We start from the raw sequence: 115,343 nt of genomic DNA on the forward strand, positions 1-115,343 counted from the left end.
CGCCGTCGGCGGCCTTGCCGGCCTGCGCGGTCGGACCATCAGTGATCTTGATGTCCGAGACGACCGCGCCGCCCTTCTGCGCCAGCCCGGTCTGGTCGAGGGAACGGACGTGCCGTCCGGTCAGGGTCGCGGCCATGCTCAGAATCTGCGACAGGGTGACGACGCCGGTTCCGCCCACGCCGGTGATCCGTATCGTGTGCGCCCCGGCCGGGACGATGCGCGGCGGCGCCGGGAGGGCGTCGGCGTCGATCGGCGGCGCGAGGCGCCGCTTCGCCGCCCCCTCTTCTCCGGCGCTGCTCCCGGCCTTGCTCTTGGCCTTGCCCGGGACGACGGTCAGGAACGAAGGGCAGTCACCGTCGAGGCAGGAGTAGTCCTTGTTGCACGAGGACTGATCGATCTGTGTCTTGCGGCCGAATTCCGTCTGGATCGGCTGGACCGACAGGCAGTTGGACTTCTGCCCGCAGTCGCCGCAGCCCTCGCAGACCCGTTCGTTGATCACCACCCGCTCGACGGGATCGGGCGCGAGGCCCCGCTTGCGCTTGCGGCGCAGCTCCGTCGCACACTCCTGGTCGTGGATGAGCATGGTGACGCCAGGCACCTTCGCCAGGACTTCCTGTGCCTCCACCAGCCGGTCCCGGTGCCAGACCTGGACACCCGGCGGCAGGCTCACCCTGCGGAAGCGCTTCGGTTCCTCGGTGGTGACGATGATCTGCTTCACGCCCTCGGAGACGAGAGTCCTGGCCAACTCGGGCACTGGCAGCACACCGGCCGGCTGCTGGCCGCCGGTCATCGCGACAGCCGAGTTGTAGAGCAGCTTGTAGGTGATGTTGACCCCGGCCGCCACCGCCGCCCGCACGGCCAGGCTGCCCGAGTGGTGGAAGGTGCCGTCACCGATGTTCTGCAGGAAGTGGTCGCTCTTGAGGAACGGAGCCATCCCGATCCATTGGGCGCCCTCACCACCCATCTGAGTCACCCCGGAGACGTCCCCGACCTGGCCCGGATCCATCATCAGAACCATCGCGTGACAGCCGATACCGCCGCCCACCAGCGATCCTTCGGGAGTCTTGGTGGAGGAATTGTGCGGGCAGCCGGAACAGAAGTACGGGGTACGGGACACCAGCGGCAGCTCGATGCGCCCGCGCCGCGGCCGGGTGTTCTCCAGCCAGCGGTCCACCGAAGGGAAGCCGCCGAGTGCCGACAGCCGGACGGCGAGTGCCTTCGCGATCAGGTCGGGGTCCAGCTCCCCGTCCCGCGGCAGCAGGGCGGTGCCGTCCGGGTTGTGCTTCCCGGTCACTGCGGGCGCCTGCGCCCGGCCGTAGAGCACGTCCTTGACGGCACTTTCGAGGAAGGACCGCTTCTCCTCGACGACGACGATCTCTCGCAGTCCGGTCGCGAAGCGGGTGACGATCGAGGGCTCGAGCGGGTGGATCAGGGCGAGCTGGAGCAGCCGGACCCCGCGCCGGGCGAGTTCGGCGTCGTCGAGCCCCAGCGTGCGCAGGGCCTGGCGGAGGTCGAGGAACGTCTTGCCCGCCGCCACGATCCCGATCCGGTCGTCCGTGCCGCTCAGGACGATCCGGTTGAGTTCGTTGGCGGCCGCGTACCGGCGGGCCATCTCCAGCCGGACACCCTCCCGGCTGCGTTCGAGCTCGCCCAGGACCGGCTGGATCATCCGGGCCGTCACCTCGTGGCGGAACGGGCGGCCGTTCACTTCGAGCTCCGGCACGACGGGGACGATCCGCTCCGGGTGCACCTGGACCGTGCCGGAGCCGTCGGCCACATTGGTGACGATCTTCAGGCCCACCCACAGACCGCTCGCCCGCGACATTGCCACCGCGTGCAGACCGAGGTCCAGGGCGTCCTGCGGATCGGCCGGGTACAGCGTGGGCATGCCGAGATCCGCCAGCAGCAGCTCGGAAGCGCCGGGGACGGTCGAGGACTTCGCCGCCGGGTCGTCGCCTACCAGGGCCACCGCTCCGCCGTGGGGGTCCGTGCCCATCAGGTTGTTGTGGCGCATCGCGTCGGTGGCCCGGTCCAGGCCCGGCGACTTGCCGTACCAGATGCCGGTCACTCCGCCTACGCGCCTGTCCGGCGAAGCCGAGGCCAGCTGAGTTCCCTGAACGGCGGTGGCGGCCAGTTCCTCGTTCACCCCCGGCCGGAAGAGGACGCCGTACTCGTCGAGCAGACGCTGGTTCCGGGCCAGTTCCAAGTCATAGCCGGCCAGCGGGGATCCCTCATAACCGGAGACGAACACCGCGGTGTCCCGGCCGGCACGTTGGTCCGCGCGACGTATGTCCAGCGGCAGCCGGGCGAGTGCCTGGATTCCGGTGAGAGGGATCAGGCCGTCTTCCAGCACATACCGGTCGTCAAGCCTTGAAAGAACAGCCACGGGACGGGCTCCTTCGGCGTTGGTATGGGGGAGTTCCATAAAATAATCGCAGGGGTGATGCGTGCTCAGGACCTGCGAATTCGCAGAACAGCGGCCGAGTTATCCGTGAATTTCACAACGAGAGGCGTGGGCATGATGAACGAGGTCAATGTCGGAACGCTGCTGGACGAACTCGCCGGGCGAGTGGACGGCCTGGCCGACACCATCACCGGACGGATACGGGCCGAGGTTCCGGGCTATGCCCAACTCCCTTATGCGGAGCACCGCCGTGACGTCCGCGAGCAGATCAAGAATGTCGTCGAAGGTGTCGGGGCACGGCAGCCACCACCGGCCGCGGCCATCGAACACGCGCGGGCGGTCGGACGGCGCCGCGCCGCCCGCCATGTGGCCCTGCCCGATGTGATCGAGGCGTACCACATCGCCTATCGCGAGATCTGGGACGAACTGCTGACTCGGGCGAAGGACTTCCATCCCGACCTCACCTCCGCACTGGTCGGCGAGGTGGCACTGCTCTGGAGCTGGTTTCACCGGCTCAGCGCTGCGGTCGCCGACGCGCACGCCGAGGAGACCCGGGTCAGGGAGGCAACACAGCTCGCGCTGCGACGGCGGTTCGTCGAGACGCTGTCCGGCACGGTGTCGAATCCGGAGGAGCAGGACAGCCTGGCCCGCTCCCTCGGATTCGCGCCCGACGGCGAGTTCGTGGTGGCGGTGGCCGCAGGCGTCCCGGAGACCCGAGTGGAGCAGATCAACACCTCGCTGGGGGAGACGGCGGGCGTCGCACACTGCGCCTATGACTCGGGACGGACCGTTCTGGTGGCCCAGCGGTGCACCCACGAGGAGCTGCTCGGCGCCGTGCACCACGGCGAACCGTCCGCTCTGACGGGTACGGGCCTGATCCGCCGGGGACTTGAGGGCGCCGCGCTGAGCCTGACCGACGCCACGGAGGCACTCGGCTGGGCCCTGACCGAAGGGCGGGACGTGTGTTTCTCCGACGACTGGCTCATCGTGGTTCTTTCCGGTGTCCGGCACCGGATCGACGAGTTGATTGCGCCCGGTGCGGCTGCCGCTCGGCGCTACCCGCACATAGCGCAGGCCGTACGGGCCTTCGGGGACAGCCGCTACTCGGTCTCGGCCTCCGCACGGCTGCTGAACGTTCATCCCAACAGCGTCAAGTACCGTCTCGACCGCTGGAAGTCCCTGACCGGCTGGGACGTACACACCTTCAGTGGCCTTGCTTCCTCGCTCGTATCCCTCGAACTCGGCGAGATCTGACGGGGTCCGTCACTCGAACGCAGGTGCCAAGGACCGCAGTTCGTTCATGGGTATCCGCTCGGGTTCGGCGGTCAGGACCTGGACACACACGTGATCCGCGCCGGCGGTGCGGTGCTCATCGAGGCGTTTCGCGATGGAGGCAGGATCGCCCCAGGCCACGAGGGCGTCCACCAGGCCGTCGCTGAAGCCGTCGGCGAAGTCCTCCGCAGTGAAGCCCAGTCTCTCCAGGTTGTTCCGGTAGTTGGGAAGCGCCAGGTAATCGACGAGATACCGGCGGGCCAGCCCTCTTGCCCGCGCCGGGTCAGACTCCAGCACGACGGCCTGCTCGGCCACCAAGGTGCTCTCGGGCCCGAGCGCTGCGCGGGCAAGCTCCGTGTGGCGCGGTGTGCAGAGGTATGTGATCACGCCTGATGTGCGCTGCCGAGCCAATTCGAGCATCTTCGGTCCGAGTGCCGCGAGAAGGCGTCCGCTGTCCGGCACGGGCGGTTCGGCCGCGTCGAGGCGGTCGAGATACGCGTCCATCGCCTGCAGTGGTCTGCGAAAGCGCCCAGGAGACTTACGGTCCACAACTGCCGCGTGGCTCGCGCCTATGCCGAGCAGGAGCCGGTCCGCCCGCGTGCCCAGCGAGGCCCGGAACGCGGCAACCTCCTCCGCCTCGTGTTTCCAGAGGTTCAGCACGGCAGTGCCCACCGGTATGGCTGTCGTCGCGTCGAGCAACCTGGAGAGAGGGGAGAAGACGTCGCCGCCGACGTCGGGGATCCAGAGGGCCGAAAAACCGAGGTGCTCCAGCTCGGTTGCCGCTTCGCGAATCGCATGCGGCTCGGCACGACGCAACTGCCATGCCCACACACCGGTCCCGGTCAGGCTCACGCGGGTCTCCTCATTCTTGGAGGCTGTCCTTCACGGTTGTCCGCAGCAATGCGAGGCTTTTGTCGAGCATCGCGTCGATGCGGTCGGGATCATCTGTCACCAGGGAGCGGATCGCGGCCCCCCGTACCGCTGAGTACGCCATCCACACCACGGTCTCGGCCACGTCCCACGGAACGCCGAGAGCTGTCAGGTGATCGGCCCACATGTCCTCGACCGGGTGTCGCAGACGGGTGTCGATCTCATGCAGCAGACCCCGGGTGTCGCTGTCCCGCATCGCTCCGATCATCACGTCGAGACCGGCGAAGAAGTCGTTGTGGAAGTACGACGCCCGGGCATCCGCCAGGAGGGCGTCGAGCACCTCGTCGACGCTCGACAGGGACGTCAGGGACTCCGCCGCAGACTGCCGGCTCCGCCCCTGGGCGCTCTCGAACAAGTGCTCAAGAGCGGCCAGCAGATAGGCCTCCGTCGACTTGTAGTAGTGCAGCGGCGCACCTCGGGTGACTCCGGCCACCTTTGCCGCCTCCACCGTGGTGAAGCCGAGGTAACCACGCTTCCTGATCACCTCGATCGCCGCGTCGAGCAGTCTTTCCCGCATCTGCTCGCTGCGCTCGACCTGACTGAGATGACGCCGTGGCTCCGTGCGGGAGTCCTCCGCTCGGGACGTTGGCAACCGAATCACCCCATCGATGTAGTAGCAGTACATACGTGAATGTATGCATGATGCTACTACATCCGACCGGCGACGGCTTTGCAGAAAGCGGTGGCGGTGGCGGAACCGCCCTGGTCGGGTGTCAGATGTCGGCCCTCCGCGTAAATGCGTTCAACTGCCTTTGTGAGGGCGTCGGCCGCGTCGGGAATTCCGATATGCCTCAGCATCATGCAGGCCGAAAGCAGAGTGGCGGTGGGATTGATGGTGTTCGTGCCGGCGATATCGGGGGCGGTACCGTGAGCCGGCTCGAAATACGCATAGGTGTCTCCGTAGCAGCCGCTCGGTGCCAGGCCGAGGCCGCCGACGAGCCCGGCGGCACCGTCGGACAGGATGTCCCCGTAGAGATTGGGCATGACCACGACGTCGAAGCGCTTCGGGTCACGCACCATACGGCAGGCGAAATCATCGATGATGAGAGTCTCGAACTCGATGTCGGGGTACTGGCCCGCGATGGTGCGCGCGATGTCCGTGAACAGGCCGTCGGTGGCGGGGAGCATGTTCGTCTTGGCGGTACAGGTCACGCGGCCGGTGCGTTGTCGTCGCCGCGCGAGTTCGAAGGCATGTCTGATCACACGTTCGCTGCCTGCCACGGTGGTCGTCTTGATGGCGAAGCGGCCGGGCCCTGATGCGGCGAGGGGTCTGCCGCTCCGGTCTTTCGCGGCTAGGGGGCCGAGAGTGTCCAGATCGCCCTCGACGCCGACGTAGAGATCCTCCAGGTTCTCGCGGACGATGACGAAGTCGATCCTGTGCGGATCGGCCAGCACGGAGCGAGCCCCTTCGAGGAACCGGCACGGACGCTCATTGGCGTACGTCTCCTTGCCCCATCTCAGATAGATGAGGGCCTCCGAGGAACTGCCGCTGGAGGAGCCGAACAGTGTGGTGTCGGCTGCGTCGATCATTTCCCGGCTCGCCGGGGGGAGCGCTGATCCGGATGCCTCGATGGCGGCGTCGCCCACCAGCGGATACACCCAGTCGATGCCGAGGGACAACCCGTCGATGAGCTCGACGACCGGACGGACGGCTTCGGGCGCGGAGTCGTCGCCCTCGATGACGGCGACTCGCCTGACGCTGCGCCCGGTCACATCGACGCCTCCGCGAGAGGGGCCGTCGAACGGTCCCCGCTCAGGCGCCGCGCCCACTCCATCCAGAACAGCCGGATGTTGCCCTCCTCCTCCTGCGGCCATTCGCTGGCGTCGAGCCGTCCCTTGGACACGTCGTTCCATGGCGCGAACTCGGCGTTCATCCGGTAGCCGCGCTGGCACTGCTCCAGGGCTTCGATGTCGTCCGGCGTCGCGAAGCCGCCCGGGCCGAGGAACTCCAGGAAGCTCTGGAGCCGCAGCCGCCGCAGCTTCTCGCTCTCGCCGCAGGCGCCGAGAGCACTGCTGCTCACAAAGCTGTTGCCGGCCGTGTCCGGATGGGTCACCCGCAGAGTGAGGCCGGTCCCGTCCACGATGTGCAGATTCGGGAAGATCAGCAGATTGCGCGAGTTCTTCGCGATGCGCTCGGCCCGTTCGGGGCCCAGGCGCTCGCTGTTGTCCCGCAGGACCTGCTCGACGTCGTCCTTGGTCTCCTTGCCCATCACGGGGCTCCAGCTGCCCGCCACCCGCCCCCAGGGCACGGCGTACTCAAGCGCCACATGTCCGTTGCCGAGGTCGTACGTGGAACCCACGACGGGCCTGCGGGTACTGCCGCCGCTGTCGGCGAGCGGCTCGAAGTCGGGGTGGATCGACTTGAGGTACTGGAAGTACGTGACGTGCAGGGTGGCGGCGTGGTTTCCGTCGATACCGTTCTCCGTGACCAGCTTCCAGTTGGCTTTGACGGAGTATTCCTGTGTCCCCGGGACGACCTCCATTCCCTGCGGCCCCTGGTCGAGCGCGTCGTCGATGAACGGCTTCGCCCGGCCCAGGTAGTCGGCGAGAGAAGGTGTTTCCCGGTCGAAGCAGACGAAATACAGTCCGCGGTAGTTGTCCAGCCGGGGCACGCCGACCATGTCGGCGCTCCCATCGTCGTTGAAGCCGGGGGGAAAGGACTGTTCACGGTCCGGGAGCACACGCAGTTTGCCGTCCCCGGTGAAGGACCACCCGTGATAGTAGCACAGGAAGGAGTTGGTGGTTCCCGCGCGCTCGGTGCACAGCCTGGCCCCGCGGTGCGGGCAGATGTTCAGGAAAGCGTTGACCTTCCCCTTGTGGTCGCGGTTCAGAATGACCTCGCGACCGCCCGCGAAACGGACGACGAACTGGCCGGGCTCCTTGAGCTCCGACTCGTGCGCCACATAGAGCCAGCACTTCTTGAAGATCGCCTCCTGCTCGTCCTTCAGGACGTCAGGGTCGATGAGTGCCCGGCGTGCGACACGGAAGATCCCCTGCTCCTCGTCCACCTGGAGGTAGGGGCTCCGCGGAATTGAGATCGTCATTGAGACTCCTCTAGAGGATGATGCTGATGCGGGACTGGCTCTGCAGGTTGTCGCAGTCGATGACACAGCGCTTCTCCCGGATCTTGAAGCCTTCCGGGCTCTTGACCAGGCGGTACCGGGCGACTCCGAAGAACGCGTCCGCCCGGTCGCGCCATCGGTGGACGACGAGGTTGCACGTCGCGGCGATCTCGTCTTCGTCCCCGGGCGCTACGCGCACGTTGGAGACGAAGTGGCGGGTCCGCGAATGCGGGTACTCCGCGATCGCCAGTCGTTTGTAGAGGCGCGAGACGCGCTCTCGTATGTGGATCTGGTCGTCGGCGATGTAGAAGAGCGCGCTCTCGGGTGAGGCGGTGACGGGCACGTTCGTGCCGTGCACGAAGTAGCTGCCGTCGTCGGTGAAGAGTGCCCCCCACTCGTGCAGTTGCCAGTTGTCGAGCAGTTCGGCCTCCTGGAACAGGAAGTCCTCTATCTCCGGGCGGTCGACCGTCATCTCCATCACTCGATTCGTGGTGTGGGTGTAGCGCCTGAGCGTGTGCAGGCTGGTCCGTCGACGACGGAGGCGTTGCACATACATGCATGCATGTATTATGTTTCACGGCATGACAGTGCTGTCAACGGCTCGCCCCGGAGCGACGCTCTTCGACAAGGCGTGGAGCGCCCACGTCGTGACCGACCTCGGCGGTGGGAGCGTTCTGCTGCACATCGACCGACATCTCGTGCACGATCTCGGGGCGTTGGGCATCACCGGCCTCCGGGACCGCGCCCTGCGTGTCCGCAACCCCGAGCTGACGTTCGCCACCATCGATCACACGGTGTCGAGCGCGCCTGGTCGCGACGCCGAGACCAACCCGGCAGGCGCGCCGCTGATCCACGACCTCCGGCGCAACACGACGGAGCTCGGGGTGCGTCTCTTCGACCTCGGCGAGACCGGGCAGGGCATCGTGCATGTGATGGGCCCGGAGCTGGGCTTGAGCCTGCCGGGCACGACGGTGGTGTGCGGAGACAGCCACACCTGTACGCATGGCGGGCTCGGGGCCCTGGCGTTCGGCATCGGCACCAGCGAACTCGTGCACGTCTTCGCCACCCAGACACTCGTGCAGCGCAAACCCAAGCGGCTGCGCGTCCGGTTCGAGGGAGTTCTGCCCTTGGGCGTGACGCCCAAGGACCTCGCGCTGGAACTCATCCGCCGGCACGGCGCGTCCGGGGGAGACGGATACGCGATCGAGTACGCCGGATCGGCGATCACCTCGATGGGCGTCGAAGGGCGGATGACGATCTGCAATCTGTCGGTCGAGTTCGGTGCCAAGATCGGCATGGTCGCTCCGGACGACACCACGCTGGAGTACCTGGCCGGCCGCCCGTTCACGCCGCGCGGCGCTCTGTGGGACGAGGCGGTCTCCTACTGGAGGCGGCTGCCGTCCGACGAGGACGCGGTGTTCGACCGGGAGATCGTCATAGACGTCGCCGGACTGGCGCCACGGATCACCTGGGGGACAAGCCCGGAACACGCCATGGCGGTCGACGGCCGCGTGCCGGACCCGGCGCAGGCCGGCTCGGCCCAGGAACGTACGGCGATCGATTCGGCGCTCTCGTACATGGGGCTCAGGCCCGGTCAGACGCTGCTGGGAACCCCCGTGGACTGGGTGTTCATCGGCTCGTGCACCAACAGCCGGCTCTCGGACCTCCGCCAGGCCGCCGCCGTGGTCAAGGGCCGCAAGGTCGCCGAAGGAGTCCAGGCGTGGGTCGTACCGGGATCGGAACAGGTCAAGCGGGACGCGGAGGCGGAGGGCCTCGACACGGTCTTCCGGTCGGCCGGCTTCCAGTGGCGCGAATCCGGTTGCTCGCTCTGCCTGGCCGCCAACGGCGAGGCGGTACCGCCGGGCAAGCGCTGCGTCTCGACCACAAACCGCAACTTCGTCGGCAGGCAGGGCCCCGGCGCCCGGACCCACCTCGCCAGTCCGGCGACGGCGGCGGCCTCGGCCCTGGCCGGCAGTATCGCGGACCCACGACGGATCATGACAACGGGAGTCTAGGGTGGAGCGTTTCACCTCGCTGACGGCGATCGCGGCTCCGATGCTGCGCCAGAACGTCGACACCGATCTCATCATCCGGATCGACCGCCTGATCGGCTCGCGGCGCGTCGATCTCGGCCAGTTCTGCCTGGAAGCGCTGCGCTATCGCCCCGACGGGACGAACGACCCGGGCTTCATCCTGAACCGCACCCCGTACGACCGGGCCGAGATCCTCCTTGCCGGACCGAACTTCGGCTGCGGATCGAGCCGCGAGCCTGCCGTGTGGGCGCTGATGGACATGGGCTTCCGTGCCGTTGTCGCACCGAGCTTCGGTGACATCTTCCACAACAACTGCTTCCAGAACGGCTTGCTCCCGGTCGTACTTCCGGCACCGGCGATCGAGGTCCTGGCCGGCGACACCGCGCCCGACCCCGCCCGCCGACTGGTGACCGTGGACCTGCTCCGGCAGGAGGTGACCTCGCCCGGCGGGCGGGCGTACCCGTTCTCCGTCGACCCGCTGCAACGGCAGGGCCTGCTCGAAGGCCTGGACAGCGTCGGACTCACTCTCCGCCGGGAGGACGACATCGCCGCCTTCCAGAAGCGCGACCGCCACGAACGCCCCTGGGCCTACTGAACCGTCTCGGCCCGGCCTGGCGACGAAAGGATTCCGCTCATGGCACAGCTGCAGACCGATCCGGCCCCGGAAACCTCCGAGGGCCCGGGCATCGACGACTACGCCGCCCGCCTCGCGCCGCTGAACGCGGTACCCGGATGGCTGCTGTTCGCCGACTACTTCCACCGGACGCCCGTTCCGGAGATCCTGCCCGCGCACTGGCGCTACCGCGATCTCCGGCCGTATGTGCTCGAAGCCGGCCAGGTCGTCAGCTCCGAGCAGGCGGAACGCCGAGTGGTGACACTGGAGAACCCCGGGACGCCCGGCCGGGCGGGAATCACCCGGACCATGACGGGCGGGCTGCAACTCGTCCTGCCCGGCGAGATGGCGCCGACACACCGGCACACCTCCTCGGCCTTCCGCTTCGTCATCGAGGGAAGCCTGGCGTCCACGACGGTGGACGGCGAGAAGGCGTCCATGCGGCCCGGTGACTTCGTCGTCACACCCCCCTGGGCGTGGCACGACCACCGGAACGTCGGCGATCTCCCGATGATCTGGCTCGACGGTCTCGATCTCCATCTCGTCAACTACTTCGACGCCGGATTCTTCGAGAACCACGCCCAGCGCGAGCAGGACATCACCCGCGCGGAGGGAACCTCGGACGCGGAGGCCGGCCACAACCTCCTTCCCGTCTCCAGCACTTCAGGCACAGTTCCCCGCTCTCCGCTGTACGCCTACCCCTACAGCCGTTCCAGGGAAGTGCTCGACCAGCTCTCCCGCAGCACCGGCCCGGACCCCTGGCACGCCTACAAGATGAAGTACATCAGCCCCACGACGGGGACCTGGCCGCTGCCCACCATCGCCACCACGATCCAACTCCTGCCGGGCGGCTTCAGCACCCGCCCCTACCGCTCCACCGAGTCCGCCGTGTTCGTCGTGGTCGAAGGCCACGGAGAGAGCACCATCGACGGCCAACGGTTCGCGTGGGAGCAGCACGACATCATCGTCGCGCCCAGCTGGGCCACTCACACCCATACGGCCTCGGCCGACTCCGTCATCTTCAGCTACTCCGACCGGGCGGCCCACGAAGCCCTCCACCTCTTCCGCGAGGACCGGCTCTGGGAGGAGAGCCGGTGAAACTCGTCCGCTTCAACGGCGGCCGGGTGGGCGTGGTGCGGGGCGACCTGGTCGTGGACGTCACCGAAGCCGCGGGCATCGATCCGCAGGCCTTCCCGCCGGTCGGCACGGTTCGGCTCATCGCGGAGTTCGACCGGCTCGGGCCGCAGCTCGCGGCGGTGCGGGGCGAGGGCGTCCCGATCGCGGACGTGACGCTGGAGACGCCGATCGCCTGGCCGCAGAAGGTCATCGCCCTGCCGGGCAACTTCAGGGCACACCGTGAGGAAATGGCCGATGCGCCGCCGGTACTGGGCGCCCGGGGGTTCTTCCTCAAGTCGCCCAGTGCACTGAGCGGCGCCGGTGAGCCGATCGTCCTGCCCGAGGTGCCCGGCCGAGAGGTCCATCACGAGTCCGAACTGGGAATCGTCATCGGCCGCCGAGGACGCCATGTCTCCCGCGAGGACGCCCTTGAGTACGTCTTCGGATACGCCTGCGCCCTCGACATCACCGTGCGGGACATGGTAGTCGACCGGATTCTCCGCAAGTCGTACGACAGTTTCGCGCCGTTCGGCCCCTGGATCGTGACCGCGGACGAGGTCGGCGACCCCAGCGAACTCGGCATGCGGCTGTGGGTGGGAGACGAACTCCGCCAGTCCGCGAACATGCGCGATCTGATCGTCGACATCCCCGGGATGATCGCCATGGCGTCCTCCGTCATGACCCTTCACCCGGGCGACCTCATCTTCTCCGGCACACCGGCCGGGGTCGGACCCATCGTGGACGGCGACACCGTCACCATCGAGATCGAAAGGGTCGGGCGGATGTCCGTCCCGGTCCGGCAGGGCCATGGCGGCAACAACCTCGCGTTCCAGGGCCTTGAGAATTCCCAGCACTGAAGGAGGAGAGGACCCGATGATCGTGCTCGCCGGCTCGTTTCTCATTCCGGCCGAGAAGGTGACGTCCGCACAGCCGTTCTTCCGGTTCATGGTGGAGCGGACCCGTGCCGAGTCCAAGTGTGTCTCGTGCAGCTACGGCACGGATGTGGTCGTCCCCGGCCAGATCAACGTCGCACTCTGCTTCGAGGACCGGGACGGACTGATCGCTCACCGGCTGGCGCCCTACGTCACCGACGACTGGAACCGCTTCGTCAAGGACTTCGGAGTAACCGAATTCGACGTCGACGAATTCGAGGCGGAAATTCCGAAGAAAGCCGATTGGACGGACGCATGAAGATCGGCATGTATCTGGACGCGCGGAATCCACCGCAGTGGCGCCGCCCGTGGCCGGGCCACTACGAGCGGCTCATCGAGTGGACCGTCGAGGCGGAGCGCCGGGGCCTGGGATCGGTCTGGCTCAGCGAACACCACTTCTTCGAGGACGGCTATCTGCCCCAGCCGCTGACCCTGGCCGCCGCGATCGCCGCCCGGACATCGAAACTCCGTATCGGCACCGGCATCCTGGTCGCTCCCCTGCACCCGGCGGTGGACATCGCCGAACAGGCGGCGCTGGTGGACGTGCTGAGCGACGGCCGCCTTGAGCTGGGCCTGGGCGCCGGCTATCGCATACCGGAGTTCGAGGCGTTCGGCGCGGACGTGAGCCGCCGCTTCTCCGTCCTCGAGGAGCGAGTGGCCGAGATCCGCAAGCTCTGGGAGACGGGTCTCGTGACGCCGCCGCCGGTGCAGGAATCCCTCCCCCTCTGGCTCGGCGGGAACGGTCCAAGGGCGGGCCGGATCGCCGGCCGGCTCGGCGTCGGCCTGCTCACCCTGCGGACCGAGCCGCGCGAACACTATCTCCAGGCGCTGCGCTCGGCCGGACACGATCCCCGGACCGCGCGGGTCTCGGGCACGGTCAATCTCGTCCTGGCCCGCGATCCGGAACGCGCCGAGGCCAACTGGCGGCGAATCCGGCCGCACCTCGCCTACCAATGGCAGAGCTATCAGCGCTATGGCGCGCAGGGCCGGCCCTCGGGCAAGGCCGACGACGGAGCCTTGCGCCAGGTCGACGCCAGTGCCGCCGACCCCGACGCCATGCGATCGGCGGGGCCCGAGATGAACGCGCCGGCCTTCGACGTGGTCACCCCCGCCGAGGCCGCGCGTCGCCTGCGGAGCTGGCTGTCGGACGTGCCGGTGGAGCACGCCTTCTTCTGGGCCTCGATCGGTGGGATGCCCGACGACATGGTCGAGGAGCATCTGGAGCTGCTGGCCACCGAACTGGCCCCGTCGGTGCGGGACGTCGGCACCTTGCTCGCCGCGGCAGCAAGTCGAGACGATGGCTGAAGCGGTTCCCTGAGCCGCCCTTGCCCTTGCACCGCGGCGGAGCGTTGGGCGCGTCGACTCAGAAACGCCGGCTGGGTCGTCCCCCGACCGAGAGCCGGCGCTACCGTTTCCCTGGCGCTGGCGCTGGCGCTGCGGGCCTGGATGCCGATGCTCGCTGACCGCTCGTCGGCTCGGCGGTCCACGCCGGAAACCGCCGCCGAGCGTACGGTGCAGCTCCGCCGACCCCTCACTCGCAGGGGCGCAGTTACTATTGCTGCTTCAGCCCTGACAGAGCGAGTCCGTGTACTCAAGCGCAACCTGAGCCACAGGCCTGGGCTGCGACGCGTCCCAACTGCCTTCCTGCACGGAGGGAAAGCGCTGTAACGCCCGCGGTGTTACAGCCACCGGCGAAGCCGATCCCGGCAAAACGAGTCCGTTGGCGGTGATCCCTCCGGAGAGGGCGCGGGCCGAAGGGATGTCGGCGTGGCCTCGGTGCAGTGAACCGGCCGGGGCGTGGGCGTCTCAACGCTCGTCGGTGACGACGACCCTGCTGAACTGCTGGTTCGACTCCCTGTATTGATGGGCGTCCGCGGTCTTGTCGCGTTTTTCGAAGAACCAGCCCACGGCGGGCTCCAGCACACTCGTGCGCAGCCCGGTGCTGGTGAAGTGTTCCATCTGCCGCCGGGCCCCGGGATCGCTCATGGTGGCGCTCAGCGCGTAGTTGTGGATCGTCAGCGGCGGCTTGCGCCGCAAGGGCACCGGGCTCTCGTCCATCCAGCCGTACACAATCAGATCGCCGCCGGGTACGAGCGTGTCGGCGAGTGCGGACAGGCGCCGGCCGGCGACGGAGTCGAAGACCACGTCCGCGCCCCGGCCGCCGGTCATGGCCTGTACCCGCTGGGCCAGGCCCCCTTGGTCCAGGGCGATGACCTGTGCCGTCCCGCCTCCAGCAGTCGCTCCCGTTTGGCCCTGGTCCGCGTGGTGACAACCGGGGTCGCGCCGAGCGCGTTCACCGTCTGGATCGAGGCCAGTCCCACACCGCTGGATCCGGCGCCGATCAGCATGGTGTCGCCCGGCTGGACGTGCGCGGCCTCTGCCTGCGTGCCGTACGCCGTGCCGAGGCGCCGGTGACCGGCCTTCACGGGCCGAGTCCGCCTGGCCATGGGTGGTGGGACGTGCCCGCCAGCGAGGTCTCCGCATCGACCTTGAGGTTTTTGTCAACTGCCGGTACGGATACGACATCCAGTGCGAGATCGAGGGTGAGACGGGCCTGGTCCGGCTGCCCGACCCGGCGTCGGTCGGCGTTCGCGGCGCGGGCCGGCGCGGCACCGGTGCGCTGCAGGGCTGGAAGGGCCGGTTCGCGGACGCCTTCGACACCGAGTTCCGCGAGTGGATCGTGTCCGTCGCCGACGGCGGCGTGCCGACCGCCCGTCCGCGTGGGACGGCTGCACCGCGATCGTCATCGCCGACGCCACCGTCCGGGCCCTGGAGTCGGGCCATGTGGTGGACATCGGCATCAAGCCCCGTCCGCCTGCTACGCCGCTGGGAGCGCGGCAGGAAAGCACCCTCGATCCGTACATGTTCCGTGCCCTGCCCATCGACGAGACGGTGCGCACTGTCGCAGAACTCGGCTACGAGTACATCGAGTTGTCGCCCCGCGAGGACTTCATGCCGTTCTTCCTGCATCCGCGGGCGGACGACGCGCGGGTGCGGGAGCTCAAGGACTCCCTGCGCACGCACGGCGTGAAACGGACGTCCGTGCTACCGCTGCACAAGTAGCCCTCACCTGAGGAGACCGGGCGGCAGACCGCCGCCCGCTACTGGAAGCGCATGGTCGAGATCACCACCGACCTCGGAATGCCCGCTGACGTCGATTCCCGGGAAACGCACCACCACCGTTTCCCGGGAATCGAGGTTAGACGACCTGCCAGAGCAGACCCGTCAGCAGGAACCCGGCCACACCCATCACGGTCACCAGGACCGTCCAGGTGCGCAGCGCCGCTCCGACCTCCAGGCCCACCAGTTTGGAGAACATCCAGTAGCCGGCGTCGTTGATGTGCGACAGCGCCAGCCCGCCCGCGCCCATCGCCAGGCAGACCAGGGCGAGTTGCTGCGGTGACAGGTCCGCACGCGCCACCAGCGGGGTGATGACGCCAGCCGTGGTGACCAGCGCGACGGTCGTCGAGCCCTGGACGGCCCGCAGCAGCATCGTCATCGCGAAGGCCAGTGCGAGCAGCGGCAGTCCGGTCTTGTCGAGGATGTCGGCGACCGCGTCACCGATGCCGGTCTTCACCAGCACCTTGCCGAACACTCCGCCCGCGCCCGCGATCAGGATCACCATCGCCACACCCGGAATGGCCGAGCCCATCACCTCACCGATGTGCCCCCGCGACCAGCCGCGCCGGTGCCCGAGGAAGTACGCTGCCAGCGCGACCGCCACCAGCAGCGCGACCATCGGCGCGCCGAGCACGGTCAGGACGGCGCGCGGATACGAGCCCTCGGCGAGGGTGTTGTTGCCGATGGTGCCCAGCAGGATCAGCAGGATCGGGGTGACGATCAGCGCGACGACCATGCCGAAGGACGGCGGGTTCTCGACGCTGCCGTCACTCGGGGCCTCGGCCTGCTCGCCGTACACCAGCTCCTTCACCTCGGGCGTCATCGGGTACTCGCGACGGGTCATCCGCCTGGCGATCAGGTAGCCGAGCAGAATCACGACAGCCGTGAGCGGGATACCGAACAGCAGGATCCAGCCCTGGTCCGCGCCCAGCGCCACCGCGGCGGCGACCGCGCCCGGGTGCGGCGGCAGGAAGGCGTGCACGGTGAGCATCGCCGCGCCCATGGGCAGGGCGTAGACCAGCAGCGGCTTGCGGGAGGCGCGGGCGACTCCGTACGCGATCGGCATCAGGATGATCAGGCCGACCTCGAAGAAGACCGGGATGCCGAGCAGGAACCCGGCGGCGGTGAGCGCCAGCGGGGTGCGCTTGTCACCGAAGCGCTCGATGAGCGAGTACGCCAACGAGGCGGCGCCGCCGGACAGTTCGATGATCCGGCCGACCATGGCGCCCAGCGCGATGATGGTGGCGATATGGCCGAGGGTCGAGCCCATGCCCTCCTCGATCGTCGCGACCAGTTCGCCGGCGGGGACACCCGCGGCGAGCGCGACGCCGATGCTGACGACGACCAGGGCGACGAACGGCTGAACCTTCGCCTTGAGGATGAGCAGGAGCAGGAGGGCGACGCCTCCGGCGGCTATGAGGAGGAGCGAGCTGTCGCTCATCGGTCCTCTCCTCTCGGTGTGGCGGGGGAAAGGACGGTGACGATGCTGGAGTCGTCGCGGGCGGCCAGGCCCGCGCGCTCACCGAGGAGGTAGAGCTGTTCGGCGGCCGAGGCCAGCGGAACGGGGACGTGCGCGTTCTTCGCGATGCCGGTCACGATCCCCATGTCCTTGACGAAGATGTCGAGCCGGGACCGCACCTCGACCGCGTCCGCCTCGTCGCCGTACGCCTGCGCCATGCGCGGACCACGGTCGGCGAACATGAACGAGCCCGCCGCGCCCTGGCTCAGGCTGTCGATCACCGTCTGCGGGTCGAGCCCGAGGCCGCGAGCCAGCGCCACCGCCTCGGCGGCGGCCACGATGTGCACCCCCGCGAGCAGCTGGTTGATCGCCTTGAGCGCCTGACCGTCGCCCGGCCGGTCGCCGATGACCGTGAGCGTCGAGGCGAGCCGGTCCAGCACAGGACGGGCCAGCTCGAGCGCGGTCCTCTCCGCCCCGACGACGATCAGCAGATCACCGTTCCCGGCCCGGGTCGGGCCACCACTGACCGGCGCGTCGACCAGCAGCACGCCCAGCTCACCGAGCCGCGCTGCGGTCAGCCGCGCGGCCTCCGGGCCGACCGTGCTGGTCAGCACGACGACCGACCCGGCCGTCAGGGCTGCGGCAGCGCCGTTCTCGCCGAACAGGGCGCTGTCGACCTGCGCCTGGTCGCGTACGGCGAGCACCACGACCTCCGCGGCACGCGCGGCCTCGGCCGGGGTGGCCGCCTCTGCGGCACCATCGGCCGCGACGAGTGCTCGCCGCTCGGCGGCGATGTCGAACACGGTCACGTCGATCTGGGTTGCGGCGAGTCGGCGGGCCATCGGCAGGCCCATCGCGCCGAGGCCGAGCACGGCCGTACGGGGGTAATCAGACATGCGGGTGTCCTTGCAGGGAGGGGATGTTGGGGAGGGGGAGGTTGAGGAAGTGATGCTGGGGAGGGAAGTTGAGCCGGGGCGGGATCGCGCCCCGTCGTGCGACCCGGGGTCGCCGGTGGTAACGCCCGTACGCCTGGAGGGTGTTGGGGGTGTGGGGTGGGACGGGGTGGAGAAAGGTCAGCGGGCGGGGCCGAGCTGCCGTGTGATGCGCGTCGCCGCCGCCGTGACCGCGTCGCGCCCCGCGTGCCACGTCGCGACGGCGTCCGACCCGGCGAGCGCGCCGGGGAGCGCGTCCCGTACCGCCCGCAGATATGCCCGGCGCAGCTCGGCGTTGACGTTGACCTTGGCCACGCCCCGCGCGAGCGCCCCGCGCAGCTGCTCCTCGGGGAGGCCGCTCGCGCCGTGCAGCACCAGCGGCACCGGCACGGCGTCCCGGATCGCGGCAAGCCGGTCGAGGTCGAGCCGGACTGGCTCGGCGGTGAAGCCGTGGACGTTGCCGACGGCGACGGCGAGGGCGTCCACCCTCGTGGCGGCGACGAACTCTGCTGCTTGTTCGGGGTCGGTCATGGTGCCGCCCGCGGCGACCGCGTCCGTCGAGACGTCCTCGTCGCCGGCCAGGGCGCCGAGTTCGGCCTCGACCCACACGCCCGCGTCGTGTGCGAGCTCGACGGCCTTCCGGGTCAGGGCCACGTTCTCGGCGAAGGGCAGGTGCGAGCCGTCGACCATCACCGAGGTGTAGCCCGCCTCGACGCACGCGGCGATCTCGTCGAGCTCCCGGCTGTGATCCAGATGCACGCCGATCCGGGCCGACGACCGCCGGGCCGCGTCCAGTGCGAGGGTCATCAGCGCCTCGCGCCCGGCGTGCTTGAAGGCGCTGGACCCGGCCTGCAACAGCACCGGCCGGCCGGTGGCCTCCGCGGCGGCGACGATGCCCTGCACCGTCTCCAGGTTGTAGGCGACGAAGCCGGGTATGGCGGTGCCCTCGCGGGCGGCGGCAAGAAGGTCGGCTCCGGACCGGTCTCCGTACGGCAGCATCATCGGCTCCTGAGCAGGTCGAGCGCGTCCGCGAGGGCGTCGTCGTCGCCGACGTTCCCGGCGAACACGATGTACGGGACACCGGCGCTCGGGCCGGACTCGGGCTCCCAGAGCGAGACGATGCCGGGGAGCAGGGTGCCGCGTGCCCAGGCCCGGCGGATCTCCAGGCCCTCGGTGGCGATGTCGCTCGACGTGATGCCGCCCTTGGCGATGACGAACGCGGGCCGGCGGGCCGCGCTCACCGCGCGTACGGCCTCCACCAGCGCGGCGGAGACGCTGCGGGCGATGGCGAGCGAGTCGTCGGCGTCGGCTCCCGTGACGACGGAGCGGGTCGTCGTCACCACGACATCGCTCCCCGCCAGCGCCTCCGCGGCGGCCCGTGCCACCTCGGCGATGTGTGCGGAGCGCCGCTGCTCGTCGAGCAGCGCGGGCACGTCCAGCTCGAACCCGGTGATCCCGCCGCGCTCGCGCAGGCGGTCCAACTGCCGTGTCGTCAGCCCGACATGGGAACCCACCGCGATCAGCCCGTACGGCGTGTCGCCCGCCCGCCGGAAGGCGGCGAGCTCTGCCGCGCCGAGCGGTGCCCGCGCGGACTGCCCGGCCCGGGCCCGTACGAAGGACGGCCCGCAACGGTACAGCAGCCGCACGCCGGCGGCCTCCGCCGAGGCGGCGGCCAGCGCCAGCACCCGCAGGTCGTCGTCGCACAGTGCGTCGGCGACCGCCGGGCGGCCGTCGCGCAGCGACCCGAGCAGCGCGGCGACGTGCTGCGGACCGCGAAGGCGCAGGTCGTCGAGGGTGATCCGCAGGACGTCACCGGCTGCGACCCGCCCGCCTGTCTTCTCCTCGATCCACTCCGGCAGGCGGGAGTTGGCGTAGCCGAAGGTGGCGTCCTTGGCGAACTCGCTGTCGCCGACCGGCAGCATGGAGCCGTCGCCGGCCCGCATCCAGTGCACGGAGTCGGCGGTCAGCCGCCCGGCCTCGATGTAGGCGGGCACCAGCACCACACCGTCGACCGGCACCTCCTGGGCCAGGACGTCCGCCTCCAGCGGGAAGTGCCCGCGCAGTGTGGAGTCACCGCGGCTGGCCAGTACATAGCCGACGCCCTCGGCCGCCGAGGCCTGCGCCAGGGCGCGTACGACCTCGCGGTTGCGGGTCGCGGCATCCTCCGGGGCGAGACTGCGGGTGTTGGTGAGTACGAAGAAGGCCGTGCTGTCCTGGCGCAGCGCCCACCGCAGGTCGTCGGCCGTCCACCGGGTCAGCACGGGTACGTCGGCGACGGTCTGGGTGCCGGTCGGGTCGTCGTCGAGGACGACCAGTCGCGCGCCACCTGCGACGGCGGCCGCGACTTCGCTCGCGGAGACCTCGCGCACCGGCGGCAACGTGTGCCGGTCGGGGAAGGTGAGGGGGACGGGAACGGGGACGGAGGGCTGGAGCATGTCGGTTCTTCTTTCGTACGTTTCCGGGCAGGCCGGCATGGCCGCGTGGCGGCCGGGGGGGATTAGGCGGGCGCGGGCGCGCTAACGCTCGTGGCTGTGGCTGTGCCTCTGCCTGTGCTTGTGCGCTCAGTCCTGCTTGCTGATGACGTGCGTGCGCAGGTCGTCCGCGGTCTGCACCATGTGGTCGTCCATGGCGCGCCGGGCCTTGTCCGCCTGCCCGCTGCGCAGCGCCTCAAGGACCGCCTCGTGGTGCGCGATGGCGTTCGTACGGATCTGGGGAACCGCCGAGGTCTGCCTGCGGCCCTCGATCAGCAGCCGCCCGAAGGGCTCGAAGAGCAACGGCACGAAGGCGTTGCCGGAGGCCCGCATCACCACCTCGTGGAAGGCGATGTCGGCATCGACGAAGGCCTCGGTGTCCCCGGCCTCGGCGGCGTCCCGCATCGCGTCGAGCTGCTCGGCGAGTTCGACGAGGTCGTCGTCGGTACGCCGGGCGGCGGCGAGCTGGGCGGCGCCCACCTCGATCATTTGCCGTGCCTCGATCAGCTTCTCGGAGATCGCGCCGCTCGTCCGGGGCGCGGCGGCCGCGGCCCGGATCATCGGTTCGAGCGCGGTCCACTGGTCGGGCGCGTTGACGTACGTACCGCGTCCACGGTGGATCCGTACGACGTTCTGCGACCGGAGGACCTTGATCGCCTCACGCACGGTGAGTCGACTCGCCTCGCACTGCTCGGCCAGTTCCCCTTCCGGGGGGAGGGCCGTGCCGGGCGGGTAGTGGCCGTCGATGATCGAGGACAGCAGGCGTTCGGCGATGTCGTCGGACAGCGGCATTGCTGTCGACCTCCTTGCGGTGATCCATCTGACATCAGACATCTGATGTCTCGGAGGCAGGCGGTAGGCGGCGCTCCGGTGCCAGTCAATACCTCTCGTGAAAATAGCGGCGGCGAGGCTATGTATAGGAAGGTCTCCACGAAACCGGGGGATTGACAGGACTGATCGGCGCGCTCATCGCCGCGACAGCCACCATGGTCGTCCCCGGTCACGAATTGTGGCACCCGAACCCGGGCTTCTACTCAGGCCCGGAGCCCCTGTGGGACATGCGCCCGTACTACGTGTTCGCCCTGGTCACGCTGCTTGGCCCGGCCACCTCGGTGCTCGGGACCGCCAGCCGCACCCGGCCCACCAGGGTCATCACGTCCGGTCCGCGCACCGGGGAAGTGATACCGGTCAGCATCAACATCAACATCCACGTCACCGGCATCCTCACGCATGCGTCCGGGGTGCTGTCCACCCTCGCCATGAGCTTCGACGCCGTCGCCACGAAGTCGGCGAACATCGAGATCCACGGCGAGACCGGCAGCCCCGCAGTCCCAGACCCGAACCACTTCGCCGGGGAGGTGCAACTGCGCCGCCTCCACAGAGACGCATGGGAAAACCTCCCCATGTCCGCGGGGTACCGCGACGTCGGCAGGGGGTACGGAGTCGCGGATCTGGCGTTGACACCGCCCGGTGAAGAGCCGAGAGCCGGGGGCGCCCTCGGGTATCACGTCCTGGACGTCTGGAATCCGTCCTCACTCCTGCCGTCGACGACCGAAGAGCGTGCGTGGCGAGCACAGGAGAGCGACCTGCCCCCCGTTCGCCTCCAGCCACTCGACCATGAACCGCCTCTACATGGTCTGCTGAGGTCGGCAGCCGAGCCGCCAGGACGAGACCTTGCAGAACCGGTGGCATGGCAACGGGGGCGCAGACACGTGGGCGTCTCCGAGTCCGGCGGCCGCCCCTCCATCCCGTGCACGCGCTGACGCCGTGCCCCGAGGCGGGGCCGGGAGCATAGCCCGGGAGTACCTCCGGACGCGCTCCTGGCCGGGGGAGGAGCCACACCCCTTGCTGTCGACTCGGTGCTGTCGAGGACCCTTCCCTACCTGGGCGGAAGCGACTTCGACGAATGCTTCGAGCACGGCATCGATCTGATCCTGAGCCGTCCCGAGGGGATGGCCGGCGGATCGCGGAGAGTTTGGTGGGTGGTGGGTGCGGCCGGGCGCTGCCCGGCCGCACCCACTCGACCTCACTTGACGGTGATGCGCCCGATCTTGCTGGCGGCCGCCTCGGTGAACCAGATCTGTCCGTCGGGGCCGGATGTGATGCCGTAGGGGAGCGCGTTGGCGGTGAGGCCGGCGGAATATTCCGTGACCTTGCCCTTGATGGTGATCCGGCCGATGCGGTTGCCGTCGGTCGCGAACGGACCGCCGAACTCGGTGAACCAGATGTTCCCGTCCCGCCCGGTGGCGATCCCGCGCGGCAGGCTGCCAGGAGTGATCCCCGTCCCGAACTCCGTCACCTCACCATGTGGCGTGATGCGGCCGATCTGATCGCCGAGAGCCTCGGTGAACCAGAGGTTGCCGTCCTGGCCGACCGTGATCTCCGCAGGTGAACTGCCGGGCGTGATGCCTGTGCTGAACTCGGTCACCTCGCCCCGCGGGGTGATGCGCCCGATCCGGTCCTGCGACTCGGTGAACCAGAGATTGCCGTCCGGGCCGGGGGTGATGTCCTGGACCGAGCTGCCGGGGGTGATGCCCTCGCTGAACTTCGTGATCTTGCCGTGCGGGGTGATACGGCCGATGAGGCCGCCCCTGTCCTGGGTGAACCAGACATTGCCGTCCGGTCCCGCGGTGATGTAGTTGATCCCATCGGCAGGGTTGAGACCTTCGGAGAATTCCGTGACCTTGCCGTGTGGGGTGATGCGGCCGATCTGAACCTTCTTGGGTGCGGGGCCCGTGCCGTCGGTCGCGAATCCTTCGGTGAACCAGATGTTCCCGTCGTGGCCCCGGGTGATGAAGGCAGGAGCGGAGCCCTGGGTGATGCCGTCGCCGAACTCGGTGATCTTGCCGTCGGGTGTGATGCGCGCGATCTTGTCGGCCTTGGTTTCGGTGAACCAGAGGCTGCCGTCGGGGCCGGGGACGATGTCCAAAGGCTGGCTGTCGGCGGTCGGGGTACCGAACTCGGTGATGCTGCCGGCCTGGGCGTTCGCGGTGGACATGGCCAATCCGCTGAAGGCGAGAACGGCGGCGCCGAGTACGGCTCCTCTGCGGGTGAGGGCTCGGAGGTGATGAAGGCGTGTCTTGGGTGTTCCGTCGGACATGAGACTCACTTCCGTCATTCAGGGGATGCCTGGGCGTGGCCAATATTCGGAGACGTGTCTCCATTTGGTGCCACGTCACCACTAACTGGAGTAGTGTCTCCGGTTGTTCCCTGTGTCGGTGTGTGAGATGTCACGCACAACTAGCCTCACTTGCAAGGGAGTTGACCCCTGACTGGGGTCAGGGGCGTGTGCCGTCTTCTCTGGGGGCAACCGTGTGGCACGGCGGATGGAGACCACTTTGTGCAGCTTGGCGCCGGGCAAGCGAGACCGTCTGGTGTAACACCTGTAACACCAGTGCCACTTTGGAGCGGTCCCGTCCCGTGGCCCCGAAAACGTGAAGATGCCCCACTTGAGAGCGTGGGCCCTGGCGATCTCGCAGTGGGGTTGGGAAGTGAGTACTGGCCCCACCCTGCGGACTTCGACCCTCCGGCGGGCCACCGGGGCCGATCAGGTGGTCGATGACCCGGCGGCCGTGCCCTTGTCGGCTGCTGGCGCAGTCCGGGGTGGAGCGAGGGGCTCGGCCTCGGCGGAGATCCTCGTGCCTGCCACGAGAGTGCCCCGCTGTTCGGTGCGGAGACAGCCTCGGGCGGGTTGGCCGGGGTGGTGGTTGCCCGGCGGGAGCGGGCGAGCCGGGTCACGGTCTGGGGATTCGGGTTGACGCGCACTGCCTCGGTGTGAAGAACGTGAACGGGCCGCACACGATGGGATCGGGTTCTCTCGATGCCTGGCGGCGGGAGTTCTTCTGACCTCCTTCGCGGTTTCCGCGGGCTGCCGCGGAGCGGGCGGACGGGACGTCTCACATTGTGGGGTCGAGGACGGCCAGCAGGGCGTCCGGCGATTCGGGGCCGGTCAGGGCCTGCTCCGTCCAGATGCACTTGCCCGTCGCTGTGTACCGGGTGCCCCACCGCTGGGACAGCGCGGCGACCAGTTGCAGGCCCCGGCCGCCCTCGTCCGTCTCGGACGCCCGGCGGATCCGGGGCGTGGTGAGGCTGCCGTCGGATACCTCGCAGACCAGCGTGCGGCTGTGCAGCAGGCGGAGCAGCACCGGGCCCCTGGCGTAGCGCACCACGTTGGCGACCAATTCGCTGACCAGCAGTTCCGTGGTCATCGCCAACTCGTCCAGGCTCCAGATGGAGAGCTGTTCCCGGACCAGTTTGCGCGCCTGGCCCGCCGCCTGCGGCTCCAGGGGCAGCGGCCAGGCGGCGATCGCGTCGGGCGGGAGCCCGTGCACCCGGACGGCGAGCAGGGCCGCGTCATCGGCGGACTGCTGCTGGACCGGGAGGAGGCCCGCGATGAGCTTGTCGCAGAGGAGGTCGAGGTCGCCGCCGCGGTTCTCGGCGAGCAACCGGGCGAGACGGGCCATCCCGGCTTCGATGTCGCGGTCGACGGACTCGACGAGCCCGTCGGTGTAGAGGATCAGCAGGCTGTTCTCCGGCAGCACGAGTTCGACGTTCTCGAAGGGTGGCTCGGCGGCGCCCAGCGGAGGGTTCGGAGCCGAGTCGGGGAAGACGACGGTGCCGTCGGCATGGACGACAGCGGGCGGCGGATGGCCGGCGCGGGCGAAGGCGCAACCGTGGGTGACGGGGTCGTAGACCGCATACAGACAGGTGGCGTACGAGTCGTCGCCGAGCCCGGAGACGATGTCGTTGAGGTGGGCGAGGATCTCGTCCGGGGGCAGGTCCAGCTCGGCGAGGGTGTGTACGGCGGTGCGCAGTCGCCCCATGGTGGCCGCCTCCGGAAGCCCATGGCCCATGACGTCGCCGATGACGAGGGCGACCCGGTCACTGGAGAGCGGGATGATGTCGTACCAGTCGCCGCCCACGTCCATGCCCTGCCCAGCCGGCAGATAGCGGGCGGTAGCTGTGCAGGCGGGCAGCGAGGGCAGCGCCTGGGGCAGCAGGGCGCGCTGAAGCTCCTGCGCGCGAGTGTGCTCCGCGTCGAAGAGCCGGGCCCGTTCCAGCGCCTGGGCGACGAAGCCGCTGATCGCGACCAGCAGCGTGCGTTCCTCCCCGGTGAGGTCGCGCGGCCGGTCGAAGGAGATCACGCACACCCCGATCGGATGGTCCGAGGCGACCAGCGGCAGGAACGCCCACGCCTTCTTGCCCGCCGCCTCTGGATGGTCGGCCAGCGCCGGGTAGCGCGCGACGTACTCCTCGGGAGAGGAGAAGAACTGCGGGGTGCGGGCGGCCAGGGCGTCCGCGACCGCGTTGTGCCCGGACAGGGAGAGGCCCGTGATCCGGTCGAGGAATTCCTGGGAATAGCCGACGCTGCCGACGGGATGCATCCGGGTGCCCTCAATGACCTGTACGACCATTCCGACCGCGCCGAACGGCGGCAGTACGTGCCGGGCCACGGCGTCCGTCACATCCGCGGCGCCGGTCGCGCTGGCCAGCGCCGCGGTCAACTCCGCGATGCGGGCGGCCCGCTCGGCGTCGGCGCGTACGGCCGCCTCGCGCTCGGCGTCCCGCGTCCGCTTGGCGTGGATGTCGGTGAAGTAGAAGGCCAGGCCGTCGGGGAGCGGGACCAGCCGCAGGTGGTACCAGCGCCGGGTTCCGGGTGCCCGGATGTCCAGTCCGGTGGGCGTGGACAGGGCGACTGTCTTCTGGCACAGGGCCCGTAGATCGGGAACGTCGAGCTCGGCGGCGAGGTCCCACACCGGGTGGCCGACCAGCTCCTGGCCGCGGCCGAGGACCCGCTCCGCCTGCGTGTTGAGGAAGGTGATCAGCCACTCGTGGTCCAGCGCGAGAAAGCCGTCGCTCATGTATCGCAGGGCGCGGCCGACCGCGTCGCGGGCGCTGCGGGACTCCGTGCTGTCCCAGACCGTACCGACCGTGCCGAGCGGCAGGTCGTTCTCGTCGCATTGCACCCGGCCGCGTACCTGGATCCAGCCCGTGGTGCCGTCCGGGCGATTCACGCGGTACTCCGTGCCGAACATGCTCCGGTCCCGGATCGCCTTGTCGGTCGCGATGGTCAGCGAGGGCAGGTCGTCGGGGTGGATGATGTCCATCCATGTCTCGGTCCGCCTGTCGAACGTCTGCGGATCGATGCCGAGCACGGTCATCGCCGCCTCGTCGAGCAGCAGTTCGCCGGTGACCATGTTCCAGTCGTAGGAACCTACGTGTACGGCGTTGAGCGCCTGCCGCAGTCCGCTTCCCGGAGGGCTCGCGGGAGACGGCTTCTCGTGCGGTTGCGGGGGCCCGGGCGGGAGTGGGCGGCGCAGCCGCTCGGCGGCCCAGGCCGCGACGGCTTCCAGGAACGCCCACTGCTCGGGTCCGGGCTCGCTTCGGGCGGCGGCCAGGACGGTGAGCGATCCTATGACTCCGTCCGGGTCTGACACCGGGACGGAGGCGGCGCCGGGAAGACCGGGGGCGGGGGCCGCGGACGGCCGGGGTGAGGGCTCGCCGGGCAGCGGCGGCGCGGGAACCCAGACCGGGCCTTCCGCACGCACGGCACGGGCCGTGGGCGAGTCACCTCGGTCGTCGAGGGACACCCAGGGCTCGGTCATTATCCTGGGCAGCCCGCTGCTCGCCACCAGGCGCAGATTGTGCTCACGCCCATGCCCATACTCACGCATATGCGCCATGCCGCCCATTCCGCCGAGCTCGGCCACGGCCTGTTCCAACGCGAGACGCAGGGCTTCGATGACCTCTGTGTCGTCGTCGATGGCGCTGAGTATGGGCCGCCGATCCATGTCATCAATGTATATAGAAGTCCATAATCATGGCGAAATTTGTGCCGGTGATCAGCTCGGCTCCGATGCCGATTGCCCCATGCGTGAGCGTCCGGCGGTCGGCGAGACAGAGGGCGGGGGAGGGGGACGGCGACCCACACCTATGACAGCGCCGACCGCATCACTGACACCGGCTGCACCCACGATGCCTTCGGCCGCACCACGGCCCTCCCCGACGGCACTGCCATCGCGTGCTACACCAGCGACCTCGTCCGGCGGGAAACCGCCGGCACCACCAAGCAGACCTGGACCCTGGACGCACCCACCGCCTCGCTGACTGGACCACCGGGACCGCCTCCGACTGCGGTGCCACGTGTGGACCACTACTTCCACCAAGACCAACCACTACGGTGACGGCATCGACAGCCCCGCATGGACCGCCTGTGAACGATTACGCAATTCCGTGATCGCTCACACGAAGTTCACCGAGATCGGAGCGTCTGGTCGCTGGTGGGACGTGCAGTCGATCCCCACGGTGACGAGTGCGGGATCGGCGTCCTCGGAGTCGCCGGTCAAGGTCAGTAGGATTTCAGGGACCGTCTTGGCTCCGGGAATCGTGCACCTGACGTACTTCGCTGACGATCAGGGGCGCCAGGTGTGACGGAGTTCCTTGTGGCGCCAGACCGGGACGGGTTGGCGCTTGTACTTCACCAAGGGACTTTGGCAAGCTGAAAAGAGTCTCCGCTGCCTGCGAGGGCGGCGGGAACTCACCTGGTTCCGTGTGGTCACCCAGCTTTGGAGTGCTGTTCGACGCGTGCGCGAGCCAGACCGAGGCCATGGCCCCCGTGCCGTTTACCGGTAAGCACCAGGCCAGCGGTGTCGTCGTCAACAGCCCACACACCGCGGTCAGCACCCCGTTCATCCGCTGTTCCCTCCGGGGCCGGCTCGGCCCCGGGCCCAGCACCACCGGAGCCGGTTCGCCGTCCGGCGTCGACGGCGTGTACTTCAGCCAGACCATGAACGAGCCCATGTCCCGAGCCGCCTGCGGCCATTGCCGCCTTGTGATCCGGCCCACAGCAACTACAGCGGCACACCCTCGGCATACGACTTGGTCGTCAGCTCGGCGCGCTTGCGGCCAAACCGCAAGAACCTCAGCAACTGATCAGCGACCGACACCACCTGGAGATCGTCGTCGACGACCGTGGCAACAACACACCGCGCAGGTCAACACTCCAGAGAAGCCCACGGTGTGTTGCGCAGTACACCTATCCGCGCGATCTCCGCTCGATGAGATCGCTCGGCTTCACGTAACGGCTGTCCTCGGCGGCGACACCGTCCGTAGTGCCGTTGAAGAGCAGATCGGGTTGGCCGGAGCCTCCGGACTCATCCTTGGTGGTGATCCAGGGGCCCAGTGGCGTCGTCCGGTCCAGGGCCTTCATGCTGAACAGGTCCACCCGACCCAGCGGCGAGGGCGTGTCGCGTGCACTGACGTCGTTGTCCACTGTGTCCCAAGGGCCTCGTCCGTGGGCCGGGGTGTCGGCGTACGAGGTTTTCTGGCTCTGGCAAGAATTTCGTAGGCGGAGATCATCTCGGGGTGAGGGTCAGCCGGTCCGCATCACGGGCAGGATCTGACTGTGCACTATTGAACTGCCTTGCCTGTTACCGCACTTGGCGGACGTACTGGTGGTCTCGATTGATGTCTCTGAACCGGCGGTGGTGGTCCGGGCCAGGACACGGGCCCGCGCTCCAGCGTGGTGTACGGGGTGCGGGGCACCGAGTGAGTGGGTCCACAGCCGCTACGAACGCCGCCTCGCTGATACGGCTCTGGGCGGCCGACCGGTCCGAATCGACTTGAGTGTGCGCCGTCTGTACTGCGAGAACGCCGACTGCCCGAAGGTGACTTTCGCCGAGCAAGTGCCGGGACCGACCGTCCGCTACCAGCGGCGCACGCCGCTGCTGCAACAGGTGGTCCAGGCGGTCGGCGTCCTGTTGGCGGGCCGCGGCGGGTCCCGCATGCTGCGCGTCATCCACGTCGCGCTCTCCCGGTGCACGGTGCTTTCCCAATTGATGCGGGTGCCGCTGCCACCGCCGGTCACACCCCGGGTGCTGGGCGTGGACGATTTCGCACTCTACGGCGACACCTACGGCACCCTCCTGGTCGACGCCACCACCCGCCTTCCCCTCACTCTCTGGGAAGGCCGGGACGCCGAACAACTCGGCCGATGGCTGCGCGAGCATCCCGGTATCGAGGTCGTCTGCCGCGACGGCTCTCTCACTTACCGGCAGGCCATCACCTCCGGTGCCCCCGAAGCCCTCCAGGTCAGCCACCGCTTTCACCTCTGGCAGGGCCTGTCCCCGCAGATCCAGAAGATCGCTTCCGCCCACCACGGCTGTCTGCCCGCCGCACTCCCGGAGCTGGAACCCGCACCCGCCAGCGACTCGTCAACAGCACCTCCACCAGCAGAGACCCCTGCGGGGCTACACGCACAGCGGCTGTTCGAGGCCGTACACGCCCTCACCGACACAGGCCGCTCCTACAGCAGCACGTCCCGGGAACTCGGCCTGGACCGCCGTACGGTGCGCAAGTACGCCCGTGCCCGCACTTGGCAGAAGGTCATGCGCCGCCCTCCCCGCCGCACCACCGCCCTGGACCCCTACCTCGACCACTTGCAGCAACGCTGGGACGAGGGCGAGCACAGCGCGAAGATCCTTCACCAGGAGCTTCAGATCAAGGGGTACTTGGGGCACTACCAGCGGGTCAAGATGGCCGTCGCACCCCTGCGCCTCGGCCTGCCCCTGGACGCGCCGCGCGAACGGCCGCCTTCCCCGCGTGAAGCCGCACGCTGGATCATCACCGCTCCCGAACGGCGCACTCCGCACACCACGCAGCGCCTGCATCGGCTCCTTGAGCACTGCCCCGAACTTCAGCACGCCCACCACCTGGTCCGTCAGTTCGCCGCCATGCTCGATACCCGCGACGCCGCCCCGTTGGCGGACTGGCTCGACCAGCTCACCGGCAGCGGGCTGCCGCCACTCGCCGGCATGGCGAAAGCCCTGCACGAAGACCAGCCCGCAGTCATCAACGGAATCACAACCCGCTACAACTCCGGCGTCAACGAAGGCCGTATCACCGATGTGAAACTCCAGAAACGCCTGATGGCCGGACGCGCCGGCGTCCCACTTCTCCGCCACCGCGTCGTACTGATCGCCCACCTTCGGCGCCGTGATGCGGACCGGCTGACCCTCACCCCGAGATGATCTCCGCCTACGAAATTCTTGCCAGAGCCACGTTCAGGTGTACGCCGACACGGGGAGGGCGGAAGGGTCGAACAGGCCAATCACTGCTACGAGTTCTACCTCGAAGTCGAGTTGCTCGGTGATCGCTGGCTAGACCAGGTCGTCCTCGGGACCGACGATCGCCGCACGCAATTTGAGGAAGCCGACGGTGCTCGCCGGGTGTTCGGTCACGCCCAGCTTCTCCAGGTGCGACCAGTAGCTCATGCCGACGACCGTCGAGGTCGCGGTCAGCGGGGAAAGTATCCGTACTTTGGTGAGGGGAGGCGGCTTCCTCTCCGGGTGAGGCGTGCCGCCCCCGGCGGTGAGAGCAGGGCCCAGTCGGCTAACCGCCCCACAACTGGCTGCAGTTCACCGGCTTTGATGTCGACGATGCCCAGACGCTGTGTTCCTGGTCCCGGTGTTCGTCCTGGCGCTGGAAGCGTGCGATCTTCATTGCCGTTCCTGTTCTGGGGGCTCTGAGACGCAAAACGCCTCGCTGTCGGTCTCTGTGGCGCTGCCCGTTTCCCGGACGCGCCTCCCCAGGGCCGCTTCAGATACGGGACAGCCACCAGTCGGAGGGGATGAGCCGGTCGTTGAGCCGGTCGTGCTCGGCCAGCAATTCGCGAAACCGCTGGAGGTGCCGCGTCATGGTCAGGCCCGCCATCTCCGGGTCGCGCTGTTCGACGGCCTGCAGGATGGCGTGGTGGGCGCGGCGGGCCGCCTCCTCGTCGGCCGGGGTGATCCGGTCGAGGTAGGAGTGTGCGGTGAGCGCCTTGTGGAGTGTGGTGATGGTCAGCCGCAGCAGGGAGTTGTCGCTGCACTCGGCCAGCGCGACGTGGAACTCCAGTTCCTGGTGCGGCTCTTCGGTGGCCAGCCGCCGCAGGGCTGCGCACTGTTTATCCGTGGCGGTCCGGGCCGCCGCCCCTGCGGCGCCGGGCTCGATCAGTAGCCGATAGTCGATCAGTTCGCGGACAGTGACCTCGGCCATCGTGAGCAGTACGACTACGGCTTGGCCGATCCGGTCGGGCTCAGGCTTGCGGACCATGATGCCGCCCTGCCGCCCCCGCCGGATCTCGATAATGCCCTCGGACTCCAGGAGCCTCAGCGCCTCCCGGACCGTGCCCCGGGCCACGCCGTAGTGGGAGATGAGTTCGGCCTCGCTGGACAGTCGGTCCCCGGGCCGCATGCCACGGCCCAGGATGGTCGCACGCAGCCGGTCGGCCAGCTGCTCAGAGATCTTGGGCAGCCGCGGCAAGGCCTCCGGCCGTTCGACTGCTCGCCCTACGTCCTCGGTCATCCGCTCGCTCTCCACTGCCACGTGCCGCATATGCGAAGAATAAACGGTATCAGCTTTACGCGTCGGTGGCTTATGGCGCAGATCGTCGGCCTCTGGACATCGGCCTGCAAGGTGCGGGCCTGTCAGGCCCGACTCACACCGCGCCGGACTCCTTCTTTTCTTGGAGCACCTTGTGGAACCGCGCCCGGAACTCGGGGGCATGGGCGTGTATCGAGTGCTAGTCGCCCTTGAGGTCGCTGAACTCGTGATGTCCGGGATCATCTGCGCGTTGATCTTGCCCGTCTCGACAACCGTGTACGTATGGTTGGAACCTTTGGGGATCATCAGCGACCGACGCTGGCGTGCGGCGCATCGAGGCCAAGGACTTCCTGGTGGAAACGGCGACTCTTGACGGTGTCGACGCACTCCAGGGTGCCGTGTGTCAACTCCTGAGTCTTCAGCAGTGGCTCGCCCTTGTAGCGGTTGATGATTCCTGACCCGACGAATCCTCCCAGGCGCTCACATGAACAACGGAACTGAAGGCACTGCGCGTCCTGGCACCTTTAATGAGGATCAGGATGGACTTAAGAGTCACGGAATGAGTCTGTTGGTGATCTTCAGGGGGTGCTGACAGCTGCTCCGGGCGGTGCTTCAGTGGAGACAGCGGGGCGGCGCCGAGGTCGAGGCGGGCCTGATGTCGTTGCAGCCGAGGGACTATCAGCGGATTCCGGCGCGGACCGTGCGCACGGCCTGGGCGGCGTGCCCGAAGGGGGCGCCCGCGATGCTGGTGCGGGACCGTCTCGATGTGCAGGGCAGTTGGCGCTCGTCTCGGTGCTGGAGTTCGCCGAGGATCTGTCGGACCGGGCGGCGGCCCAGGCAGTGCGTACGCGGATCGACTGGAAGTACGCTCTGGGCCTGGAGTTGGAGGACACGGGGTTCGACTACTCGCTCCTGTGCGACTTCCGCGCTCGTCTGGTCGAAGGTGACGCGGCGGCCCGGATGCTGCAGGTGATGCTCACGCGGCTGACCGAGGCGGGGCTGCTGAAATCCGGCGGGCGGCAGCGTACCGACGCGACGTATGTGCTGGCCGCGGTGCGACGCCTCAGCCGCCTGGAGCTGGCCGGGGAGAGCCTGCGCGCGGCTCTGGAGGAGCTGGCCGTGATCGCGCCGGGGTGGCTGCAGCCGTTGATCGAACCCGAGTGGGACAAGAGGTACGGACGGAAGATTGAGATCCGGAAGGTGCCCGGTGGGCCTGAGGCCGTGATTACGCGAGCGGAGGTCTTCGGACGGGACGGGCAGAAAGTGCTGGCCGCTCTGTGGGCCTGCGGTGCACCGGGCCGGCTGCGGACCCTTCCGCAGGTTGAAGTCCTGCGACAGGTGTGGGTCCACCACTACTACTGGGACGAGGGAGGACAGCTCCGCCGGCACGGCGGGCACGCGCTGCCACCGGCGAGCCTGCGCCTCGGCTCTCCCTACGACACCGACGCGCACTACTGCACCAAGAACGGCACCGAGTGGAGCGGCTATCGCGTGCACTACACCCGAGACCTGCGAGGAACAGCGGCCCGAGATCGTGGTGCACGTCGCCACCACGATCGCCCCGGTCCAGGACGGCAAGCTCACCGAGCAGATCCACGACGACCTGGCCCAGACAGCCCTGCCCCCTGCTGAGCACGTGGTCGATGCCGCCTACATCACCCCGCCCCATGTCCAACGCGCCCAGCAGGTCCGCGGGATCACACTGCTCGGCCCGATCGTCGCCGACCACAGCCGCCAGGCCAAGAGCGGCGAGGGCTTCGGGAAGTCCGCGTTCGCGATCGACTGGGACCTACGGCAGGCGACGTGCCCCCGCGGCAGGACCAGCTCCCAGCCGGGGACGCTCCGCATCAACGGCCACGAGTACCTCCAGTTCCGCTTCGCCAAGGCCGACTGCCTGGCCTGCCCGGACCGTCACCCGTGCACCGCATCGGCCACCAGGCCCCGCTCGATCGCCTTGCTCCCACAGCCGTTGCACGAGATCCAGGTCCGTAACCGCCTCGACCCGTAGACCGGGGAATGGCAACGACGCTATGCCGGCCGCGCCGGCATCGAGGCGACGCTCTCCCAGACCGTCCGGAGCAACGGCCTACGCCACACCCGCTACCAGGACCTCGGCGCCGACTACTTCACCCGCCGCGACCCCGAACGCGCCATGCGTCGCATGACGAAGGAAGCCAACCGCCTCGGCCTCACCGTATGCTTCGAGCCCATCGCAGCAACGGCCTGACCAGCACACTCACTCAACTTTTCGTGTCAGAGTCACGGCATTGCGCCTAGCCGCTGTGGCGGTTTTCAGCGAGACCAACCAGATCATGGCCCCCGGGCTCGAAGAGCAGGGAGGGCGCCATCGATTTCGCCTCGAACTTCTGCTACGACCTGGATGTCCACCGCCCGGCGATACGCCGGGCCGTCACCGAGGTCGCTGGTGTCGATCGCCTGCTGCAGGGAGACAACTTCTCCGGCTCCGGCAGTCATGCCGGTCACGTGACCGACGGATTCGGGCTGGCCGATGAGGCTTGCGAAAAGATCCGCAGTGGCGACGGCCCGAAGCTGCTGAAGAACCTCGGCGAAACGGACCGACGACGCAACTGTCGCGCAGGCGCACGCGCGACAGTTGCGTCGTCGGGTCTCTGGGAAAAGTCCGGTTCCCCAGGCCCGAAGAGAGCGGACCCGAGGAACCGGACAGTTGCAGTGAGCTGAGCCCGCCGCCGAGTGAGAGGGAGGTCGGCTTGAACGCCAGGCTCGCGGACGATGAACCGGGCGAATGCCGGACGAGCACATCGGGCCGGGCGGCCTTGCCGGAGCTCACCTCTGCTGGGGCAGTGCGGCAGTGTGATCTGTCTTATGCGGCCTTGAGCGTGGAGGCTTCGGCCAGGGCGGCGTCCAGGGCGACTTTGCGCTGTTCGGGGCCGTAGTTGACGCCTTCCGCGCGGACGAACTCGGTGTTGTTGACGCCGAGGAAGCCGAACCAGCTGATGAGGAACTTTTCCTGGTGCTCGAACCCGTCCATCGGCGGCATGCTGTAGATACCGCCGCGGGAGGAGGCGACGATGATGCGCTTGGCGCCGCACAGGCCCTCGGCGCCGGCCTCGGTGTAGCGGAAGGTCCGGCCGGGTGCGGCAAGGGCGTCGGCCCAGGCCTTGAGCTGGCTGGGGATGCCCAGGTTGTACATCGGAGCGCCCACCACGACGATGTCGGCCGCCAGGAATTCCTCCAGCACCTCGTTGATGGCGTCGAGGTCGTGCTGCGCGTCGGCGGTCTCGCCCGTCACCTCGCCCCCCGCCACCTTGACGGCACCCGTGTTGAGGGCCCCGCTCTGGGCGGCGGCGGCCATCTTCAGGTTCTGCAGGGCCTCCGTGTGGTGGGGCACGGGCGCGGCGGCCACATCGCGGTACGTGATCTCAAGGCTGGGGTTCTCGCGCTTCAAGCGGTCGACGACAGCAGCGGAGATCTGACGGCTCGCAGACTCGTCGCCCGAGATGCTGGAGTCGATGTGCAGGAGTTTCATGTCAGTGGCCTATCTCTGGAAAGTTAACGGGGAAAGGTAACTCGGGTGCCGCTTCGGAGCTTCACCGGGCCGTGAGAGCCTCAGTGTTCTGCCGGAGCGTGGGCGGTCCTGCTCTCGACGGCGAAGCGTCGCACGCGTAGTGCGGCGCCCTGCCCGAACAGGCGACTGTCCGGACGACTCTCCTCGTCGACGAATGTCTGGGGGTGCGGTGCGCCCTTGCCGGGGTGGAAGTAGACGCCGTCCGAAGGGGAGAGACGGACGAGGCCCGGCGCTCCGTGCAGCGCTCCGTCGAGAAGCGTGACCAGACCGAAGCCGCCGTGCAGCCGACTCGGCGTCACGAGCGCGTCCTGTCCCCCGTGGTCGAGGAGCATGTTCCTGCGCTCGGGGCGGTGACCGACTTCGGTGACCCGGTGGACCTCGGCGTCGTCGACGAGCCAGCGGGCTACACCCTGTTCCGCGTCGTACGCGATCGTCAGGTGGTGCTCCTCCTGGGGGGAGCGGTTGACGACCGGAATCGCCGTGGTGAACGACGCGTAGTCACCGAGGTGCGCCCGGAGCATCGGGAGCCGCTCGTAGACGGCGTAGATGCGTTCGTTGGTGATCAGGAAGTCGAAGACCTGCCCGCTGGCCGCGTCCATGACGTTCATGGCCGCCGCGCCGAGCCGGATGTCGCTTTCCGGATCGTGGACGGCATCGCCGAAGGGGTGGTCCTTGGTGCCGTAGGTCTCTCCGGACATCCAGGCGTGGAAGGCCAGTTCGCGGCCGGATTCGACTTCGAAACCCGCCGGCTCCGAGGGCGTTTGGTGGCTGGCGTAGACGAGCCACTTGATGTGATCGAGTGCGCCCGGCAGATCGTCGCCGCTCTTCTCCTGGGGGATGGTGAGGGTGTAGGCGGGCGCGCCGGTCTCTTTGTTGACGCCACTGGCTGCGACGCGCAGACCCTTGGGCGTCGTGGTGACGACTCCGTCGGTGGGCGTGTGCGGACCGACCGCCGCGTACGTCCACCGTGGGTGTGCACCCTCGATGTCGAAGCCGTCACCGAAGTCGTCTTCCCAGACGATGCGTGAGGTCATCAGTTCGCCCCGGTGGGGATGCCGGTGCTGCTGCCGAGAGCTTCCATGCCGATCAGCGGGTTCCAGAAGTCCTTGTAGTGGCTGATCTTGCCGTCGCGGGTCTCGACGACGGAGATATAGGTTTGGTTGTAGGACTTGCCGGTGCTGATGGCGATGCCCTCGCTGTTGAACTCGGCGATCACCAGGGCGGGGTCGGCGGTCTCGTGGAAGCGCACGTTGACGAACTTGAGCCGGAAGGTCTCCGGGAAGTGCTGCATGTAGTCGTAGAGTGCGGCGTGGCCCTTGAAGTAGTCGGGAGTACCGGTCGGCGGGTAGGGGAACTCCAGTACGCCGTCCTTGGTGAACAGATTCACCCACTCGGGGATACGGCCGGAGGACAGGTACTCCAGGTGGTGCTTGAACGTCTGGCGGGCCCTGGCGCGAATGGCGTCGTTGTGGTGCTGGCTCATGGCTGAGCCTCGCTTTCGGGTCGAGGTGTGCGAGTCGGCTTGGGCGGTGGTAGTGGATATTGCTGCGATGAGCGGGGTGGCGGCAAGCGCGCCACCGAGCAGTTTCCGGCGGTCCATGGGACGTCCTCCTGGATGCGCCGCCGACGAGCGGACGGCGTTGGGTCCTGTGATCAAGGGTTGTTCTTCCGAGCCTATGAGTGATTAACCACTCACTCTTCCGCTCTCCGCAAGACCGAAGGCCCCTGATGCTGTGTGAGTAATGAACCACTCATACATCGGCTCGTCAAGCGGCGGCTCGACCGGCTTCCGGGGTGTGAGGCGTCTGGGGTCGGCTCCTGCGCTGTATGCAGGCCTGATCCGCCCGTATTTGACAGCCGCGAAGGAAGAGTGATTGATTACTCACATGGCTTCGATGGGAAAGCGGCAGTTGTCGACTGCGGACGAGCGGCGCGAGACGGTGATGCAGACCGCCATGCACGCGTTCGCCGCCTGCGGCTACTACGGCACCACCACGACCCAGGTCGCCGACGCCGCCGGCATCTCGCAGGCCTATCTCTACCGGCTGTTCCCCAACAAGGAAGCGCTGTTCGTCGAGCTCATCAGACACTGTGCGTGGTTGATGCGCGAGCGGATGTCCGATGCCGCGTCATCGGCCACCGGCACCGATCCGGTGGACGTACTTGTCGCGATGGGATCCGCCTTCCGGAAGATGGTCGTCGAGGACCGGAGCATGGTGATGGTGTTGCTCCAGGCCAACGGCGCCGCGAGTGAACCGGCGATAGGCGCAGCCATGCGTGACTGCTATGCCAAGCAGGTCGAGTACGTGCGGGCGGCTTCCTGCGCGTCCGACGAGCAGATCAGGGTGTTCTTCGCCGAGGGCATGCTCGCGAACGTGCTCGTCGCGCTCGACGCGTACGCCGTGGATGCCCCCTGGGCCCGCACCCTGACTGGCCAATAGTCCGTAACTGAAGGTAACGACCCCCCCCCACCTGAGCGGGACCTCGCGCGCTGGAGCTTTGTCCCGCGATTGAGTCTGCGCCTTTAGTGAGTGATATATCACTCATTGTGGGCGCCAAGGAGACTTTTGTGAACCTCAACGAGAACGTGACGCGGGCGGGAAGGATTCTGTCCCGCCCCTTCAGCCTGGGCGGCCTGACCTTGCCCAACCGGATCGCCATGGCGCCGATGTCGCGCTATTTCGCGCCCGACGGCGTCCCCGGCTCTGACCTGGCGGAGTACTACGCACGGCGCGCTGCCGGCGGCGTGGGACTGATCATCACCGAGGGGACGTATGTAGACCATCCGTCCGCAGGGAGTAGCGACAGGGTTCCGCATTTCTTCGGAGAGAAGGCGCTCTCCGGATGGGCCGGTGTCGTGGACGTGGTGCATCAGGCCGGTGCCCGGATCGTTCCGCAACTCTGGCATGTCGGCGCCACCCGGAACTTCGGGTCCACGCCCGCACCGGACGGAATCGGCCCGTCGGGACTGGGCCTGACCGGAGAACCGGCGGGACGGGCGATGAGCCAGACCGACATCGACAACGTCATAGCGTCCTTCGCCACCGCCGCCGCCGATGCGGAACGTCTCGGCTTCGACGGTATCGAACTGCACGCCGCCCACGGCTACCTCATCGACCAGTTCCTCTGGGCCGGCACCAATCGGCGCGACGACGGCTACGGAGGCAGCCTGGCCGCTCGGGTCCGCTTCGCCACCGAGGTCGTTGCCGCCTGCCGTGCGGCCGTGTCGCGGTCCTTCCCGGTCATCTTCCGGCTGTCCCAGTGGAAAGTGGACAACTACACCGCCAAGGTGGCCGAAACCCCCGACGAGCTGGAGCGCCTGCTCGTGCCGCTGGCCGAGGCCGGCGCAGACGTCTTCCACTGCTCGACGCGCCGATACTGGGAGCCCGAGTTCGAGGGTTCGCAGCTGAACCTCGCCGGCTGGGCCAAGAAGCTCACCGGACGCCCCACCGTCACCGTCGGCTCCGTCGGGCTGAACAAGCAACTCATGGCGGATGAGACGCCCGACGACCCGATTGCAGCCGAGAGCATCGACGGACTGCTCGACCGGATGGAACGGGACGAGTTCGACCTGGTAGCGGTCGGCCGTGCCCTGATCGCCGATCCCGAGTGGGCCGCGAAGACCGTACAAGGGCGCACCCATGAGCTGGTGCCTTTTGACAGTGGGATGCTCGCCACCCTGCATTGAGCAGCGAGCCGCCGTCGATTCGGAGGGCCGTCTCCGGGCGGCCCTTGCTCGGGGCGCGCGACGTTCTCGGCTTCGATCGGTCTGTCGGCCTCACAGGCATGTCCCTGGTCGTCCTGTGCGTCACGAGCGCCTCAGCCCACGACGCTGGACCGGCTACTGCAGCCCCTTTGGGGATGCCGTTCGGCTGGGCAGGCCCGTGGGCTGTGTGCCGTCCGGGTCGAACCGGATCACCCGGCCGGTCGGCGCTCACGCCGTGCCCTGGTAGTCGGTGACGAACATCGCGCCGCTCCCACGACGTGTCCGCGGCCCGGCGGGCTGCAGACGGTGTCCCCACGCGGACGACGCCTGCGCTGAAATTCTCCCCGGACAACGGCTCTTCCGCATCGCGCTTCAAAGCGCCGGCCTGCCCACCGTCCCGATCACCTCAAGGAACAGGCGTCGGCCGTCCGCTTCCAGGAGCGGACGGCCGAGCGGTTCGTTCTTGTCAGGCGGCCTTCACGCGGTGCCGCCGTAGAACGCGGGTCGGGGCTTCATGTCCGTGGCGACGATGCGGCCCGACTGCCGTGCTTCGACCGTGGCGTTGGAGATGATGGTGGCGGCGTAGCCGTCCCAGGCGGACGGGCCGGTGGGCTCCTTGTCCGCCGCGATGTTCGCGATCCACTCGCGGAACTCGGTATCGAAGGCGTCCACGAAGCGGCCCACCCAGTCCGTGAGCACCTCCGTACTGTGCTGCCCGGCGGTGCGCACGCCGACCGAGGAGGGGTCTGGCAGCCGGACAAGGCCCTCTTCGCCCACGGTCTCGCACTGGATGTCGTAGCCGTACTGGCAGTTGACGAAGACCTCGAGGTCGATGCGGACGCCCTTCGCGGTCTCGAAGAGCATGATCTGCGGGTCCTTGAGGTGCGGGTACCGCTTGCTCGTGGAGCGCGGCAGGACCACCTGGGCGGAGACGATCTCGTCGTCGAGGAGCCAGCGCAGTACGTCGATCTCATGGACCGCCGAGTCGAGCGCGGCCATGTCGGTGTGGTACGACTCGGGCACGGTCGGGTTGCGGTGGGCGCAGTGCACGATCAGCGGCTCGCCGATGCGGCCGGAGTCGATGACCTGCTTCATCTGGCGGTAGCCTGCGTCGTAGCGGCGCATGAAGCCGACCTGGACCAAGCGGCGGCCGTGGGCCGTCTCGGCCTCGATGATCTTCAGGCAGTCCTCGGCGGTCGTCGCGAGGGGCTTCTCGCAGAACACCGGTTTCCCGGCCGCGACGGCGTTCAGTACGTGTTCGGCGTGGGTGGGGCCCCAGGAGGTGACGAGTACCGCGTCCACGTCGTCCGCCGCGATCAGCGCGGCCCCGTCCGGGAACACCCGGGCGCCCACCCGGGCGGCCGCCTCCTCGGCGCGAGCGGCGTCGATGTCGGTCACCGCCGTCACCTGGGCACCGGTCACGGTCTCGGTGAGCCGGCGGATGTGTTCCTGACCGATCCAGCCGGCCCCGATCACTCCTACGCGCACAGTCATGAGTGTTCCTAATCCTTGAGTAAGCGCCCTCAGACATCCGACGGGACCCGGGGCAGGGGGTGTTCAGGAGAAGCGGGCCTTGAGTTCGTGCTCGAGGTCTTCGAGGGTGCGTCCGCGCGTCTCGGGCACGTACAGCTTGACGAAGGCGACCGCGAGGAGTCCCGCGGCGACGAAGACGAAGAAGGTGTTGGACACGCCGACCGCGTCGACCAGGACTGGGAAGACCAGCCCGATGAGGAAGTTGGTGATCCACAGGGCGAAGGCCGCGATACCCAGGCCGAAGCCGCGCATCTTGAGCGGAAAGATCTCGGACAGCATCAACCAGGTCACCGGGGAGATCGCGCCCTGCTGGAAGGCGAGGAAGGTGACGGTCATGGCGAGCACCGCGAACGCGCGGCCGTCACCCGTGGGCAGGATGAGGGAGAAGACACCGATCAGCAACTGGGCGGCGATGGTGCCGAGCTGACCGATCATCAGCATCGGGCGGCGGTTGACGCGGCCCAGCAGCCAGATACCGACGAAGGTGGCCAGCACCGAGATCACGCCGTTGGCGATGTTCGCGGTCAGAGCGCTGTCGGCGGCGAAGCCGGCATCGGTGAGGATCTGAGTGCCGTAGTACATGATCGTGTTCACGCCGGTGATCTGCATGACGATCGCGATCCCGATTCCCACCAGAACCAGCCTGCGCACCCATGGCACGCGCAGGTCGTTCCATCCACCGAGCTTGGCCTTCTCGTCTTCGATGGCCATCGCGGTGACCTTGCTGAGCTCGGCCTCGGCTCGCTGCTCGGAGCGGACCTCCTTCAGGACGGCCAGTGCGTCCCCGTACCGGCCCTGGGAGGCGAGCCAGCGCGGGCTCTCCGGCATGACCAGCATCCCGAACCACAGAGCCACTGCGGGCAGGGTCGCGACGACCAGCATCCAGCGCCAGATGCCGCCCGACTCGCCGCCGACATTGGCGATGATCGCGTTAAAGGTGAACGCGGCCAGCTGACCGCTGACGATCATCAGCTCGTTGCGGGTGACCAGGCGGCCGCGGTGCTCGGCCGGGGAGATCTCCGCCAGGTAGACCGGCACGGTCACCGAGGCGCCACCGACCGCGAGGCCGAGCACGAAGCGTGCCACGACCATCAGTTCGGTGTTCGGCGCCAGGGTGCAACCGAGTGCTCCGAAGAAGAACAGCACCGCGAGGAGCAGGATGTTGCGGCGTCGGCCGCGCGTGTCGGACAGTCGGCCGCCGATGAGCGAGCCGAACGCCGCGCCGAGCAGCAGTGAACTGGTGACCAGGCCTTCCGTGAAGGGGGTCAGTCCGAGGTCGTCCGTCATGTACGGCAGGGCGCCGTTGATGACGCCGGTGTCGTAGCCGAAGAGGAGTCCGCCGAAAGTGGCGATGACGGTGATGATCCGCAGCCGCCTCCGGACGGGCGGCGGAGTGTCGTCGATGAGGGCGGATGGCGTTCGGGCCTGGGACACGGCGTCGTCCTTGACGTCCATGGCCGTCTCCTGTCGCTGAGGGGTCGGGGAGGGGTTCCGGCGGGTCGCCGCAGGCTTGGTGCTCGCGCGCGTACGACTATGGGAGCCAGGGGTCTTTGTGCGGGGCGGTTGTCTGTCGTCAGTTGGAGGTGGGGAAGCTGAAGCCGGCGGTGGCCTGCTGCTTGGGCTGGGGCCAGCGGGTGGTGACGACCTTCGGGCGGGTGTAGAAGCGGATGCCTTCGGGGCCGTGAATGGGGGAGTCGCCGATGAGGGAGTCCTTCCAGCCGCCGAAGGAGTAGTAGGACATCGGGACGGGCACGGGGACGTTGATGCCGATCATGCCGACCTTGATGTTGCGCTGGAAACGGCGTGCTGCCTCGCCGGAGGCGGTGAACAGGGCGGTGCCGTTGCCGTAGGGGTTGGCGTTGATGACGTCGATGGCCTCGTCCAGGGTGTCCACCCGGAGGATCGCCAGCACCGGGCCGAACAGCTCCTCCTTGTACGCCTCCATCTCGGTGGTGACGTGGTCGAGGAGGGAGGGGCCGGTGAAGAAGCCCTCGGCGTACGCGGGGTCGTCGATCTTCAGGCCGCGGCCGTCCACGACGACGGTGGCACCCTGCGTTGCCGCCGTGCCGACCGCGCTCTCGACGCGCTCCTGGGCGGCCTTGGTGACCAGCGGGCCCATGTCGGTGCCGGGTGCGTCGCCGGGGCCGACCTTCACCTCGCGTGCCTTGCGCTCCAGTACCTCGACCAGACCGTCGGCCGCGTCACCCACGGCCACGGCGACGGAGACGGCCATGCAGCGTTCGCCTGCGGAGCCGTAGGCGCCGGCGGTGATGTGGTTGGCGGCGAATTCGAGGTCGGCGTCGGGGAGGACGACGGCGTGGTTCTTGGCGCCGCCGAGGGCCTGGACGCGCTTGCCGTGCGCGGTGGCCTGCTCGTGGACGTACTTGGCGATCGGGGTGGAGCCGACGAAGGAGACGGCTTCGATGCCGGGGTGGGTGAGGATCGCGTCGACCGCGTCCTTGCCGCCGTGGACGACGTTGAACACCCCGTCCGGCAGGCCTGCCTTCCTGTACAGCTCGGCGACGAAGTTCGCGGCGGACGGGTCGCGTTCACTGGGCTTGAGGATGAAGGTGTTGCCGGTCGCGATGGCGATGGGGTGCATCCAAAGGGGCACCATGGCGGGGAAGTTGAAGGGCGTGATGCCGGCGACGACGCCGAGCGGCTGGCGGAAGTTGTGGATGTCCACCCCACGCGAGACCTGGTCGGAGAAGCTGCCCTTGAGTACGTCGCCGAGGCCGCAGGCGAACTCGACGACCTCCCGGCCGCGGGTGATTTCGCCGCGGGCGTCGTCGACGGTCTTGCCGTGCTCGGCGGAGATGATCCGGCCCAGCTCCTCCTCGTGCTCGACGAGCAGCTGGCGGAAGGCGAACATGACCTGGGTGCGCTGGGTGAGCGAGGACTCCGCCCAGGTCTCGAACGCGGCGGAGGCGGCGGCGACCGCCGAGTCCACGTCGGCGGCGTCGCCGAGGACGACCTGGGCCTGCTCGGCGCCGGTGGCCGGGTTGAAGACCGGCTGGGTGGCGGAGGCGGCCTCCTGGACGGGGGCGCCGTTGATCCAGTGCTGGACGGTGGTCATGGTGCGGGTTTCCTTTGCGGGGAGGGGAGTTACAGGTAGTGGCGCTGGTCGAGCTTGTGGGCTGCGTAGGTCTCGTACGCGGCGCGGGTGGAGTCCAGGGCGGAGGTCTGGGCGACGGGGACGTCCCACCAGCCGTGGCCGGGCGGGTTCGGCCCGTACAGATCGGTCTCGACGTGCACGACCGTGGTCCGGGTGGCTGCCTTGGCCTTCTCCATCGCCGCCCGGAACTCGTCGACGGAGGTGGCGTGCAGGACGTCCGCGCCGAGCGAGGAGGCGTTGGCGGCGAGATCGACGGGGAGGACATCGCCGTCGAGCTGGCCCGAATCGCCGTCGCGATAGCGGTACTTGGTGCCGAACCGCTGTGAGCCGAGCGACTCCGACAGTGCCCCGATGGACGCGAAGCCGTGGTTCTGGACGAGGACGATGATGACCTTGAGCCCCTCGGAGATCATGGTGACGATCTCCTGAGCCATCATCAGATACGAGCCGTCGCCCACGAGTACGACGACTTCGCGCGACGGATCGGCCATCTTCGCGCCGACGCCGGCGGCGACCTCGTAGCCCATGCAGGAGTAGGCGTACTCGACGTGGTAGGCCTTGGGATCCCGGGCCCGCCACAGCTGTTGGAGGTCGCCGGGCATGGAACCGGCCGCGTTGATGACGACGTCGCGGTCGCCCAGTACGTCGTTGAGGGCGCCGAGGATCTGCGTCTGCGCGGGCAACTCGCCCGTGTTGCGGTCGGGTGCGAAGCACTCGTCCTCGATCTCCCGGGTACGGGCGATGAGTTCACGCGTGCGCCTGCGGTACGACTCCTCGACCTCCCAGCCGTCCAGCGTCCCGGCCAGGGCCTGGATGCCGAGCCGGGCGTCGGCAACCAGCGGCTCCGCCGAGTGCTTGACGGCGTCCAGGCGGGCGACGTTGAGGTTGACGAAGGTGACGTCCGGGTTGGCGAAGACGGTGTGGCTGGCGGTGGTGAAGTCGGAGTAGCGGGTGCCGATACCGAGGACGACATCGGCATCGCGGGCCAGTTCGTTGGCGGCGTACGCGCCGGTCGAGCCGAGGCCCCCGACGGCGTACGGGTGGTCCCACGGCACCGCGCCCTTGCCGGCGTGGGTGTCGGCGACGGGGATGCCGGTGGCCTCGGCGAAGGCGCGCAGCGCGGTCTCGGCGCCGGAGTAGACGGCGCCGCCGCCGGCCACGATCAGTGGCTTCTTGGCGTTGCGGAGAAGGGCGGCGGTCCGCTGCACGGCCTGGGGTTCTGGCACCGGGCGGCCCACGTGCCAGACGCGGCGCCGGAAGAACGCGACCGGCCAGTCGTAGGCTTCCGCCTGCACGTCCTGGGGCAGGGCGAGGGTGACGGCGCCGGTCTCCACCGGGTCGGTGAGCACGCGCATCGCGGCGAGCGCGGCCGGGATCAGCTGCTCGGGCCTGGAGATACGGTCGAAGTACTTGGACACCGCGCGGAAGGTGTCGTTGACGGTGACGTCCCCGCCCCGGCTGTCCTCCAGTTGCTGGAGGACGGGGTCGGCGGCGCGGGTGGCGAACATGTCGGACGGCAGCAGGAGGACCGGGATGCGGTTGGTGGTGGCCAGCGCGGCACCGGTGATCATGTTGGTCGAGCCGGGCCCGGTCGACGCGGAGCAGGCGAAGGTGGCGAGCCGGTCGCGCATCTTCGCGTAGGCGACCGATGCGTGGACCATGCCCTGCTCGTTGCGGGCCAGGTAGTAGGGGAGATCGGCCTCTTGGGTGACGGCGGCCTGGAGCAGCGCCTGTCCGAGTCCGGCCACGTTGCCGTGCCCGAAGATGCCCCACACACCGGGGATGAGGCGTTGCTCCTGGCCGTCGCGCTCGCTGTACTGGTTGGCCAGGAAGCGGACCAGGGCCTGGGCGGTGGTGAGTCGTACGGTGTTCATCGCTCTTCGTCCCCTCCGAAGGGAAGCCGGGCGTCGACGTCCTGGGAGTCCCATGTCGTGCGCACCCAGCCGTGGGCGGGGTCGTCGCAGATCAGCCAGGCGCGGTCCTGGCCCGGGCCGGCCATGACGTTGAGGTAGTAGAGGTCGTAGCCGGGCGCCGCGATCGAGGGCCCGTGCCAGCCGTGCGGGATCAGCACCGTGTCGCCGGAGCGGACCTCGGCGAGCACATCGATCGGCCGGTCCTCGGTGCCGTAGACCCGCTGGTAGCCGAAGGCCTGTTCGCCGCCGTCGACCTGGAAGTAGTAGATCTCCTCCAGCTCCGACTCCTGTCCGGGGCGGGCCTGGTCGTGCTTGTGGGGCGGGTAGGAGGACCAGTTGCCGCCGGGTGTGAGGACTTCGCAGACCAGCAGTTGTTCGGCGTCGAAGGTGCCGGGCAGGCAGTAGTTGTTGACCTGGCGGGAGCAGGCTCCGGCGCCGCGCAGCTCGACGGGCACCTTTGCTTTGGACCCGTACCGGGCGGAGAGTGAGCTCCGCTCGGTACGGGCTGAGGGCAGCGCGAACCGTCCTCCGGTCGCGCTGCTGATCAGGGCCTCCGACTCGCGGGGGAGGTAGGCGAAGTCGGTGGCCGAGGCGAACACGCCTGTCCGCCCGGCGAGTTCGAAGGCCTTGCCGTCCGTGGTGACGGTGCAGGAGCCCGTCAGCGGCAGGACCAGGAACTCGCAGTCCCGGGTGGACAGGACGTGCGCCTCGCCCGGCTCCAGGGTCAGGATCCTGAGGCCGGAGTATCCCCAGCCCGCCGACTCGGGCGTGACCAGGAGGTCGTAGGGCCCGTCGGCCGAACTCCCCGCAGGGAGGTGGTACTTGCCCGTGTCGCTCACAGCAGGCTCACCGCCTTGTCCACCGCACCGGCGACATCGCCGTTGGACGGGTAGAGCAGGGAGCGGCCGACGACCAGACCCTGCGCGGTGGGCTGCTTCAGCGCCCTGCCCCAGGACGCGAAGGCCGCGTCGGCATCCTTGACCTCACCGCCCAGCAGCAACGCCGGCAGCGTGGAGGAGGCCAGAACGCGCTCCATTCCGTCCACCACCGGCAACTTCAGCCAGGTGTAGGCCGTACGGCGACCGAGGCCCGAGGCGATGGTGACCGACTTGACCACGGAGTCCGTGGAAAGGTCGTTGCAGATCTTCCCGTCCTGCCAGATGGAGAGGAACGGCTCGACCAAGGCGATGAGCTGACGGTCGTTGAGCTCGTTGACAGCGCGGGCGGTGTTTTCCAGGACGGACGGGGTCGCCGGGTCGTCGAGCGCGATGCGGGTGAGCATTTTGCCGCCGTCGAAGCCCATCGCCGCGATGGTCTCGGCGTCGTAGCCGGTGAACCGGTCGTCGATCTCGAAGACGGAACCCGCGAGCCCGGCACGGTTCATCGAGCCGAAGACACTCTTGCCGTTCAGCACGCCGAGCAGCAGCAGGTCTTCCAGGATGTCGGCGGTGGCCAGCACGCCCGTCACGCCGGGGCGTTCCAGGGCGGTGCACAGGCGGTCGAGGAGTTCGAAGCGGTCGGCCATGGCGCTGGGGTCGGCGCCGACGCCGTTGGCGCCGCGCGCCGGATGGTCCGCCGCGATGATCATGGCCTTGCCGTGCTCGCCGAACAGCGAGGTGGCTTTCACGCGGCGTGCGGCGGCGGCCGCGATGGCGCCGGGATCGCCCACCCGGGCGGACACGATCCGGTTCACGTTGTCGGACAGCACGTCGTCACGCCTTTCGTTCGATGGAGGTGGGGGCGAGGGTTGTCTCGCGGAGTTTGGCGTCTACCTCGGTCGCGGTCGGCATGGCGTCGGAGCAGGCCAGGCGGCCGGCGACGATGGCGCCGGCGGCGTTGGCGAAGGCGACGGTTCGGCGGGTGTCCCAGCCGGACAGCAGGCCGTGACAGAGCGCCCCGCCGAAGGCGTCACCGGCACCGAGCCCGTTGACCACGTCCACCGGTACGGGAGGGATCTCGGCGGCCGAACCGTCCTTGTCCATCGCCAGGACCCCCTTGGGACCCTGCTTGACCACTGCCAGCTCCACACCGGCGGCGAGCAGTGCCTTCGCGGCGGCGTACGGCTCGCGCTCTCCGGTGGCGACCTCGCACTCGTCGAGGTTGCCGACCGCGACGGTGGTGTGGCGCAGGGCCTCGGCGTAGTAGGCGCGCGCCTCGGTCGGGTCCGTCCAGAACATGGGCCGCCAGTCGAGGTCGAAGACTGTCGTCCCCGCTTTGGCCCGGTGCGCGAGGGCCGTCAAGGTCGCCGAACGGCTGGGTTCCTCGCTCAACCCGGTGCCGGTTACCCAGAAGACTTCGGCTTCCCGGACGGCCCCCAAGTCCAGCTCGTCGGGGCGGATGTCCAGGTCGGGGGCCTTCGGGAGTCGGTAGAAGTACAGGGGGAAGTCGTCCGGCGGGAAGATCTCGCAGAAGGTCACCGGAGTGGGCGCGATGTCTGACCTACCGACGAACCGGCCGTTGACGCCGTAGCCCTCCAGTGCCGTGCGGACGAAGTCCCCGAACGGGTCCCGGCCCGTCTTGGTGATCACGGCCGCGGAGTGCCCGTACCGGGCGGCCGCGACGGCCACATTGGTCGGACTTCCCCCCAGGTACTTGCCGAACGAGGCGACCTCGGCCAGCCCCACGCCTGTCTGGAGTGGATACACATCCACTCCGACGCGGCCCATGGTCAGCACTTCGAATGCCATCACGCTGGTTTCCCTTCGCTTCGGAGACCCCGGGATCGAGGCGGCGGTGAAGACACCGATAGATTTAGAGCGCTTTAATAGTGCGCTCTAAGGCGAGTACGATGCCGTCGGGGAAATGTCATGTCAATAGGTTGTTGCTGTGAGGTTTCTGAAAGCTGGTACCTCAGCCCTGCCGAGGCGGGCGGCGCGGGTGCTGAACAAGCTGGGACACAATCGTCATGATCGCTGTGCACCAGCCCTTCCACGGGGATCTCCTCCAGGGGATCTATCCCGAGGCCGAGCGGCTCGGTCGTGACGTCCTGCTTTCCGGCACCGCTCCGGGCCGTGGCGAGGCCAAGGCGGTCGAAGCACTGCTCAGCCATCGCTGCGAAGCGGTGATCCTGCTGGGCTCCGACGCGGAGCCCACCGACCTCGGCGGACTTGCTCACCGTACGGCCGTCGTCTCGATCGGCCGCCGTGCCTCCGGAACCCGGGTCGACAGTGTTCGCATCGCCGAGGGGAAGGCGTCCGGCAGGCGATGGACCACCTCGTTGCACTCGGCCACCGCCGAATCGTGCACATCGACGGCGGCCCCGGCTCCGGCTCCGGCGAGCGTCGGCACGCCTACCGGGGTGCTGTGCGCCGACGCGGCCTCTATTTGCGGCGCCGGATGCTCGTACGGGCCGGTGTGACCGTGGTACAGAGTCGGCCACCTCTCACCTGGCGAAGCCCGCTCGGCGATCATTTCGACGAGTTCCGCGGCGCTCGACTGCCGTGGAGGCGGAGTCACTTCCAAGCGGCCAGGTATCCGTTGATCTTCTCCCGCATGAACACGGAGGACTCCTTCGCCTTCTCCTCCCAGGCGAACACGCAGGCGGTGAGGGTGCCGTCGAAGCCGTTGGCATCGAGTTCGCGGAAGAGCTCGTCGAAGTCGACCTCACCCTCGCCCATGTTCAGGTGCTGATGGATGCGGGCCGGGGTACCAGGCGGGTTGAGGATATAGCGGTTGCCCGAGGACGCCGTGTGGTTCAAAGCGTCCGCCAGGTGGATGTGAGTAAGCAGGTCGCCCGCGTACTTGATGATGCCGGGGGCGTCGTTGCCGATGTGGAAGGTGTGCGGGGCGCAGTAGAGGAAGGTGACGTTGGGGTTGTTGATGCCCCTGATCAGGTTGATCGCGTCGTAGCCGTTCTCGATGAAGTCGTCCGGGTGCGGCTCCAGGGCGAGCTTGATGCCCTCGCGCTCGAACACCGGCAGCAACTCGTCCAGTGACTTCCAGAACTGGGCCTCGCTGCGGTCGGCGTCCTCGGGGCGGCCGTTGAACTCCGAGATCATGCTGTCCACGCCGAGGTCGGCGGCGATCTGGATCGAGCGCTTCCAGTACCGTACGGCGGCCTGGCGGGCGTCCTCGTCCGGGCCCGACCAGCGGAACAGCGGCAGCAGCGAGGAGATCCCGACGCCCGCCGCGTCCAGCGCCTTGCGGAACTTCCGAACCGTCGCGTCGTCCACACGCGGGTGCCGGAAGAACGGGATGAAGTCCTCGCGGGGGGACAGCTCGATCCACTCGTAGCCCAACTCGGCGACCACGGCGGGCAGTTCGAGCAGCGGGACGTGCCGGATCATGTACGGGTCGAGGGCGATCTTCATGGTGAGTGCTCCTTGGTGTCATCGGCTCTGGCGGTGCGAGGATCGCCCGAGCCGCTCCCCGTTGCCCCGGTAGGGCTGTGGGTCGGTGGGTCCGCTTCGCGGCGAAGCCGGCGATGTTGGACTTGTCGACGAAGGCCGGGCCGGCCAGGACGGGCTCCTCGCCGCCCCCGATTCCGTAGCTGATGCTGCGGCCTCGTCGTTCCATTCTGCGTAGAAGTGTCGATCGTGTTGCTCAGACAGGACGAGGTGTACCGCTGGAGGCGCTGGTGCCGCCGTCGACGGGGATCACGGCCCCCGTGATGTATCCGGCGTCGGGGCCGGCGAGGAAGAGCACGGCACGCGCGATGTCCTCGGGCTGGGCGACCCGGTCGAGCGCGACGCGATCGAGGAGCCGCTTGGAGAACACTGGGTCATCGAGGCGCTCCTGGGTGAGCCGGGACACGGTGAAGGCGGGCGCGATGGCATTCACCCTCACTCCGTCGGCGCCGAGGTCGAGGGCGAGGCTCTGCACAAGCGCGTTGACCGCTGCCTTGGTGGCGTTGTAAGCGAACTGGCCCCAATCGCCCCGTAGGCCGGCGATGGAGGAGATCGCCACGAAGTTGCCGCGGGTGGCACGCAGCAGTGGAACGGTCAGGCGCGCGACGCGGATGACTGCGTCGAGGTTCACCGACCGCAGGCGTTCCCAGGCGGCGTTGTCGAAGGAGTCGATGCGGCTGGGCTCGCTGGTGCCGGCGTTGGCGACGACGACGTCGAGGCGGCCGAAGCGTTGGATGATCGCGGCCACCGCGCCCTCGAGCGCGTCGGGGTCCGTCACGTCGGCGGCGAGCACCTGAACACGCTCGGCGTCGAAGCCTGCCACAGCCTCGTGTAGCGGCTCCCGACGGCGACCGAGCACCGCCACGCACGCTCCCTGCTCGAGGAATGCACGTGCGGTCGCCCGGCCGATGCCGGTGCCGGCTCCCGTGACGAGGACGATCTGGCCCTGGTAGGGGTAGGTGGCCCACGCGATCATGACCGCAAGGATTCCTGCAGTGCCGCGTCGGCCGCCTTGAGTACTTCGGCGGCCACGGCGACACCCTCGACGGGGCCGAGTTCGGTGTCCTCGTGCTCGATGTTGACCAACATGTCCGGGTCGACCTCGTGGAGGGCGCGCAGGAACTCGGTCCAGTAGGCGACGTCGTGCCCCTTGCCCAGGGCGACGAAGTCCCAGGCGGACGCCTTGGGCCACTCGTTGGCCCACTCGTCGCCACCGAGGTTGGTGCGCGGCTCGTCGGTCGACAGACGCCGGAAGCTGTTGTCGAGCACCCCGTTGAGCGCCGCGTGCTCGGGGTTGATGCGGACGTCCTTGGCGGCGGCGTGGAAGACCAGCTCGCCGAGGTGCCGGACGACCGCGACGGGGTCCATCTGCTGCCAGAACAGATGCGAGGCGTCCAGCTCGACGCCCACATGGGTCGCGCCGGTGAGGTCGATGAGCCTGTGCACGTCCGCGGAGTTGAACACGACATTCTGCGGGTGCAGTTCCAGGGCGACCTTGACGTCGTGGTCACGGGCGAGCCGGTCGGTCTCGCGCCAGAAGTCCGCGACGATCTTCCACTGGTGGTCCAGCACGTCCAGGGCCGCGGAGTTCCACGCGTTGACGATCCAGTTCGGGCGGGACGCGCCGGACTCGCCGCCGGGCAGACCCGACATGGTCACGAGGCGGTGCTGTCCGAGCCGTTCGGCCAGCCGGATGGAGCGGCGGATGTCCTCGGCGTGCTTCTCGCCGATGACGGGGTTCGGGTGGAGCGGGTTGCCATTGGCGTTCAGGCCAGCGATGGAGACGCCGGTGCCCTCGAAGAGACCGAGGAAGTCGTCCCGGGCGGTGTCGCTGACCAGGATGTCGTCGAAGGCCGGCACATGCACGGCAGGGAGGAAACCACCGGTGTTGATCTCGATGCCCGTCAGGCCCAGATCGGCGATGACCTTGATCGCCTCCGGAAGCGGCCGGTCGTGCAGGATCGCGTTGTAGAGACCCAGCTTCATCTCGTGTTTCCTCAGTCCTTCTCGGTGGTGACGGCGGTGCGGGCGGGAGAGGCGGGGACCCTCACTGGACGGTGACGGCCTTGCCGCCGGCGTCGGCGGAGGCGACGATCGCGTCGATGACACGCAGGTTGTGCAGCCCCTCGGCGAGGGTGGGGCAGGACGGCAGCCGGTCCAGGCCCGCGATCTGCTCCAGGAAGGCCCGCGCCTGCCAGACGAAGAACTCGTGCTGGCCGTGGCCCACGCTCGGGAAGTCCATGGGCAGACCGCCGGCGACGTAGGGATGGCCGGGGCCGACCACCACCCGCCGGTAGCCGTCCACCGGGTCGGAGGCCGCCGAGTCCACGATGGTGAACTCCGCCGGACGCGACAGTTCGAAGGTGGCCGCGCCGCCCTTGGTGAACACCTCGAAGCCCAACGAGTTGGCCAGACCACGGGCGATGCGCGAGACGGAGAAGGTGCCGACGGCTCCGGAGGCGAAGGTCGCGGTGAAGGTGGCGATGTCGTCGTTCTCGACGGGCTCGCGTTCCTGGCCGACCTGGACGTCGGACGAGTGGCCCACCGCGGTGCCCAGCGGCACCGGCCGCTCCTGCACCTGGGTGGACAGCACGGCGCCCTGGACGCTCTGCACCGGGCCGCAGAAGTACTCGCCGAGATCGATGAGGTGGCTGCCGATGTCGGACAGTGCCCCGGAGCCGGGTCCGCCCCGGTAGCGCCAGCTGATCGGTGCGTCGGGGTTGTGGCCGTAGTCGCACCAGTAGTGTCCGTTGAAGTGCTGGACCGGGCCGAGCGAGCCTTCCCGCACCTGCTGCCGGACGGCGTTGACGGCGGGGGAGCGGCGGAAGGTGAAACCGGTGGCCGCCACCAGGCCGGTGCCCTCGGCCGCGGCCACCATGGCCTGCGCGTCGGCCACGCTCGGCGCGAGCGGCTTCTCGCACAGCACGTGCTTGCCTGCCGCCAGCAGGGCCTCGACTATCTCGCGGTGCAGGTGGTTGGCGACCACGACGCTGACCGCGTCGATGTCGTCGGCCTCGACGATCGCGCGCCAGTCGGTCTCCGCGCGTTCGAAGTCGTAGCGGCGGGCGGCGTCCTGGGCGAAGGGCTCGTGGGCGTCGGCGACGGCGACCAGACGGACCTCGGGCAGCCCGGCGCCGTACAGGGTCGCGGCCTGCCGGTAGCCGTTGAGATGGGCCCGGCCCGCCATTCCGGCCCCGATGACCGCGACCCCGATCGGCCTTGTGCTCATGGTGGTTCCTCTCCGGCGCGTCTCCGCGCCGTGCCTAGGGGGACTCGGGGACGAGCGCCACTGGTCCCGGTTCCGTCCCGGGTTCAGTCAGCCAAGACCTCGCTTAAAACGCTTTAAGTTCTGGTACTATCAGCGGCGTCACAGACAGATGTCAAGGGTGTTGCCGCAAGTCTCCGGGAGGTTGTGTGGATGAGCTCGGTTCCGTTGCCCCCGCGGGTGGCAACGGCGCGATTCCGCGCCCTCGGCTGGAAGACGTTGCCGCACGCGTCGGCCTGTCCACGGCGTCGGTCTCGCTGGTGCTGCGCAACGTGCCCGGTCCCAGCGAGCGCACCCGGCAGCGCGTACTCAAGGCGGCGGCCGACCTCGGCTACCGCCCCGACCGCACCGCCAGTGCCCTGGCCAGCAGGCGCAGTCGGCTGCTCGGAGTCATGATCGACGTCCACAGCGCCTTCCAGGCCGAGCTGGTCGAGCACCTGCATACGGCCGCCGAGGAGGTCGGCTACGACCTCGTCCTGAGCACCCAGACCCGGACCCGCGACGAGAACACCGCCATCGAGACGCTGCTCGCCTTCCGCTGCGAGGCGCTGATCCTCCTCGGTCCGGTGGCCCCCGTCTCCGTCCTCGCCGACCTCGACCGCAAGGCGCCCGTCATCTCGTTGGGTCGCCGGATCGCCGGAGCCGATCTCGACGTCGTGCGCAGCGCTGACGACGATGGTGTCGGCCAGATCGTCGACCACCTAGTGGGTCTTGGCCACCGCGCGATTGTCTACGTCGACGGTGGCAAAGGGGTGATCGCCACCGACCGGCGCCGTGGGTACCGGGGTGCCATGCGCCGTCATGGTCTCGACACGCAGATCAGGATCCTCCGCGGGGATCTCACCGAGGAAGCCGGTGGCAAGGCTGGCCGGCATCTCCTTGATGACGGCGATCTGCCGACCGCTGTTGTGACGTTCAACGACCGGAGCGCCATCGGTCTGCTCACGGCCTTCCGGGGGGCCGGCGTCGACGTCCCCGGCGACGTCTCGATCGTTGGCTATGACGACGACACTCTGTCCCGCCTGTCCTGCTTCAACCTGACCACGGTCAGTCAGAACGCCGAGGAGCAGGCCCGTCAGGCCGTCACGGCCGTCGTCGAACGCCTCGATCGCGGCCGCACGGAGCCCCGCGAGATCGTCCTCGCCCCCTCCCTCGTCGTTCGCGGGACCACGGCACAGCCGCGCTGACCTTTTCTGAACCGCTCTGCGCAGGTGGCCGTGGCGTGTCTCGCCTGCCGTGGGACCACGGTCGCGCAGGCGTCAAATATGTGGCCGATGCAGCTTTCGCGGTTGATAACGGAACAGCGTGCATTTTGTGAGCAGACCCTTGACACGTATCGGAAACACAAGCATGCTCTGGCCACTGCTTAAAGCGATTTAAAAGATCGCGGAGCCCTTACGTACCGCTCAGTCCGGCGTATCCGTGGTCGGTGCCGGGACACTCCCCGCGACGAGCCGTTCTATTGATCGTCGGCGCCTCTCCGCCGGCCCAAATGAATACCCGGTGCTGCGGACGCGCCGGTTTTCCCCGCGCATTCCGCGCGACCCGGTTCGCGGGCACCCACCGTCGCACAACCACACCCCGAGACCTGCCTGGCCCCGCTCACGCCCCGCCCGGCATCACATGAAGGAGTACCCGCACATGGAACGCACTCAGACCCGGCGGCCGTCCGGTCGTCGTCTCTCCAGAAGAGGCCTGGCCGTGGTGAGCGTGCTCGCCGCGGCGGTGACCGCGCTGACCGGGTGCGCCAGCGGCGAGGCCTCAGGCGGCGATGGGGGCCAGTCGACGGCGACCGCCGGGGGCGGATCGACTGCCAAGGCGAACAGCAGCGGCAAGAACTCGATCTACGTCATTGGCGGCAAGTCTGACGACCCGTTCTTCTCCGCGGTCAAGCGCGGTGTCGAGGACGCGACGAAGCTGGTGAAGGCGGGCGGCGGCAAGGTTACCTACCTCGGCCCGCAGACCTACGACAACCTCGGCCCGGACGTCGCCAAGCTGACGCTGACCGCCATCTCGCAGAACCCCTCGGCGATCCTCGTACCGGACTGGGTGCCCGAGAACCAGGACTCCGCGATCAAGCAGGCCATCTCCAAGGGCATCCCGGTGTTCATCTACAACTCGGGTGGCATCGCGGCGGCCAACCGGGTCGGCGCCGTGAAGTACATCGGGTCGGACGACTATGAGGCGGGCAAGGCCGGCGGCGTCAAATTTGCCGAGGAGGGCGCCAAGAACATCCTGTGCGTCAACACCGTGCCCGGCTCCGCCAACCAGGAAGCCCGCTGCAAGGGCATCAAGGACGGCGCCACGAGCAAGGGCTCCTCGTCCAAGCAGCTTCCCCTGCCCTCGTCCAACTTCGGCAACCCGTCCGCGGTGACGCAGGCGATCAAGGGCGCCCTGCTGAAGGACAGCAGCATCGACGCCGTGGTGACCATCGGCGTCGGGGACGCCGACAGCGCAGCCTCCGCGATCGACCAGGCGAAGGCCGGCGACAAGGTCAAGCTGGGCACGTTCGACCTCTCCCAGAGCCAGCTCGACCGGATCAAGGACGGCAAGCAGCTGTTCGCCATCGACCAGCAGCCGTACCTGCAGGGCTTCTACGTCGTGTCGATCGCCAACCAGTACCTGTCCTACGGCGTGCTCCCGCCGCAGAACCCGCTGCTGACCGGCCCGCTGCTTGTCACCAAGGACAACGTCGACGCGGCCATCGACGGCACCAAGGCCGGCGTTCGCTGATTCACCCACAGGAGAGGTGCCGGCCCCGGGCCCGGCACCTCTCCTCGAGACCCCGACTCGCACCACATCCGGTTCCACGAAGGTGACATGATTCCGATGACAACCTCACTTCCCGACACGACGGCCGAGAAAGAGACCGCTGTCGTTCCCCCGAAGCAGACCGAGAGCCCGCTCGCACAGTTGCGACATCGTCCTGAGGTCGGGGCGCTCATCGGAACGCTGGGCGTGTTCGTCTTCTTCGCGATCTTCGGCGGTGAGAAGTTCCTGGCCCCGGCGGGTGCGGCGAGCTGGCTGAACATCGCCGCCGAACTGGGCATCATCGCGATCCCCGTCGGGCTGCTGATGATCGCCGGTGAGCTGGACGTGTCCGTGGGCTCGGTGCTGGCGGGCAGCTCGATGACCCTGGCCATCGTGTCCGGGCACTGGGGTGCGCCGATGATCGTCGGCATTCTGTGCGCGCTCGCGCTGGGACTGCTGGTCGGCCTGCTCAACGGGATCATCGTCACGCGCACCAACGTGCACTCGCTGGTCGTCACGCTGGCCACCATGTCCGGCCTGGCCGGCCTCACTCTGGGCCTGTCCCGCGTCACCACCGGCACCACCAGCGTGCCCATCAGCCCGGACCCCGTCTCGAAGTCGGTGTTCGGCCAGCTGATCGGCGGCCAGTTCGAGGTCGCGATCTTCTGGTGGCTCGGCATCGCGGCCGTCGTCACCGTGGTGCTGCAGATGATGAAGTACGGCAACTGGATCTTCGCCATCGGCGGTGACAAGGACAGCGCCCGCGCCAACGGCATCCCGGTCGACAAGGTGAAGATCGCCCTCTACATGGCCAGCGGGCTCGGCGCGGCCCTGGTCGGAGTGATCCAGACCATCCTCTACAACGGCGCCCAGGTCGCCAACGGCCAGTCCTTCGTCTTCAACTCCATCATCGCCGTGGTCATCGGCGGCGTGCTGCTGACCGGCGGTTACGGCTCGGTCGTCGGTGTCGTGCTCGGCACCCTGACCTTCGCCATCGTCAACCAGGGCATCTACTACACCGGTTGGAACTCCGACTGGGCCAGCCTGATCCTCGGCATCCTCATCCTCACGGCGGTGCTGATGAACAACACCTTCCGCCGGCTCGCCCTGTCCTACAAGCCCCGCACCGCGAAGAAGGCCTGACCATGACCGCACCCGTTCTCCGCCTGGACGGCATCAGCAAGTCCTTCCTCGGCACCAACGCGCTGCAGGACATCTCCCTCGAAGTGAACGCCGGGAAGGTGCTGTGCCTGCTCGGCGACAACGGCGCCGGCAAGTCCACCCTCATCAAGATCATGTCCGGGTTCCACAAGCCCACCACCGGCACCGTCGAGGTCGACGGCGAACCAGTCGTCTTCGACAGCCCCCGCGACGCAAGCGCCCGGGGCATCGCCACCGTGCACCAGTTCGGCGGCACATTCCCGCTGATGGGCGTCGGGCGCTGCTTCTTCGTCGGTGCCGAACCCACCAAGGGCTTCGGCCCCTTCAGGCTGTTCGACAAGAAGCTGGCCGGCGAGATCGCCGTACGCGAAATGCAGTCCCTCGGCATCACTCGTGTCACGGACGGCAGCCGCCTCGTGGGCAGCCTGTCCGGCGGTGAGCGCCAGGCCCTGGCCATCGCCCGCGCCGTCTACTTCGGCGCGAACGTCCTGATCCTCGACGAACCGACGGCGGCGCTGGGCGTCAAGGAAGCCGCCCACGTCCTGCGGATCGTCATGCAGGCCCGCGCCAAGGGCGTCGCCGTCATCCTCGTCACCCACAACGTCCGCCACGCCATGATGGTCGGCGACCACTTCGCCGTCCTCATCCGCGGCCAGAAGGCAGACGACTTCCGCAAGGGCGAACGCACCCGGGAAGAGATCACCGACCTCATGGCCGGCGGCGAAGCGATGGCCGACCTCGAGGCCGAACTCGCGCAGCTGGAGGCAGGCGCCTGATCGTCCCGCGGTGCGGTGCGCGACCGCACCGCGGAACGGGCGCTACCTCCTTCTCCTACACCACGGTCTGTTCATCCTCCTCACCGCATCGCGGTGGAGCGGCGGACGACGTCCAATGGCGACCTGGACCTGGACGCCCTGCCGGACGAGGCGTTTGCGGCGCTGAGCCGCTGCCGTACGGTCGTCGCCGACAGCGTCGGCGGCATCCACCTGCTGTCCCGCACCGCTGCCACGAACCCCCGTGTGACCAAGGGATGGGCTGACACCGGCTACCGAACGAAAGCCATCGACCACGGCGCCCGCCTCGGTATCGACGTGGAAGTCATCCAACGCGACCCCGGCGTCAAATGATTCAAGATGATCCTCCGACGTTGGGTGGTAGAGCGGACCATGACCCAACCGGCCGGGTCATGGACCACCGCCGACTCGCCCGCGAGACACACCCCCATCGCTCCGAAGCCAAAATCCACGTCACGATGATCGACTTCCCAACGACGTTGTCAAGGTAGTGCTGTGACAGGTGGTATGGCTTGATAGCACCGTCTGTCACTCAGGAGTGTCCAGAGGACGTTGACGCGGCGGCGGGCGAGTGTACGCACGGCCTGGGGGTGCCGTTTGCCTTCCGCTCTTTTGCGATCGTGGAACCTACGGGACTCCGCGCAGGTGCGGATGCTGATGAGGGCGGACGTGTAGAAGACGCGTTGGAGTCCGCGGTGATAGCGCTTCGGGCGATGGAGGTTGCATCTGACACGGTCGTCGTGGCGCGGGAGCGAGGCCGGCGAAACCCGCCAGCCGTTCGGGAGCGGCGAAGAAGCTCATGTCCCCGCTGGTGGCCGCCAGAAATTCCGCTCCGAGCAGAGGGCCCATTCCGGGCAGGCTGGCAATCACTGGGGCGCGTTGGTGCTCGCGAAACCGGCTTTCGATGAGTTTGTCGACCTCGGCAATCTCCTTGTTGACGGTTATCACTGCCGCTCGGCGGTCTCGAACGCGGAACGCGCCAGTGCGGAGGCACCGCGGACCTTACGGTTGCGCAGCCACGACTCCAGACGGTTCGCCCCCATGCGGCGGATCGTCGCTGGGGCCTGGTATCCGGTCAGCAGTACCAACGGGCTGGCGTTGGGTCAGTTCCAGAGCGCGTTCGAGTACGGGAAAGATAGCCGTCAGCGTTCCGCGGAGCCGGTTGATGACACGGGTACGGTCGCAGACCCAGTCGATGCGGCGGGCAGTGCACAGCTTCAGCTCCACCGTGGCCTCGTCCCGTGGACGCAAGGGGTTCAGGTCATGGCGCATAGGAACCTAGTGGGCGTGCCGTCAGACGGAACAAGGGTTGCTCGCTTCGTGTGTTAATACCCAGCCTGACCCAGGGGGTGCCCCCTTTCCTGATTTCCTGATTGAGTAGCACGTACGGCAACCCTGCCACAGCGCAGACCGCAGACGAGTTTCTGCTCCGCCCGTCGGCTTGCGGGAACGGGAATCCAATCGACTGGTCCCCTGGATGGTCCGATGTGCTCCGTCGCTATTCTTGGATTGTGGTAGTGGTCCCGAGCCGGACCTGGCTGGCGGCGATCGTCAGGATGGGACTCAAGCGGGTCTGCGACGATCACCGCCGCTGCAGGCGGTGGCTGTGCGAGCAGCACGGGTAATCCTCAGCGCCGCCTGAGAAGGCGGGCGGAAGAAAGGAGCAGCCATGAGGGAGCTTCTAGGACGTCTCTCGGCGCTCGACCCCGACGCGGAGAACGCGGTTCGGGTGATCGATTTCTTCGACGCACTCGTCGCAGCTCATTCGGGCCTCGACGGCCTGATCCGAGGTGCGGCCGTGCTGGCGGGTGTGCCGGCCGGGCTGGACGAGGCTGATCGTCACATCCGGCTGCGCATCGGCCCCGATGGGCAGCGTCTCGATCCGGTACCACTGCGGGACACCTGGGCCATGACCAGCCTGGGGGACTCCGGGACCGCGCGGGTCTGGATCGAGCGGACCTCGGGCCTGAGCGGTTCGGATGCGATGATCCTTGAGCGTCTGTCCGCCGGTGTTCAGCTGGTGCTGGATCGTACGCGGACCAAGTCCGCCTTCAGGGACCCTGCCCTCGTGGAGGTCCTTCTGGACGGGAACGCCACGGACGCGGTACGGCGTGACGCGGCCCGCAAGCTCGGTATGCCCGACCAGATGAAGGCTCGCGTCGTCGCCACGCTGCCCATCGGTGCCGAAGTGGAAGAGAGCGGCGCTGTCGACTGGTTGCCGTCCGCTCTCCTGCGCTGGCACACGCGCATGGGGCGAGTGGGAGCCAGCATCGTCCCCGTGACCCGGGACTGGACTGGTGACGCCGACACGCTGGTGCGGGCCGGCATCGGCCCGGTCACGGGTCTGACCGGGCTGCCCAAGGCGTGGCAGGCCGCGTTTGACGTCCTTCGGCTGACTGCCGCCGGCACGCTGGAAGACCCTGGGCCGCGCCAACTGCGGCACGACACCATCGGTGGGCTGGCTCTGCTTCCCCGGTTGACGGACCGCGAGATCGCCGAGATCGACGATGTGCGTGCGCTGGAGTCGGCCGAGCGCCTCGGGCCGTGGACCTTCACGGTGCTGGAGGCCATCACGAGCCACAAGAGCCTTCGGCAAGCTGCGTCCTCACTGCACATGCACCACTCCACGCTCAGTGAACGCCTGCGGCAGCTCGAGTTGGAACTCGGTTATTCGTTCGACGCTCCGGAAGGACGTGGTCGCCTCTACATAGCACTCGCACTGCGCCGCCTGCAGCGCAGCAGCAACCTTCCTTGATCGTGGGAAACCGCCCCGTCCATGCCGGTCAATGTGCCCGCGGACACCCGGGGGAGGGCGTTTCCCCGGGCGCATCGACCTGACATCGCAGAGGTCAGAGACTGAGCAGACGGTGCAGCCAGTCCGTGCGGGCGGCCTGGGCCGCCTGCGACACGGCCGCCTGGGGGAAGATCGTGTCGAAGCCGTGGACCCCGCCCGGCCAGATGTGCAGTTCGGCGGAGCCGCCTGCCTGCCAGATGCGGCTGGCGTAGTCGACGGCCTCGTCGCGGAACACCTCGACCTCGCCCACGTCGATGAAGGCCGGGGGCAGGCCGGACAGGTCGGTCTCCCTGGCCGGCGCCGCGTAGGTGGAGACATCGGGGCCGCCCCGTCGGTCTCCCAGCAGCGCGTTCCATCCCGTGAGGTTGGAGGTACGGTCCCACACGCCCTCGCCCTCAAGCATGTAGCTCGACGGCGTCTCGTTCCGGTCATCGAGCATCGGGCATACCAGAAGCTGGCCGGCCAGCGTGGGCCCTGCGTGGTCGCGGGCCATGAGGGCGACGCCGGCGGCGAGGCCGCCTCCCGCGCTGGCACCGCTGATGAGTAGACGGTTCGGATCGATACCGAGTTCTTCGGCGTGCTCGCCCACCCAGAGCAGACCTGCGTAGCAGTCCTCGACGGGCGCCGGATCGGGGTGCTCCGGCGCCAGCCGATACTCCACCGACACCACGATCAGACCGAACTCCACCGCCCAGTCCAGGTACGGCTCGATCCCCGAACGGTTGCTGCCTACCACCATGCCCCCGCCGTGGGTGTGGAAAATAGCCGCGGTCGGCGCCGTCAGAACCGTGGGGCGGCATACGAGAACGGAGATGTCGGGGGAGTCCGGCGGGCCGGGAACCGTCAATTCGTGGAACTCCAGGGTGCCGCCGCGACGCAGGTCCTCGTCCGAGGCGGTGGCCATCATCTGCGCACGGCGCAGGTCTTCTATTCCGTCCGGCGTTACGGTGACGACAGCGCTGTCGCCGAGGAGAGCCAGTCCAGCGGCGATCTCCGGGTCGATTGGCGGGCGTACGGGCTGTACAGCGGTCATGGAGACTCCTGTGTCACTTCCTGCGAACGGCCGGTCCCCAGATTCTCGTTGGTATGCCGCAGCAACTTGCATTCCAGTTGGTGGACAAACCCGGCCTTGGCCAGCCGTATGGCCAGGAGGGCTTCTCGGACGGGGCTGATCACCGGGGGCTCGACGAAATCCCAGCACGGGCGGTCATCACTCGCGGGATCGATTTCCGGACCGCTGTAGACGAGCTGCAGACGTCGAAGCCCATGTCGTGCGGAGCTGATGAGTAGCATCTTTTCTACCGTGCCGCTCCCCCGCCATAGACCTGTGCGCCAACTTCAGCCACCTTGCTGACGCCCTACCGGTGCAATGCCAGACCCGCCGGGCGACGAAGGGAGAGAGGGGAGAGAGGCGAACGCACATCAGATCACGAACGCACATCAGATGACGAACAGGCATCCGCACCTCGGCACGACCGTGACGCACTCCACGCGGTGAGCTCTTCCGTCGCCGTCCGGATCTGGTGTCCACTTGTCCGGCGTTCGACCCTCCTACCCCAGCTCACGCTCGGATGCCGACACGATCACTTGACGGTACTGGCGGCGAACGGCTCTGGCCGTGTGCTGCCACGCGGAACGGCCCCTACCGGCGGGGCGCGCGAGCCCTCATGATGCCGCTGCCGCTCGCAGTCACCCGGTCGAGCGTCGCCATCCCCAGTCTGTGGGCCACCGCCGGTCCACCCCCAGCTTGGAGGAGGTCTCCTTCAGTGAGCCGTACGAACACACAGGATTTGGCCCATAGCGTCTCCGGATCTGCCACTCCCCCGGACAAGTACGAGGTGGCACGCCAGTGGGAACAGGTGCGCGCCACAATCGAGGCCGTCGAGACTCCGGAGAACATGGGCGCCCTGGTCGACCGCGCCGAGAGGCTCTACGGACAACACCTCGCGTGGTCGTTCTTCGAGAGGGGGGAACAGCTCACCTTCTCCGAGGTGGCGATCGCCTCGCGGAAGGCTGCCAACGCACTCCGGTCACAGGGGATAGCCCGCGGGTCCCGCGTCGCGATGATGGTCCCCAACAGTGCGATCTATCTGTCCACCTGGCTCGGCCTCGCCCGGCTGGGGGCAGCGCTGGTTCCGGTCAACGGACGTTACACATCACGGGAACTGGCGCATGTTCTGAAAACCAGCGGCGCGGAGATGCTGATCATCGATCCGGAGTTCCGTCCTCTGGTGGACGAGATCGCCGACGCCGACCTGACCGTGCCACGCGACGGGATCCTCCTGTCGGCCAACGGCGACGAAGAATGCTGGGAACGCATCGTCGACACGGCTTCGGACGAGTTCACCCCCTCCGTCGAAGTGCACGGGGACGACATCCTCAATGTCCAGTTCACCTCCGGCACCACGGGCTTTCCCAAGGGCTGTCTGCTTCCGCAGCGTTACTGGACCAATGCGGCAGTCACCTGGGGTGAATACACCGCCGGTGTGACGATCGACCGATTCCTCTGCAATCAGATGCTGTTCTACGTGGACGGCCAGTTCAACGCGGCTTTCTGTCTCTACCGCGGTGCCACCTTCTATTGCTGCGCCAAGCCGAGCAGTTCCAGATTCCTCGGCTGGGTCCGGGACTTCCGTATCAACTCCGTTTTCTATTTCGATCCCCTGTTCAAAGCTCCGCCGACCGAAAACGACGCAGCCAACGACCTGAACCTCCTTCACATCTTCGGGTTCAATCCCTCGCGTCACCAGGAACTCCAGGAGCGCTACGGCGCACCGGCCAGAGAGTCCTTCGGGATGAGTGAGTTCGCGCCGTCGCTGCTCATGCCCCTCGACGCGGATGTCATGGTCGGATCCGGCTCGTGCGGACTTCTGGCTCCTTTCACCGAAGCCCGCCTGGTCGACGACCAGGGCAACGACGTCGAACGAGGGGCCAAGGGTGAGCTCGTTGTGCGGTCGCCGGCCATGATGAAGGGATACGTCAACAACCCCGAAGCCACTGCCGAGACGCTCAAGGACGGCTGGCTGCACACCGGTGACCTGTTCCGGCAGGACGACGCCGGATTCTTCTACATTGTCGGCCGGAAGAAAGACATGATCCGCCGCAACGCCGAGAACGTCGCGTGCGCCGAGGTCGAGGCGGTGCTGCGGCTGCACCCCCAGGTCCTGGAGGCGGCAGTCGTGGCCGTGCCGGACGAAGTGATGGGCGAGGAGATCAAGGCATACCTCCAGCTGCGGCCCGATGCCGTGTCCCAGCGGACTGAACCGGCCATGGTACTGGCGTTCTGCTCCGACCACCTGGCCTCCTTCAAGATTCCCCGGTACGTCGCCTTCGTCGATGCCTTCCCGATGACCGAATCCGCGCGCGTGGCGAAGAAGGAACTGATCAAGGGGTCCCCGGACTTGCGTGTGGGTGCCTATGACCGGGTGGCGGGACAGTGGATCACCTCATGAGCAGCACACCATCGAATCCGGCGAAGCCATCGAAACTGGAAGACTTTCCGGGGCTGGTCGGCGAGGAGTTCGTCGGCGACTGGTTCACGCAGTCCCCGGAACGGCAGCAGCAGTTCTACCTGGGCACTTACCTGGACAAGACCTACGGCGAGTCGATGGACCCGGAGTATCCCGAGGGACTCGTCGAGGGCTTCAACCAGCTGGGGCTCCTCGACTACCTCTCCGCGGAGATCATCGGTCGCTGGCACGGATACAACTACGGCCTGGACCGCGTTCGTTTCCTGACGCCTTTGACGGTCCGAGACCGGATCAGGCTGCGGTTGCGAGTGGAAACCGTGGCCGAGCGCGGCGACGGTTTTCTCGTGAAGTACGACAGCACGCTGGAAATCGAGGATAATCCCAAGCCTGCGATGGTCGCCCAGTGGCTGGTTCTCCTGCTTCCGGTCCACTGTCTGTAACCGAGAGTGCATCCCGAAAATATCCGCACCGCCCCCACTTCGGAATCTATATCAGGAGGAAATTCTTATGGCGCACCAGAAGGATTTCGTCACCACTAACGACAATGTGAATCTTGAGTACATCGACACGGGCGAAGGCCCTGTCATCGTCATGATTCCCGGCGGTGTGGGCGGGCCTCCCGAAATCTACGATTCGTTGATCGAAAATCTCAGCAGGGATCACCGAACCGTGTGCGTCGGCTCACGCGGAACCGGCCTTTCCGGCCGCCCCGACTGGGGATTCAATGTCTTCCGCCATGCCAGGGACATCTACGACACGATCACCGCACTGGACCTGGAGGGCGTCACGCTGTTCGGCTATTCGGGTGGTCAGGACATTGTTTTCGCCTATTACGAGATCTTCCGCGGCGAGCGGGTGTCCAAGCTGATCCTGGGTGACAATCCGCCGGCGAACGTGTTCCACCCCGAGTGGTCCAAGGAAAGGATCCTGAACTCCGGCTCATACGCTACTCCTGAACAGTGGTACACCTTCTGTAAAATGGTGGGCGACACGTCGCTCCTGGCATTGCAGACGAGTGAGGGTGCCGAGGCGGTCAACGGTGACCACATGATCGAAATGTGCGTCAGTCATGGTGGCCAGGATTGGATGGGGCTTTGCGGCGCCATCGAGATCCCTTCCTTGATTATTCGGGGAAAAACCTCCAACAACGGCACCGAGCGAGGAGCGAAATGGATGAACTGGGCCATCAAGGGCTCTCGGCTGGCCATCATCGAAGGTGACCACATGACGGCCATGCAGGGCGACGGAATCAACGATGTGATTCGAGATTTCATCGCCACCGGCGACAAGTCATTCGAGGCGGACCGTTCGGCCGCGCTGTCCGACACCACCGCATTTGATGAGCCTTTCGATGAGGATGCCCCGATCAAGAGCTGTGCCGCATCAGATCTGGAAATGCTGGAGCAGATGATCGCCGGCGGCCAGCTGCCCGGCAGCCCAATGGAGAACGTCCAGGCCACGGAGTGACCGGCCGCTCCACCGAAGCTGTTCCGGCGTCACGCTGAACTGAGGCGTGGTGAAGGATGACGACGGCCTTCACCCTGCCGGTGATCCGGCGGCCGGTGCCGGGCCGCTCCGGGCAGGGCCGGAGATGCCCGCGACGCGGTGCCCGTACCCGCTACGGCGCCCTTGATCACCTCCGCCGCACAGCTCCCGCAGGAGCGGGAGCGCCGAGGCGGTTGATGTCGCGGCTGTAGAGCACCGTAGGGCCGCCGCCGTCGAGTCCGACGACGGCGATCATCGCGCGCCCCAGGTGCTCGGTCGTTGTCACATGACCGGGCGCCAGCCTGTTCAGGAGGGGGTACAGCCACGACGTGAGCCGGTAGGTCCAGCGATAGGCGGCTGTCTTCGAGACGGCGCCGGCCCGCGGCTGGATGTATCCGGGGCGGAACATGTAGGCGTGGAACGGGATCGCCAGCAGTTCGTTCTCGGTACGCCCCTTGACCCTGGCCCACATCGAACGGCCCGTTTCCGAGCTGTCGGTCCCCTCGCCCGATACGTAGGTGAAGGTCAGGGCAGCGTTGTCCACGATCATGGCCCGTGCGGCGGCCAGGGTGTAGTCATGCGTGATCCGGGTGTACTCTTCCTCGCTGCGACCCGATGCGGAGACACCGAGGCAGTAGAAACAGGCGTCTGCATCCTCGAACTCCCGGCGGATCACCGTGAAGTCGGTGAAGTTCGCGTGGATGATCTCGCGGACCTTCCGGTGGACCACGTTCAGCGGCGTGCGTCCGACGACCAGGATGTCGTCGACGCTGCGGTCCAGAAGGCAGGCGCGCAGTACGCCCTGCCCCACCATCCCGGACGCTCCGAAGATGACCACACGCATGACTGCTCCCGTGAGTTGGACGAACGCAGGAGGTCCGGTGCCGGAGACCGGGCCCCGTCCGCGCCCGGCGGACGATGTCCGGTCCAGCGTGCCAGAGTCAGCCGCTCGGCGACCGTCGTGCGACGGGGTCGGCGAACAGCGGGGTCTGCCGGAACGTCCGGCTGAGGAGCGCGGTGGTTCCCCACGTCGTGACGGCCGAGGTGAGGAGCACGAGACCCAGGGCGGAGACCGAGTCGATCGCGATGCCGAGCAGGCCCACCACGAGCGCGGGCGCACCGGCGGCAACATAGCTGAGCAGGAAGAACCGGTCGAGGCCCGAGGGCAGCTCGGCCCGGACGGCGGACACCAGCCGGAGGCCGCCGAGGAAGCCTGCTCCGAGGCCGCACCCGATCGCGACCACGGCGACCACGACGAGGGGTGTCGAGCCCGTCCAGAGTCCGGCCGCGAGGAGTGAGGCACCGAGGGTCGAGGCGACCGTACCCGCGAACGCGAGAGGGACCCGTGAGCCGCTGGGCAGCAGGCGCCCGATGCCGAGCTGCGTGCCGAGGGCCATGGTCATCACCGAGGTGACAAGGACCGGAGCCAGCCACTGCGGCGCGGTCGGCAGGGCGGCCGGGAGCACATTGGTCAGCAGCCCCAGAACCAGCCCCGCACTCGTCCAGGCCGCGACCGAGGAGAGGCACCCGGCCAGAACGGCCCGGCGGCCCTCCCGGGGCGCATCGCGCCAGGCCACCCGCTGCACCGATCGCGCCGACAGCGGGGCTACGGGCAGCCGCACGAAGAACGATGCCGCGAGCACCGCGGCGATCAGTACCACGGCGATTCCGAAGGCACCCGAGGGTTCAGCCCGGTCGAAGGCGATCCAGCACGCGCCGATCGCCGGGCCCACGATTCCGCCGATGAGGGTCGATCCGGCGCTGAGCCCGACGCCCCGCACCGGCGCCGAGTGCAGCGCCAGCGATGACAGGAACACCGAGAGCACGCCGACGACGATCCCCTGCAGGGCACGCGCGACGCCGATGCCGGCCGCGCTCCCGGCGACGGCCGAGAGGATCTCGCCGGCCAGGCAGAGCGCCAGACCTGACCGGAGCAGGACGGCCGGTCTGACGCGTTCCCTGATCCGCCCCGCCGCGAGCAGAGAGGGGACGAGGGTGGCGAAATACGCGGCGTACAGCCAGGACGACACCGTCACGTCGAACCCGAGCGTCGTGGACAGCGCTCCGTAGAGCGACGACGGCAGGTTCGACACCAGCATGACCGTCGTCGTGGGCCACGGCGAGCACGGCGGCGGAAGGGCCGGTCACCCGGCGCGCAGGGAGCGGAGGGACGGTGGTAGCGCTCATCGATCGGAGCCTTCAGTCGAGAGTGAACCCGGGGGACCCCGGAACCGAATCGAGCAGGGTCATCGTGTACGCGTTCCGGGGGTTCAGGAACAGCTCCGACGACGGGGCGACCTCCACCAGCTCGCCGCGGGACATCACGGCGACGTCGTCGCACACCTGATGCACCACGGCGAGGTTGTGCGAGATGAAGAGCATCGTGAGATCGAGCTCGGCCCGCAGCTCCGCGACCAGGGCGAGCACCTCGGCCTGCACCGAGACGTCGAGGGCGGAGGTGATCTCGTCGGCGACGATGAAGGCCGGCTGGACGGCGAGCGCCCGGGCCACGGCGATCCGCTGCCGTTGGCCGCCGGAGAACTCATGCGGATAGCGCCACATCATGTCCGGCGACAGACTGACGCGTTCCAGCCAGTACGCGACGGCGTCGGCATGGCGTCGCACGTCGGCACGGCGGGGTTCGATCGCGCCGGCGATGGACACACCGATCGTCATCCGGGGATCGAGCGACGAGTACGGGTCCTGCGGGATCAGCTGCACGAGCTTGCGCCAGCGCGCGCGGCCGGCGGCGAGTCCATCGGCCAGGTTCACGCCGTCGACCTGCACCGTGCCCGCGGTCGGTGCGACGAGACCGACGATCACCTTGGCGAGGGTCGACTTGCCCGAGCCGCTCTCGCCCACGAGGCCCATGGTCGTTCCACGGCGGATGGCGAGGTCGAGCGACGGAATGACGCGGGCAGCACGCCGGCCATGGCCGTAGCGCACTTCGAGCCCGGTGATCTGCACCATGGCGGGGTCGACCGCGACCGGATCGGCCTCAGTGGGCATCGTTGGTCTCCTTCGTCTCGCTCGCACCGGAGGGGTGCGCGCGTGCGGGCAGCGTCGGGGTGGCCGCCAGCAGAGCCTGGGTGTAGGGGTGCCTCGCCACGCCGGCGCGCAGTTCCGCTCCGGTGAGCGTCTCGATCACTTCCCCCTCGCGCATCACGAGGGTGCGGTCGCAGAGCTCCTCCACCACGCCGAGGTCGTGGGAGATGAACAGCATCGCGGTGCCGCGGGTGCGGTTGATCCGGCGGAACTCCCGAAGAATGTCCGCCTGCACGGTGACGTCCAAGGCGGTGGTCGGTTCGTCGGCGATGATCAGGTCCGGGTCGCTGGCGAGTGCGGTGGCGATCATCGCCCGCTGGCGCATTCCTCCGGAGAGCTCATGGGGATGCTGGTTCAGGCGCTTCTCGGGTTCGGTGATCTGCACGAGGCGTAGCGATTCCAGGATGCGTGCGCGCGCGGCCGGCTTGCTGAGCCCGGTGTGCCGGCGGAGCACCTCGGTGAGCTGCGGACCCAGCCGCAGGGCCGGGTTGAAGGTGGTTCCCGGGTCCTGATAGACGATGCCGATCCGGGTGGCGAGCGACTTCTTGGCGACGGGCCTGCGCAGGTCGAGGTCGTCCAGCCGGAGGGTGGTGGCGCGGCTGTCGAGGCCGCCTGCCAGGAGCTGTGCTATGGCCATGGCGGTGAGCGACTTCCCCGAACCGGACTCGCCGACGACTCCGAGCACCTCACCTCGTTCGATCTGGAACGAGATCCCCTTCACCAGTGCCGTCCCGTCACCGCGGGAGACCACCAGATCGCGCACCTCGAGCAGGGCCTCGGGCGCGGGGATCGAGGGGGTGGGTACGTCGACGACGGGCTTGCGCCGGGCGAAGCCACGAGCGGCGCGGACGTTGAAGCCGGCGGCGAGTCCGTCGCCGATCAGCATCGCTGCGAGGCCGGTGATGACGATCACCGTCACGGGTCCGACGATCTCGATCGGCCGGGTGTAGAGGGTCGGCAAGGCGTCGACGAGCAGGCGGCCGGCGTCGTAGTCGGGCGATTGGACGCCGAGGCCCACGAACGACAGCCCGGAGATCTCGATCAGCGAGGTCGCGAAGGTGCTGGCCGACAGAACCAGCAGCGGTTCGGCCATGTTGGGCAGCAGGTGGGCCCGGACGATCCGCCATGGCGGAGTGCCGAGCAACCGCGCGGTGGCGATGAACTCCCGTTGCGAGAGCGCGCCGGCCATGTTCGCGGTCATGCGGGCGAAGGTGGGTACGCCGGCGATGCCGATCGCGAGGATGGTGGAACTGATTCCCTGGCCGAGGACCGCGGCGATGATGAGCGCGATCAGGAGCCCGGGGTAGGACACGGCGATCTCGATGGCGCGGAGGCCGGTCTCTCTGATGCGGCGCGGCGCCAGCCAGACCAGGGTGCCGAGCAGGATCCCGCCGAGCACGGCGATCGCCGTGGCGGAGACGGTCATCACGAGGGTCAGCCGCACGGCCACCAGCGTGCGGGCGAGCATGTCCCGGCCGAGCGCGTCGGTGCCGAGCGGATGCCCGGGGGAGGAGGGCAGGTTCGCCTCGTCGGTCAGGGTCGATGCGGCGTCGTTCCAGATCAGCGGCGCCACAAGGGCGAGCACCACGAGGATGCCGCCGAGCGCGAGGCCGATGATGAGGCCGGCTGTCCATCGGAAGCGCCGGGGCCTCTTCGGCTGAGGGAGGACGGGGCGACTGATCGCGGACTCAGCGGACATTCTTTCCTCCGAGAGTGCGGGAGTCGACGAGACCGAGGGTGATGTCGACGAAGAGGTTGACAAGGGTGGCGAGGATTCCGAGGACCAGAATGATCCCCTGGATCAGCGGGTAGTCGCGGTTGATGATCGCCGCGACGATCGCCGTGCCGAGGCCGGGCCAGGCGAACACCGTCTCGACGATGATGGTGCCGCCCAGGAGCGAGGTCAGCACGAGGCCGCCGAGGGTGAGCGTGACGGTGAGGATGTTCGGCAGCAGATAGCGCAGGTAGAGCGCGGTCGACGGGATGCGCCATCCGCGGGCGGTGCGGATGTAGTCCTGCTCCATCACCGTCTCGGTCTCCCGGCGAACGACCCGGGCGATCGTACAGACCGGCCCGATCGACAGAGCCACGATCGGCAGGACGGCCGACGCAGCGACATCGCTCCGCGAGAACGCAGGAGGCACGAGCCCGAGGCCGATGGCGAAGGGCACGATCAGGACGGTCGCCAGCACATAGCTCGGTGCGGTGGAGAAGAGTCCGGTGAGCCAGCCGAAGCCCGTGTCGAGCCAGCGATTGCGCCCGCCCCTGGTGAGTACGGCGGTGACCATCCCGAGCGGGATTCCGATCACGAGCACGAGCGCCATCGCGATGAAGGCGAGGGGGGCGGTGAAGGACAGCCGGCCGAGCACGAGATCCCAGACCGGTCGGCCCCACATGAACGAGGTTCCGAGGTCGCCGGTCAGCACGCCGCCGAGGTAGGTGAAGTACTGCTGCCAGAGCGGCAGATCGAGGCCGAGACCGGTGCGGATGGCGTCGATCTCCGCGCTGTTGGCGTTGGGGCCGGCGACGGAGACCGCGGGGTCGCCCGGGATGAGCGGCACGATCAGGAAGGTGATGGTGGTGATCACGAAAAACGCGAGGACCAGTCCGCCCAGGCGGCGGACGGCGAATCCGGCCCACGGCGAGCTGAAGCCGTCGGCGAGGCGCGAGTGCGGTGCTGCCCGTTCGGCGGCGGGCGGTGTCGCATTCACGATGAGAGTCTTCGCCATGAGGGTCTTTCTCCTCGAGTCTGCAGAGTTCTCGAACGGGACTGAGCTGAGTACGGGTGGCGCGTCCTCGGAGGCCGACCGTGCGCCACCCGGAGGCGACGAGCCTCAGCCGGCGACGCGGATCGTCTTGTAGTCGACGTTGCCGTTGAACACGCCGACCGTGAGCCCGTCACGCATCACGAGCTCGTTGGTGACGGAGGCGAGCGGCACGACTGCCACGTCGTCGAGGATGATCTCCTGCACCTTCGCGAAGGCGGTGCACTTGGCGTCCTGGTCGATTGCGGAAAGTGCCTGGTCCAGCGCGGCATCGGCCTTGGGGAGGTCGGCCCCGGTGACATTGCGGCCGCCTTCTTCCGCGGGCGTTCCGAACACGCGGGTGAGGGAGGTGAGAAGCGGGGCGTTCGCCCCGAGAAGGGTCAGGTCCCATGGCTTGCTCTGCTGCGTGATGACGGTGGCCCACCCGGCGGTGTCGGTGTTCTTCAGGGTCACATCCGCGCCGGCGGCGGTGAGGGCTTCCTGGACGTAGGTGTTGCCGGAGCCGCCGACACCGAGGGAGTTCGCGCCGATCATGTCGATCGACCGACCGGCCAGCGCTTTGGCCGCGGCGTCCTTGTCCTCCGGCACGAGCAGCGAATCGTCGTCGATCGCGCACTGGGTCTGGGCGTCGGCGATGCTGGCCGATACCGGTGAGCGACCGTTCGAGACCGCGTTGACGTACCCCTTGCGGGAGAGGGCCTGGGCCACGGCGGTACGCAGTGCGATGTTGTCGTGGAACACGCTGCCTTTACGTTGGTTGAAGGCGACGTAGGTCCAGCCGATCACGGCCTGTTCGACCGAGTAGTCCTGCGACGACTCGAAGCGGCTCACGTTGTCGTCGGCGATGCCGGCGAAGTCGAGGTCGCCGCTCTGCAGTTGATTGGCGATCGTTGAGTTGTCGGTGCTGATGCCGAAGTTGATGGTCGCCGGTGCGACGCCTTCGAGCTTGCTGGTGTATTCCGGCCACTGGTCGTAGTCCGTGCGCAGGGCCAGCTTGTAGTTCACGCCGGGCTGCGCGGTGACGAGGGTGTAAGCGCCGGAGTAGGCGCCGTCGACAGGGCGGGTGGCGAGTGCCTTGGGGTCGGCCAGTCCGGTCGGACAGACGATCCCGGACTGCGAGAAGGTCATGCCTGTCGGTAGCTCGGAGAACGGCCGGCTGAGCCTGATGGCCACGGTCGACGTCGCGTCGTCCGCGGTGATGGTGGCGTCGCCCGGGCCGAAGACCAGTGCGCGTGCCGATGACGCGGTGGCCGGGTCGGCGAGCTTCGTGAGTGAATCGGCGACCACCTGAGCGGTGATCTCGGTGCCGTCGGAGCATGTCGCGCCGTCTCGGATGGTGAACGAGTACGACGTCGCCGAATCCGTCGTCCAGTCGTCGGCGAGACCGCCGACGAGGGTGTTGTGGGCATCGAGGCGCAGGAGCGTGTCGTAGAGGAGGCTCTGGATCTGGGTGTCGACCTGGATCCGGGAGGCGAGCGGGCTGAAGCCCGACGGGTCGGCGGGCAGCACGGTGTTGACGGTGACGTCCCCTCCCGGCTCTGCGAGCGAGGCCGAGCAGCCGGTGAGGGCAAGTGTTGAGGCGACGACGATCGCCCCGATGACTCTCGGGTATCGGGACAAGGATCCTCCAGGGTCGGGCGGTGCGGCGGGGAAGCCCGGACCGCGTGGTGATCTGCGTGGTGATCTGTTCGTCCAGAACGCTGTACTAGAGATGCGAACCGAGGCTAGGCAGTGAGCGTTTCGCGCAGGGCACGAGTGATTTCCGCTGGGTGAACTTTGAGTACCGCAATTATGGGGATTTTTATGGACTAAGTATCCCGACGATCGGTGAGGTCGGATGGCCCTAGCCGCTGGAAACATGCCCGCCACAAACCGCGTCTATGTTGTACGGCGTACTAGCGATGTAGGCAAGAGCGTTCGCGGCCGCTCGCCCGACAACAGAGGAGCACTTCGCCACCATGCGATCGACCCTGATTCAGAACGTGCTCGACGCCGAGCTTCCCGCCATCGAGAGCGCGTCGGGTGTCTGGCTCACCGACACCGAGGGGCGCCGGTACTTCGACGCCTGCTCCGGCGCGGTCGTCACCACCATCGGTCACGCGCATCCGCACGTGGTGCGGGCGATCGCCGAACAGGCGGCCAAGGTCACCTTCACGCACCGGGGCGCGTTCACCAGCACCGCGACGGACGCCCTCGCCGACCGCCTCACGGCGATGACCGGATACGCCGGTGCCTGGTTTGTGAACAGTGGCTCGGAGGCCACCGAGGCGGCCATGCAGTTTGCCCTGCAGTACTTCCGCGAGACCGGGCGGCCCGAACGCCAGTGGTTTCTCTCGCACCGGAAGGGTTATCACGGCAACACCCTCGGCGGGCTCTCGCTCTCGGGGCATGCCCGGCGCGGCGTCGCCGGTGAGCTGGCGCACGACTTCCCGGTGCTCACCGCCCCCTATGCCTTCCGCGATGCTCCCGGCCTGACCGATGCGGAGTACTCCGCGGTACTGCTCGGCGACGCGCGCCGGCGGTTCGAAGAGCACGGCGGCACGCTCGCGGCCGTCGTCGTCGAGGCGGTCGGCGGTGCGACCCTCGGATGCACCACGCCGCCGGACGGCTACCTGCAGGGGCTGCGCGCCCTCTGCGACGAATTCGGCGTTCTGATGATCGTCGACGAGGTGATGACCGGAGCCGGGCGGACCGGCACCATGCTCGCCGTCGACCACTGGGACGTGCGCCCCGATATCGTGGCGCTCGGCAAGGGCCTCGCGGCCGGGTACAGCCCGATGGCCGCCACGCTCGTGAACGAGCGGGTGCTCGGCGCCATCCGTGAGGGCAGCGGCCGGATCCACGGCGGGCACACCTACGCCGGGAACCCCTTGTCGATCGCGACCGGAATGGCAGTTCTCGACGTGCTCGAGAACGAGAAGGTGATCGAGAGGGCCGCCGCTCTCGCACCGGTCTTCCAAGCGCACATGGAACGTGTCGCATCCGTCCATCCGAGCATCGTCGACGTGCGCGGTATCGGGATGATGCGCGCCTTCGAGTTCGAGCTGACCGACGGGAGGCAACGGGCGACCGGAGCGCTCGCCGCGCGCTTCGCCGCGATCTCCCAGCACGAGGGTGCGATCGTCTACGCGACCACAGGGGGCTACAACGACGCCGTCTCGGTGGCCCCGCCGCTGGTGGCCACCGAGACCGAACTCGACGAGCTCTTCGACATCATCGACCGTGCGCTCACGGTGTTCGAGACCGAGCTCGGGATCGGCGTACCGGTCCTGGAAGGAACCGTCTCATGACCGCCGGGCCGGCGGTCGCCCTCGCCATCGGCTCGCGGCCAGTCGTGACGCCCAGCTACGAGCACCTGTGTTCCGCAGCAGACGAGGGAGCGTCGGGGCGACAGCCGGATTTCGCGCCGGACGGCCGACGGCAATGATCACCACCGAGCAGTCCGGCGCCTTCACGGTCGAGAACCCTGCGAGACTACTCACATGACCGAGGTGAACGAGCGACGTGAGCGGGCACGAGCCGATCGGGCGGCATTCCCCGACGGCGGTTCGCTGAGCGGCGCACAGGTGCTCGACGCGGCGCTCGCCCTCATCGACCGCGAAGGCATGGATGCCCTCAGCATGCGCAAGCTGGCCGATTCGCTAGGGGTCTATCCCGCCACCATCTACTGGCACGTCGGCAACAAGAACCAGCTGATCGCCAAGGTCTGCCAGCGAGTCTTCGACTCCATCGAACTCGCTGAGGTCGGCGACGTACCGTGGACGGCGTGGATCCGTCAGCTCGCCACCTCCGCGCGGACCGTCATGGGGAGGCATCCGAGCCTCGCCGCGGGCTTCACCTCCACGATCCAGGTCAGCGCTTCGAGTCTTACCCTCGCCGATCGCCTGATGCAGGTGCTTGAGGGGGCAGGTTTCCGCGGGGAACGCCTCGTGATGGTCTACAACACCGTGCTCGGAACGATCTTCGGCTGGATCTCGGCCGAGTTCGCGACAGAGCTGGCCAACTCCGATTCCGACTGGACCGCGGAGTACGCGGCTGCGCTGAACGAGGCGAGTGACGAGGAGCTGCCCGCGATCCGCCGCAATCTCCTGCTCGTGGCCAACCGCGTCTTCATGCTGCGCTGGACTTCGGGCCGGACGACCCCGATGGAGGGCAGCTTCGACTTCATGGTCGAGACCATGATCGCCGGTCTGGAACGCATGCTCGAGCGCGACGACCGGCCGCTGTAGACCGCCCCCCGCCCTTGCGAACGCAGGCTGGGGTGGTGGTGATCTACTTCGATGGATACTGGCCGACCAGGCCTCCCGGTGGTCGGCCGCGACGGTCCACGAGCGGCTGCTCGCGGGTGGCAGAGACCCACCGGATCAGGGGACTTGGCCTCTGATCCGGAGGGCCGGGACGGTCAGACGATGGCCAACAGGCGGGCCGGGTTGTCGATCGTGAGCTGCCGGATCGTCTCCTCGCTCAGCTCCCAGATGTGCATGAGCGGCACGACGTTGCGGAGATAGTGCCCATAGCCCCAGCCGCCGTACGTGGCGAGCTGGTGCTTGAGGTGGATGTCATGACCGACCACGATCTGCTCGCTGTAGCCCAACTCGGCGAGTTCGCGGATCTGTTTGATGCGCCCCGTGTCGTTCGGCATGTCGGGCATGTGGTCGTCGGCGAGTGCGGCTGCCGCGGGGTAGTAGCCCTCCATGCCGAACACGTCGTACTCGATGGTCATGCCGCTGTCGAGCACGTCGCGCTTGGTCTCGAGTTCGTAACCGCAGCGGTCCATGTGCCCCATCACCACGCGCGTGAGATCGGCGCCACCCTCGGCGAGCACGTCGCGGATCTGGCCGAGTGCGGCTTCGTTGCGGCCCGGATGGATCGAGATCGACACACCCGTCTCCCGCTGGGCGATCGCGCCGGCGAGCAGCACCTTGCGCTCGTTCGGCGTGAGCGGCCAGGAGCAGCCGAGCTCGCCGAGGAGGCCCGCCTTCGCGCCCGTCTCCGGATTGCCGACAAGGATGTGGTCGATCAGCTCCGCGGCGATCTCGTCGACGGTGCGTTCACCGATGCGTGCCTCGGGCTTGTGGGCCTTGTCGATGAAATGACCCGCCCCGGCCACGATGTTGATCCCGGACGCGCGGGAGAGCTCGACGACGTGGTCGAGGTTCTTCGGGCCGTGCATGGTCAGTTCTGTGATGGTGCCGCCGCCGGAGCGCTTGAACAGCTCCAGTTCGCGGAGCCACTCCTCAGCCGAGGCGGCCGTGTTGTTCTCACGGCTTTCCCGCAGGTTGTACCGGATCCACCAGAGGTTCTCGAGCGTCACCGGGGCGCCGAACATCTCTTTCCCGATCGGGTCCTCGGGTTCTGTGAGGTAGGTCGATCCCGTGATGGTGGGTACGCCCGGCTGCATGATGTGCTCGTGCATCATCGTGTGGCCGAGCTCACTGGGGTCGATCAGGCCCAGGACGGTCTGGACCTTACCTCGGCGTTCTTCTGGCATGGTCTCCTCATTCGTTCGAGGTGGTGTACGACGCGCGTCAGGGGGTGCAACTCCTAGTACGATGTACTAGGAGCCTCGCCCCGACGGTAGTCCGCTTGTATTACGAACGAGTTTCGATTGCCCGGCCCGGCAGTGCGACAGTCGCAGTCTCGGCACTATGCGAGGGTGAATCTGCACGGGGGAGAAGTTGTGCGAAATGATCAGGAAACGCAGGCGCGTTAAGTTCCAGATCGTTTATAGGACGATGTTCTAGACATTCGGATCGGCCAGGAGGCCCCTCATGACTACGCGATCCCCGTTCCAGTCGCCCCGAGCGCGAGTGGGCACCGCCGACCCGGGCGCGTCCTGGACGCTGCCGGCGGCCCGGTTCGGTGTGACCGTGGTGAACGACCAGACGATCACGATGTCCGACGGCGTGCGGATCGTCGGCGACATCGCCTACCCCGCCGACCTCGAGACGGGCGCCATCGCGGAGGGAGAGTTCCCGGTACTGCTCTCGCAGACTCCGTACACCGGCGAAACCGCTGAGTCGAACGACGTGGCCACGGCCGCGCGCTACTTCACCGAACGCGGGTACATCTACGCGAAGACGTGCATCCGCGGTACCGGGCGGTCGGGCGGCGAGTTCGTGTTCTGGTCGCCGCAGATCGGAGCCGACGGCGTCGAACTCGCCGACTGGGCGGCGGCGCTGCCCGGCTCCAACGGTACCGTCGGCCTGGTCGGATTCTCCTACCTCGGAATCGCTCAGCTCTACACCGCCGCGGCGCTCGGGCCGGACTCCCCTGTCAAGGCGATGGTGCCGGCGTGCGCGGGGGGCGACGTCTACCGCAGCCAGATCGTCGACTACGGCGGAATGCCGAGCCCGATCGTGGACCTGATCCGCACCTTCGGACAGGTGGCCGGTGACCGAGCGGGCGCGATCGGCGTCGAACTCGCCGACGCCATTGCCGCGGGGGAGGACGAAGCCTACTTCCGCGACTACTGGCGCTCCACAACGGTCGGCGACGAGGCTCAGGCGATCGTCGATTCCGGAGTGCCGATCCTGCAATGGACCGGCTGGGACGACCCGGGGATGCCCTCGACCCTCGAGCTCTACAGCGCGCTGCAGAACGCATCCGCCGGACGTGACCTCTTCGCGCCGATGCGTGCGAGCGACAGCACGGATCCGCGTTACCAGGTCGTGGTCGGACCGTGGCAACACGGCGTCGGACTGAGCGACGCCGCCACACTTGCCTGGCTCGAGACCTGGATGTCCGGTGCCGGCACCGGCCTGGCCGAGAGCGCGACTCCGCTGCATCTGTGGGAGAAAGGCACCTCGGGCGACGGCGGCACGGGTTCCTGGCTCGAGACCTCGGCGTATCCGCTGGTCTCCGACTACTCCATCGCCGCGCTCGGCGACGGCACGCTCGAGACGACCGTGCCGACCGCCACGAGCACCACGACCGTCGACTGGGCACAGCCGACCGAGACCGGCGCCTCGGTGAGCTACGACTCGGAGCCCTTCGCCGAGGGCCTCACCCTGGCCGGTCCGGTGGCGGCCACGGTGTGGGCGAGCAGCAGTTCCACGAATCTGCGGCTGATCACGACCCTGGACGACGTGGCGCCGGACGGCACCACGTCCCTGGTGTCGAACGGGAACCTGGTCGCCGGCCTTCGCGACCTGGACGAGGCGCGAACCTGGACCGACTCCGAGGGCAGGGTCACGAATCCCTACCACACGTTCCTCGACGACTCCCCCCTCACTCCCGGCGAGGCCGTCAAGCTGTCGATCCGCCTCGACCCCGTGATCACCGACATCGAACCCGGGCACTCGCTGCGGCTGACGATCACGACCCAGGAGCCCGGCCCGATCCTCCCGACGCCTGCGCAGCGGGCCACGCTGCCTGGTGTCTACACGATCCACTCGGGGGGCGCCTACGATTCCGCCCTCACCCTGCCCGTGGTGCCCTACCGCTCGTTCGACACCGTCGGCTCCGGCGAGGTGCCTGCGGCATTCGTGTTCGAGCAGGGCGGGGAATAGCCGGGCCCGTTGGCAGGCAGCGCCCGACACTCTGGCGATGGGCGCCTGCGGCGCAGCCGCCCATCGGTCCCCGGCAGGTGTCTCCGGTCACCCGCTTCTCAGGCGAACGCAGGTGGCGGTTCGACAGACAGACCGCCGAGGAACGCGGATGCCGCACGCAGGATCAGCGCTTCCTGGTGCGGTCGCCCCACGATCTGCATACCTATGGGGCGCCCGTGAAGGAATCCGCAGGGAACCGAGACGGCGGGGTATCCGTAGATATTGAAGAGGTGAGTGTAAGCGCCGTACGTAGCCATGAAGTTGCTCCGGCGGTGATCGGAACGCTTGCAGAACACGTCCCATTCCGCGACCGTCGGCGCGGTGAACTGCAACGTCGGGCTCAGCAGCAGGTCGTGTCGTTCGAAAACCCGCTCAAACCTGTCCCAGTTCCGTCCGTACAGCTCTTGACCGGCTTGCAGGCTGTCCGAAGTGTGTGATGCCGCGAACGCCACCACGGTGAGGGGCGGGCCGTAGGCAGACGTCATGGCGGTGAACGCCGGCCAGTAGTCCTCCCAGCTTTCGTCGGCCGCCTCGACCTTCGCACCGAGTTCGACGAAGCGACTCGCCGCATCGCGGATCGCGGTGACGACGTCCGGCGTCTCCTCCACCGCATGCTCTGCGGCGAACCCGAAGTCGTCCGTCCACGCGAGCCTGAGTCCGGAGACACCGTCATCCAGACCGGTGAGGTAGTCCGGTGCGGCGGTGCGGATCACGAACGGGTCGCGACCGTCCGGGCCTGCGATCGCCTGCATGACGATCGCGGCGTCCCGGACGTTACGTGCGAGCGGGCCCGTTGAGCCACCCTGGGTGACGACGGGCGCCTCGTAGTCGACAGCCGGGACCCGGCCCTCGCTCGTATGGAACCCGATGATGCCGCTCATGGCCGCGGGGAGACGAACCGATCCTGCGCCGTCCGAGCCTATGGTCAGCGGGGTCATTCCCGCTGCGACGGATGCCGCACCGCCCGCGGTGGAGGTACCTGGGATCCGCGTGGTGTCCCAGGGGTTGCGGGGATGGTCGGCGAGGTCGGGCATCGTGGGGTCGGTTCCCACGCCCGGCATGATCGTCGTGCCGACGATGATCGCGCCCGCGCGGCGGAGGCGCTCGACGAGAATGGCGTCGGCCGCCGCCACACCTGTGCCGCCCTGTGCGGTGATGGTCCAGTTCGGCAGACCGGCCACGTTGATGTGTTCCTTGATCGAGATCGGGATGCCGTGCAGGGGGCCGAGGGCATCGCCCTTGGCGACGGCGTCCGTAGCGCGTCGCGCCTGTCCACGAGCTCCTTCGGGATCGAAGGTCCGGAAGGCGTGCAGGACCGGTTCGAGAGCTTCGATACGGGAAAGGAAGTGCTCGGTCACTTCGAGCGGTGAGATCTCGCGTCGCCCGACCATCTCCCTGATCTTCCAGGCAGGAGTCCACGTCAGGTCGCCGGCGGAGGTGGGCGGGACTGCTGCGCTGGTGGCGCTCATCGGTTCTCCGTCTCAGCAGGGATGATCGGCAGGACGAGTGCCGATGGATGCCGGTCGTCGTGCAGCACGGTCTGCCGGGCGGTGGTGGACTCCCCGTCCTCCAGGCTGCTTCGCCCCGTATTGGGATTGACATCGAAAAGGGGGTAGTTGCTCGACGCGATCTGCAGCCGTGCCGCGTGCCCCGGGAGGAAGAGGTAGCTGGTGGGGGTGAGTTCGATCGTCACACGCTGAACATCGCCGGGCCTGACCGGTCCGGGCGCATCCGGCCGGAAGCGCAGGCGGGTCACGCCGTCGCACACATTCGTCGACCTGCCGTCAGGATCGACATCGGTCAGTTTCGCGGTGAAGTCCGTGTCGACCGCGGACGTGGTCACCCAGAGCTCGACCGTCACAGGCCCGGTCACCTCGAAGCCTTCCGCCGACGGCGCGGAGGTGTACACGAGTACATCCTGACGACTCTCCACGTCGCGCTGGTCGAAGATGCCGGCCGGTGAGCCGGTCCCGAGCGACGTACCTCCACGAGTGGGGACGGGTACGGAGGGGTCGTGGACATAGGAGTCGGCAGGCTCCCCGGCCGACGGGGGCTCCTCCGAGAGCCGGCCGTCCCCAGCCGCGCTGTTCGCCGCGCCGCCCCCACGCAGGTGCAGCCTGCGCCAGTCGGTCCTGGCCAGCGGCCACTCCCATTCGTCGCGCCACATGTTCGCCCGCTGCACGTAAATACTGATCGGCGCCTCGGTGTCAACGCCGTTCTCGGCGCCCCGCAGGAACCGGTCGAACCACCGCGTGACGATCTGCGGCGTCGGCGCGTAGGAACTGCCGCCCATTTGCAGCGTGTCCGGAACCACGATGTCCGCCGGCGTCCACTCGGAGGCGGGTGCCAGCGGTCCGAAGTGGGTGTACGGCGAGATGACGAGCTTCTGCGGGCCGGCACCGGGATTCCGCTGAACGCGCAGGAAGTTGCGGATCGTGCCCCGGATGAAGATGTCGTGCCAGGCTCCGGCGTGCAGCATGGGCACAGTCACGCTGCCCATTCCCGACGTGGGGTCCCGACGCGCCCAATAGGGGTCGCGGGGATCCGGATGGGCGACCCACTCACCCACCCACGGCAGGTGGCCCGACAGCCAGGAAACCAGTTCGTGCGGGCTCTTTTCGTAGATCGCTTCCGCTGCGACGGACTGCTCGGCCATCAGCTCGGGGAGCCGTCTCATGAGTTCGGCGACCTGATCGGGGGTGACGTCCTCCTGCGCCATGAGTGCGGCGGCGACCGTCCGAAGCGGAAAATCAATGATCCGGGTGATGGCGGGGTCGTCGACCTTCTCCCCTGTCTGCTTGAGGACGTCCTCAAGCAGACTGGCGATCGGCCAGAGCAGCAACGCGTCCGTCTGGACCACACCCGGACCGAAGTAGCCGTATCCGTCGAACGGCCCGGCCGCCACCGCCGGAACGGCAGCACGGACAGCCGGATGGCCGCCTACAACGCCCAGCAGCGTGGTCAGCCCGAGGAACGAGCTCCCGGCCAGGCCCACTCCGCCGTCCGACCACGGCTGCGACACGATCCAGTCGATCGTGTCGTGCGCGTCGTCCCGGTCGTCGTCGGCAAGCTCGAAGGCACCTTCGGAGCCGTAGCGTCCACGCAGGTCCTGGACAACGATCACGTACCCCTCAGCCGCCGCTTCCTTCCCCCATGAGTCCAGCCCGGAGTACGTCTCATCCTTGCCGTACCCGGTGCGCAGCAGGAGGGTGGGCCACACACCGCCGCCTCGAGGGGCGTAGACCGACGTGGCGAGCCGAGTGCCGTCGCGCATCGGCACCAGGACCTCGTGGGCGTCGATCTCGGTGATCTTGGATTCGGGCAGCTTCTGCATCGTTCTCCTTTGAACTCTCAGTCGCTAGATCAGGTCGGGTACGGACGCTCAGCCCGTGGGTGGTGGGTTGCAGGGGCGCGGGAAGCCACGGAGAGGTACGGCTCGGGATCCTCGGTCCTTTTGACCGGGGCCCGTAGGGTGCCGGTCGTCCAGGGTGCGAGCAGCCTGCGAACCCAGTCCGTGCGCGTGGCGATGTCGGTCTGCGAGACAGCCGCCGATAGACGATCTGACCGAGTCCGTGAACGCCGCCGGGCCAGACGTGCAGCTCCGCAGTGCCACCCGCCAGCCAGATCTGACTCGCGTAGGCGATTTCCTCCTTCGCGGATGGCCGGACTCGACGTTCATGAGGCCAGTCTGCCTCGGACGACGGCGGCGGCCGGGCGCCGTTTGGCGGCCGAATGCCTTACAGCGACGCCAACTGGTGAGGTGTCCCGCAGAGGGCGATCATGGCCGCCTCAGGATCGCGACAGCATGACGTTTCGGTGCATTTCTCCAGGCAACGGGATTCAGGGAGCCGGAACCTCCCGCGCGGGGTGGAAACGGAGCAACGCACGACTGCCTCGACCGTCGCATCGGCCTGCAAGGCAAACGTCGTCACGGAAGAACTCGACGGAGTCGACGTCGATGAATGCCGGTGGTAGCCCGGAGAGATCGGTTTCCCTGGCTGCTGCGGCATGGCGGAACGTATCCGTACCACCTCGTCGATCACCTGCCGGGGTTGAACTCGTGGGGTGGGGCTGACATGAAGATGACCTGCAGTCGAGATCCTGATCAGGTTGTGGCGACGGGCTCGAAACGGTTGGACAGACCGAGGCTGTCGGGCTTTTCGGTTCCTGGGTTTTCGCTGAGATCGATTGAGAGACGGCGGCTTCCTACGAGCCATTCGTGAGCGAAACCGAACGGTGGGGCGGCCATGGTCCCTGTACGACCGCTGGGGAACCTCGGCCTGCCCGTATCCCACGACTCCGTTGTCCGCAGTGATGCGCACGATCGTCGCTTGGCAGGTGCTGTCCGCGTCGCTCAGGGCGTGGTGCTCTCCCGGGGGAGCATCACCGTCGGAACTTCCACATCCGTGATCTTCATCGAGCTTCCACCGGCCCTACCGTCCTTCGCGTGGTGGATGAAGGGCACCATCCGGTGTCATTGTTCATTTTTATGAATAATTCAATTAGCGCTTGATGAACGGGCCGTCTAGCCTTGGCGGTCAACCATCAGGCTGGGCGAGGTGCGCGCACCTCGTCCTTACCGATCGACCGGGGATGTGTGATGAGCGCGGCGCGTCTGGATTTCCGCTTCGGGACAGCGGACTCCCACGGCGGCCGGGGGCCTGACGCGGTGGTCGATCAGATCGTCCTGGCGATCCGCTCCGGCGCGTACCGCAGTGGCGATCACCTGCCACCTGCTCGGGCCCTTGCCCAAAGTGTTGGTGTGTCCCAGGGCACCGTCAGCGGAGCGATCAAGATCCTCGAGTCGCACGGCATCGTCAAGTCGACCCGCGGCAACAGCGGGGGCATCCGCGTCATCCGGGACGACATCCCGCGAGAGCTGCTCCGGATGCTGTCGCGGCACTCCGACACATGGCGCTCACGGGCGCATACCGAGCTCGTCCAGGCACGCAGGGCGATCGAGGTGCCTCTGGCGGTCCTGGCGTCGTTGAACGCCACGGCCGCCGACGTTGAGCACATGAGGGCCTGCCTCGACGAGATGCGAGCAGCGCACCGTGATCGCGACATGGCCGTATGGCTCAACGCGGATCTGCGCTTTCACTACGGCATGGGGCACGCCGCACGCAGCTCCGTGCTGGCCCGCTACCAGCATGAAGTGCTCACCGAACTCGCCCTGCTGGTTGACGCCAGCCATGACTTCCAGGATTCGGACCGGGTCGTGGCCATGCATGAGGAACTGGTGTCGTCCCTGCAGGCCCGGGACGAGGCGGCCGTCCGTGCCTTGATGGAGGGGCTCATCAGATTGGCGGACGCACCTTGACGGCCACCCCGAAATACAACGCGCCAGGCAGTGGCACGGGACGCAGTGTCCGCGTCCGCGCGACTGCCAGGGCGTAGAGCGTCTCAGGCGCCGAGGGCGCGCCGAAGCCATTCGGTCCGGGCGGAGTTCGCGGCCTTCGAGAGCGCGGCCTGAGGCGCGAGGACGTTGAATGCGTGATAGCCACCGGGCCAGACATGGAGTTCCGCGGACCCGCCCGCTTGCCAGATGCCACCGGCGTAGGCGACGGCTTCGTCCCGGAAGGTGTCCACTGATCCGATGTCGATGAACGCGGGCGGAAGACCGGAAAGGTCCGTCGCGCGTGCCGGCGCGGCATAGATGGACACGTCCGGTCCGCCGAGCCGATCGCCCAACAGCGCGGTCCAGCCCGTGCGGTTGGAGGTGCTGTCCCAGGTCGCGTCTCCGTTGAGCATGCGGCTGGAGTGGGTGTGCATCCGGTCGTCAAGCATCGGCTGCATCAGGAGCTGTCCGAACAGGGCCGGACCGCCCCGGTCACGGGCCATCAGGGCAGTGCCTGCCGCCAGCCCGCCGCCCGCGCTGGTGCCCGCGATCAGCAGGCGCTCCGGGGCGATGCCGAGTTCGACGGCGTGCTCGGCGGTCCAGACCAGCCCGGCGTAGCAGTCCTCGATAGGTGCGGGATCAGGGTGCTCGGGCGCCAGCCGGTACTCCACCGAGACCACGACGGCCCCGAACTGCACAGCCCAGTCAAGGAGATCGCCGACCTGAGTCCATTTGTCGCCCACGATCATTCCGCCACCGTGAGTGTGATAGATCCCCGCCGCAGGCGTGGAGAGCCCCGTCGGACGGCCGATCAGGAGTGAGATGTCCGGTGCGCCGTCGGGCCCGGGGACGGTTCGTTCCTCCAGCTCGATGGATCCGCCCCGGCTCAGGTCTTCATTCGCTGCGGCCTGGCCGGCCGCCGACTGTGCACGGATGGTCTCGATGAGGTCGGGTGTGATCGATGCCGGGATGGTCTCGGACAGGACCGTGAGCGCCGGGACGAGTTCTGGATCGTATGGCGGGCGCGCGAGCTTGGTCTTGGCCATTCGTACTCCTCGCATTCAGAGCCACCGCGTCGTGGCCCTGGCCTGCATGATGGACGGTGCTCGCGACGGGCAGTAGGCGCCAAGTGGTGTCGATATGGCTCCACGTCACGTCAAATGGCGCTTGCGCGCACGGGGTGATCCACATAGTCCGTGCCCAGATGTCGGAGCCGACGGTCAGCCTGGGGGACACCGGAAACGTGTGGCAGGTCACCACATAACCGGTGGCTGCCGCTGTGGATTCGAGCGCATGGCGGCGACGCATATCGGCCTCGTTGTCCTCGACTGTCAACGACCACATTTCTCCCCGGAGTCACTCGATAGAGAGGAGCACGGTGGGTGCCGCAGACGCCCCCTTGCTCGCGCAGGGTGTGTCGGGCCGGATGTGCGACGCCCCGTCCAGGACTGTGGACCCGCGGGCGAGCGAGGCAGTGGTGGAGCGGTCGTCGGGCGTGATGGTGACCTGGCGACCGGCCTGTCGGTCGGTGCGCCTGGTGCCGCATGGGCCGGACCGGCTCGTCGTCGGTGAAGAAGAGTTCCTGGTGGGCGCGTTCGAACGGTACGTCGAGGTCGGTCAGGAGCCGCTGCGCAGTGCCGATCATGATGAGCGAGCCGCACAGGGACCGGCGGTCTGCGGCGACGAAGCCTAGATGGGAGCGGCAAGACGCTCGGTGTCGAGGTGCCCGGACGGCGACTCGGCCTCGTGCGGCTCGCGTGACAGGACGTGGCGGCCGGCCTTCGGCCTTCATCGACGTGGGCGAGGTCGGAGGGTTCCGCGACGAGGCCGTCGACTACGCCAGCCGCGGCCGGCAGGCTGGCGACTCCGCCGAACTGCACATCGGGCCGAGCGGAGTCCACGGCTTCGAAACGATCTTCCTCCCAAGCGGCAGTGTCCCAAGACGTGCTTGCGCCCCAGACCGACAGCCACGAGCAGGTAGCCGCACCGGGGATCCCGGCACCCTTGTTCTTCAGCGCGCTGGGGCGCTCCACATACAGTGTCTCCATGTCATCCGGAAACGCCGTCGTCGCGCGGAACACGCGTGTCCTTCGAGAGCAGAGAGGGTTGTCCCTGGCCGAGCTCGCCCGCCGGGCGGGTCTGGCCAAGCAGACGCTGTCGAAACTGGAACAGGGCGTCGGTAATCCGACTGTGGACACCTTGTTCGCCATCGCGTCCGCCCTCGGTGTTCCGGTGACTCGGATAGTGGCCGAGCGCGAGCAGGTGATGACCGTCCAGCGCGCCGGCGAGGTCGTGTGGGACGAGCACAGCGGATTCGAGACCCGCTCCTTGGATCATGTCTACGGGTCCGGCGTCATCGAGAACTATCTGCTCCGCGTCAAGGCGGGGCAGGCGGCAGCCGGTGCGCTGTCGGAGCCGCATCCGGTGGGCACCCTGGAACACCTGTATGTGATCAGCGGCCGTGTGCGGGTGGGTCCGGCCGAGAGCCCGGTGGAGCTGGGGGCGGGCGATTTCGTCCGGTACCCGGGTGATCGGCCGCATGTCTACGAGTCGCTGGAGGGAGAGAGTCTGCTGCACCTGGTGGTGAGCGTCCCCAGGGTGCAGCCGGGCACCGGCGGGATCGGTGCGACGCGGACGCATGTCAACGGTTCGGACAACGCGGCACCACACGGCTGATCACCGCGTTTCGCGGGACGGCACAGGTGGTTGGCTGGGACCCGGGCCTGGAGTGACGGTGGCACCAGCCGATCGAGAAGGCGGTGCCAAGTGGTACTTCGTTGCGTGGTGGTGGGTTCGGGCAATATCGGCTCCGACCTGATTGCCAAGATCCAGCGGTCCCCTGGACTGGAGGCCGGGCTTCTGGTGGGGATCGATCCCGATTCACCGGGCCTCGCCCGAGCCCGTGAGATGGGCATAGAGACGACCAGCGACGGCGTCGCGCGACTGCTCGAGCGCGCCGAGGAGTTCGACCTCGTCTTCGAGGCGACCTCGGCGGGCGCCCATGCGGCCAACGCCCCGCGCTACCGTGCGGCCGGACTGACCGCGCTCGACCTGACGCCCGCGGCGGTGGGACCCTTCGTCGTTCCGGCCGTCAACCTGGACCAGGTGAGGGCGGAGCCCAATCTGAACCTCGTCACCTGCGCAGGGCAGGCGACCGTACCCATTGTGGCGGCGATCAGCCGGGTCGTCCCGGTGGTCTACGCGGAGATCGTGGCCACCATTTCCAGCCGCGCGGCCGGGCCGGGTACGCGGGCCAACATCGACGAGTTCACCGAGACGACGGCGTCGGCGCTGGAGCGGGTCGGCGGAGCCGGGCGGGGCAAGGCGATCATCGTCCTCAATCCGGCCGATCCGCCGGTGATCATGCGCAATACGGTGCTTTGCGGGGTGGACCCGGCGTTCGACGAACAGCAACTGCTGCGGTCGATCGAGGACATGGCCAAGATCGTCTCCTCGTACGTGCCCGGCTACCGGATCACTGCCGGCCCTCTGATCGAGCCCGGCCTGGGCCCTGGCGGCACCACCAAGGTGAGCGTCTTCCTGGAGGTGCGCGGCGCCGGGGACTACCTGCCCGAGTACGCCGGCAACCTCGACATCATCACGGCGGCGGCCGTCGCCACCGCCGAGCGGCTGGCGCCCGCCCTGGCCGGAGCGGGACGACGATGACCGACATCAAGCGGAGTGCAGAGATGACCCAGCGGCGTGGCCCGTCCGTGATCGACTCACCCGTGACCGGCGACGGCACCCAGGGCCCGCTGGCCGGTCGTGAGGTGCTGGTCTGCGACACCACCCTGCGCGATGGTTCGCACTCGGTCGGGCACCAGTTCACGACGGCACAGGTGCGCGCCGTCGCCCGAGGGCTGGATGCCGCTCAGGTGGCTTTGGTGGAGGTGACGCACGGAGACGGGCTCGGCGGCTCGTCCTTCACCTACGGTTTCAGCCACACGTCCGACATCGAGTTGATCAAGGAGGCGCGCGAAGAGCTGACACACGCCCGGCTCGCCGCGCTGCTGCTGCCCGGCATCGGCACCGTCGAGGACCTGAAGGAAGCGGTGGACGCGGGAATCGACGTCGTCCGGATCGCCACGCACTGCACCGAGGCCGATATCGCCGTCCAGCATCTGAAGGCTGCCAAGGAACTCGGGCTGGAGACGGTCGGCTTTCTGATGCTCTCCCACATGATCTCCCCGGAGGGGCTCGCGGCGCAGGCCAGGATCATGAGCGATGCCGGAGCCGACACTCTGTATGTGGTCGATTCGGCAGGAGCCCTGCTGCCGCACCAGGTCACGCACCGCGTACAGGCGTTGCGTGCGGAACTCGGTGAGATGGTGCCGCTCGGCATGCACGCCCACAACAATCTGGGCTGTGGTGTGGCGAACGCGCTTGCCGCTGCGGAGGCGGGTGCTGTCATCCTGGACGGCTCGCTCCACGGCCTGGGCGCCGGCGCGGGCAATGCCGCCACGGAGGTGCTGGCCGCGGCCCTGGAGCGGGCGGGAGCGCTGACCGGCATCGACGTGCTGGCCCTGACCGATGTGGCCGAGGACGTCGTGGCCAGGGAGTGCGCCGGCCGGCTGCCGTCGCTGGACCGGGGCAGCCTGATGCTCGGTTTCGGCGGCGTCTACAGCTCGTTCCTGCTGCACGCACGTCGCGCCGCTCAGCGTTTCGGGGTGTCCGAGTCCGACATCATCCTCGAACTCGGCCGTCGCCGCGTGGTGGGTGGCCAGGAGGACATGATCGTGGACGTGGCGCTGGAACTCAGGGAAGCGGCTGGTAGGACTGCCTGAACGTGACGGCTCAGGGGCGGATGAGTGCCTGTGCCGCGCCCTCGGGTGCGTGAGCCCGGATTGACGCGCGGGCCCTTGCCGCGGCCAGGGCCCGCGCGGCGTCGTAGGCCACCCGTCGTAGAGCCGGGGCGAAGGAACTCGGATCGAACCGGTGGTCTGCGCCGGCAACCGACAGCGCGGCCACCGGACGCCCGAGGCTGCCCATGATGGGCACGGCGACGCAGGCCAGGCCGGGCGCGGCCTCCTGCCGGTCGTAGGCGATCCCGCTCTGACGGATACGACGCAGTTCGCCTCGGAACAGCGCCGGATCGGTCAGGGTGTACTCGGTGCGCCGGAACAGACCTTGGCTGATGGCGAGCTCGGCCGCGTCGTCGTCGAAGGCCAGCAGGGCTTTGCCCACTCCGGTACAATACGCGGGCATCCGCGCGCCGACCTTCGCGGGCGAGCGTGCTGCCCGATGGCCGTGGATCTTGTCGACGTAGACGATCTCGGTGTCGTGCAGAACCGCCAGGTGCACGGTTTCGTGGGTCAGTTCGTACAGGTCGGCCAGATAGGGCAGCAGGCACTCCTGCAGCAGGGCGGTCGCCCCGTAGGCGCGGCTACCGATGTCGAACAGGTGTGTGCCGATCCGGTAGTTGCTGCCGACCCGCTCGACGACCTTGTTGCGGTGCAGGATGCCCAGCAGCCGAAACGCCGTGGACTTGGTCAGCTGGGTGCGACGGGCCAGTTCGCTGACGCCGATCTCTCGCTGCTGCTCCGCGAGTGACATGAGGAGTGCCAGTGCCTTGTCGACGGCCGTCTGCTGTTCCGGGTCACCTGCCGGGTCGAGGCCGGTGATCTGTACGGGGGACTCCTGAGAGGGCATGGCAGCCTCCGGTACTCGGTATGGGCGACCATCAGAGTGGACGTGCGTCAACTTTAGGTGACCATTCGGGGGTTGTAAACGCCCCTCGTGGGACGATCTGTACGAGCCGTTCGGGGGTTGCGTGTGGGTGCGGCGCGCGCACCCTCCGTAACGGTGAGGGAGCCGCGCCGCGGGCGATCGCAGGTATCAGCTCACACGGATGACGACCTTGCCGGTCAGCTCGCCGTCGAGCATCGCCCGGAAGCCCGAATGGATGTCGGACAGCGGCAGGACGCGATCGACCTGGGGCCGGATTCCCGCGCTCTCCATGAAGCGGAGCAGTGAGACGAACTCCTGCCGGGTCCCGCCGGTGGAGCCGAGCACCCGCTGTTGCCGGTAGAAGATCCGGTCCAGGTGGGCCGACGGGCTCGCGCCGCTCGTCGCCCCGGCCACCACCACGGTGCCGCCGGGGCGCAGCGACTTGAGCGAATGCTCCCAGGTGGCCTCGCCGACGGTCTCCACGACCACATCCACCCGCTCCGGGAGGCGGGCGCCCGAGAGCGCGACGTGGTGAGCGCCGAGCTCCAGCGCGGCCGCCAGCTTGGACTCGGACCGGCTGGTGGCGTAGACCGTCGCGCCGGCGGAGGAGGCGAGTGCGATGGCCGCGGTGGCGACGCCGCCCCCCGCCCCTTGCACCAGCACTCGGTCACCGGGGCGGATCCGGGCCTGGGTGAAGAGCATGCGGTATGCGGTCAGCCACGCCACCGGCAGGCACGCCGCCTCCTCGAACGACAAGGACGCGGGCTTGGGGACCAGATTGCGGCGCGGCACGCAGAGCAGCTCGGCGAACGCCCCGTCGTGCTGTTCGGAGAGCAGGGCTCGCCCCGGATCGAGCGTTTCGTCACCGCCACCGGCGGCCGGGTCACCGATGACCGGATGGATGACCACCTCGTTGCCGTCCTCGTCGATACCTGCCGCATCGCACCCCAGAACCATCGGGAGCCGGTCCGCGGGATGCCCCACACCGCGCAGGGTCCACAGGTCGTGATGGTTGAGCGCCGCCGCGACCACGCGCACGACAGCCCATCCCTCGGGTGCCTTCGGGTCGGGCACCTCGCGCAGTTCCAGACCGCTCAGCGGATCGTCCGGGTCCTGGTGTACGGCAACGGCGGCAAGCATCGGTCCTCCATGAGCTGTCTGTATCCGCGGGTATGCGGGATCCGCGGGCATGTGAACGAAGACAACCCTCGGCGTGCCCCATTGATCCAGCGAGTGTTCCGGCGCGCGGCACGGATGCGACTCCAGGGTGTCGGCAGTCGGGTCCGTGCGAGCCGGCGGAGGAGCGGCGGCACCTCGCCCGGCCTGCACTCATCACGATGTGCCGCATCTCGGCACGAGTTCTGGCTCTCACGTGCCCAGTGGCGTCTGCTGTGGTCATGCAGCGATACGACAGCGCGCCGAGCGTCGTCCCCGACGAACTCGCCGCCGTACTGCGGAAGGCCGAGGCCGACCGCAGCCCGGTGGAGCCCCTCACCCGGCTCCACCCGGGACTGACCGTCGCCGAGGCCTATGCCGTTCAGGACGCCAACACCAGGGCGCGCCTCGCCGCCGGGGAGCAGCTTGTCGGACGGAAGATCGGCCTCACCTCACAGGCGATGCAGCGTCAGTTCGGTGTGGACCAGCCCGACTTCGGGGTGCTGTTCGACCGCATGGTGATCGCCGACAGCGGGGTCATCCGCACCGGCGAACTGATCGCACCACGCGCCGAGGCCGAGATCGCCTTCGTGCTCGGCAAGCGCCTGTACGGCCCGGACGTGACCGCGGACGACGCTCGTGCCGCCGTGTCGCACACGCTGCTGGCGCTGGAAGTGATCGACAGCCGGATCGAGGAGTGGAAGATCGAGCTGGCCGACACGGTCGCCGACAACGCCTCGTCCGCCCGAGTCGTCGCCGGCCCCGCGATCGAGGCCACTCCGGAGCTGCTGCGGGATCTCAAGGACGAATACGTGGAGATGTCTGTCGACGGGCGGCGGGTGGCGGCAGGGGCCGGCGCGGCACTCCTCGGCGATCCGCTGGAGCCGGTGGCCTGGCTGGCGCGCACCCTCTACGCCTACGGGGTCGGCATCGAGGCGGGCGAGCTCGTCATGGCCGGAGCGGTGGACGCCGCCGTGCCACTGACCCCGGGCAGCACGCTGTCCGTGCGCTCCGGGCGGCTGCCGGCTCTGACGGCCACCGTCCACTGAACCACGAGTGAGCAAGCAAGCAAGAACGGAGCCGTCATGCAACTGAGCGGACTGGGCTACTTCGGCCTCCGCACCGGCAGGATCGATCAGTGGCGAACCTTCGCCGAGGACGTCCTGGGGCTGCGGGTCACCACGACCGATGACGGACTGCTGCTGCGCGCGGACGAACGCGCCTGGCGCATCGCGCTGCACGAGGCCGACACCGAGGCCTTCGGATACGTCGGCTGGGAGGTGCCGGGACCGGCCGAACTGGCCTCTGCCGTCGCCGAGTTGGAGACGGCCGGGGTCACTGTCAAGCACGCCGACGACGAACTGCTGCGGCAGCGCGACGTGCTGGGCCTGATCCACATCGAGGACCCGAACGGCATCCGCGTGGAGATCTTCCACGGAGCCCGCACCGCGGTCACCCCGTTCGTCTCGCCCACCGGCGCGCGCTTCGTCACCGGTGACCAGGGCCTCGGCCACGTGGTGTTCAACGTCGGCGACTTCGAGGCGACCTACCGCTTCTACACGCAGCTGCTCGGCTTCCGCCCCAGCGACTTCTGCGACCTGGGCCGCAAGCGGATCGCGTTCCTGCACACCAACCCGCGCCACCACAGCCTCGCCTTCGCGGGCCTGGTCATCGACCCGGAACGCAAGCCGAAGAAGGACATCGACCCCGGGGAACTGTTCCACTTCATGCTGGAGGCCGACGACTACGACACCGTCGGGTACGCGTACGACCGCGCCCAGGACTCCGGGACCCCCATCGCGCTGACGCTGGGCCGGCACAGCAACGACAGGATGCTGTCCTTCTACGCGGTCACGCCGTCCGGGTTCGAGGTCGAGTACGGCTACGGCGCGATCACCGTCTCCGATCCGTGGACCGCCACCCGTGTCGACGGCACCAGCCTGTGGGGCCACCGCCGCCCCGAGAGGCAGGGGGCATGAAGGTCTCCGACGTCAGCGGCCACTTCGACCTGGAGCACGGCCTGGTCGACCGTACGATCTTCGCCGACTCCGCCCTCTACCAGCAGGAACTGCGCCGCGTCTTCGCGCCCAGCTGGCTGTTCCTCGCGCACGAGAGCCAGTTCACCAAGCCCGGCGACTTCTTCACCACATACATGGGCGAGGACCCGGTCATCGTCACCATGGGCCGCGACCGCAAGCTGCGTGCCTTCCTCAACGCGTGCCGTCACCGCGGCATGCGGGTGTGCCGCGCGGACGCCGGCGCCACCAAGGCCTTCACCTGCAGCTACCACGGCTGGTCGTACGACACCTCCGGCAAACTGGTCAACGTACCCAACCGCGAGGACTATCCGGCCCACTTCGACCAGGAGCAGTGGGGCCTGACCGAGGTGGCCCAGCTGGACACGTACAAGGGGCTGGTCTTCGCCACCTGGAACCCGGGTGCTCCCTCGCTCGCCGCGGCGCTGGGCGGGATGACCTGGTACATGGACGCGATGCTCGACCGCGACCCGGAGGGCACCGAGGTCATCGGCGGCGTCCACAAGTGGGTGCTCGAAGGCAACTGGAAGCTGGCCGCCGAGCAGTTCGCCTCCGACTGGTACCACGTCAACATCTCGCACGCTTCCGCCCTGATGGTCATGTCACCGACCGGCAAGGGCCCCAGCACCGAGATCGTGCAGACACCGGGGCGGCAGTACTCCGACGAACTCGGCCACGGCCACGGCTTCCCGACCCACCCCAAGAGCCGCTTCGACGACCGCGTCGTGCATCAGTACTACGACTACGAGAAGCTGCGTGAGCGGCTCGGCGACGCCCGGGTCGAGGGACCGATGACGACCGGTCATGCCACGGTCTTCCCGAACTTCTCCTACCTCCCGGTCAACGGGAGCATCCGCGTCTGGCACCCCAAGGGCCCGGACAAGATGGAGGTCTGGGCCTGGACCCTGGTCGACAGGTCGATGCCCGACGAGGTCAAAAACGCGCAGCGCCTCTACAACCTGCGCACCTTCGGCCCCACCGGCATCTTCGAGCAGGACGACGGCGAGAACTGGAGCGAGGTCCAGGCCACGGCGCACGGCTTCATGGCCGGCTCGATGACCCTCAACTACCAGATGGGCCTGGGCCTGGAGGCGGACGACGGGGTGCACCCCGGCACGACCGGCCGCCTCTACACCGACGGGGCCGCCCGCGGCTTCTACGCCCGCTGGCGAGACCTGATGAACACCCCTGCCTGGCACGAGAAGGACCCGTCATGACCAGCACCACCGAAACCGGCATTCGCGTAGCGGCCCTCGGCGACATCCCCGAGGGCGAGGCACTGAAGGTCGAGGCCGAGCTCACCGGCCACGACGACGCCATCGCCGTCTTCCACGACGAGCACACCTACTACGCCCTGGACGACACCTGCACCCACGGCCGGGCGTCCCTCTCCGACGGCTGGATCGAGGGCGGCGAGGTCGAATGCCCGCTGCACAGCGCCCGCTTCTGCCTCCGGACCGGTGAAGCCCAGTGCATGCCGGCCACCATCGGCATGCGCACCCACCGCGTCGAGGTCCGCTCCGGCGCCGTCTGGCTCTACCCGGGGCAGGAGCCCACCGGATGAGCACGCCGCACCGGATCGTCGTCGTCGGGGCAGGCCTGGCCGGCGTCTCCACCTGTGACGCACTGCGCGCCGGGGGGTTCGACGGCGACCTGCTGCTGCTGTCGGCCGAGGACGGACTGCCCTACGACAGGCCCCCGTTGAGCAAGGACGTACTGCTCGGCAAGGCCCGCTACGAGGATCTCCTGCTCCGCCCGGCCGCCTGGTACGCGGACAACGCCGTCGAACTCCGCACCGGCGCCGTCGTCACCGCGCTGCTCCCTGCCGAAGACGCCGTCGAGCTGGCGGACGGACGACGGATCACCGCCGACCGGGTGGTGCTGGCCACTGGCGGCACACCACGCGCCCTGCCCGTCGAGGGCGGCGACGACCGAGCCGTGCACACGCTGCGGACCTGGGACGACGCCCTGCGCCTGGGGGAGCGGCTGCTGCCCGGGGCGAGGGTGGCCGTCGTCGGGGCCGGCCTGATCGGCGCCGAGACCGCAGCCGCCGCGGCGGCACTCGGCTGCCGGGTCACTCTGATCGACCCGGTACCGGTACCGCTGGCCGCCGCGGTGGGCAGCGACATCGCGCGGGCACTGCACCACAGACACGCCGAGGCGGGCATCCGCCTGGTCACCGGCGGCGTCGAGCGTATCGAACGCAGGACGGCAGCCGACGAGGTGCTCGTGCACACCACCGGCAGTGACGCGCCGCTGGCCGCCGACACGGTCGTGGTGGGCATCGGCATCCGGCCCGGCACCGCACTCGCCGAGGCGGCCGGACTGCACACCGGCAACGGCGTCGTCGTCGACGACCGGCAGCGCACCTCTCACCCGCGTGTCCTCGCCGTCGGCGACCTGGCCCGCCGCGACGGACACACCCTGCGCCACGAGCACTGGGACGCCGCACAGCGCGACGGCCAGGCCGCGGCCGCCGGACTCCTCGGCGCCGCGCCACCGGCCGGGCAGACGACCTGGTTCTGGTCGGACCGCCACGGCTCCCGGCTGGAGGCGGTCGGCACCATGGCCGACGCCGAACGCACCGTGCTGCGCGGCGCACCGGACCACGGATCCTTCACCGTCTTCGGGCTGCGCGGCGACCACCTGGTGGCAGCCGCGGCGATCGACCGAGGCCGCGACATCAGGACCGCACGACGGATCATCGACCGCGCCGCACCGGTCGACCCCTCCCGTCTCGCCGACGAAACCGCCGACCTGCGCGCCCTGCTGCGCGTCTGAGACCGGGGCCGGCCCACCCCGACCACCACGCGCCGCACCACCCGCAACGGCGGCCGGCCAGGAGGAAGCATGACAACGCATTCGCCCCAAGCCGCTCCCGCGGATCCCGCCGCACGACTCGACGACGACCTGCGGCTGCACTTCGAAGTACAGCGGCTGTACACCTACGAAGCACAACTGCTCGACCAGCACCGGTACGCCGACTGGCTGGAACTGCTCGCCGACGACCTGCACTACTGGGCGCCGGTGCGCACCAACCGGCTGCGCCGCCAGCAGTCGCTCGCCGACGGCGCGGCCGGTGAGGTCGCGATCTTCGACGAGACCAGGGCCAGCCTGCAGTGGCGCATCCGCCGCTTCGACTCCGGCATGGCCTGGGCCGAGGACCCGCCGTCCCGCACCCGCCACCTCATCACCAACGTCATGGTGCGCCCCGACGAGGAACGCCCCGGCCACTACGTCGCCGAGTCCGCGTTTCTGTGCTACCGAAACCGCCTGGAACGCGAGGTCGACCTCTACGCGGGCTCCCGTACCGACCTCCTGCGCCGAGACGGCGACGGAAGTCTGCTGATCGCCCGCCGCACGATCCTCCTCGACCAGAACGTCCTGCTCGCCAAGAACATCAGCACCTTCTTCTAGTTCCCCTTCCCCCGAGGACCCACTGTGACCACTGCTGAAGAGCCGAAGCTCGTCGAACACACCGTGCCGACCTCCCTCGGCCCGATCTCCGTCACCGAGGCGGGCGACGGCCCGGCCCTGGTCATGCTGCACGGCGGCGGACCCGGCGCCGACGGGATCGCCAACTACGCGCAGAACCTGCCGGCACTGGCCGCGCACCACCGGGTGATCCTCCCCGACCAGCCCGGCTTCGGCCGCAGCTACCGGCCCACCGAGCAGGACCTCGACGAGCGTTCCATCACCGACATCACCGTCGACGCCCTGCTCCAAGCCCTGGACGCCCTGCACATCGAGCGCTTCCACCTGCTGGGCAACAGCCTCGGCGGCGCCGCCGCCCTCGCCACCGCCCTCGCCGTCCCCGAGCGGGTCGAGAAGCTGGTGCTGATGGCACCCGGCGGCGGCTGGCTGCCGTTCGGGCCGACACCGACCGAGGGCCAGAAGGCGATGTTCCGCTACTACAACGGCGAAGGCCCCACGGTGAAGAAGATGCGGGACTTCGTCCGCGTCATGACCGCCGAACCGAAGCGCTGGGAGAACACCGTCCAGGCCCGGTACGAAGCATCCCTGGAAGCCTCGCACACGGCCTTCTACCACGCCTACAACGCCGCCTTCGCCAAGCGGCACGGCATGGATCCGCTGTGGCAGCGCGTCCACCGCATCAAGGCCCCGACCCTGCTCCTCTGGGGGCGCGACGACCGCACCATCACCCTCGACGGCGCCCAGCTGATGCTCAAGCAGATCCGCGATGTCCAGCTGCACGTCTTCGGCAACTGCGGCCACTGGGTCCAGCTGGAGCGGCAGCCCGAGTTCGAACGCCTGGTCATCGACTTCCTCGAAGAGGCCTGACCCCATGGGCTGGCTGGCGGGCGATGTCGCCCTGATCACCGGCGGCGGCTCCGGCATCGGCCGGGCGGTGGCGCTGCGCTACGTGGCCGAAGGCGCGAGCGTTGCGGTGCTGGGACCCGACGCCGACCAGCTGGCGGAGGTCGTGGCCGCCGCCGGCGAGCACGGCGGCCGCGTCCTGGCGGTGCCCGGCGACGTCCGCTCCACCGACGATCTGCACCGCGCGGTGCAGGCCACCGTCGAGCGTTTCGGCAAGCTCGACATCCTGGTCCCCAACGCCGGGATCTGGGACTACCACCGCAGCGTCACCAAACTCACCGGCACACAGTTGGCGGATGCTTTCGACGAGATCTTCGCCGTCAACGTCAAGGGCTACGTCCTTGCCGTCGAGGCCGCCTGGCGCGAGCTGGTCGTCACCCGCGGCAACATCATCATGACGCTGTCCAACTCCTCCCTGCACACCAACGGAGGCGGTCCTCTCTACACCGCCAGCAAGCACGCCTGCCTCGGCCTGCTCCGCGAATTCGCCTACGAACTCGCCCCCAAGGTCCGCGTCAACGGCGTTGCCCCCGGCGGCATGCGCACCCAGCTGAGGGGCCCCGAGAGCCTCGGCCTCGACGGCAGAACCCTCGCCGCGTCCTTCGCCCGCAACGAGGCATCCGGGGAGCAACAGCCCCCGCTGATCCCGTTGTACGACTCCAGCGTCGAGCCGGAGGACTTCACCGGCCCGTACGTGCTCCTCGCCTCCCGTGTCAACAGCTCCAACGTCACCGGAGCGGTGATCCCGGTGGACGGCGGCATCGCTGTGCGCGGCTTCCAGAGTCCCGCCGGTGGCGCGAACCTCTGAGCACACCTCCCGGCAGACCTCGCCGCCCGGCCCGTACGACACATGCCCCTCGATCTCCCGCGCCGCCCACTCGACCGGAGCCGTCATATGCACCTTCCTCCCGGGACCGTGCCCGGCCCGCCCGCGCCTGCGCCCGAACTCGGCGAGGGCTGGACGTTGCGTGAGATCGGCCCTGCATCTGCCGCCGGCGGCTGTACCCGGGCCTACCTGGCTTGCCTGGCCGGCCTTGGCGGCGAGGCAGTCCTCCGGCTGGAGATCTCCCGGGTGCTGTGCCACCCCCTGCGCGGCTGTTATCCACCGGGCGCTCGTGATCTCGCGCTGGACATCAGGATCGGTGAAGCCGGCCGCTCGGGGCAGCGTCTGGCTCCTGGTTTTCTCCGCACTCTCACGCCCGCCCTCTTTGCCGCGGATCCGCGGTGCCGCCGAGTCGTCGCCGCACCGGCCGTGGCGGACACCGCCGTGCGGCAGGTCTTCGATGCCGCGGGTTTCCGGGAGACCGGCGAGGCCGATCTCCTCGGTCACAGTGTCGTGCTGCTGGTCGCGGAACCGACCAGGATCGTCAGCCAGTCCGTCGCTCTGGACGACATGCCCCATTGATACGGCGCCCGGCCGCCGTAGCCTGCATACATTGATTTGAATAGAACCGATTGAGATTCAGATCACACAACAAAGAGTTCGTGACATAAACTATTCCTGGACCTCTGTTCTTGTGATGTCAATCTCACGCCCCTCTGTGGCAATGTCACGCCCCTTTCCGTGTGGCCCACGCCAGTTGGCGGACATACCTCGTTGATTCCCGCCAACTGCCGGGACATGGCCCGGCATGACGGGCGGCACACTGTGGACGTCCCAAGGGACATGCATGTCCATTCACACAAGCCAACCGTCCGCCGAACTCCGCGTCCGGCTTGAAGGAATCCGCGGCCGTGAACTCAACTGACGCACGCCGCACGGTTGAAGATGCTTCACAGCGATGACAAGCGATGACAGAGGGGAACACCGGTCCAGATGACCAGGACGACCAACGACGGTCTCACCCGAGTGCAGTCGTACCCGCCCCCGGCGGACTTCGTGGCCTCGGCCAACGCCGGCCCCGACCTGTACTCGGCAGCCGAGGAAGACCGTTTGGGCTTCTGGGCCGACCAGGCTGCCCGGCTCCACTGGCACGAGCCCTGGACACAGGTGCTGGACTGGGACGACGCACCGCTGGCGAAGTGGTTCGTCGGTGGAAAGCTCAACGTGGCCTACAACTGCCTAGACCGTCATGTGATCGACGGGTACGGCGACCAGGTCGCCCTCCACTGGGAGGGCGAGCCGGGCGACAGCCGTGACATCACCTACGCCGAGCTGCTCGCCGACGTCAGCCGCGCCGCCAACGCGTTCACGCAGCTGGGGCTGGTCCCCGGTGAGCGGGTCGCGATCTATATGCCGATGGTGCCCGAGGCGATCGTCTCCATGCTCGCCTGCGCCCGGCTCGGGCTCACCCACAGCGTGGTGTTCGCGGGATTCTCCGCCACGGCGCTGCGCTCGCGCATCGACGATGCCCAGGCCCGTCTCGTGGTGACCACCGACGGGCAGTGGCGGCGGGGCAAGGCCGCCGCGCTCAAGGACGCCGTGGACACCGCGGTCGACGGCGCCGCGTCCGTCGAGCACGTACTCGTCGTCAAGCGCACCGCTTCACCGGTCGACTGGACCGAGGGGCGCGACCTCTGGTGGCACGAGACCGTGGCGAAGGCGTCCCCCCAGCACGAGGCCCAGCCGTTCGACGCCGAGCACCCGCTGTTCATCCTCTACACCTCGGGCACTACGGGGAAACCGAAGGGAATTGTCCACACCTCCGGCGGCTATCTCACCCAGACCTCATACAGCCACCACTATGTGTTCGACCACAAGGCCGGAAAGGACGTCTACTGGTGCACAGCCGATATCGGCTGGATAACCGGGCACAGCTATATCGTGTACGGGCCGCTCTCGAACCGCGCCACACAGGTGGTGTACGAGGGAACGCCGGACTCGCCTGACGAGCACCGGCATTGGAATGTGATCGAGAAATACGGGGTGTCCATCTACTACACCGCGCCCACTCTCGTGCGTACGTTCATGAAGTGGGGCCGCCAGATTCCGGACGCCCACGACCTGTCATCGGTGCGCCTGCTCGGGAGCGTCGGTGAGCCCATCAATCCGGAGGCGTGGCGCTGGTTCCGCGAGGTGATCGGCAAGGACACGGCTCCGGTCGTCGACACCTGGTGGCAGACCGAGACCGGCGCGATCATGGTCTCGCCGCTGCCCGGGGTGGCCGCCGCCAAGGCCGGTTCCGCGCAGACGCCGCTGCCCGGTATCTCGGCGAAGGTCGTCGACGACGCCGCGGAGCCACTCGGTCCGGGCGACAGCGGCTATCTCGTACTCGACCAGCCCTGGCCTTCGATGCTGCGGGGCATCTGGGGCGACATGGAGCGCTATCGGGAAACCTACTGGTCCCGGTACGGCGATCGCGGCTGGTACTTCGCCGGTGACGGCGCGCGCCTCGACGAGGACGGCGACCTGTGGATCCTCGGACGGGTCGATGACGTGATGAACGTGTCGGGACACCGTATTTCGACGTCCGAGGTCGAATCGGCGCTGGTCGGCCATCGCGCGGTGGCCGAAGCCGCGGTCGTGGGCGCGGCCGACGAGACCACCGGACAGGCCATCGTTGCGTTCGTGATCCTGCGTGGCGGCGTCGCGAACACCGGTGCCGAACTGATCACAGAGCTCAAGGCCGAGGTGTCCCGGGAGATCAGCCCCATCGCGAGGCCGCGGCAGATCGTGATCGTTCCCGAACTGCCCAAGACCCGCAGCGGCAAGATCATGCGACGCCTGCTGCGTGACGTCGCCGAGGGGCGCGAACTCGGTGACACCTCCACCCTGGTCGACCCCAAGGTGTTCGACGCGCTGCGTACCACGGACTGACAAGAACCGAAACGAAGGACCCCCGCCCGTGCGACTTCTACTCCTCGGCCCTCCCGGCGCCGGCAAGGGAACCCAAGCAGCCCTCCTGTCAAGTAAGTTCGGCGTGCCTCATATCTCGACCGGTGACCTGTTCCGAAACAACATCGCGCGGGAAACACCACTCGGTCTCGCGGCAAAGGAGTATCTCGATGCCGGCGAACTCGTCCCCGTGGAACTGACCGTCGAGATGACCAGGAACCGGCTGCTCGAACCGGACGCCTCCAACGGCTTCCTTCTCGACGGGTTCCCCCGAACGATCGTCCAGGCTGACGCGCTGGCCTCGATCCTCGCGGAGTTGGGCCAGGGTCTGGACGCGGTACTGGAGTTCCGGATCGACGACGACCTGGTGGTACGCCGCATGCTGGACCGGGGGCGGGCCGACGACACCGAGACCGTCATCCGCCATCGCCTCCGGATCTATCACAACGAGACCCGCCCGTTGCTCGACCACTACGCGGACCGGACGGCCTCCGTCGACGCCGTGGGTGACGTGGAAGCGGTCCATCAGCGCACCCTCGTCAGCATCGGCGCATCTTGAGCCGAAGTGGCTTGGTCCTCCGGCTTGTTGGGAAAGCGTGATCGAGGTCGGGGAGACACGTCGGTTGGCACAGGCAGAAAGCGCTTCGAGCGGTCACGTCCACGCCGTGCTGGCGGAAGTGGACGTACCGGTCGGGGCGGAGGACCACGAGAACAGCGACACTGACGCCGATCGCCCGGAGCTACGGCTCCCCGCCTCCCGCAGTGTGCTCGCGCGACGTGCGACAGGCGGTCGGTCCGGCATGGCATGCCGGACCGACCGCGTCGGCTGACGTCGTGACAGGGCCGCAGGGCCACCGTGCCTGTGACCGGGTCAACCTCCGGTCACAGACATGTCCCTGCCGCTCTGCCGCCGTGGTGAGGGACGCCGGATCCAGGCGCCGCGAAGAGGGAGCGCCACGCTGAGAGTAAAGTCCCGTTCGGGCCACTTTGGGAAGGGTTTGGGTACGAAAGGCGACCCGCTGCGACGACAGCCCCGGCGGGTGGAAGGTAAAGGTACGTGACCAGCGTAATCTCGGAAGCGGGGAATCTGCCCGTGGCCCTCACCAGCTTCGTGGGCCGGCAGCGCGACATCGCCGAGGCACGCCGCGTCCTCGGCTCGACGCGGCTGCTGACGCTCACCGGGGTCGGCGGTGTGGGCAAGACACGGCTGGCGCTTGAAGTGGCCGCTCTGTCCAGGAAAGCTTTCCCGGACGGGACATGGCTGGTCGACCTGGCCGTGGTGCGGGACCCGTCGACGGTGGCGAGCGCGGCCGCGACCGCGCTGGGGGTCGCGGACCTGGGCGCCCGGCCCGCCCTCGACCAGCTCGCGAGGCATCTGGCTGGGCGCCGCGCGCTGATCGTGCTGGACAACTGCGAGCACCTGGTGGACGCCTGCGCCCAGCTCTCGCACGCCCTGCTGTCGGGCGCCCCGGAACTGCGGATTCTGGCGACGAGCCGCCATACGCTGGGCATCGCGGGCGAGCACGTCCTCACCGTTCTGCCCCTGTCGGTGCCGGACGAAGCGATCGAGCTCTTGCGGGACCGGGCCACCGCTGTGCGGCCGGAGTTCCGGATCACCGACGGGAACTGGGACGGGGTCTCCCGGCTCTGCACCGCCCTGGACGGGCTGCCGCTGGCGATCGAGCTGGCCGCGTCCCGGCTGCGTACGCTCACCGTGGAACAGGCGGTGGACCGGCTGGAGGACCGTTTCACCCTGCTCACCAGGGGCAGCCGGACCGCGCGGCCGCGACAGCGCACGCTGCGTGCGCTGATCGACTGGAGCTACGAGCTGTGCACGCCGGCCGAGCAGTGGCTGTGGAACCGGCTGTCGGTCTTCGCCGGCGGATTCGGGCTGGACGCGGCCGAGGGCGTCTGCTCGGGTGCGGGTATCGCTCGGCAGGAGGTGCTGGACCTCCTCGACCGGCTGGTCGCCCAGTCCGTCGTCCTGACCACCGAGCACGAGGGCCAGCCGCGCTACCGGTTGCTGGAGACCATCCGCCAGTACGGCAGAGCCCGGCTCGCCGAATCGAGGGAGGAACAACGGCTGCTGCGGCGCCACCGCGCCTTCTTCCTCGCCCTCGCCGAGCGGGTCGCCGACACTTGGTACGGCCCCGGCCAGGAGGAGGCCCTGGCCCGCCTCCGCGCCGAGCACTCCAACCTGCTGGCGGCACTCGACCACGGCGGCAGCCCGCAGGCCACACTTGCGCTGGCCGCCGCGCTGCGCTTCCACTGGTGTGCTGGCGGCTTCCTCGGCGAGGGACGCCGCCGGCTCGCCGGGGCCCTCGCAGCCGCGCCCGAGCCCACCCGGGCCCGCGCCCGGGCACTGTGGGTCGCCGCCTGGGTGGCGCTGCTGCAGGGCGATCACGCGGCGGCCGAGCCATGGCTGGCCGAGGCCGACGAGCTGGGCGAGCGACTGACCGATCCGTTGGTGCTCGCGTACGTGACGGGCTTGCGCGCCGGGCTGGCGGTGTTCCAGGGGCGGATGGACGAGGGAGTGCCCTTGTACGAGCGCGCGATCACCGCCCACACGGCGGCCGAGGGGGCAGCCGGGTCGGTCTTCGTGCTGTTCCAGCTGGCAATCGCCCAGACTCACCTCGGGGACCCGAGTGCGGCGGAGACCGGCAGGCGAGCGTTCGCCGTGGCGGAGGCGCACGGCGAGCGCTGGGGCCGCGCGCACGCGCTGTGGGCGCTGGGCTATGACGCCTGGGTGCGCGGTGACCGCGAGAGCGGTATGGCGCTGATCCGGGCCGGGCTCGGGATCGAGCGGGGCTTCAACGACCACCTCGGGGCGGCGCTGATGCTGGAGCTGCTCGCCTGGATCACCGCCTCCGACGGCGAGTACGAGCGGGCGGCACGGCTGCTGGGTGCGGCGCGTTCCCTGTGGCGGGATCTCGGCACCAGCCTCTCCGCGTTCGGCCCGCTGATGGTCGAATACCACGCGCGGTGCGCGGAGTCGGTCGTAGGAGCCCTGGGCGCGGTGGCGTACGAGCGGGAACTCGCCCACGGAGGCGGCCACGACAGCCCCGGCCGGGCCATCGACTACGCCCTGGGCACCGGCACCGCCACCGACCAGGCTGCCCAGGCCACCGCCCCGAGTTCGCTGACCCGCCGCGAGCGGGAGGTGGCCGCGTTGGTGGCCAAGGGCATGAGCAACCGGCAGATCGCCGCCTCGCTCGTCCTCTCCCCGCGCACGGTCGACGGCCACATCGAGAACATCCGGGCCAAGCTCGGCTTCGGCTCCCGTGCCCAGATTGCGGGCTGGTGGGCGGCGAACGAATCACCCACGCAGTAAAACCCCCGTAAGGACCCCCGTAAAAATACCCATGGGCCGGGGTGTGCCGCGGCCCGCATCCTTTCGGCATGACGCCACACCGAGGCGGACCAGGCCCGCTGCGACGGCCTTTCCGCCCCGGCGTCCCATGGCGCCAGTACAACGGGACCCGGGCAGCCGGGCCCTGTCACAGAAGCATCCGCATCCGACAGCTGTCGAGTCTTCGCCATTCGCTGCGGCGACTGGCCATGAGCGACCGAACCCGGTCCACCTGGTCGCCCGCCATCGGGAACACCCGGTGCCGCAGAGCCTCCCCTGGAATGCCTCGACGGATGCCCTCGGGCAACCTCGCCTCATCCCTCCGGGATACACGTCACCTACGCAGCCCCACAGCCGTCGAATCGGATCTTTGCGTACCGCTCTGGAAGGAAGACCATGCGAAGAATGAACGTGGCCGGGACGGGGCGAGTGGCCGCCCGCGTCATGGCCGCGCTGCATCGTGGCCCAGCCGCCACGGAGGCTCCCCCTCTGGTCCGCACGAGCGCCGCGCTGCGACGGCGGATCTCCGCCGGCGCCGTCGCCGTCCTGTCCCTCGCGCTGGCCGCCGGCGCGCTGACAACCGCCGCGCCGGCCCAGGCCGAGATCACCAGCGGTCTGCTGCTGCGGTACAAGCTCGACGAGACGTCCGGCACGGTCGCGGCCGACTCCTCGGGCAACGGCCGCAACGGAACGGTCAACGGCACCGCCTCATGGGGCGGTGAAGAGGGGCTGGCCTTCAACGGCTCCAACACGTACGTCAAGGTGCCGGACAACATCATGGCCGGGCTCAGTTCGATCAGCGTCGACTTCGACGTGTGGATCGATCCGACCATGGGCAAGCCGTACTTCCTCTACGGGTTCGGCAACTCCAGCGGCACCAGCGGCAACGGCTACCTGTTCTCCACCGGGAACCAGTTCCGCACCGGGATCACGCAGACCACCTTCACCGCCGAGCAGCAGACCCGGCCCGCAACCTCGTACCAGCTGGCACGCGGCATGTGGAAGCACGTCACGTACACCCAGACCGGCAACACCGGCATCCTGTACGAGAACGGGGTGGAGAAGGCCCGCAACACCAACGTGACGATCACCCCGGGCTCGATCGGCGGCGGGACGACGACCGCGGACTACATCGGCCGGTCGCTGTACTCCAACGACCTGTACTTCAAGGGCCGGATGCGGGACTTCCGCGTCTACAACCGGGCCCTGTCCTCCTCCGAGGTACACAGCGTGGCCACCGGAACCGAAGACCAGTGGGAGCAGGTGCAGGCCCTGGCCGCCTACAACGGCGCGCTCGGATCGTTCCACGACCCCGAGGTCGGGCCCGTCGTCATCTTCCCGTCGGACTACACCGGCGACATCAACGACCTGCAGCGCCCACCGGACTGGACCAACGAGTTCGGGCAGGTCCCCACCGACTGGCCCGTCCCCGTCACCGGGTTCAGTCAGCAGTTCACGTTCGACCAGATCACCGATCTCCAGAACGCGGTCAAGGCACAGATACAACCGAACGACGACACCAACTACCGGGTGAGCGCCTACTACGACGTATCGATCGACATGATGGTGGTGAAGACCGACGCCCCGGCATCGGTCACCGATCCCCTGGTCGCCCAGTACCCCGGCAAGATCGTGCTCGAGGGGTACACGCTCGACGACCCGCCACCGGCCGATTGCGCTCCGGAGCAGGCGACCGTGGACAACGTGCTGAACGTTGACGTCGCGCCGGCGGCGGGTGTCAGCGATGCCGCGACGAAACTGGCGTGGCAGCAGGTCCAGGCCCTCGCCGACTACAACTGCGCGCTCGCCGCGTTCGACGACCCCACCATCGGACCGGTCATCATCTTCCCGTCGGACTACGCCGGCGACATCGACGACCTGCAGAAGCCGCCCGGGTGGACCTCCGAGTACGGAGAGGTCCCGGCCGACTGGCCTGTCCCCACCACCGCCAAGAGCCCCCAGTTCACGCTCGCCCAGATCACCGACATCCAGGACGAGGCCATCCGGCAGGTATCGGCCGACGGCGACACCACCGCCTACAGCGTCACGGTCCGCTACGACGCGATGAGCGACCGCGTGGTCGTGGAGACCGACGCCCCGGCATCGGTCACCGATCCGCTGCTCACCGCCTACCCGAACAAGGTCGTGATCAAAGCGGTCACGCCACTCACGCCGGCCTCCACCGACAACACGACGGCCACTGTCCCGTAGCCGACCCCTCGCGCACCCCTTCGCGCCGTCATCGGCGCTGGCCAGAAAGGACAATCGATGAGAATTCCCCTCCCTCGGGCATCCGGTGGGAAACAGCATCGCCGCGGCAGCGGTCGAACAGGGCTGAGATTCCTTGTGCCGCTGTTCGTGGTGACGATGCTGGCGAGCCTGCTCGTCACCCTCGGGGCGCCGCAGCGCGCCTCCGCCGCGGTGACGGACTATCGCCCCGCCACGTACAACATGCAGGGCGGCGACGGCAAGTGGACGGCCGACATCGTTCAGATCATCAACCACGGCTACAACGTGATCGCGCTGCAGGAGGCCGGCCCCAGACCGCCGGGAAGCGCGCGTCTGGAATGGACGAGCCCCTACCTGACGGGCAACGACCAGTGGAACGGGTGGCGTGTACAGGAGTGGCTCTGGCGACCGCAGGGCCAGGCCGCGGACTGGCACATCTACTTCGTGCGTACCGACTTCGGCGGCAACCGGGTGAACCTCGCCATCCTGACCCGCTACGACGCCAACCAGGTACACATCGCCCGGCCCGCCTTCTATGGCAACAACGGGCTTCCGACGTCCCGGCCGGCCTTGGGCATCACCATAGGCAATACGCTCTTCTACACCGTGCACGCGTTGGCGACCGGGGGCAACGACGGCGCACAGCTGGTGCGGAACATCGCCGGTCAAGCGGGAAGCCGCATATGGGCCGCGATGGGCGACTTCAACCGCGACCCCAGCACCCTCCAGATCGAACGCGGTATGCACAAATACGTCACCAACGAACCCACCCAGCAGTCTGGTGGAGAGCTGGACTACATGGTGACCAACCAACGGATCCCTGGCTACGGTGGCGCCGCCATAGGCTACGGCTCCGACCACTACGCCGTCATGTTCGACGTCCTACGGGCCAACGCGGGCGTCTCGCTGTACAACGCCCACGACGGCAACCGCGCCATTGAGGTGGAGGCGCAGAACGCCACCACCTATGGTGCCAGCATCGTGTCCCGCAACAGACGGGCAGGGGCGTGGGGCCACTTCAGGTTCGTCCCTGCAGGCAACAACAACTACACCATCAGGGTGACCCAGAGACCAGCGGGTACGAAAGAACAGTGTCTGGACGCCTGGGACCAAAGGCTTCGCCGATACCCCTGCGACGGCACCGACGGCCAACTCTTCGACATGCAGTACTGGGACGACACGGGCCAGCTCAGGATCAGGTCCGTCAGGCGGAACACCTGTCTCGCGGACGACACCGACAGCGGATGGGGAAGCGAAATCGTGACCACCCAGAGCTGCTCGAAGGGTGAGGGCAGGTTCAACTTCCGGTTCGACCGGGATCCCGACGGCAGCGCGGCTGCTGTGGCCTTCTAGACATCGACGTGCGCCGGTGCGGGCGCGCCCGCACCGGCCATGCACAACTGAACATCAGCCAGGGGGTCCGGGGTCACCCGGGCCCCCTGCCCGCGTTTCGCGCATCCGGCGGCGCGCATCCGGCGCGGTCGGGCGAGCCGCTCCCGAGGGCTGCCGGTGCACGCGCTGAACTCCGCGGTCCCGGTGCGTGACGGCAGCGGACGCGGCCCAAGCAGGCGGGCACACCGCGGAGTCCGGCCTGGCCGCCTACCCGGGGTACTGGTCCGCCGACTTTCCGGGGTGCGACGCGGGCGTCATGACCGCGGACGCGCGACCGGAACCGATGCTTCCGGCCGAGGTTTCTACAGATAGAGGAATTCGCTCCGCGAGACCTCGACACGGGAAGGTCGTGATGCCGGTTGCATCGGCCAATACTGCGTCAGGTCCGGCGACTGAGCCACGTCGGCCACAGCCAACAGGCGGAACGGACACCAGAGTTCGGTACTACAAGGGGTTTCGGAGTCAGTTCACGGCATTCGGCCACAAAGGAGTAGCCATGGGTACTGCCACCACATCAGCCTTATCCACCGGGTCCACCGTGTCGAGGACGCGCATCGCCGTTGCCAGCTTCATCGGTACGGCGATCGAGTTCTACGACTTCTACCTCTACGGTACAGCGGCCGCGCTCGTGTTCGGCCAGCTGTTCTTCCCGACGTTCTCCGCGCTGGCGGGCACCCTCGCTTCGCTGGCCACGTTCGGTGTCGGCTTCGTCGCCCGGCCGATCGGTGCCGTGGTGTTCGGACACTTCGGCGACCGGATCGGCCGTAAGGCCATGCTCGTGGTGTCGTTGCTGACCATGGGCACCGGGACAGTGGCGATCGGCTTGCTGCCGACCTACGATTCGATCGGCGTTGCCGCGCCCGTGCTGCTCGTGATGTGCCGGTTCCTGCAAGGCTTCGGCCTGGGGGGCGAGTGGGGCGGTGCGGTCCTGCTGGCCACCGAGTACGCGCCCCGGGACCAGCGGGGCCTGTGGTCGAGCTTCCCGCAGGTCGGCCCTGCGGTCGGGTTCCTCATCGCCGGGGGAGCGTTCCTGCTCCTCGACGGCCTGCTGCCGGACAGCTCCTTCTCGTCCTGGGGCTGGCGGATTCCGTTTCTCGCCAGCTCGATCCTGGTCGTGGTCGGCTACTACATCCGGATGAAGATCGCCGAAACCCCGGTGTTCGAGAAGGCCATGAACGAGCAGGAGAAGGCCCGGGTGCCCATTGTCGAGGTGGTCAAGCGCCAGCCGCGGACCCTCCTCCTGGCCACTGGCGCGTTCATCCTCGCGCACACCCTCTTCTATACGATCACCACGTTCTCGCTGTCGTACGGCACCGGAGAGCTGGACCTGAGCAGGACCATGCTGCTGCTCTGCACCATGGTCGCCGTGCTGGTGATGGGACTGGTCACGCCGCTGCTGGCCATGTACTCCGACCGGATCGGCCGTCGGCGGGTCTGCCTCGGCGGCGCCATCCTCGCGATCGTCTGGGCATTTCCGCTGTTCGCTCTGATCAACACCGGCCGGCCGGTGTTGATCACGCTCGGCATGTCGGTCGGCATGATCGCCTTCGCGGCCCTGTTCGCCCCGATGGGAGCGTTCCTCCCAGAGCTGTTCGCGACCCGTTACCGCTATACCGGCGCCTCGGTCGCCTACAACGCCAGCAGCATCATCGGCGGCGGCGTCAGCCCTCTCCTGGCTACCCAGTTCATCGCCTCGACCGGCTCCTCACTCCCGGTCTCCGGCTATGTGGCGTTGATCGCGCTGATCTGTGCCGTCTGCGTCTGGTTCCTGCGGGAGACCCACACCGCGGACCTGACCACCGAACCCGCTGCCCGCTGACCAGCCGTACTCAGGGAGACAGGTATGAGGTCGATTCGACGAACCGCAACGGCCCTCGCGCTCGCCCTTGTCGGCATGGCCGCTCTCGGCGGGCCCGTTGCCGCGCGTGCGGACGGCGCCGACCGGACCGGGAGCGCGCGGTGCAGCGACCACGGCCCGCACAGTATCGGGGACGCCTTTCGGTCCGACCCCAACACCAAGATCGTCAAAGTGAAGGCCTTCTACAAGGGTGACTACCTGGCGCTGCCGGGGACACCCCTCAACCCGCTGCCGTCCGTCGCGAACAATGACGTATGTCTGGTGAAACTCCTCGTGGGGCCCGGCAATCCCGGTCCCGCGGACGCTCCGTCCACGTCCGAGGGCATCGGCATGGAAATCTGGCTTCCCCAGCACAGGCAATGGAACGACCGTTCCCTCGCACTGGCGGCCGGCGGCTGGATGGGCGACCGGAACGTCGCGTCCCCGGACGGCCTGGCGTCGGCCATCGGTGGCCGTGACAACGGGCAGTGGGCCGCTGACGACGGGTACGTCGTGGCGCTGAGCGACGGCGGCCGTCGGACCCGCGCGGACAGCGTGTACGGCGGACGCGGCGAGGGCATGTTCAGTCCCGACGGCAGCATCAACGCGACCGGCTGGCGAGACCTCTCCTACCGCAGCACCCATCAACTGGCGCTCAAGACAAAGGTCCTGACGTCGTACTACTACGGCCGTTCCGCCGCCCACTCCTACCTCGTCGGCGGATCGAGCGGCGGCCGCGCCGCCTACCAGTCGGCGCAGATGTATCCCGGCGACTTCGACGGCATCCTGGCCTGGGCGCCCTCGATCCAGCAGACCCAGCTGCTGCCCTCCGACATGTACGGCCAGGTCGTGGTCCAGCGTGATCTCGGCGGCAGGCCCATCGCCATGTCGAAGCTCAACGCCGTGTCACGAGCCGCGGTCAACGCCTGCGACACGACAGTGACAGGCCGCCACGACGGCTACATCACCGACTTCGCAGACTGCCGGTACAACCCGGTCAAGGACCCCGCGGTGCTCTGCGTCTCCGACGGCGGTACGAACACCACTCCGAACTGCGTCTCGCCCCTCCAGGCGCGTGCCATCACCAAGATGTGGTACGGGGCGACTCCCGACGGCTCGGTGCCGTCGCCGGAAGTCGACAACGGCTTCAACATCAGGCGTCCGGCCGGCCAGATCTGGTGGGGCCGCACGCCGGGTACGTCAATGATCGCCGTCGCCGGATCCGTCAACGGTGTGCCCGTGCCGTTCGAGATCGTCGCGGACCAGATCGCGCTGAACCTTCAGGACCCCTCCTACGCGACATCGTCGTTCCAGACTCCGGCAGGCAACGGACAGGACCGCTGGAAGTCCCTGTCCTACGCGGAATTCGCCGCCATGATGCACCGCGGCAAGGTGCTGAACCCGGCCTTCGCGAACATCGATTCCGACAACCCCGACCTCACGAAGTTCCATGCTCTGGGGAAGAAAATGATCACCTTCCACGGACTTGCGGACCAGACCGTCTCACCCCAGAGCGCCATCAGCTACTACACCCGTTCGGCCAAGGCCATGGGCGGACTCACCGCCGAGCAGAGGTTCCACCGTCTGTTCCTCGTACCCGGTATGGGCCACTGCGCAGGCACCTGCGCCGGTACGGCGGGTGGGTCCAACCCGCCGATGGCAAGCCTGACGAAGATGCTCGGCGCCGTCATCTCGTGGGTCGAGCAGGGCAAGGCACCATCGTCCGTCGAGGGAACCACCCTCGACGGGACGGCGAGCCGGCCGCTCTGCATGTACCCGAGGCAGGCCACATACCGCGGCGGCGACGTCAACGCGGCGGCCAGCTACAGGTGCTCCTAGGCTCGGGCCTTCCCGGGCGTGCTCGGCCATGCCCTGATAAGACAGAGCCCGGAGCAGACAACGCCCTGATCAACTAACTGGAGAGTGCTGCTGACCTGCAACGATGTGGCTTTTTCAGGGTCCTGTCAGCTGCGCGGGCAGAAGCACTCTCCAGGTGCGGGTGCGAACGGATCATCCGGAAGGCCCCCGCGTTCAGCTGACAGGTGCAAGGGCCTTGGCGAGCCACTGGAAGTGTTCGTCGACCGCACGCAGCGCCTTGGCGGCATCCCCTTCGGCCACCGCGTCGTAGACATTCCGGTGCAGTTGACGAACATACTCACGATCGTGGGAGACCGATGAATCACCCGGCCCCCCTTGGACGGTGCGCGCAAGCAGCACTTCCAGCGCATCGGGCAGGACGGCGGGTGCCGCGGAACTCGACGCGGCGAACAGCGCCTGGTGGAAGGCGATGTCGGCGTCATGGAACTCCTGCGGGTCGTCCGTGCCCTCCATGCGTTCAACGGCCTCGGCGAGAAGGGCGATCGGCGCCGTCGCACCGTTCATGGCCGCCTCGTAAGCGGCCTTGCGCTCCAGCTGCGTCCGCCACGAGATCAGCGAGGACAGCGAGGCCTCGTCCTCACCAGGTGACTGCGTGCGGGTGAGGCTGGACAGTGCTCGCCGAGCTTCGCGCCGGATGCCCTGAACCTCGGGGTCGGGCAGCGGTGAGGCCGACAGCAGTGCCTGTGTGTACGCCTGCTGAGGAGTGTCGATGACCTGCTTGTTGGTGCCCTGTTCGACGAGGATTCCCTGGTGCAGCACGGCGACCCTGTTGCTCACATGGCGCACGACGGACAGGTCGTGGGTGATGAACAGGTAGGCCACGCCGAGGTCGCGTTGCAGTTCGGCGAGCAGATTCAGGACCTGGGCCTGAACCGAGAGGTCCAGCGCCGACACCGACTCGTCGCAGACGACGAGCCGTGGCAGCGGCAGCAGAGCACGGGCGATGGCGATCCGCTGACGCTGGCCCCCGGAGAACTGCGCGGGGTAGCGGCTCATGGCGCTGCGGTCGAGACCCACTCGCTCCAGCATGTTGCCGACCCGCTCGCGAATGTCGTTCTTGTCCAGGCCGGCCTGCGTGGTCAGCGTTTCGCTGACGGTCTGGCCGACTGTCCGGTGCGGATTGAACGAGCTGTACGGATCCTGGAAGACCGCTTCGATCTCCTGGCTCAGCTGCCGTCGTTCGGTCCGGTGCAGGTGAGTGATATTGCGGCCGTCGAACGTGATGGTCCCGCTGGTGATCGGGACCAGACCGAGTACCGCGTTGCCGATGGTGCTCTTGCCCGATCCCGATTCACCGACCAGGCCGAGCGTCTCGCCGGCGGAGATGGTCAGGTCGACGCCGTCCACTGCGACTTTGGGGGTGCCCCGGCGTCGTCGACTCTGATACGTGACGGTCAAGCCGCGGATTTCAAGCAACGGCTGGGGCATCCCGGTCCTCCTTCGCGAGGAGCAGATCTGTGTGCAGGCAGCGGCTGCGCGTGCCCGGCAGGGGGGAGTGCATGGGTATGGGTGCGTCCGTGCAGTCGGGCTGGGCGAATGCACACCGGGGGGCGAACCGGCAGCCCTCCGGCCAGGAGCCCGGCGGTGGCACGGAGCCGCTGATGACCGGGAGGGACGTGCCGGGTTCCAGGTTTGCCGGTGTCGAACGCAGCAGGGCCTCGGAATACGGGTGAGCCGCGCTGTGGAAGAGTGAGCTCAGGTCGGCTTCTTCGACGGTCTGCCCGGCGTACATGACGATGGCACGGTCGCAGGCATCGGCCAGGACACCCCAGTCGTGGGTGACCAGTATCAGGGCCATGCCGGTCTGCTCACGCAGGTCGCGGAGCAGGTCCAGGATCTCCGCCTGGACGGTGACGTCCAGGGCCGTGGTCGGTTCGTCGGCGATCAGCAGCTTCGGACGACCGGCCAGTGCGCGGGCGATCGCGACGCGTTGCGCCATCCCGCCGGACAGCTCGTGCGGGTATTTCCCCGCCACCTCGGCGGGGTTGGGGAGGCGGACGGTGGTCAGCAGTTCCAGCGCGATGGCGCGCGCGGCCTTCCGGCCCACCTTGCGGTGAACCCGCACCGCCTCGGCGATCTGGGCCCCTGCGGTGAACACGGGGTCGAGACTGGAGACAGGTTCCTGCGAGATATAGGCGATGCCCTTGCCCCGGATCCTTGTCATCTCGGCCTCCGACAGACCGAGCAGGTCGGTGCCGTCGAACCGGCAGCTGTCCGCCGTGAGCCGCGCACCGGGCGGGAGTACGCGCAGGAGTCCGGTGACCGTCATCGACTTGCCGCAGCCCGACTCGCCGACGATGCCGACCGCTTCGCCGGCCGCGACCTCGAAGCTGACGTCGTCGACGACCGTGGTCTCGCCCTGGTCCCCCTGGAGCCGCACGCTCATACCCTCGACGCTGAGCAGGGCTCCCGGCCCGGGCGCCTTGGCGGCCGGGACACCGGTAGCGGTCACCTTCGTGGCCAGGGTGCGCCAGCTGAGGCTCAGCTTGGTGCCGGTGCTCCGCCCCGAGTAGGCGTCACCCACCATCGAGCCGAGCAGGGCCGTCGCCAGGGACATCACGACGAGGATGCCGCCCGTGGGCACCAGCAGCCAAGGGTGCCGGTTGATCGCCTGCTGAGCGTCGGCGATCATGTTGCCCCAAGTCGGTGTCGGGGGCACGACCCCCAGACCGAGGAAACCGAGGGAAGCCTCCACGAGCAGGGCGATTCCCGCGACGAGGGAGACCTGGGTGAGGATCGGGCCGGTCACCGCGGGCCGAATGTGCCGCCACTGGATCTGCCTCGTGGACAGCCCCGCCACACGCGCGGCGGCCACGTACGGTTCGGCCCGCACCGCGAGACTCGCGCCCCGCACCACTCTGGTCAGCGCGGTGGAGAACAACGCCCCGAAGGTGACCATGGCCGCGGTCTCGTTGTGCCCGAAGATCGACAGGATGACCAGCAGCATGATGAGCGCGGGTATCGACTGGAGGAGGTCGCACAGGCGCATGATGAGGGAGTCTGCCAGGCCGCCGAGAGTTCCGGCCGTGATGCCGAGCCCGAGTCCGAGGACGAGGAACACGGTGACCGCCTCGAGTGCGCCGAGCAGGGTCACCCGGCCTCCGTACAGCAGGCGGCTCAGCTCGTCGCGTCCCAGTGCGTCGGTGCCGAGCCAGTGGCTTCGGCTCGGGCCGCTGAGGAGATCGTTGAGATCCTGCGTCTGCGGACCGTAGGGAGCGATCCAGCTCGCGAAGACGCACGCCAGCACGATCAGGACGACGATGGCCAGGCACGCGACGGCGAGCGGCTGGCGCAGGAGTTGTCGGAGGAAGTGGGACTGTTCGACCTTCGGCGGGCTACTGGTCGCGGTACCAGGAGTCACCGTCGTCATGACATCACCACCTTCGGGTTCAGATAAGCGAGCG

93 protein-coding genes and 5 pseudogenes (2 of these 98 running past the window's edge) are annotated in these 115,343 nt (G+C 68.3%); 49 read left to right on the forward strand and 49 right to left on the reverse strand.

The window, feature by feature from the left end; translation table 11 throughout:
* On the reverse strand, positions 1 to 2,386 hold the 5' portion of the coding sequence (locus tag OG787_RS45720; protein ID WP_405539360.1) for an indolepyruvate ferredoxin oxidoreductase family protein. Its footprint begins 1,175 nt before the window's first position; the window shows 2,386 of its 3,561 coding nt (coding positions 1-2,386); it begins with the start codon at positions 2,384 to 2,386; its stop codon lies beyond the left edge, outside the window.
* A gap of 132 nt (positions 2,387 to 2,518) precedes the next feature.
* On the opposite strand from OG787_RS45720, the gene OG787_RS45725 reads away from it, so the two are divergent.
* On the forward strand, positions 2,519 to 3,658 hold the full coding sequence (locus tag OG787_RS45725; protein ID WP_405540774.1) for a PucR family transcriptional regulator: 1,140 nt from the start codon (positions 2,519 to 2,521) through the stop codon (positions 3,656 to 3,658).
* Positions 3,659 to 3,667: 9 nt separating this feature from the next.
* Here the strand turns inward: OG787_RS45725 and OG787_RS45730 are convergent, their stop codons facing one another.
* From OG787_RS45730 to OG787_RS45750, 5 genes are read right to left on the reverse strand one after another with little or no spacing between them, the layout of a single operon-like run.
* On the reverse strand, positions 3,668 to 4,528 hold the full coding sequence (locus tag OG787_RS45730) for a TIGR03620 family F420-dependent LLM class oxidoreductase (protein ID WP_405539362.1): 861 nt from the start codon (positions 4,526 to 4,528) through the stop codon (positions 3,668 to 3,670).
* A 10-nt stretch (positions 4,529 to 4,538) separates the two neighbouring features.
* The gene (locus OG787_RS45735) at positions 4,539 to 5,198 is read right to left on the reverse strand and encodes a TetR/AcrR family transcriptional regulator (protein ID WP_405539363.1); all 660 of its coding nucleotides are present in this window, start codon (positions 5,196 to 5,198) and stop codon (positions 4,539 to 4,541) included.
* Positions 5,199 to 5,254: 56 nt separating this feature from the next.
* Positions 5,255 to 6,376, reverse strand: a complete 1,122-nt coding sequence (locus OG787_RS45740) for an isocitrate/isopropylmalate family dehydrogenase (protein ID WP_405539364.1) — start codon at positions 6,374 to 6,376, stop codon at positions 5,255 to 5,257.
* A complete protein-coding gene (locus tag OG787_RS45745; protein WP_405539365.1) occupies positions 6,316 to 7,650 on the reverse strand; it encodes an aromatic ring-hydroxylating dioxygenase subunit alpha in 1,335 nt (444 codons plus the stop codon). Before OG787_RS45745 ends, OG787_RS45740 begins: the two co-directional genes overlap by 61 nt.
* 10 nt (positions 7,651 to 7,660) lie before the next feature.
* The gene (locus OG787_RS45750; RefSeq protein WP_405539367.1) at positions 7,661 to 8,140 is read right to left on the reverse strand and encodes an aromatic-ring-hydroxylating dioxygenase subunit beta; all 480 of its coding nucleotides are present in this window, start codon (positions 8,138 to 8,140) and stop codon (positions 7,661 to 7,663) included.
* Positions 8,141 to 8,249: 109 nt separating this feature from the next.
* Here OG787_RS45750 and leuC point away from each other — a divergent pair, with 109 nt between their 5' ends.
* Genes leuC through OG787_RS45780 form a run of 6 tightly spaced genes read left to right on the forward strand, consistent with a single transcriptional unit; the run spans position 8,250 to position 13,667 of the window.
* Entirely contained in the window at positions 8,250 to 9,683 is a 1,434-nt protein-coding gene (gene leuC, locus OG787_RS45755; RefSeq protein WP_405539368.1) for a 3-isopropylmalate dehydratase large subunit, read from the forward strand.
* Position 9,684: 1 nt separating this feature from the next.
* Positions 9,685 to 10,296, forward strand: a complete 612-nt coding sequence (leuD, locus tag OG787_RS45760; RefSeq protein ID WP_405539370.1) for a 3-isopropylmalate dehydratase small subunit — start codon at positions 9,685 to 9,687, stop codon at positions 10,294 to 10,296.
* Positions 10,297 to 10,335: 39 nt separating this feature from the next.
* Positions 10,336 to 11,412, forward strand: coding sequence for a cupin domain-containing protein (locus OG787_RS45765; RefSeq protein WP_405539371.1), 1,077 nt, complete (start codon positions 10,336 to 10,338; stop codon positions 11,410 to 11,412).
* The gene (locus tag OG787_RS45770; protein ID WP_405539373.1) at positions 11,409 to 12,287 is read left to right on the forward strand and encodes a fumarylacetoacetate hydrolase family protein; all 879 of its coding nucleotides are present in this window, start codon (positions 11,409 to 11,411) and stop codon (positions 12,285 to 12,287) included. The genes OG787_RS45765 and OG787_RS45770 overlap by 4 nt, the downstream gene beginning before the upstream one ends.
* 16 nt (positions 12,288 to 12,303) lie before the next feature.
* On the forward strand, positions 12,304 to 12,621 hold the full coding sequence (locus OG787_RS45775; RefSeq protein WP_405539375.1) for a putative quinol monooxygenase: 318 nt from the start codon (positions 12,304 to 12,306) through the stop codon (positions 12,619 to 12,621).
* Positions 12,618 to 13,667: an LLM class flavin-dependent oxidoreductase gene (locus OG787_RS45780; protein ID WP_405539377.1), complete on the forward strand. Its 1,050-nt coding sequence runs from the start codon at positions 12,618 to 12,620 to the stop codon at positions 13,665 to 13,667. The genes OG787_RS45775 and OG787_RS45780 overlap by 4 nt, the downstream gene beginning before the upstream one ends.
* Positions 13,668 to 14,168: 501 nt before the next feature.
* On the opposite strand, the gene OG787_RS45785 is transcribed toward OG787_RS45780, so the two are convergent.
* Together OG787_RS45785 and OG787_RS45790 are read right to left on the reverse strand one after the other, a co-directional pair.
* A complete protein-coding gene (locus tag OG787_RS45785) occupies positions 14,169 to 14,531 on the reverse strand; it encodes a zinc-binding dehydrogenase (RefSeq protein WP_405539378.1) in 363 nt (120 codons plus the stop codon).
* Entirely contained in the window at positions 14,528 to 14,809 is a 282-nt protein-coding gene (locus OG787_RS45790; protein WP_405539379.1) for a hypothetical protein, read from the reverse strand. The genes OG787_RS45785 and OG787_RS45790 overlap by 4 nt, the downstream gene beginning before the upstream one ends.
* Before the next feature lie 26 nt (positions 14,810 to 14,835).
* Here OG787_RS45790 and OG787_RS45795 point away from each other — a divergent pair.
* Together OG787_RS45795 and OG787_RS45800 are read left to right on the forward strand one after the other, a co-directional pair.
* A pseudogene (locus tag OG787_RS45795) lies at positions 14,836 to 15,176 on the forward strand (Gfo/Idh/MocA family oxidoreductase); the annotation flags it as partial.
* 48 nt (positions 15,177 to 15,224) lie between these two features.
* Positions 15,225 to 15,509: pseudogene (locus OG787_RS45800) on the forward strand (sugar phosphate isomerase/epimerase family protein); the annotation flags it as partial.
* A 52-nt stretch (positions 15,510 to 15,561) separates the two neighbouring features.
* On the opposite strand, the gene OG787_RS45805 reads toward OG787_RS45800, so the two are convergent.
* The 5 genes from OG787_RS45805 to OG787_RS45825 all read right to left on the reverse strand — a co-directional run bounded on the left by OG787_RS45805 (position 15,562) and on the right by OG787_RS45825 (position 21,136).
* On the reverse strand, positions 15,562 to 16,923 hold the full coding sequence (locus OG787_RS45805; protein ID WP_405539380.1) for a GntP family transporter: 1,362 nt from the start codon (positions 16,921 to 16,923) through the stop codon (positions 15,562 to 15,564).
* Complete coding sequence (locus OG787_RS45810; RefSeq protein ID WP_405539381.1) at positions 16,920 to 17,837, reverse strand: NAD(P)-dependent oxidoreductase; 918 nt, start codon at positions 17,835 to 17,837, stop codon at positions 16,920 to 16,922. The genes OG787_RS45805 and OG787_RS45810 overlap by 4 nt, the downstream gene beginning before the upstream one ends.
* A gap of 177 nt (positions 17,838 to 18,014) precedes the next feature.
* On the reverse strand, positions 18,015 to 18,872 hold the full coding sequence (locus OG787_RS45815) for a ketose-bisphosphate aldolase (RefSeq protein WP_405539382.1): 858 nt from the start codon (positions 18,870 to 18,872) through the stop codon (positions 18,015 to 18,017).
* Positions 18,872 to 20,308, reverse strand: coding sequence for a four-carbon acid sugar kinase family protein (locus OG787_RS45820; RefSeq protein WP_405539383.1), 1,437 nt, complete (start codon positions 20,306 to 20,308; stop codon positions 18,872 to 18,874). Before OG787_RS45820 ends, OG787_RS45815 begins: the two co-directional genes overlap by 1 nt.
* Before the next feature lie 126 nt (positions 20,309 to 20,434).
* Entirely contained in the window at positions 20,435 to 21,136 is a 702-nt protein-coding gene (locus OG787_RS45825; RefSeq protein ID WP_405539384.1) for a FadR/GntR family transcriptional regulator, read from the reverse strand.
* Positions 21,137 to 21,288: 152 nt separating this feature from the next.
* On the opposite strand from OG787_RS45825, the gene OG787_RS45830 reads away from it, so the two are divergent.
* Positions 21,289 to 22,107, forward strand: a complete 819-nt coding sequence (locus tag OG787_RS45830) for a hypothetical protein (protein ID WP_405539385.1) — start codon at positions 21,289 to 21,291, stop codon at positions 22,105 to 22,107.
* Between the two features lie 263 nt (positions 22,108 to 22,370).
* Here OG787_RS45830 and OG787_RS45835 read toward each other — a convergent pair whose 3' ends face one another.
* The 3 genes from OG787_RS45835 to OG787_RS45845 form a co-directional block, all read right to left on the reverse strand.
* The gene (locus tag OG787_RS45835; protein WP_405539386.1) at positions 22,371 to 23,444 is read right to left on the reverse strand and encodes a virginiamycin B lyase; all 1,074 of its coding nucleotides are present in this window, start codon (positions 23,442 to 23,444) and stop codon (positions 22,371 to 22,373) included.
* A gap of 796 nt (positions 23,445 to 24,240) precedes the next feature.
* Positions 24,241 to 27,135 carry a SpoIIE family protein phosphatase gene (locus OG787_RS45840; RefSeq protein ID WP_405539388.1) on the reverse strand — a complete coding sequence of 965 codons (2,895 nt, stop codon included), beginning with the start codon at positions 27,133 to 27,135 and terminating at the stop codon, positions 24,241 to 24,243.
* Positions 27,136 to 28,379: 1,244 nt separating this feature from the next.
* Positions 28,380 to 28,616, reverse strand: a complete 237-nt coding sequence (locus tag OG787_RS45845; RefSeq protein WP_405539390.1) for a fumarylacetoacetate hydrolase family protein — start codon at positions 28,614 to 28,616, stop codon at positions 28,380 to 28,382.
* Between the two features lie 181 nt (positions 28,617 to 28,797).
* On the opposite strand from OG787_RS45845, the gene OG787_RS45850 reads away from it, so the two are divergent.
* Positions 28,798 to 30,372: an ISL3 family transposase gene (locus OG787_RS45850; protein WP_405540775.1), complete on the forward strand. Its 1,575-nt coding sequence runs from the start codon at positions 28,798 to 28,800 to the stop codon at positions 30,370 to 30,372.
* 568 nt (positions 30,373 to 30,940) lie between these two features.
* Here OG787_RS45850 and OG787_RS45855 read toward each other — a convergent pair.
* Positions 30,941 to 31,717: a FadR/GntR family transcriptional regulator gene (locus OG787_RS45855; protein WP_405539391.1), complete on the reverse strand. Its 777-nt coding sequence runs from the start codon at positions 31,715 to 31,717 to the stop codon at positions 30,941 to 30,943.
* A gap of 765 nt (positions 31,718 to 32,482) precedes the next feature.
* On the opposite strand from OG787_RS45855, the gene OG787_RS45860 reads away from it, so the two are divergent.
* Positions 32,483 to 33,337 (forward strand): transposase, encoded by an 855-nt coding sequence (locus OG787_RS45860; RefSeq protein WP_405539392.1) that lies wholly within the window; start codon positions 32,483 to 32,485, stop codon positions 33,335 to 33,337.
* Complete coding sequence (locus tag OG787_RS45865; RefSeq protein WP_405539393.1) at positions 33,243 to 33,713, forward strand: transposase; 471 nt, start codon at positions 33,243 to 33,245, stop codon at positions 33,711 to 33,713. The genes OG787_RS45860 and OG787_RS45865 overlap by 95 nt, the downstream gene beginning before the upstream one ends.
* A gap of 834 nt (positions 33,714 to 34,547) precedes the next feature.
* Here OG787_RS45865 and OG787_RS45870 read toward each other — a convergent pair.
* The 3 genes from OG787_RS45870 to OG787_RS45880 all read right to left on the reverse strand — a co-directional run bounded on the left by OG787_RS45870 (position 34,548) and on the right by OG787_RS45880 (position 36,852).
* The gene (locus OG787_RS45870) at positions 34,548 to 35,213 is read right to left on the reverse strand and encodes an FMN-dependent NADH-azoreductase (protein WP_405539394.1); all 666 of its coding nucleotides are present in this window, start codon (positions 35,211 to 35,213) and stop codon (positions 34,548 to 34,550) included.
* An 80-nt stretch (positions 35,214 to 35,293) separates the two neighbouring features.
* A complete protein-coding gene (locus OG787_RS45875; RefSeq protein WP_405539395.1) occupies positions 35,294 to 36,286 on the reverse strand; it encodes a DUF6081 family protein in 993 nt (330 codons plus the stop codon).
* Positions 36,286 to 36,852: a nuclear transport factor 2 family protein gene (locus tag OG787_RS45880; protein WP_405539396.1), complete on the reverse strand. Its 567-nt coding sequence runs from the start codon at positions 36,850 to 36,852 to the stop codon at positions 36,286 to 36,288. The genes OG787_RS45875 and OG787_RS45880 overlap by 1 nt, the downstream gene beginning before the upstream one ends.
* Positions 36,853 to 37,138: 286 nt before the next feature.
* Between OG787_RS45880 and OG787_RS45885 the strand changes: the two genes are divergently transcribed.
* Together OG787_RS45885 and OG787_RS45890 are read left to right on the forward strand one after the other, a co-directional pair.
* Positions 37,139 to 37,693 carry a TetR/AcrR family transcriptional regulator gene (locus tag OG787_RS45885; RefSeq protein ID WP_405539398.1) on the forward strand — a complete coding sequence of 185 codons (555 nt, stop codon included), beginning with the start codon at positions 37,139 to 37,141 and terminating at the stop codon, positions 37,691 to 37,693.
* Between the two features lie 128 nt (positions 37,694 to 37,821).
* A complete protein-coding gene (locus OG787_RS45890) occupies positions 37,822 to 38,940 on the forward strand; it encodes an NADH:flavin oxidoreductase (RefSeq protein WP_405539399.1) in 1,119 nt (372 codons plus the stop codon).
* Positions 38,941 to 39,435: 495 nt separating this feature from the next.
* On the opposite strand, the gene OG787_RS45895 is transcribed toward OG787_RS45890, so the two are convergent.
* From OG787_RS45895 to iolC, 7 genes are all read right to left on the reverse strand, one after another.
* Positions 39,436 to 40,452: a Gfo/Idh/MocA family protein gene (locus OG787_RS45895; RefSeq protein ID WP_405539400.1), complete on the reverse strand. Its 1,017-nt coding sequence runs from the start codon at positions 40,450 to 40,452 to the stop codon at positions 39,436 to 39,438.
* 63 nt (positions 40,453 to 40,515) lie between these two features.
* Positions 40,516 to 41,946 (reverse strand): sugar porter family MFS transporter, encoded by a 1,431-nt coding sequence (locus OG787_RS45900; RefSeq protein ID WP_405539401.1) that lies wholly within the window; start codon positions 41,944 to 41,946, stop codon positions 40,516 to 40,518.
* Between the two features lie 118 nt (positions 41,947 to 42,064).
* The gene (locus OG787_RS45905; RefSeq protein WP_405539403.1) at positions 42,065 to 43,567 is read right to left on the reverse strand and encodes a CoA-acylating methylmalonate-semialdehyde dehydrogenase; all 1,503 of its coding nucleotides are present in this window, start codon (positions 43,565 to 43,567) and stop codon (positions 42,065 to 42,067) included.
* Positions 43,568 to 43,596: 29 nt separating this feature from the next.
* Positions 43,597 to 45,480, reverse strand: a complete 1,884-nt coding sequence (gene iolD / locus OG787_RS45910) for a 3D-(3,5/4)-trihydroxycyclohexane-1,2-dione acylhydrolase (decyclizing) (protein ID WP_405539404.1) — start codon at positions 45,478 to 45,480, stop codon at positions 43,597 to 43,599.
* Positions 45,477 to 46,358, reverse strand: a complete 882-nt coding sequence (gene iolB, locus OG787_RS45915; protein ID WP_405539405.1) for a 5-deoxy-glucuronate isomerase — start codon at positions 46,356 to 46,358, stop codon at positions 45,477 to 45,479. The genes iolD and iolB overlap by 4 nt, the downstream gene beginning before the upstream one ends.
* A complete protein-coding gene (locus OG787_RS45920) occupies positions 46,355 to 47,227 on the reverse strand; it encodes an aldolase (RefSeq protein WP_405539407.1) in 873 nt (290 codons plus the stop codon). The genes iolB and OG787_RS45920 overlap by 4 nt, the downstream gene beginning before the upstream one ends.
* A gap of 4 nt (positions 47,228 to 47,231) precedes the next feature.
* Complete coding sequence (gene iolC / locus OG787_RS45925; RefSeq protein ID WP_405539408.1) at positions 47,232 to 48,206, reverse strand: 5-dehydro-2-deoxygluconokinase; 975 nt, start codon at positions 48,204 to 48,206, stop codon at positions 47,232 to 47,234.
* Positions 48,207 to 48,421: 215 nt separating this feature from the next.
* On the opposite strand from iolC, the pseudogene OG787_RS45930 reads away from it, so the two are divergent.
* A pseudogene (locus OG787_RS45930) lies at positions 48,422 to 48,861 on the forward strand (substrate-binding domain-containing protein); the annotation flags it as partial.
* 110 nt (positions 48,862 to 48,971) lie between these two features.
* On the opposite strand, the gene OG787_RS45935 reads toward OG787_RS45930, so the two are convergent.
* The 4 genes from OG787_RS45935 to OG787_RS45950 form a co-directional block, all read right to left on the reverse strand.
* Positions 48,972 to 49,829 (reverse strand): sugar phosphate isomerase/epimerase family protein, encoded by an 858-nt coding sequence (locus tag OG787_RS45935; protein WP_405539409.1) that lies wholly within the window; start codon positions 49,827 to 49,829, stop codon positions 48,972 to 48,974.
* A 232-nt stretch (positions 49,830 to 50,061) separates the two neighbouring features.
* Positions 50,062 to 50,841 carry an SDR family NAD(P)-dependent oxidoreductase gene (locus OG787_RS45940; protein WP_405539410.1) on the reverse strand — a complete coding sequence of 260 codons (780 nt, stop codon included), beginning with the start codon at positions 50,839 to 50,841 and terminating at the stop codon, positions 50,062 to 50,064.
* On the reverse strand, positions 50,838 to 51,851 hold the full coding sequence (locus OG787_RS45945) for a sugar phosphate isomerase/epimerase family protein (protein WP_405539412.1): 1,014 nt from the start codon (positions 51,849 to 51,851) through the stop codon (positions 50,838 to 50,840). Before OG787_RS45945 ends, OG787_RS45940 begins: the two co-directional genes overlap by 4 nt.
* A gap of 61 nt (positions 51,852 to 51,912) precedes the next feature.
* Positions 51,913 to 53,094: a Gfo/Idh/MocA family protein gene (locus tag OG787_RS45950; RefSeq protein WP_405539413.1), complete on the reverse strand. Its 1,182-nt coding sequence runs from the start codon at positions 53,092 to 53,094 to the stop codon at positions 51,913 to 51,915.
* Positions 53,095 to 53,279: 185 nt separating this feature from the next.
* Here OG787_RS45950 and OG787_RS45955 point away from each other — a divergent pair, with 185 nt between their 5' ends.
* The 5 genes and pseudogenes from OG787_RS45955 to OG787_RS45975 all read left to right on the forward strand — a co-directional run.
* Positions 53,280 to 54,317: a LacI family DNA-binding transcriptional regulator gene (locus OG787_RS45955; RefSeq protein WP_405539414.1), complete on the forward strand. Its 1,038-nt coding sequence runs from the start codon at positions 53,280 to 53,282 to the stop codon at positions 54,315 to 54,317.
* 454 nt (positions 54,318 to 54,771) lie between these two features.
* A complete protein-coding gene (locus OG787_RS45960; RefSeq protein WP_405539416.1) occupies positions 54,772 to 55,863 on the forward strand; it encodes a sugar ABC transporter substrate-binding protein in 1,092 nt (363 codons plus the stop codon).
* A gap of 96 nt (positions 55,864 to 55,959) precedes the next feature.
* Positions 55,960 to 57,024, forward strand: coding sequence for an ABC transporter permease (locus OG787_RS45965; RefSeq protein WP_405539417.1), 1,065 nt, complete (start codon positions 55,960 to 55,962; stop codon positions 57,022 to 57,024).
* A gap of 2 nt (positions 57,025 to 57,026) precedes the next feature.
* Complete coding sequence (locus tag OG787_RS45970; protein WP_405539418.1) at positions 57,027 to 57,818, forward strand: ATP-binding cassette domain-containing protein; 792 nt, start codon at positions 57,027 to 57,029, stop codon at positions 57,816 to 57,818.
* A 183-nt stretch (positions 57,819 to 58,001) separates the two neighbouring features.
* Positions 58,002 to 58,327: pseudogene (locus OG787_RS45975) on the forward strand (IS5/IS1182 family transposase); the annotation flags it as partial.
* On the opposite strand, the pseudogene OG787_RS45980 reads toward OG787_RS45975, so the two are convergent.
* A pseudogene (locus OG787_RS45980) lies at positions 58,319 to 59,108 on the reverse strand (transposase); the annotation flags it as partial. The pseudogenes OG787_RS45975 and OG787_RS45980 sit on opposite strands and share 9 nt — an antisense overlap.
* 457 nt (positions 59,109 to 59,565) lie before the next feature.
* Between OG787_RS45980 and OG787_RS45985 the strand changes: the two are divergent.
* Positions 59,566 to 60,591 carry a helix-turn-helix domain-containing protein gene (locus tag OG787_RS45985; RefSeq protein ID WP_405539419.1) on the forward strand — a complete coding sequence of 342 codons (1,026 nt, stop codon included), beginning with the start codon at positions 59,566 to 59,568 and terminating at the stop codon, positions 60,589 to 60,591.
* Between the two features lie 94 nt (positions 60,592 to 60,685).
* On the opposite strand, the gene OG787_RS45990 is transcribed toward OG787_RS45985, so the two are convergent.
* Positions 60,686 to 61,663 (reverse strand): alpha/beta hydrolase, encoded by a 978-nt coding sequence (locus OG787_RS45990; RefSeq protein WP_405539420.1) that lies wholly within the window; start codon positions 61,661 to 61,663, stop codon positions 60,686 to 60,688.
* The gene (locus OG787_RS45995) at positions 61,660 to 61,923 is read right to left on the reverse strand and encodes a hypothetical protein (protein WP_405539421.1); all 264 of its coding nucleotides are present in this window, start codon (positions 61,921 to 61,923) and stop codon (positions 61,660 to 61,662) included. The genes OG787_RS45990 and OG787_RS45995 overlap by 4 nt, the downstream gene beginning before the upstream one ends.
* 473 nt (positions 61,924 to 62,396) lie before the next feature.
* Here OG787_RS45995 and OG787_RS46000 point away from each other — a divergent pair, with 473 nt between their 5' ends.
* From OG787_RS46000 to OG787_RS46010, 3 genes are all read left to right on the forward strand, one after another.
* Positions 62,397 to 64,082 carry a class I adenylate-forming enzyme family protein gene (locus OG787_RS46000; RefSeq protein WP_405539423.1) on the forward strand — a complete coding sequence of 562 codons (1,686 nt, stop codon included), beginning with the start codon at positions 62,397 to 62,399 and terminating at the stop codon, positions 64,080 to 64,082.
* Positions 64,079 to 64,540: a hypothetical protein gene (locus OG787_RS46005; RefSeq protein WP_405539425.1), complete on the forward strand. Its 462-nt coding sequence runs from the start codon at positions 64,079 to 64,081 to the stop codon at positions 64,538 to 64,540. The genes OG787_RS46000 and OG787_RS46005 overlap by 4 nt, the downstream gene beginning before the upstream one ends.
* 67 nt (positions 64,541 to 64,607) lie before the next feature.
* Positions 64,608 to 65,567: an alpha/beta fold hydrolase gene (locus OG787_RS46010; protein ID WP_405539426.1), complete on the forward strand. Its 960-nt coding sequence runs from the start codon at positions 64,608 to 64,610 to the stop codon at positions 65,565 to 65,567.
* Positions 65,568 to 65,733: 166 nt separating this feature from the next.
* Here OG787_RS46010 and OG787_RS46015 read toward each other — a convergent pair whose 3' ends face one another.
* The 6 genes from OG787_RS46015 to OG787_RS46040 form a co-directional block, all read right to left on the reverse strand.
* Positions 65,734 to 66,429, reverse strand: coding sequence for an NAD-dependent epimerase/dehydratase family protein (locus OG787_RS46015; protein ID WP_405539428.1), 696 nt, complete (start codon positions 66,427 to 66,429; stop codon positions 65,734 to 65,736).
* A 97-nt stretch (positions 66,430 to 66,526) separates the two neighbouring features.
* Positions 66,527 to 67,684: an MFS transporter gene (locus tag OG787_RS46020; protein ID WP_405539429.1), complete on the reverse strand. Its 1,158-nt coding sequence runs from the start codon at positions 67,682 to 67,684 to the stop codon at positions 66,527 to 66,529.
* Between the two features lie 100 nt (positions 67,685 to 67,784).
* Positions 67,785 to 68,594, reverse strand: coding sequence for an ABC transporter ATP-binding protein (locus OG787_RS46025; protein WP_405539430.1), 810 nt, complete (start codon positions 68,592 to 68,594; stop codon positions 67,785 to 67,787).
* Positions 68,584 to 70,329, reverse strand: a complete 1,746-nt coding sequence (locus OG787_RS46030; protein WP_405539432.1) for a dipeptide/oligopeptide/nickel ABC transporter permease/ATP-binding protein — start codon at positions 70,327 to 70,329, stop codon at positions 68,584 to 68,586. Before OG787_RS46030 ends, OG787_RS46025 begins: the two co-directional genes overlap by 11 nt.
* Positions 70,319 to 71,359, reverse strand: a complete 1,041-nt coding sequence (locus OG787_RS46035; protein WP_405539433.1) for an ABC transporter permease — start codon at positions 71,357 to 71,359, stop codon at positions 70,319 to 70,321. The genes OG787_RS46030 and OG787_RS46035 overlap by 11 nt, the downstream gene beginning before the upstream one ends.
* A gap of 105 nt (positions 71,360 to 71,464) precedes the next feature.
* On the reverse strand, positions 71,465 to 73,015 hold the full coding sequence (locus tag OG787_RS46040; RefSeq protein WP_405539435.1) for an ABC transporter substrate-binding protein: 1,551 nt from the start codon (positions 73,013 to 73,015) through the stop codon (positions 71,465 to 71,467).
* Positions 73,016 to 73,353: 338 nt separating this feature from the next.
* Between OG787_RS46040 and OG787_RS46045 the strand changes: the two genes are divergently transcribed.
* Both OG787_RS46045 and OG787_RS46050 read left to right on the forward strand, forming a co-directional pair.
* Positions 73,354 to 74,685 (forward strand): aspartate aminotransferase family protein, encoded by a 1,332-nt coding sequence (locus OG787_RS46045; protein WP_405539436.1) that lies wholly within the window; start codon positions 73,354 to 73,356, stop codon positions 74,683 to 74,685.
* 192 nt (positions 74,686 to 74,877) lie between these two features.
* A complete protein-coding gene (locus OG787_RS46050; RefSeq protein ID WP_405539437.1) occupies positions 74,878 to 75,624 on the forward strand; it encodes a TetR/AcrR family transcriptional regulator in 747 nt (248 codons plus the stop codon).
* A gap of 173 nt (positions 75,625 to 75,797) precedes the next feature.
* On the opposite strand, the gene OG787_RS46055 is transcribed toward OG787_RS46050, so the two are convergent.
* Positions 75,798 to 76,886, reverse strand: a complete 1,089-nt coding sequence (locus tag OG787_RS46055) for a phosphotriesterase (protein WP_405539439.1) — start codon at positions 76,884 to 76,886, stop codon at positions 75,798 to 75,800.
* A gap of 280 nt (positions 76,887 to 77,166) precedes the next feature.
* Between OG787_RS46055 and OG787_RS46060 the strand changes: the two genes are divergently transcribed.
* The gene (locus OG787_RS46060) at positions 77,167 to 78,906 is read left to right on the forward strand and encodes a CocE/NonD family hydrolase (RefSeq protein WP_405539441.1); all 1,740 of its coding nucleotides are present in this window, start codon (positions 77,167 to 77,169) and stop codon (positions 78,904 to 78,906) included.
* A 98-nt stretch (positions 78,907 to 79,004) separates the two neighbouring features.
* On the opposite strand, the gene OG787_RS46065 is transcribed toward OG787_RS46060, so the two are convergent.
* Together OG787_RS46065 and OG787_RS46070 are read right to left on the reverse strand one after the other, a co-directional pair.
* On the reverse strand, positions 79,005 to 80,336 hold the full coding sequence (locus OG787_RS46065) for an amidase (protein ID WP_405539442.1): 1,332 nt from the start codon (positions 80,334 to 80,336) through the stop codon (positions 79,005 to 79,007).
* A gap of 74 nt (positions 80,337 to 80,410) precedes the next feature.
* Positions 80,411 to 82,279, reverse strand: a complete 1,869-nt coding sequence (locus OG787_RS46070) for a CocE/NonD family hydrolase (protein WP_405539444.1) — start codon at positions 82,277 to 82,279, stop codon at positions 80,411 to 80,413.
* A 1,266-nt stretch (positions 82,280 to 83,545) separates the two neighbouring features.
* On the opposite strand from OG787_RS46070, the gene OG787_RS46075 reads away from it, so the two are divergent.
* Positions 83,546 to 84,265 carry a FadR/GntR family transcriptional regulator gene (locus OG787_RS46075; protein ID WP_405539445.1) on the forward strand — a complete coding sequence of 240 codons (720 nt, stop codon included), beginning with the start codon at positions 83,546 to 83,548 and terminating at the stop codon, positions 84,263 to 84,265.
* An 83-nt stretch (positions 84,266 to 84,348) separates the two neighbouring features.
* Here the strand turns inward: OG787_RS46075 and OG787_RS46080 are convergent, their stop codons facing one another.
* A complete protein-coding gene (locus OG787_RS46080) occupies positions 84,349 to 85,329 on the reverse strand; it encodes an alpha/beta hydrolase (protein ID WP_405539446.1) in 981 nt (326 codons plus the stop codon).
* Positions 85,330 to 85,661: 332 nt separating this feature from the next.
* Between OG787_RS46080 and OG787_RS46085 the strand changes: the two genes are divergently transcribed.
* The 4 genes from OG787_RS46085 to dmpG all read left to right on the forward strand — a co-directional run bounded on the left by OG787_RS46085 (position 85,662) and on the right by dmpG (position 89,067).
* Entirely contained in the window at positions 85,662 to 85,976 is a 315-nt protein-coding gene (locus OG787_RS46085; RefSeq protein ID WP_405539448.1) for a hypothetical protein, read from the forward strand.
* A gap of 353 nt (positions 85,977 to 86,329) precedes the next feature.
* On the forward strand, positions 86,330 to 86,959 hold the full coding sequence (locus tag OG787_RS46090) for a helix-turn-helix domain-containing protein (RefSeq protein ID WP_405539449.1): 630 nt from the start codon (positions 86,330 to 86,332) through the stop codon (positions 86,957 to 86,959).
* Between the two features lie 90 nt (positions 86,960 to 87,049).
* Complete coding sequence (locus tag OG787_RS46095) at positions 87,050 to 87,949, forward strand: acetaldehyde dehydrogenase (acetylating) (protein WP_405539451.1); 900 nt, start codon at positions 87,050 to 87,052, stop codon at positions 87,947 to 87,949.
* Between the two features lie 23 nt (positions 87,950 to 87,972).
* On the forward strand, positions 87,973 to 89,067 hold the full coding sequence (dmpG, locus tag OG787_RS46100) for a 4-hydroxy-2-oxovalerate aldolase (protein ID WP_405539453.1): 1,095 nt from the start codon (positions 87,973 to 87,975) through the stop codon (positions 89,065 to 89,067).
* Positions 89,068 to 89,077: 10 nt separating this feature from the next.
* On the opposite strand, the gene OG787_RS46105 is transcribed toward dmpG, so the two are convergent.
* A complete protein-coding gene (locus tag OG787_RS46105) occupies positions 89,078 to 89,932 on the reverse strand; it encodes an IclR family transcriptional regulator (RefSeq protein WP_405539455.1) in 855 nt (284 codons plus the stop codon).
* 186 nt (positions 89,933 to 90,118) lie between these two features.
* Positions 90,119 to 91,090: a zinc-binding dehydrogenase gene (locus OG787_RS46110; protein WP_405539457.1), complete on the reverse strand. Its 972-nt coding sequence runs from the start codon at positions 91,088 to 91,090 to the stop codon at positions 90,119 to 90,121.
* Between the two features lie 257 nt (positions 91,091 to 91,347).
* On the opposite strand from OG787_RS46110, the gene OG787_RS46115 reads away from it, so the two are divergent.
* The 16 genes from OG787_RS46115 (at position 91,348) to OG787_RS46190 (ending at position 111,900) form a co-directional block, all read left to right on the forward strand.
* A complete protein-coding gene (locus tag OG787_RS46115; protein WP_405539458.1) occupies positions 91,348 to 92,154 on the forward strand; it encodes a 2-keto-4-pentenoate hydratase in 807 nt (268 codons plus the stop codon).
* Positions 92,155 to 92,190: 36 nt separating this feature from the next.
* Complete coding sequence (locus OG787_RS46120; RefSeq protein WP_405539459.1) at positions 92,191 to 93,084, forward strand: VOC family protein; 894 nt, start codon at positions 92,191 to 92,193, stop codon at positions 93,082 to 93,084.
* Positions 93,081 to 94,358, forward strand: coding sequence for an aromatic ring-hydroxylating dioxygenase subunit alpha (locus OG787_RS46125; RefSeq protein ID WP_405539460.1), 1,278 nt, complete (start codon positions 93,081 to 93,083; stop codon positions 94,356 to 94,358). Before OG787_RS46120 ends, OG787_RS46125 begins: the two co-directional genes overlap by 4 nt.
* Complete coding sequence (locus OG787_RS46130) at positions 94,355 to 94,705, forward strand: bifunctional 3-phenylpropionate/cinnamic acid dioxygenase ferredoxin subunit (protein WP_405539461.1); 351 nt, start codon at positions 94,355 to 94,357, stop codon at positions 94,703 to 94,705. Before OG787_RS46125 ends, OG787_RS46130 begins: the two co-directional genes overlap by 4 nt.
* Positions 94,702 to 95,922, forward strand: a complete 1,221-nt coding sequence (locus OG787_RS46135; RefSeq protein ID WP_405539463.1) for an NAD(P)/FAD-dependent oxidoreductase — start codon at positions 94,702 to 94,704, stop codon at positions 95,920 to 95,922. Before OG787_RS46130 ends, OG787_RS46135 begins: the two co-directional genes overlap by 4 nt.
* Positions 95,923 to 95,991: 69 nt before the next feature.
* Positions 95,992 to 96,558, forward strand: coding sequence for a 3-phenylpropionate/cinnamic acid dioxygenase subunit beta (locus OG787_RS46140; RefSeq protein ID WP_405539464.1), 567 nt, complete (start codon positions 95,992 to 95,994; stop codon positions 96,556 to 96,558).
* Positions 96,559 to 96,582: 24 nt separating this feature from the next.
* Positions 96,583 to 97,443, forward strand: coding sequence for an alpha/beta fold hydrolase (locus OG787_RS46145; protein WP_405539466.1), 861 nt, complete (start codon positions 96,583 to 96,585; stop codon positions 97,441 to 97,443).
* Between the two features lie 4 nt (positions 97,444 to 97,447).
* On the forward strand, positions 97,448 to 98,287 hold the full coding sequence (locus OG787_RS46150; RefSeq protein WP_405539467.1) for an SDR family NAD(P)-dependent oxidoreductase: 840 nt from the start codon (positions 97,448 to 97,450) through the stop codon (positions 98,285 to 98,287).
* Positions 98,288 to 98,374: 87 nt separating this feature from the next.
* Positions 98,375 to 98,884 (forward strand): GNAT family N-acetyltransferase, encoded by a 510-nt coding sequence (locus OG787_RS46155; protein ID WP_405539468.1) that lies wholly within the window; start codon positions 98,375 to 98,377, stop codon positions 98,882 to 98,884.
* 411 nt (positions 98,885 to 99,295) lie between these two features.
* Entirely contained in the window at positions 99,296 to 101,236 is a 1,941-nt protein-coding gene (gene acs, locus OG787_RS46160; RefSeq protein ID WP_405539469.1) for an acetate--CoA ligase, read from the forward strand.
* Between the two features lie 28 nt (positions 101,237 to 101,264).
* Complete coding sequence (locus OG787_RS46165) at positions 101,265 to 101,813, forward strand: adenylate kinase (RefSeq protein ID WP_405539470.1); 549 nt, start codon at positions 101,265 to 101,267, stop codon at positions 101,811 to 101,813.
* Positions 101,814 to 102,311: 498 nt separating this feature from the next.
* The gene (locus OG787_RS46170) at positions 102,312 to 104,585 is read left to right on the forward strand and encodes an ATP-binding protein (protein ID WP_405539471.1); all 2,274 of its coding nucleotides are present in this window, start codon (positions 102,312 to 102,314) and stop codon (positions 104,583 to 104,585) included.
* A 414-nt stretch (positions 104,586 to 104,999) separates the two neighbouring features.
* Positions 105,000 to 106,814 carry a LamG domain-containing protein gene (locus OG787_RS46175; protein WP_405539472.1) on the forward strand — a complete coding sequence of 605 codons (1,815 nt, stop codon included), beginning with the start codon at positions 105,000 to 105,002 and terminating at the stop codon, positions 106,812 to 106,814.
* A 135-nt stretch (positions 106,815 to 106,949) separates the two neighbouring features.
* Entirely contained in the window at positions 106,950 to 108,185 is a 1,236-nt protein-coding gene (locus OG787_RS46180) for an endonuclease/exonuclease/phosphatase family protein (RefSeq protein ID WP_405539473.1), read from the forward strand.
* 535 nt (positions 108,186 to 108,720) lie between these two features.
* The gene (locus tag OG787_RS46185) at positions 108,721 to 110,043 is read left to right on the forward strand and encodes an MFS transporter (protein WP_405539474.1); all 1,323 of its coding nucleotides are present in this window, start codon (positions 108,721 to 108,723) and stop codon (positions 110,041 to 110,043) included.
* A gap of 24 nt (positions 110,044 to 110,067) precedes the next feature.
* Positions 110,068 to 111,900, forward strand: a complete 1,833-nt coding sequence (locus OG787_RS46190) for a tannase/feruloyl esterase family alpha/beta hydrolase (protein ID WP_405539475.1) — start codon at positions 110,068 to 110,070, stop codon at positions 111,898 to 111,900.
* Positions 111,901 to 112,092: 192 nt separating this feature from the next.
* Here the strand turns inward: OG787_RS46190 and OG787_RS46195 are convergent, their stop codons facing one another.
* The 3 genes in view from OG787_RS46195 to OG787_RS46205 are tightly spaced (each overlapping or abutting the next) and all read right to left on the reverse strand, a layout consistent with a single transcriptional unit that may run on beyond the window.
* Positions 112,093 to 113,367 (reverse strand): ATP-binding cassette domain-containing protein, encoded by a 1,275-nt coding sequence (locus tag OG787_RS46195; protein WP_405539476.1) that lies wholly within the window; start codon positions 113,365 to 113,367, stop codon positions 112,093 to 112,095.
* A complete protein-coding gene (locus OG787_RS46200) occupies positions 113,348 to 115,309 on the reverse strand; it encodes a dipeptide/oligopeptide/nickel ABC transporter permease/ATP-binding protein (RefSeq protein ID WP_405539477.1) in 1,962 nt (653 codons plus the stop codon). Before OG787_RS46200 ends, OG787_RS46195 begins: the two co-directional genes overlap by 20 nt.
* Positions 115,306 to 115,343, reverse strand: partial view of an ABC transporter permease gene (locus OG787_RS46205; RefSeq protein ID WP_405539478.1) — the end only. It continues 904 nt past the right edge of the window; the window shows 38 of its 942 coding nt (coding positions 905-942); its start codon lies beyond the right edge, outside the window — the gene reads right to left on this strand; the stop codon is at positions 115,306 to 115,308. The genes OG787_RS46200 and OG787_RS46205 overlap by 4 nt, the downstream gene beginning before the upstream one ends.

This window comes from Streptomyces sp. NBC_00075 (assembly GCF_045041225.1).
Classification (GTDB): Bacteria; Actinomycetota; Actinomycetes; order Streptomycetales; family Streptomycetaceae; genus Streptomyces; species Streptomyces adonidis.

Excerpts from the sequence above, each read along its gene's own strand:
- OG787_RS45725 (WP_405540774.1), top strand. The coding sequence starts at position 2,519 with ATGATGAACGAGGTCAATGTCGGAACGCTGCTGGACGAACTCGCCGGG.
- OG787_RS45745 (WP_405539365.1), bottom strand. The coding sequence starts at position 7,650 with ATGACGATCTCAATTCCGCGGAGCCCCTACCTCCAGGTGGACGAGGAG.
- OG787_RS45750 (WP_405539367.1), bottom strand. The coding sequence starts at position 8,140 with ATGACGGTCGACCGCCCGGAGATAGAGGACTTCCTGTTCCAGGAGGCC.
- leuC (WP_405539368.1), top strand. The coding sequence starts at position 8,250 with ATGACAGTGCTGTCAACGGCTCGCCCCGGAGCGACGCTCTTCGACAAG.
- OG787_RS45765 (WP_405539371.1), top strand. The coding sequence starts at position 10,336 with ATGGCACAGCTGCAGACCGATCCGGCCCCGGAAACCTCCGAGGGCCCG.
- OG787_RS45775 (WP_405539375.1), top strand. The coding sequence starts at position 12,304 with ATGATCGTGCTCGCCGGCTCGTTTCTCATTCCGGCCGAGAAGGTGACG.
- OG787_RS45780 (WP_405539377.1), top strand. The coding sequence starts at position 12,618 with ATGAAGATCGGCATGTATCTGGACGCGCGGAATCCACCGCAGTGGCGC.
- OG787_RS45785 (WP_405539378.1), bottom strand. The coding sequence starts at position 14,531 with ATGACCGGCGGCCGGGGCGCGGACGTGGTCTTCGACTCCGTCGCCGGC.
- OG787_RS45790 (WP_405539379.1), bottom strand. The coding sequence starts at position 14,809 with ATGGCCAGGCGGACTCGGCCCGTGAAGGCCGGTCACCGGCGCCTCGGC.
- OG787_RS45805 (WP_405539380.1), bottom strand. The coding sequence starts at position 16,923 with ATGAGCGACAGCTCGCTCCTCCTCATAGCCGCCGGAGGCGTCGCCCTC.
- OG787_RS45810 (WP_405539381.1), bottom strand. The coding sequence starts at position 17,837 with ATGTCTGATTACCCCCGTACGGCCGTGCTCGGCCTCGGCGCGATGGGC.
- OG787_RS45815 (WP_405539382.1), bottom strand. The coding sequence starts at position 18,872 with ATGCTGCCGTACGGAGACCGGTCCGGAGCCGACCTTCTTGCCGCCGCC.
- OG787_RS45820 (WP_405539383.1), bottom strand. The coding sequence starts at position 20,308 with ATGCTCCAGCCCTCCGTCCCCGTTCCCGTCCCCCTCACCTTCCCCGAC.
- OG787_RS45825 (WP_405539384.1), bottom strand. The coding sequence starts at position 21,136 with ATGCCGCTGTCCGACGACATCGCCGAACGCCTGCTGTCCTCGATCATC.
- OG787_RS45835 (WP_405539386.1), bottom strand. The coding sequence starts at position 23,444 with ATGTCCGACGGAACACCCAAGACACGCCTTCATCACCTCCGAGCCCTC.
- OG787_RS45840 (WP_405539388.1), bottom strand. The coding sequence starts at position 27,135 with ATGGATCGGCGGCCCATACTCAGCGCCATCGACGACGACACAGAGGTC.
- OG787_RS45855 (WP_405539391.1), bottom strand. The coding sequence starts at position 31,717 with ATGCGGCACGTGGCAGTGGAGAGCGAGCGGATGACCGAGGACGTAGGG.
- OG787_RS45870 (WP_405539394.1), bottom strand. The coding sequence starts at position 35,213 with ATGAAACTCCTGCACATCGACTCCAGCATCTCGGGCGACGAGTCTGCG.
- OG787_RS45875 (WP_405539395.1), bottom strand. The coding sequence starts at position 36,286 with ATGACCTCACGCATCGTCTGGGAAGACGACTTCGGTGACGGCTTCGAC.
- OG787_RS45880 (WP_405539396.1), bottom strand. The coding sequence starts at position 36,852 with ATGGACCGCCGGAAACTGCTCGGTGGCGCGCTTGCCGCCACCCCGCTC.
- OG787_RS45885 (WP_405539398.1), top strand. The coding sequence starts at position 37,139 with ATGGCTTCGATGGGAAAGCGGCAGTTGTCGACTGCGGACGAGCGGCGC.
- OG787_RS45895 (WP_405539400.1), bottom strand. The coding sequence starts at position 40,452 with ATGACTGTGCGCGTAGGAGTGATCGGGGCCGGCTGGATCGGTCAGGAA.
- OG787_RS45900 (WP_405539401.1), bottom strand. The coding sequence starts at position 41,946 with ATGGACGTCAAGGACGACGCCGTGTCCCAGGCCCGAACGCCATCCGCC.
- OG787_RS45905 (WP_405539403.1), bottom strand. The coding sequence starts at position 43,567 with ATGACCACCGTCCAGCACTGGATCAACGGCGCCCCCGTCCAGGAGGCC.
- iolD (WP_405539404.1), bottom strand. The coding sequence starts at position 45,480 with ATGAACACCGTACGACTCACCACCGCCCAGGCCCTGGTCCGCTTCCTG.
- iolC (WP_405539408.1), bottom strand. The coding sequence starts at position 48,206 with ATGGCATTCGAAGTGCTGACCATGGGCCGCGTCGGAGTGGATGTGTAT.
- OG787_RS45935 (WP_405539409.1), bottom strand. The coding sequence starts at position 49,829 with ATGAAGATCGCCCTCGACCCGTACATGATCCGGCACGTCCCGCTGCTC.
- OG787_RS45940 (WP_405539410.1), bottom strand. The coding sequence starts at position 50,841 with ATGATCGCGTGGGCCACCTACCCCTACCAGGGCCAGATCGTCCTCGTC.
- OG787_RS45945 (WP_405539412.1), bottom strand. The coding sequence starts at position 51,851 with ATGAAGCTGGGTCTCTACAACGCGATCCTGCACGACCGGCCGCTTCCG.
- OG787_RS45950 (WP_405539413.1), bottom strand. The coding sequence starts at position 53,094 with ATGAGCACAAGGCCGATCGGGGTCGCGGTCATCGGGGCCGGAATGGCG.
- OG787_RS45960 (WP_405539416.1), top strand. The coding sequence starts at position 54,772 with ATGGAACGCACTCAGACCCGGCGGCCGTCCGGTCGTCGTCTCTCCAGA.
- OG787_RS45965 (WP_405539417.1), top strand. The coding sequence starts at position 55,960 with ATGACAACCTCACTTCCCGACACGACGGCCGAGAAAGAGACCGCTGTC.
- OG787_RS45970 (WP_405539418.1), top strand. The coding sequence starts at position 57,027 with ATGACCGCACCCGTTCTCCGCCTGGACGGCATCAGCAAGTCCTTCCTC.
- OG787_RS45990 (WP_405539420.1), bottom strand. The coding sequence starts at position 61,663 with ATGACCGCTGTACAGCCCGTACGCCCGCCAATCGACCCGGAGATCGCC.
- OG787_RS45995 (WP_405539421.1), bottom strand. The coding sequence starts at position 61,923 with ATGCTACTCATCAGCTCCGCACGACATGGGCTTCGACGTCTGCAGCTC.
- OG787_RS46005 (WP_405539425.1), top strand. The coding sequence starts at position 64,079 with ATGAGCAGCACACCATCGAATCCGGCGAAGCCATCGAAACTGGAAGAC.
- OG787_RS46010 (WP_405539426.1), top strand. The coding sequence starts at position 64,608 with ATGGCGCACCAGAAGGATTTCGTCACCACTAACGACAATGTGAATCTT.
- OG787_RS46015 (WP_405539428.1), bottom strand. The coding sequence starts at position 66,429 with ATGCGTGTGGTCATCTTCGGAGCGTCCGGGATGGTGGGGCAGGGCGTA.
- OG787_RS46020 (WP_405539429.1), bottom strand. The coding sequence starts at position 67,684 with ATGCTGGTGTCGAACCTGCCGTCGTCGCTCTACGGAGCGCTGTCCACG.
- OG787_RS46025 (WP_405539430.1), bottom strand. The coding sequence starts at position 68,594 with ATGCCCACTGAGGCCGATCCGGTCGCGGTCGACCCCGCCATGGTGCAG.
- OG787_RS46030 (WP_405539432.1), bottom strand. The coding sequence starts at position 70,329 with ATGTCCGCTGAGTCCGCGATCAGTCGCCCCGTCCTCCCTCAGCCGAAG.
- OG787_RS46035 (WP_405539433.1), bottom strand. The coding sequence starts at position 71,359 with ATGGCGAAGACTCTCATCGTGAATGCGACACCGCCCGCCGCCGAACGG.
- OG787_RS46045 (WP_405539436.1), top strand. The coding sequence starts at position 73,354 with ATGCGATCGACCCTGATTCAGAACGTGCTCGACGCCGAGCTTCCCGCC.
- OG787_RS46050 (WP_405539437.1), top strand. The coding sequence starts at position 74,878 with ATGACCGAGGTGAACGAGCGACGTGAGCGGGCACGAGCCGATCGGGCG.
- OG787_RS46055 (WP_405539439.1), bottom strand. The coding sequence starts at position 76,886 with ATGCCAGAAGAACGCCGAGGTAAGGTCCAGACCGTCCTGGGCCTGATC.
- OG787_RS46060 (WP_405539441.1), top strand. The coding sequence starts at position 77,167 with ATGACTACGCGATCCCCGTTCCAGTCGCCCCGAGCGCGAGTGGGCACC.
- OG787_RS46065 (WP_405539442.1), bottom strand. The coding sequence starts at position 80,336 with ATGGTCGGGCGACGCGAGATCTCACCGCTCGAAGTGACCGAGCACTTC.
- OG787_RS46070 (WP_405539444.1), bottom strand. The coding sequence starts at position 82,279 with ATGCAGAAGCTGCCCGAATCCAAGATCACCGAGATCGACGCCCACGAG.
- OG787_RS46075 (WP_405539445.1), top strand. The coding sequence starts at position 83,546 with ATGAGCGCGGCGCGTCTGGATTTCCGCTTCGGGACAGCGGACTCCCAC.
- OG787_RS46080 (WP_405539446.1), bottom strand. The coding sequence starts at position 85,329 with ATGGCCAAGACCAAGCTCGCGCGCCCGCCATACGATCCAGAACTCGTC.
- OG787_RS46090 (WP_405539449.1), top strand. The coding sequence starts at position 86,330 with ATGTCATCCGGAAACGCCGTCGTCGCGCGGAACACGCGTGTCCTTCGA.
- dmpG (WP_405539453.1), top strand. The coding sequence starts at position 87,973 with ATGACCCAGCGGCGTGGCCCGTCCGTGATCGACTCACCCGTGACCGGC.
- OG787_RS46105 (WP_405539455.1), bottom strand. The coding sequence starts at position 89,932 with ATGCCCTCTCAGGAGTCCCCCGTACAGATCACCGGCCTCGACCCGGCA.
- OG787_RS46110 (WP_405539457.1), bottom strand. The coding sequence starts at position 91,090 with ATGCTTGCCGCCGTTGCCGTACACCAGGACCCGGACGATCCGCTGAGC.
- OG787_RS46115 (WP_405539458.1), top strand. The coding sequence starts at position 91,348 with ATGCAGCGATACGACAGCGCGCCGAGCGTCGTCCCCGACGAACTCGCC.
- OG787_RS46120 (WP_405539459.1), top strand. The coding sequence starts at position 92,191 with ATGCAACTGAGCGGACTGGGCTACTTCGGCCTCCGCACCGGCAGGATC.
- OG787_RS46125 (WP_405539460.1), top strand. The coding sequence starts at position 93,081 with ATGAAGGTCTCCGACGTCAGCGGCCACTTCGACCTGGAGCACGGCCTG.
- OG787_RS46130 (WP_405539461.1), top strand. The coding sequence starts at position 94,355 with ATGACCAGCACCACCGAAACCGGCATTCGCGTAGCGGCCCTCGGCGAC.
- OG787_RS46135 (WP_405539463.1), top strand. The coding sequence starts at position 94,702 with ATGAGCACGCCGCACCGGATCGTCGTCGTCGGGGCAGGCCTGGCCGGC.
- OG787_RS46140 (WP_405539464.1), top strand. The coding sequence starts at position 95,992 with ATGACAACGCATTCGCCCCAAGCCGCTCCCGCGGATCCCGCCGCACGA.
- OG787_RS46150 (WP_405539467.1), top strand. The coding sequence starts at position 97,448 with ATGGGCTGGCTGGCGGGCGATGTCGCCCTGATCACCGGCGGCGGCTCC.
- OG787_RS46155 (WP_405539468.1), top strand. The coding sequence starts at position 98,375 with ATGCACCTTCCTCCCGGGACCGTGCCCGGCCCGCCCGCGCCTGCGCCC.
- acs (WP_405539469.1), top strand. The coding sequence starts at position 99,296 with ATGACCAGGACGACCAACGACGGTCTCACCCGAGTGCAGTCGTACCCG.
- OG787_RS46175 (WP_405539472.1), top strand. The coding sequence starts at position 105,000 with ATGCGAAGAATGAACGTGGCCGGGACGGGGCGAGTGGCCGCCCGCGTC.
- OG787_RS46185 (WP_405539474.1), top strand. The coding sequence starts at position 108,721 with ATGGGTACTGCCACCACATCAGCCTTATCCACCGGGTCCACCGTGTCG.
- OG787_RS46190 (WP_405539475.1), top strand. The coding sequence starts at position 110,068 with ATGAGGTCGATTCGACGAACCGCAACGGCCCTCGCGCTCGCCCTTGTC.
- OG787_RS46195 (WP_405539476.1), bottom strand. The coding sequence starts at position 113,367 with ATGCCCCAGCCGTTGCTTGAAATCCGCGGCTTGACCGTCACGTATCAG.
- OG787_RS46200 (WP_405539477.1), bottom strand. The coding sequence starts at position 115,309 with ATGACGACGGTGACTCCTGGTACCGCGACCAGTAGCCCGCCGAAGGTC.